The sequence below is a fragment of the Streptomyces albus subsp. chlorinus genome, assembly GCF_013302895.1.
GTDB classification, from domain to species: Bacteria; Actinomycetota; Actinomycetes; order Streptomycetales; family Streptomycetaceae; genus Streptomyces; species Streptomyces chlorinus.
The window spans coordinates 6,818,134-6,932,734 of the sequence record NZ_VJOK01000001.1 but is presented as its reverse complement, the minus strand read 5'-3'; the positions used below and the strand labels follow the sequence as shown (position 1 = coordinate 6,932,734).

General features: G+C 70.3%; 100 protein-coding genes and 12 pseudogenes (2 of these 112 running past the window's edge). 63 read left to right on the top strand and 49 right to left on the bottom strand.

Features of this window, described 5'->3' with window-relative positions:
• Window positions 1-391, top strand: the 3' portion of a protein-coding gene (locus FM076_RS30060; RefSeq protein ID WP_173873986.1) for a response regulator. The gene continues 371 nt to the left of window position 1, outside the view; 391 of the gene's 762 nt are visible here — the last part of the coding sequence; its start codon lies off the left edge, out of view; it ends in the stop codon at window positions 389-391.
• 34 nt (window positions 392-425) lie between these two features.
• On the opposite strand, the gene FM076_RS30055 is transcribed toward FM076_RS30060, so the two are convergent.
• Entirely contained in the window at window positions 426-1,262 is an 837-nt protein-coding gene (locus FM076_RS30055; RefSeq protein ID WP_243274680.1) for a hypothetical protein, read from the bottom strand.
• A 129-nt stretch (window positions 1,263-1,391) separates the two neighbouring features.
• Window positions 1,392-1,850 carry an MSMEG_6728 family protein gene (locus tag FM076_RS30050; protein WP_173873985.1) on the bottom strand — a complete coding sequence of 153 codons (459 nt, stop codon included), beginning with the start codon at window positions 1,848-1,850 and terminating at the stop codon, window positions 1,392-1,394.
• Window positions 1,851-2,732: 882 nt separating this feature from the next.
• On the opposite strand from FM076_RS30050, the gene FM076_RS30045 reads away from it, so the two are divergent.
• A complete protein-coding gene (locus FM076_RS30045; protein ID WP_173873984.1) occupies window positions 2,733-3,839 on the top strand; it encodes a serine hydrolase domain-containing protein in 1,107 nt (368 codons plus the stop codon).
• A 101-nt stretch (window positions 3,840-3,940) separates the two neighbouring features.
• Here the strand turns inward: FM076_RS30045 and FM076_RS30040 are convergent, their stop codons facing one another.
• The 4 genes from FM076_RS30040 to FM076_RS30030 are packed head-to-tail and all read right to left on the bottom strand — an operon-like array spanning window position 3,941 to window position 7,040.
• Window positions 3,941-4,645: a PEP-utilizing enzyme gene (locus FM076_RS30040; protein WP_180217867.1), complete on the bottom strand. Its 705-nt coding sequence runs from the start codon at window positions 4,643-4,645 to the stop codon at window positions 3,941-3,943.
• Window positions 4,630-5,667, bottom strand: a complete 1,038-nt coding sequence (locus FM076_RS34360) for a hypothetical protein (protein ID WP_180217866.1) — start codon at window positions 5,665-5,667, stop codon at window positions 4,630-4,632. Before FM076_RS34360 ends, FM076_RS30040 begins: the two co-directional genes overlap by 16 nt.
• A complete protein-coding gene (locus tag FM076_RS30035; protein WP_173873982.1) occupies window positions 5,648-6,367 on the bottom strand; it encodes an HIT domain-containing protein in 720 nt (239 codons plus the stop codon). The genes FM076_RS34360 and FM076_RS30035 overlap by 20 nt, the downstream gene beginning before the upstream one ends.
• A 25-nt stretch (window positions 6,368-6,392) precedes the next feature.
• Window positions 6,393-7,040 carry a dTMP kinase gene (locus tag FM076_RS30030; RefSeq protein ID WP_173873981.1) on the bottom strand — a complete coding sequence of 216 codons (648 nt, stop codon included), beginning with the start codon at window positions 7,038-7,040 and terminating at the stop codon, window positions 6,393-6,395.
• A 121-nt stretch (window positions 7,041-7,161) separates the two neighbouring features.
• Here FM076_RS30030 and FM076_RS30025 point away from each other — a divergent pair, with 121 nt between their 5' ends.
• Window positions 7,162-9,216, top strand: a complete 2,055-nt coding sequence (locus FM076_RS30025; RefSeq protein ID WP_173873980.1) for a pyruvate, phosphate dikinase — start codon at window positions 7,162-7,164, stop codon at window positions 9,214-9,216.
• 46 nt (window positions 9,217-9,262) lie between these two features.
• Here the strand turns inward: FM076_RS30025 and FM076_RS30020 are convergent, their stop codons facing one another.
• Window positions 9,263-10,186 carry a DUF2797 domain-containing protein gene (locus FM076_RS30020; protein WP_173873979.1) on the bottom strand — a complete coding sequence of 308 codons (924 nt, stop codon included), beginning with the start codon at window positions 10,184-10,186 and terminating at the stop codon, window positions 9,263-9,265.
• 375 nt (window positions 10,187-10,561) lie between these two features.
• Between FM076_RS30020 and FM076_RS30015 the strand changes: the two genes are divergently transcribed.
• From FM076_RS30015 to FM076_RS29985, 7 genes and pseudogenes are all read left to right on the top strand, one after another.
• Window positions 10,562-11,611, top strand: a complete 1,050-nt coding sequence (locus FM076_RS30015) for a hypothetical protein (RefSeq protein WP_173873978.1) — start codon at window positions 10,562-10,564, stop codon at window positions 11,609-11,611.
• Window positions 11,608-12,129: a hypothetical protein gene (locus tag FM076_RS30010; protein ID WP_173873977.1), complete on the top strand. Its 522-nt coding sequence runs from the start codon at window positions 11,608-11,610 to the stop codon at window positions 12,127-12,129. Before FM076_RS30015 ends, FM076_RS30010 begins: the two co-directional genes overlap by 4 nt.
• Before the next feature lie 85 nt (window positions 12,130-12,214).
• Window positions 12,215-13,405: a radical SAM protein gene (locus FM076_RS30005; protein WP_173873976.1), complete on the top strand. Its 1,191-nt coding sequence runs from the start codon at window positions 12,215-12,217 to the stop codon at window positions 13,403-13,405.
• Between the two features lie 62 nt (window positions 13,406-13,467).
• On the top strand, window positions 13,468-15,684 hold the full coding sequence (locus FM076_RS30000) for a B12-binding domain-containing radical SAM protein (protein WP_173873975.1): 2,217 nt from the start codon (window positions 13,468-13,470) through the stop codon (window positions 15,682-15,684).
• Window positions 15,685-15,693: 9 nt separating this feature from the next.
• A pseudogene (locus tag FM076_RS35420) lies at window positions 15,694-16,425 on the top strand (hypothetical protein); the annotation flags it as partial.
• Window positions 16,426-17,767: 1,342 nt separating this feature from the next.
• The gene (locus FM076_RS29990; protein WP_173873973.1) at window positions 17,768-18,016 is read left to right on the top strand and encodes an acyl carrier protein; all 249 of its coding nucleotides are present in this window, start codon (window positions 17,768-17,770) and stop codon (window positions 18,014-18,016) included.
• Window positions 18,017-18,022: 6 nt separating this feature from the next.
• Window positions 18,023-19,234: a condensation domain-containing protein gene (locus FM076_RS29985; RefSeq protein ID WP_173873972.1), complete on the top strand. Its 1,212-nt coding sequence runs from the start codon at window positions 18,023-18,025 to the stop codon at window positions 19,232-19,234.
• A gap of 5 nt (window positions 19,235-19,239) precedes the next feature.
• Here the strand turns inward: FM076_RS29985 and FM076_RS29980 are convergent, their stop codons facing one another.
• Window positions 19,240-19,464 (bottom strand): acyl carrier protein, encoded by a 225-nt coding sequence (locus FM076_RS29980; protein WP_207730278.1) that lies wholly within the window; start codon window positions 19,462-19,464, stop codon window positions 19,240-19,242.
• A 65-nt stretch (window positions 19,465-19,529) separates the two neighbouring features.
• Here FM076_RS29980 and FM076_RS29975 point away from each other — a divergent pair, with 65 nt between their 5' ends.
• Genes FM076_RS29975 through FM076_RS29940 form a run of 8 tightly spaced genes read left to right on the top strand, consistent with a single transcriptional unit; the run spans window position 19,530 to window position 27,569 of the window.
• Window positions 19,530-20,432: a methyltransferase domain-containing protein gene (locus FM076_RS29975; protein WP_173873970.1), complete on the top strand. Its 903-nt coding sequence runs from the start codon at window positions 19,530-19,532 to the stop codon at window positions 20,430-20,432.
• Complete coding sequence (locus FM076_RS29970; RefSeq protein WP_345945328.1) at window positions 20,429-21,700, top strand: condensation domain-containing protein; 1,272 nt, start codon at window positions 20,429-20,431, stop codon at window positions 21,698-21,700. The genes FM076_RS29975 and FM076_RS29970 overlap by 4 nt, the downstream gene beginning before the upstream one ends.
• Entirely contained in the window at window positions 21,693-22,508 is an 816-nt protein-coding gene (locus FM076_RS29965) for a thioesterase family protein (protein WP_173873968.1), read from the top strand. Before FM076_RS29970 ends, FM076_RS29965 begins: the two co-directional genes overlap by 8 nt.
• 31 nt (window positions 22,509-22,539) lie before the next feature.
• Complete coding sequence (locus tag FM076_RS29960; RefSeq protein WP_202034932.1) at window positions 22,540-22,869, top strand: phosphopantetheine-binding protein; 330 nt, start codon at window positions 22,540-22,542, stop codon at window positions 22,867-22,869.
• Window positions 22,870-22,881: 12 nt separating this feature from the next.
• Entirely contained in the window at window positions 22,882-24,516 is a 1,635-nt protein-coding gene (locus FM076_RS29955; protein ID WP_243275156.1) for an AMP-binding protein, read from the top strand.
• Between the two features lie 3 nt (window positions 24,517-24,519).
• A complete protein-coding gene (locus FM076_RS29950) occupies window positions 24,520-25,458 on the top strand; it encodes a ferritin-like domain-containing protein (RefSeq protein ID WP_173873966.1) in 939 nt (312 codons plus the stop codon).
• A complete protein-coding gene (locus FM076_RS29945; protein ID WP_173873965.1) occupies window positions 25,455-26,060 on the top strand; it encodes a nucleotidyltransferase family protein in 606 nt (201 codons plus the stop codon). Before FM076_RS29950 ends, FM076_RS29945 begins: the two co-directional genes overlap by 4 nt.
• A 15-nt stretch (window positions 26,061-26,075) precedes the next feature.
• Window positions 26,076-27,569, top strand: a complete 1,494-nt coding sequence (locus tag FM076_RS29940) for an AMP-binding protein (protein ID WP_274598867.1) — start codon at window positions 26,076-26,078, stop codon at window positions 27,567-27,569.
• Window positions 27,570-27,625: 56 nt separating this feature from the next.
• Here FM076_RS29940 and FM076_RS29935 read toward each other — a convergent pair whose 3' ends face one another.
• Window positions 27,626-27,988: a nucleoside triphosphate pyrophosphohydrolase gene (locus FM076_RS29935; RefSeq protein WP_173873963.1), complete on the bottom strand. Its 363-nt coding sequence runs from the start codon at window positions 27,986-27,988 to the stop codon at window positions 27,626-27,628.
• Window positions 27,989-28,589: 601 nt separating this feature from the next.
• Here FM076_RS29935 and FM076_RS34355 point away from each other — a divergent pair.
• Window positions 28,590-28,856: pseudogene (locus FM076_RS34355) on the top strand (transposase); the annotation flags it as partial.
• A 363-nt stretch (window positions 28,857-29,219) separates the two neighbouring features.
• Here FM076_RS34355 and FM076_RS29930 read toward each other — a convergent pair.
• Window positions 29,220-29,420 (bottom strand): annotated as a pseudogene (locus FM076_RS29930) (transposase); the annotation flags it as partial.
• A 47-nt stretch (window positions 29,421-29,467) separates the two neighbouring features.
• Between FM076_RS29930 and FM076_RS34790 the strand changes: the two are divergent.
• Window positions 29,468-29,892, top strand: a pseudogene (locus FM076_RS34790) (CoA-transferase); the annotation flags it as partial.
• On the opposite strand, the gene FM076_RS29920 reads toward FM076_RS34790, so the two are convergent.
• Entirely contained in the window at window positions 29,855-30,931 is a 1,077-nt protein-coding gene (locus FM076_RS29920; protein ID WP_173873961.1) for a lipocalin family protein, read from the bottom strand. The pseudogene FM076_RS34790 and the gene FM076_RS29920 sit on opposite strands and share 38 nt — an antisense overlap.
• A 430-nt stretch (window positions 30,932-31,361) precedes the next feature.
• Here FM076_RS29920 and FM076_RS29915 point away from each other — a divergent pair, with 430 nt between their 5' ends.
• Window positions 31,362-31,940, top strand: a complete 579-nt coding sequence (locus FM076_RS29915; protein WP_345945325.1) for a TetR/AcrR family transcriptional regulator — start codon at window positions 31,362-31,364, stop codon at window positions 31,938-31,940.
• Between the two features lie 1,069 nt (window positions 31,941-33,009).
• Here the strand turns inward: FM076_RS29915 and cas2e are convergent.
• The 9 genes from cas2e to FM076_RS29875 all read right to left on the bottom strand — a co-directional run bounded on the left by cas2e (window position 33,010) and on the right by FM076_RS29875 (window position 39,805).
• The gene (gene cas2e, locus FM076_RS29910; protein ID WP_345945324.1) at window positions 33,010-33,390 is read right to left on the bottom strand and encodes a type I-E CRISPR-associated endoribonuclease Cas2e; all 381 of its coding nucleotides are present in this window, start codon (window positions 33,388-33,390) and stop codon (window positions 33,010-33,012) included.
• 102 nt (window positions 33,391-33,492) lie between these two features.
• Entirely contained in the window at window positions 33,493-33,837 is a 345-nt protein-coding gene (locus tag FM076_RS34345; protein WP_243274678.1) for a transposase, read from the bottom strand.
• Window positions 33,838-33,870: 33 nt separating this feature from the next.
• On the bottom strand, window positions 33,871-34,083 hold the full coding sequence (locus tag FM076_RS34340; RefSeq protein ID WP_243274677.1) for a transposase: 213 nt from the start codon (window positions 34,081-34,083) through the stop codon (window positions 33,871-33,873).
• Window positions 34,080-34,334, bottom strand: a complete 255-nt coding sequence (locus FM076_RS29900) for a helix-turn-helix domain-containing protein (protein ID WP_173873960.1) — start codon at window positions 34,332-34,334, stop codon at window positions 34,080-34,082. Before FM076_RS29900 ends, FM076_RS34340 begins: the two co-directional genes overlap by 4 nt.
• A gap of 21 nt (window positions 34,335-34,355) precedes the next feature.
• Window positions 34,356-34,595 carry a helix-turn-helix domain-containing protein gene (locus FM076_RS35415; RefSeq protein ID WP_428815100.1) on the bottom strand — a complete coding sequence of 80 codons (240 nt, stop codon included), beginning with the start codon at window positions 34,593-34,595 and terminating at the stop codon, window positions 34,356-34,358.
• 823 nt (window positions 34,596-35,418) lie between these two features.
• Window positions 35,419-36,840: an Nramp family divalent metal transporter gene (locus FM076_RS29890; RefSeq protein ID WP_173873958.1), complete on the bottom strand. Its 1,422-nt coding sequence runs from the start codon at window positions 36,838-36,840 to the stop codon at window positions 35,419-35,421.
• A 209-nt stretch (window positions 36,841-37,049) separates the two neighbouring features.
• Window positions 37,050-38,021, bottom strand: a complete 972-nt coding sequence (locus FM076_RS29885) for a phosphoglycerate dehydrogenase (RefSeq protein WP_173873957.1) — start codon at window positions 38,019-38,021, stop codon at window positions 37,050-37,052.
• The gene (locus FM076_RS29880) at window positions 38,018-38,794 is read right to left on the bottom strand and encodes an HpcH/HpaI aldolase family protein (RefSeq protein WP_173873956.1); all 777 of its coding nucleotides are present in this window, start codon (window positions 38,792-38,794) and stop codon (window positions 38,018-38,020) included. Before FM076_RS29880 ends, FM076_RS29885 begins: the two co-directional genes overlap by 4 nt.
• 42 nt (window positions 38,795-38,836) lie before the next feature.
• Window positions 38,837-39,805 carry an aldo/keto reductase gene (locus FM076_RS29875; protein WP_173875103.1) on the bottom strand — a complete coding sequence of 323 codons (969 nt, stop codon included), beginning with the start codon at window positions 39,803-39,805 and terminating at the stop codon, window positions 38,837-38,839.
• 285 nt (window positions 39,806-40,090) lie between these two features.
• Here FM076_RS29875 and FM076_RS29870 point away from each other — a divergent pair, with 285 nt between their 5' ends.
• From FM076_RS29870 to FM076_RS35155, 4 genes and pseudogenes are all read left to right on the top strand, one after another.
• Window positions 40,091-41,329, top strand: coding sequence for a four-carbon acid sugar kinase family protein (locus FM076_RS29870; RefSeq protein WP_345945323.1), 1,239 nt, complete (start codon window positions 40,091-40,093; stop codon window positions 41,327-41,329).
• Entirely contained in the window at window positions 41,326-42,330 is a 1,005-nt protein-coding gene (gene pdxA, locus FM076_RS29865) for a 4-hydroxythreonine-4-phosphate dehydrogenase PdxA (RefSeq protein WP_173873955.1), read from the top strand. The genes FM076_RS29870 and pdxA overlap by 4 nt, the downstream gene beginning before the upstream one ends.
• Before the next feature lie 25 nt (window positions 42,331-42,355).
• Entirely contained in the window at window positions 42,356-43,183 is an 828-nt protein-coding gene (locus FM076_RS29860) for a DeoR/GlpR family DNA-binding transcription regulator (RefSeq protein WP_173873954.1), read from the top strand.
• A gap of 88 nt (window positions 43,184-43,271) precedes the next feature.
• A pseudogene (locus tag FM076_RS35155) lies at window positions 43,272-43,382 on the top strand (aldo/keto reductase); the annotation flags it as partial.
• A gap of 30 nt (window positions 43,383-43,412) precedes the next feature.
• Here FM076_RS35155 and FM076_RS29855 read toward each other — a convergent pair.
• Both FM076_RS29855 and FM076_RS29850 read right to left on the bottom strand, forming a co-directional pair.
• A complete protein-coding gene (locus tag FM076_RS29855) occupies window positions 43,413-43,598 on the bottom strand; it encodes a hypothetical protein (RefSeq protein ID WP_173873953.1) in 186 nt (61 codons plus the stop codon).
• A 380-nt stretch (window positions 43,599-43,978) separates the two neighbouring features.
• Window positions 43,979-44,215, bottom strand: coding sequence for a hypothetical protein (locus FM076_RS29850; protein ID WP_173873952.1), 237 nt, complete (start codon window positions 44,213-44,215; stop codon window positions 43,979-43,981).
• On the opposite strand from FM076_RS29850, the gene FM076_RS35150 reads away from it, so the two are divergent.
• Window positions 44,137-44,592: a DUF6221 family protein gene (locus FM076_RS35150; RefSeq protein ID WP_345945322.1), complete on the top strand. Its 456-nt coding sequence runs from the start codon at window positions 44,137-44,139 to the stop codon at window positions 44,590-44,592. The two genes, FM076_RS29850 and FM076_RS35150, sit on opposite strands and share 79 nt — an antisense overlap.
• Before the next feature lie 53 nt (window positions 44,593-44,645).
• Here FM076_RS35150 and FM076_RS29840 read toward each other — a convergent pair.
• A pseudogene (locus FM076_RS29840) lies at window positions 44,646-45,423 on the bottom strand (transposase).
• A 47-nt stretch (window positions 45,424-45,470) separates the two neighbouring features.
• Here FM076_RS29840 and FM076_RS29835 point away from each other — a divergent pair.
• From FM076_RS29835 to FM076_RS34335, 3 genes and pseudogenes are all read left to right on the top strand, one after another.
• Window positions 45,471-46,310, top strand: coding sequence for a tyrosine-type recombinase/integrase (locus FM076_RS29835; protein ID WP_345945452.1), 840 nt, complete (start codon window positions 45,471-45,473; stop codon window positions 46,308-46,310).
• Complete coding sequence (locus FM076_RS29830) at window positions 46,307-47,140, top strand: hypothetical protein (protein WP_173873950.1); 834 nt, start codon at window positions 46,307-46,309, stop codon at window positions 47,138-47,140. Before FM076_RS29835 ends, FM076_RS29830 begins: the two co-directional genes overlap by 4 nt.
• Window positions 47,141-47,366: 226 nt before the next feature.
• A pseudogene (locus tag FM076_RS34335) lies at window positions 47,367-47,712 on the top strand (hypothetical protein); the annotation flags it as partial.
• A 98-nt stretch (window positions 47,713-47,810) separates the two neighbouring features.
• On the opposite strand, the gene FM076_RS29825 reads toward FM076_RS34335, so the two are convergent.
• Window positions 47,811-48,203, bottom strand: coding sequence for a hypothetical protein (locus FM076_RS29825; RefSeq protein WP_173873949.1), 393 nt, complete (start codon window positions 48,201-48,203; stop codon window positions 47,811-47,813).
• A gap of 40 nt (window positions 48,204-48,243) precedes the next feature.
• Window positions 48,244-48,531 carry a hypothetical protein gene (locus FM076_RS29820; protein ID WP_173873948.1) on the bottom strand — a complete coding sequence of 96 codons (288 nt, stop codon included), beginning with the start codon at window positions 48,529-48,531 and terminating at the stop codon, window positions 48,244-48,246.
• A gap of 486 nt (window positions 48,532-49,017) precedes the next feature.
• Between FM076_RS29820 and FM076_RS29815 the strand changes: the two genes are divergently transcribed.
• From FM076_RS29815 to FM076_RS34320, 6 genes and pseudogenes are all read left to right on the top strand, one after another.
• Window positions 49,018-49,458, top strand: coding sequence for a hypothetical protein (locus tag FM076_RS29815; protein ID WP_345945321.1), 441 nt, complete (start codon window positions 49,018-49,020; stop codon window positions 49,456-49,458).
• 660 nt (window positions 49,459-50,118) lie between these two features.
• Window positions 50,119-50,541, top strand: a complete 423-nt coding sequence (locus tag FM076_RS29810) for a hypothetical protein (RefSeq protein ID WP_180218804.1) — start codon at window positions 50,119-50,121, stop codon at window positions 50,539-50,541.
• 64 nt (window positions 50,542-50,605) lie between these two features.
• Window positions 50,606-51,037, top strand: a complete 432-nt coding sequence (locus FM076_RS29805) for a hypothetical protein (protein ID WP_207730277.1) — start codon at window positions 50,606-50,608, stop codon at window positions 51,035-51,037.
• An 81-nt stretch (window positions 51,038-51,118) separates the two neighbouring features.
• Window positions 51,119-52,911: pseudogene (locus FM076_RS29800) on the top strand (type IV secretory system conjugative DNA transfer family protein).
• A 287-nt stretch (window positions 52,912-53,198) separates the two neighbouring features.
• A pseudogene (locus tag FM076_RS35145) lies at window positions 53,199-53,312 on the top strand (DnaB-like helicase N-terminal domain-containing protein); the annotation flags it as partial.
• Between the two features lie 490 nt (window positions 53,313-53,802).
• Complete coding sequence (locus FM076_RS34320) at window positions 53,803-54,333, top strand: DnaB-like helicase N-terminal domain-containing protein (RefSeq protein WP_243274675.1); 531 nt, start codon at window positions 53,803-53,805, stop codon at window positions 54,331-54,333.
• A gap of 221 nt (window positions 54,334-54,554) precedes the next feature.
• Here the strand turns inward: FM076_RS34320 and FM076_RS29790 are convergent, their stop codons facing one another.
• Window positions 54,555-55,784, bottom strand: a complete 1,230-nt coding sequence (locus FM076_RS29790) for an IS701 family transposase (RefSeq protein WP_173873946.1) — start codon at window positions 55,782-55,784, stop codon at window positions 54,555-54,557.
• 90 nt (window positions 55,785-55,874) lie between these two features.
• Between FM076_RS29790 and FM076_RS29785 the strand changes: the two genes are divergently transcribed.
• Together FM076_RS29785 and FM076_RS29780 are read left to right on the top strand one after the other, a co-directional pair.
• Window positions 55,875-56,966 (top strand): IS630 family transposase, encoded by a 1,092-nt coding sequence (locus FM076_RS29785; RefSeq protein ID WP_173873945.1) that lies wholly within the window; start codon window positions 55,875-55,877, stop codon window positions 56,964-56,966.
• 565 nt (window positions 56,967-57,531) lie between these two features.
• Window positions 57,532-58,884, top strand: a complete 1,353-nt coding sequence (locus tag FM076_RS29780) for an MAC/perforin domain-containing protein (RefSeq protein WP_173873944.1) — start codon at window positions 57,532-57,534, stop codon at window positions 58,882-58,884.
• Window positions 58,885-59,003: 119 nt separating this feature from the next.
• Here the strand turns inward: FM076_RS29780 and FM076_RS34315 are convergent, their stop codons facing one another.
• Window positions 59,004-59,225: a hypothetical protein gene (locus FM076_RS34315; protein ID WP_243274674.1), complete on the bottom strand. Its 222-nt coding sequence runs from the start codon at window positions 59,223-59,225 to the stop codon at window positions 59,004-59,006.
• A gap of 414 nt (window positions 59,226-59,639) precedes the next feature.
• Between FM076_RS34315 and FM076_RS29770 the strand changes: the two genes are divergently transcribed.
• Window positions 59,640-60,080 carry a hypothetical protein gene (locus FM076_RS29770; RefSeq protein WP_173873943.1) on the top strand — a complete coding sequence of 147 codons (441 nt, stop codon included), beginning with the start codon at window positions 59,640-59,642 and terminating at the stop codon, window positions 60,078-60,080.
• Between the two features lie 83 nt (window positions 60,081-60,163).
• Here the strand turns inward: FM076_RS29770 and FM076_RS34310 are convergent.
• The 6 genes and pseudogenes from FM076_RS34310 to FM076_RS29745 form a co-directional block, all read right to left on the bottom strand.
• Window positions 60,164-60,521, bottom strand: a pseudogene (locus tag FM076_RS34310) (IS5/IS1182 family transposase); the annotation flags it as partial.
• 50 nt (window positions 60,522-60,571) lie between these two features.
• Complete coding sequence (locus FM076_RS29765; protein ID WP_243274673.1) at window positions 60,572-60,976, bottom strand: amidohydrolase family protein; 405 nt, start codon at window positions 60,974-60,976, stop codon at window positions 60,572-60,574.
• Window positions 60,977-61,034: 58 nt separating this feature from the next.
• A pseudogene (locus FM076_RS35410) lies at window positions 61,035-61,271 on the bottom strand (ATP-binding protein); the annotation flags it as partial.
• Window positions 61,272-61,991: 720 nt separating this feature from the next.
• Window positions 61,992-62,710 (bottom strand): annotated as a pseudogene (locus FM076_RS29755) (IS5 family transposase); the annotation flags it as partial.
• A 26-nt stretch (window positions 62,711-62,736) separates the two neighbouring features.
• Complete coding sequence (locus tag FM076_RS29750) at window positions 62,737-63,834, bottom strand: recombinase family protein (RefSeq protein WP_180218803.1); 1,098 nt, start codon at window positions 63,832-63,834, stop codon at window positions 62,737-62,739.
• 79 nt (window positions 63,835-63,913) lie between these two features.
• Entirely contained in the window at window positions 63,914-64,336 is a 423-nt protein-coding gene (locus tag FM076_RS29745; protein WP_173873941.1) for a secondary thiamine-phosphate synthase enzyme YjbQ, read from the bottom strand.
• Between the two features lie 70 nt (window positions 64,337-64,406).
• Between FM076_RS29745 and FM076_RS29740 the strand changes: the two genes are divergently transcribed.
• The 4 genes from FM076_RS29740 (at window position 64,407) to FM076_RS29725 (ending at window position 68,967) form a co-directional block, all read left to right on the top strand.
• The gene (locus FM076_RS29740; protein ID WP_173873940.1) at window positions 64,407-65,540 is read left to right on the top strand and encodes an NAD(P)-binding domain-containing protein; all 1,134 of its coding nucleotides are present in this window, start codon (window positions 64,407-64,409) and stop codon (window positions 65,538-65,540) included.
• 253 nt (window positions 65,541-65,793) lie between these two features.
• Window positions 65,794-66,546, top strand: coding sequence for a heterodisulfide reductase-related iron-sulfur binding cluster (locus FM076_RS29735; protein ID WP_173873939.1), 753 nt, complete (start codon window positions 65,794-65,796; stop codon window positions 66,544-66,546).
• An 82-nt stretch (window positions 66,547-66,628) separates the two neighbouring features.
• Window positions 66,629-68,233: a lactate utilization protein B gene (locus tag FM076_RS29730; RefSeq protein ID WP_345945318.1), complete on the top strand. Its 1,605-nt coding sequence runs from the start codon at window positions 66,629-66,631 to the stop codon at window positions 68,231-68,233.
• Window positions 68,230-68,967 carry a LutC/YkgG family protein gene (locus FM076_RS29725; RefSeq protein WP_173873938.1) on the top strand — a complete coding sequence of 246 codons (738 nt, stop codon included), beginning with the start codon at window positions 68,230-68,232 and terminating at the stop codon, window positions 68,965-68,967. The genes FM076_RS29730 and FM076_RS29725 overlap by 4 nt, the downstream gene beginning before the upstream one ends.
• Before the next feature lie 213 nt (window positions 68,968-69,180).
• On the opposite strand, the gene FM076_RS29720 is transcribed toward FM076_RS29725, so the two are convergent.
• Window positions 69,181-70,296: a LysR family transcriptional regulator gene (locus tag FM076_RS29720; RefSeq protein ID WP_243274672.1), complete on the bottom strand. Its 1,116-nt coding sequence runs from the start codon at window positions 70,294-70,296 to the stop codon at window positions 69,181-69,183.
• A gap of 186 nt (window positions 70,297-70,482) precedes the next feature.
• Here FM076_RS29720 and FM076_RS29715 point away from each other — a divergent pair, with 186 nt between their 5' ends.
• From FM076_RS29715 to FM076_RS29700, 4 genes are all read left to right on the top strand, one after another.
• Window positions 70,483-71,073, top strand: coding sequence for a hypothetical protein (locus tag FM076_RS29715; RefSeq protein WP_173873937.1), 591 nt, complete (start codon window positions 70,483-70,485; stop codon window positions 71,071-71,073).
• Window positions 71,074-71,443: 370 nt separating this feature from the next.
• The gene (locus tag FM076_RS29710) at window positions 71,444-72,166 is read left to right on the top strand and encodes an MBL fold metallo-hydrolase (protein ID WP_345945317.1); all 723 of its coding nucleotides are present in this window, start codon (window positions 71,444-71,446) and stop codon (window positions 72,164-72,166) included.
• Complete coding sequence (locus FM076_RS29705) at window positions 72,163-72,969, top strand: ABC transporter ATP-binding protein (protein WP_173873936.1); 807 nt, start codon at window positions 72,163-72,165, stop codon at window positions 72,967-72,969. The genes FM076_RS29710 and FM076_RS29705 overlap by 4 nt, the downstream gene beginning before the upstream one ends.
• A 109-nt stretch (window positions 72,970-73,078) precedes the next feature.
• A complete protein-coding gene (locus FM076_RS29700; protein ID WP_173873935.1) occupies window positions 73,079-74,203 on the top strand; it encodes a questin oxidase family protein in 1,125 nt (374 codons plus the stop codon).
• A gap of 102 nt (window positions 74,204-74,305) precedes the next feature.
• Here the strand turns inward: FM076_RS29700 and FM076_RS29695 are convergent, their stop codons facing one another.
• The gene (locus tag FM076_RS29695; RefSeq protein ID WP_173873934.1) at window positions 74,306-75,013 is read right to left on the bottom strand and encodes an SDR family oxidoreductase; all 708 of its coding nucleotides are present in this window, start codon (window positions 75,011-75,013) and stop codon (window positions 74,306-74,308) included.
• Window positions 75,014-75,152: 139 nt separating this feature from the next.
• Between FM076_RS29695 and FM076_RS29690 the strand changes: the two genes are divergently transcribed.
• Window positions 75,153-75,662, top strand: a complete 510-nt coding sequence (locus FM076_RS29690; RefSeq protein WP_173873933.1) for a DinB family protein — start codon at window positions 75,153-75,155, stop codon at window positions 75,660-75,662.
• 137 nt (window positions 75,663-75,799) lie between these two features.
• On the top strand, window positions 75,800-76,378 hold the full coding sequence (locus tag FM076_RS29685; protein WP_173873932.1) for a helix-turn-helix domain-containing protein: 579 nt from the start codon (window positions 75,800-75,802) through the stop codon (window positions 76,376-76,378).
• A gap of 153 nt (window positions 76,379-76,531) precedes the next feature.
• Here FM076_RS29685 and FM076_RS29680 read toward each other — a convergent pair whose 3' ends face one another.
• Window positions 76,532-77,044 carry an O-acetyl-ADP-ribose deacetylase gene (locus FM076_RS29680; protein ID WP_173873931.1) on the bottom strand — a complete coding sequence of 171 codons (513 nt, stop codon included), beginning with the start codon at window positions 77,042-77,044 and terminating at the stop codon, window positions 76,532-76,534.
• A gap of 157 nt (window positions 77,045-77,201) precedes the next feature.
• Between FM076_RS29680 and FM076_RS29675 the strand changes: the two genes are divergently transcribed.
• Together FM076_RS29675 and FM076_RS29670 are read left to right on the top strand one after the other, a co-directional pair.
• Entirely contained in the window at window positions 77,202-78,500 is a 1,299-nt protein-coding gene (locus tag FM076_RS29675; protein ID WP_173873930.1) for an exo-beta-N-acetylmuramidase NamZ family protein, read from the top strand.
• Between the two features lie 113 nt (window positions 78,501-78,613).
• Window positions 78,614-79,003, top strand: coding sequence for a VOC family protein (locus FM076_RS29670; protein ID WP_173873929.1), 390 nt, complete (start codon window positions 78,614-78,616; stop codon window positions 79,001-79,003).
• 18 nt (window positions 79,004-79,021) lie between these two features.
• Here FM076_RS29670 and FM076_RS29665 read toward each other — a convergent pair whose 3' ends face one another.
• Entirely contained in the window at window positions 79,022-80,896 is a 1,875-nt protein-coding gene (locus FM076_RS29665) for an ABC transporter ATP-binding protein (RefSeq protein ID WP_428815098.1), read from the bottom strand.
• A 166-nt stretch (window positions 80,897-81,062) separates the two neighbouring features.
• Between FM076_RS29665 and FM076_RS29660 the strand changes: the two genes are divergently transcribed.
• Together FM076_RS29660 and FM076_RS29655 are read left to right on the top strand one after the other, a co-directional pair.
• On the top strand, window positions 81,063-81,551 hold the full coding sequence (locus FM076_RS29660) for a MarR family winged helix-turn-helix transcriptional regulator (protein ID WP_173873928.1): 489 nt from the start codon (window positions 81,063-81,065) through the stop codon (window positions 81,549-81,551).
• A 189-nt stretch (window positions 81,552-81,740) separates the two neighbouring features.
• Window positions 81,741-84,710 carry an FAD-binding and (Fe-S)-binding domain-containing protein gene (locus FM076_RS29655; RefSeq protein ID WP_173873927.1) on the top strand — a complete coding sequence of 990 codons (2,970 nt, stop codon included), beginning with the start codon at window positions 81,741-81,743 and terminating at the stop codon, window positions 84,708-84,710.
• Between the two features lie 161 nt (window positions 84,711-84,871).
• Here the strand turns inward: FM076_RS29655 and FM076_RS29650 are convergent, their stop codons facing one another.
• Window positions 84,872-86,359, bottom strand: a complete 1,488-nt coding sequence (locus FM076_RS29650) for an alpha-amylase (RefSeq protein WP_173873926.1) — start codon at window positions 86,357-86,359, stop codon at window positions 84,872-84,874.
• Window positions 86,360-86,688: 329 nt separating this feature from the next.
• Between FM076_RS29650 and FM076_RS29645 the strand changes: the two genes are divergently transcribed.
• A complete protein-coding gene (locus FM076_RS29645; RefSeq protein WP_173873925.1) occupies window positions 86,689-88,104 on the top strand; it encodes a Gfo/Idh/MocA family protein in 1,416 nt (471 codons plus the stop codon).
• Between the two features lie 201 nt (window positions 88,105-88,305).
• Here the strand turns inward: FM076_RS29645 and FM076_RS29640 are convergent, their stop codons facing one another.
• Entirely contained in the window at window positions 88,306-89,175 is an 870-nt protein-coding gene (locus FM076_RS29640) for a L,D-transpeptidase family protein (RefSeq protein WP_243274670.1), read from the bottom strand.
• A 361-nt stretch (window positions 89,176-89,536) separates the two neighbouring features.
• Between FM076_RS29640 and FM076_RS29635 the strand changes: the two genes are divergently transcribed.
• Together FM076_RS29635 and FM076_RS29630 are read left to right on the top strand one after the other, a co-directional pair.
• Window positions 89,537-91,618, top strand: a complete 2,082-nt coding sequence (locus tag FM076_RS29635) for an ABC transporter transmembrane domain-containing protein (protein ID WP_173873924.1) — start codon at window positions 89,537-89,539, stop codon at window positions 91,616-91,618.
• A gap of 53 nt (window positions 91,619-91,671) precedes the next feature.
• On the top strand, window positions 91,672-93,468 hold the full coding sequence (locus FM076_RS29630) for an ABC transporter transmembrane domain-containing protein (RefSeq protein ID WP_173875095.1): 1,797 nt from the start codon (window positions 91,672-91,674) through the stop codon (window positions 93,466-93,468).
• Window positions 93,469-93,578: 110 nt separating this feature from the next.
• Here FM076_RS29630 and FM076_RS29625 read toward each other — a convergent pair whose 3' ends face one another.
• On the bottom strand, window positions 93,579-94,373 hold the full coding sequence (locus FM076_RS29625) for a metal-dependent hydrolase (protein ID WP_173873923.1): 795 nt from the start codon (window positions 94,371-94,373) through the stop codon (window positions 93,579-93,581).
• 178 nt (window positions 94,374-94,551) lie between these two features.
• On the opposite strand from FM076_RS29625, the gene FM076_RS29620 reads away from it, so the two are divergent.
• Together FM076_RS29620 and FM076_RS29615 are read left to right on the top strand one after the other, a co-directional pair.
• On the top strand, window positions 94,552-97,080 hold the full coding sequence (locus FM076_RS29620) for a DEAD/DEAH box helicase (RefSeq protein ID WP_173873922.1): 2,529 nt from the start codon (window positions 94,552-94,554) through the stop codon (window positions 97,078-97,080).
• Between the two features lie 52 nt (window positions 97,081-97,132).
• Window positions 97,133-98,041 carry an acyl-CoA thioesterase gene (locus FM076_RS29615; protein ID WP_173873921.1) on the top strand — a complete coding sequence of 303 codons (909 nt, stop codon included), beginning with the start codon at window positions 97,133-97,135 and terminating at the stop codon, window positions 98,039-98,041.
• A gap of 12 nt (window positions 98,042-98,053) precedes the next feature.
• Here FM076_RS29615 and FM076_RS29610 read toward each other — a convergent pair whose 3' ends face one another.
• Window positions 98,054-99,133, bottom strand: coding sequence for a DUF6397 family protein (locus FM076_RS29610; protein WP_173873920.1), 1,080 nt, complete (start codon window positions 99,131-99,133; stop codon window positions 98,054-98,056).
• 101 nt (window positions 99,134-99,234) lie between these two features.
• Window positions 99,235-99,627, bottom strand: coding sequence for a roadblock/LC7 domain-containing protein (locus FM076_RS29605; RefSeq protein WP_173873919.1), 393 nt, complete (start codon window positions 99,625-99,627; stop codon window positions 99,235-99,237).
• Window positions 99,628-99,820: 193 nt separating this feature from the next.
• Here FM076_RS29605 and FM076_RS29600 point away from each other — a divergent pair, with 193 nt between their 5' ends.
• A complete protein-coding gene (locus FM076_RS29600; protein ID WP_428815097.1) occupies window positions 99,821-100,429 on the top strand; it encodes a class I SAM-dependent methyltransferase in 609 nt (202 codons plus the stop codon).
• Between the two features lie 74 nt (window positions 100,430-100,503).
• On the opposite strand, the gene FM076_RS29595 is transcribed toward FM076_RS29600, so the two are convergent.
• Window positions 100,504-101,418 (bottom strand): oxygenase MpaB family protein, encoded by a 915-nt coding sequence (locus FM076_RS29595; RefSeq protein WP_173873918.1) that lies wholly within the window; start codon window positions 101,416-101,418, stop codon window positions 100,504-100,506.
• A 138-nt stretch (window positions 101,419-101,556) separates the two neighbouring features.
• On the opposite strand from FM076_RS29595, the gene FM076_RS29590 reads away from it, so the two are divergent.
• Complete coding sequence (locus FM076_RS29590) at window positions 101,557-102,342, top strand: hypothetical protein (RefSeq protein ID WP_173873917.1); 786 nt, start codon at window positions 101,557-101,559, stop codon at window positions 102,340-102,342.
• A gap of 102 nt (window positions 102,343-102,444) precedes the next feature.
• On the opposite strand, the gene FM076_RS29585 is transcribed toward FM076_RS29590, so the two are convergent.
• Window positions 102,445-102,627, bottom strand: coding sequence for a hypothetical protein (locus FM076_RS29585; protein ID WP_173873916.1), 183 nt, complete (start codon window positions 102,625-102,627; stop codon window positions 102,445-102,447).
• A 203-nt stretch (window positions 102,628-102,830) separates the two neighbouring features.
• Here FM076_RS29585 and FM076_RS29580 point away from each other — a divergent pair, with 203 nt between their 5' ends.
• A complete protein-coding gene (locus tag FM076_RS29580; protein ID WP_173873915.1) occupies window positions 102,831-105,884 on the top strand; it encodes a DEAD/DEAH box helicase in 3,054 nt (1,017 codons plus the stop codon).
• The gene (locus tag FM076_RS29575) at window positions 105,881-107,239 is read left to right on the top strand and encodes an SWF or SNF family helicase (protein ID WP_173873914.1); all 1,359 of its coding nucleotides are present in this window, start codon (window positions 105,881-105,883) and stop codon (window positions 107,237-107,239) included. Before FM076_RS29580 ends, FM076_RS29575 begins: the two co-directional genes overlap by 4 nt.
• 60 nt (window positions 107,240-107,299) lie before the next feature.
• On the opposite strand, the gene FM076_RS29570 is transcribed toward FM076_RS29575, so the two are convergent.
• Window positions 107,300-108,100, bottom strand: coding sequence for an SGNH/GDSL hydrolase family protein (locus tag FM076_RS29570; protein WP_173873913.1), 801 nt, complete (start codon window positions 108,098-108,100; stop codon window positions 107,300-107,302).
• A 143-nt stretch (window positions 108,101-108,243) separates the two neighbouring features.
• Window positions 108,244-108,846, bottom strand: coding sequence for a hypothetical protein (locus FM076_RS29565; protein WP_173873912.1), 603 nt, complete (start codon window positions 108,844-108,846; stop codon window positions 108,244-108,246).
• A 308-nt stretch (window positions 108,847-109,154) separates the two neighbouring features.
• Between FM076_RS29565 and FM076_RS29560 the strand changes: the two genes are divergently transcribed.
• Entirely contained in the window at window positions 109,155-112,229 is a 3,075-nt protein-coding gene (locus FM076_RS29560) for a glycoside hydrolase family 2 TIM barrel-domain containing protein (protein WP_173873911.1), read from the top strand.
• 122 nt (window positions 112,230-112,351) lie between these two features.
• Here FM076_RS29560 and FM076_RS29555 read toward each other — a convergent pair whose 3' ends face one another.
• From FM076_RS29555 to FM076_RS29545, 3 genes are read right to left on the bottom strand one after another with little or no spacing between them, the layout of a single operon-like run.
• Window positions 112,352-113,161: an SAM-dependent methyltransferase gene (locus tag FM076_RS29555; protein ID WP_173873910.1), complete on the bottom strand. Its 810-nt coding sequence runs from the start codon at window positions 113,159-113,161 to the stop codon at window positions 112,352-112,354.
• A 54-nt stretch (window positions 113,162-113,215) separates the two neighbouring features.
• Window positions 113,216-113,452: a DUF397 domain-containing protein gene (locus tag FM076_RS29550; RefSeq protein WP_173873909.1), complete on the bottom strand. Its 237-nt coding sequence runs from the start codon at window positions 113,450-113,452 to the stop codon at window positions 113,216-113,218.
• 3 nt (window positions 113,453-113,455) lie between these two features.
• Window positions 113,456-114,328, bottom strand: a complete 873-nt coding sequence (locus FM076_RS29545) for a Scr1 family TA system antitoxin-like transcriptional regulator (RefSeq protein WP_173873908.1) — start codon at window positions 114,326-114,328, stop codon at window positions 113,456-113,458.
• Between the two features lie 138 nt (window positions 114,329-114,466).
• Here FM076_RS29545 and FM076_RS29540 point away from each other — a divergent pair, with 138 nt between their 5' ends.
• Window positions 114,467-114,601, top strand: the 5' portion of a protein-coding gene (locus FM076_RS29540; protein WP_173873907.1) for an ATP-binding protein. 363 nt of this gene lie beyond the right edge of the window; the window shows 135 of its 498 coding nt (coding positions 1-135); its start codon is at window positions 114,467-114,469; the stop codon falls past the right edge of the window.

Below are 114,601 nucleotides of genomic sequence, written 5' to 3'. Positions count from 1 at the left end.
CGACTCCCTCATCTCCCCCGCCGTCACGGTGCGGCTGCTGCGCCACATGACGGCGAGCGGACAGAGCACGTCCGGTGCCGGTCCGGCGGAGACGGCGGCGGCACGGTTCCCGCGCAGGGGCCGGCCCGCGCAGCCGGAGCCGCCCGCCCGGACCGCCCGGACCGCCGGTTCGTCGCCGGCCGAGCCGCTGACCGAGCGCGAACTCGACGTGGTGCGCCTCGTCGCACGCGGACGCACCAACGAGGAGATCGCGGCCGAGCTGTACGTCACCCTCTCCACCGTCAAGACACATCTGGGCAACGCGCAGCGGAAGCTGTCCACCCGCAACCGCGTCGAGATCGCCGCCTGGGCCTGGCAGAACGGCATCTGTGCCGAGGGCGCCGAGGGGTGAGTCACCGGCGCCGTGGGGCACAGCGGCCGGCGTGTCAGTCCTCGGTGGGCCGTACGGTGCTCATGATCTTCTCGATCTCGGCCTCTGTCAGCGCGTTCGGGGCTCCCTGGTCCGCGTAGATCACCCACCCGTGCATGGTGCCGTCGGGGAGCTTCTGCGCGATGCTGTGCACGACGGCCTCGGGCGGGACGCAGGAACCGGGGCGGTTCGTGACCGTGACCTTGGCGGTCGCGGTGTACCCCTCGATGCCGCCGTGCTTCCACGGCTTGGCCGCACCGACCTTGATCTTCGGCTTGTGGTCCTCACCGCCGTAGGCGGCGAAGCCCCAGTTGCCCGCCCAGTTCCGCGCGTTCTCCTGGAGCGAGCCGTCCGTGCCGCCGCCCGTGGTGCCGACGGTGGCGAGCTGGCCCTTGCCCGCCTCACCGACCGCCTTCGGGTTGGGGCTCGACGGGCAGCCGCCCTCGCGGTAGTTGGCCGTTCCGGTCATGACGACGATCGGCTTGCCGTCCTCACCCGTGTAGGAGAGGGCGGTGTCCTCGCCGAGCACCTTCCACTTCTTGGCCTTGCCGGGCACGTCGTAACGGAAGTGGTGCTTGTGCGACGTCTGCGTCTGCCATCCCGCGACCACCGGCTGGTCGCCCGACGGGTCCGCCGGGGCGGAGGACTTGGACGACCCGTCCGAGGGTGCCTTCGACTCCGCGGTGTCGGCCGCCTTGTCCTTGCCCTCGCCGGTGTCGTCGTTGCACCCGCTCAGAGCGACGACGATGCCGATACCGATGGCGGCGACGAGGGCGGTCCTCTTCCGGTGGGACGGTGTCCGGGCCGGCTGCCGGTGCTGGGCGAAGCGTTCGAGCATCTTTGACTGAGACATGATCGACACCCTAGGTGAACTGCGCTTTCGCCCCTTCACCAGGTGGCCGACCGCAGCGAGACGGATACCTGCTCGTGACACGGTGACCCGTGCGGCGCCCCGGCCGCCGGCAGCGCGCTTCGCTCCGGCTCACCTCTGCGGCGCGCGGTCCGACGTGGGCCACACGTAGGGAAGCCCTTCGGGGACGTCGGGAAAGTGCCTGCGGTAGAAGGCGGGATCCTTGGTGACCAGGGCGGACTGGTGGCTGCGGTGGAAAGCCGGGTCACCGAGCCAGTTGGGGAGGTCGCCGGCTGCCGAGAGTTCCGGGTAGTCGCGGGGCCGGGCGGCGAAGTCCGCGGCCAGGGTCGCCGCACAGGTGTCCGCCCGGCCGCCCTCGGTCCAGGCGTGGCACATCTCCAGGCCGTACCGGACCAGGGCCTCCTCGTACCCGGCCCACATCCGTACGGCCGGGTGGTGCCGCCAGCCGTAGCCCGGGACGATCAGGCCGCGCAGCACCTGGATGACTTCCACCCGCTGCTTGCCCAGCCTGCGCGTGTCCAGGACGGCGGCGCAGGCGGCGAAGTCCGGGTAGGGAAGGAACGTCTGCATACCCCCTGTCTAGCCCTTCCCCGGGCGCATGCCTCTCATCCGCCGCCCGGGGAGCGGGCGCGTCGGCCGCGGTGGGCGCCCGGCCGGCCAGTCGGCGGAGACCGACCGGTCGGTTCGCGACCAGGTGGCACAGCCGGGCCTTTCGCTCCTGCTTGCGGCGAAGGGAGTTTCACCACCGGGGTGACGGAATACCGCCTTGGGGTATATGGCTCTGCTCAACGTCCTGGGTAGGCAGTGAGCGTGACGACCCCTGCGCTCGGGTGCGACCGCGGTGCGGTCGTCCAGGCGCTGCCGCCGGCCACCGAGGTGGCACATCTGCGTGCCGATCGGCCTGCTCCAGGCCGGCTCCGCGGCGTTCACGCCGACGTTCCGGGCCGTCATCCCCGGCATCGTCACCGGCGAGACCGCCTGCACACGTGTGCCGGAGTCCTCGCCGGCGCCACGGCCGCCGCGGGGAGGCTCATCGCGTCCGGCCGGCCTGGCTGCTCACCTGTCCGGTGGCGGGGTGGCTCGGCACGAACGCCGGCTTCAGCGTGGCCTGGTCCCTCCTCCTCGCGGTCCTCGCCGGAACGGGAGCCGTCGGTGCCTCCCTCCTGTGGCCGCGCCACGACGGGCGAGGAGCCACGACCCACCCCGTGGCACCCGCCGGGGACGCGTCCAGCACGGACCGGTCCACCCTGTCCGAGGCCGCGTGAACCGCTGCGGCCTTCCCGTACAGGAGCGGAACCGGAGTTGCCGCCAGTGCCCACCCGACCGCACTGGACGTACTACCCCCTGGGGGTATGTTAGATTTCGCCCGCGAAACCGCTCGCCGCACACACGGCGCTCGAACAGTCCCAGTCCCGGGTCCCGCCCGGAAAGGCAGACGGAAGAGGCACCAGGATGGCCACGGAAACGACGATCGCGGGCTTCGCCACGGAGGAATTCAGCGCCGTACGGGCGGTGTTCCAGTCATTGGTCGGGACCGGGGAGGAGACGGGAGCGGCCGTATCCGTATGGCGGGACGGGCGCGAGGTCGTCCACCTGCGCGGCGGCTGGGCGGACACCGGGCGGCGCCGGCGCTGGCAAGCGGACACTCTCGTCCAGCCGTACTCGCTCTCCAAGCCTTTCGCCGCGCTGGCCGCCCTCACCGCGGTCCGGGACGGCGCAGTGGGCCTGGACGAACCGGTCGCCTCGTACTGGACCGCGTACGGACGCCGGGGCAAGGAGCGGACCACCCTGCGGCACATCCTCACCCACCAGGCCGGCCAGCCCCGCTTCCCCGCCGAGGCCGCGGGCCTCGACCTGCTGGACGACGCCGGGCTCCGCGACAGTCTGGCCGCGGCGGCGCCCGAGCACCCGCCGGGCACCGGCCTGGGCGAACACGCGATGACCTACGGCCACCTGATCGACGGTGTGCTGCGCGCCGCCGCGGGCACGACGTTGGGCGAGCGCTTCAACCACGTGGTACGGCCCGCCCTCGGCCTGGACGCGTGGTTCGGTGTACCGGGCCACGCGCTCGCCCGCGCCGCGGACCTCGAACACGCCGACCCCGCCTGGGCGCGCCAACTGCCCTCCGCACCATGGCTGGCGACACCGCCCGGCGTCCTGGACCCGGCGAGGATGAACTCTACGGAGTGGCGGCGGGCGGTCTTCGGCGCCGTCAATCTGCATGCGACCGCCACCTCGGTCGCCGCGTTCTTCTCCCGGCTGACCGACCCCGACGGTCCCGTGCGCGCTCTGCTCGGGCCGGAGCTGCACGCCACGTACCTCGCCTCACAGGTCACCGGCCACGACGAGGTGTTCGGGACGACGGTCACCTGGACCCCCGGGTTCGTGCGCGACCGCGTGAAGATAGCCAAGGGCGGTATCGGCGGCTCGGCTGCCTGGTGGTCGATCCGGCACGGTCACGGCGTCGCCTACCTGACCCGCCGCCTCGGTGACCACTCCCGCGCCGCCCGGATCGCCGCCGCCCTCGGTGACGACCTGACGGTGATGGGCGAAGCATGAGGCGCCGGACAGTTCCGTTCACCGGCGCGGAGAGCCGGCTCCGTTCTCCTGGTGAGCGCACCGTCCGAGCACCCCGTCCGAGCGCCGCGGCTCGCTCCCGTTCAGCGCGGTGCGGGATAAGGGCGCCACGGTCGGCCGACCAGCCGGCGCAGCCCGCCCCTCGGGTCCTCGTCGTCTCCGGGGCGTCTGGGCAGTATGTGCCAGTGCAGATGCTCGATGGTCTGTCCCGCGGCGGCTCCGACATTCATGGCGAGGTTGAGGTCGGCCGAACCGGTCTCGGCCGTGAGCCGGCCGCGCAGGCGGGCCACAAGGCCACCCAGCTCGCTCCAGTGGGCGGAGAGGAGTTCGGAGGGGTCGGTCAGGTGGTCGCGAGGAACGAGCAGCAGATGCGAGCGCACAACGGGGAACATGTCCTCCACCACTCGCAGCAGCGGTCCGCCGTCGAGTTCGGGGAGTTCAGCGGTGCAGAACGGACAGCCCTCGTCCGGCACCGCCTTGAGTACGCGGCACCGCTCGGTGTCGACGAACAGGTGGTCGCCGGGCTCCAGTTGTCGGGTCGCTCCGGCCGCGTCGACGAGCGCGGGAATTCCCAGCTCGCGGGCGGTGATCGCGGCATGCGAGGTGATGCCGCCCGCCTCCAGGACCATCGCCGCGCAGTCGAACAGATCAGGTACTTGCGCCGGCGAGAGTGACGAGGCGACCAGCACCGCGCTGCCGTCGGCCGGTTCGCCGGGACGGCAGACCCGTCCTTCGGCGAACCCGGGGTGGACGCACTTACCGGTGATGCCGGTCAGGTGCCAGCGCACAGGAACTCCTCCCATCGACGTACGTGAAGCGTCAGGGCGTCCAGGTACTGGTCGGTCAAGGTCGGCCGGTCGGCCCTGAACGGAAGGCCCAGACGGTGCTCGACCAAGGAGCGCCATCCCTGGTGGGGAACTCCGGCGCGCCCGGCGGCGGCTCGCACCTCGGAGAGAAAGAAGTCGGCCAGCAGCCGGTTGCCCTCCCGCCGGCCGCCATGGCCCTCTGCGTACGGGCCACGGAGCAGCTGTCGGATTCCTTGCGTCACTGCCGTGCACTCCGTCCCATCGAGCGGGCACGAGTCACCGGTGCGGTAGACGACCGCCCGGATCGCCGCGTCTCTGGGCGGCGGCAGGACGTTCTCGCCGCGGAAGGCGTCGTACGACGGACGGCCGGCCCCGGCCAGGTCGTACTCCACGGCCACGTGCAGGGGGCGCCCGCCGTAGGCGCGGGGAAGGTTTCCGAAACAGCGCGTGTACCACAATGACGTCCCGGTCGTGCGCGGAGGCAGGCCGATGAACCCCTGGTCGTGCTGGCCGAGCCATCGCACGTCCGCGTACTGCCTGAGCACGGTGGCCAGGCGAAGCGCGGCGTCGATGTCGGTACCGGCGCATGCGGCGAGGTCGATGTCGTCCGCCCCCACGCAGAAGCACGCCGGGGTATCGAAGAGCCGGACCGCGCGCTGCGCGATGACGTCGGCGCAGTCGACAGCCGCGTCGAACTCGGTTTCGTCCGTGCCGGCCAGCAGCACGTGGAGATACCGGTAGCAACGGAGCGACGTGCCCAGGACCGGGTCGTCGGCCGACAGGGGACGGCGCTCGTGGATCTCCCTCCACGCGCGTGACACCGTCGGCGCCAGGGCGAAGAGCACCCGGTAGATGTTGTGCACGGAGAACGGATAGTCCGCCCGCCGTTCCCGGTCGGAGATCCGCTGCCGGAAGGCGTCGTTCAGCAGGGACGCGGGCAGGGTGGCCAGGTAGCGCTCAAGGGCCGCGTGCCTGGTCCCGCTCTCACCGGAGGGGGGCGTCACGGAACCGTTCCATGGTGACGCGTATGTGGTCGGTGCCGGGGAACACCGCCCAGTCCCATTCGTCCGGACGGCCCAGCTGGGCCACGAGGATCCGGCGCACGTACTGGGAGAGCGCGTGCGGCGCATCGCACATCCACGCCCTGCCGGACCGCGTACGCAGCCACAGGTAGGCCCGCTGCCTGCGCCGCACCTGATCGCGTGCCGGTGCTGTCAGGCCCTCCACGGGACGCAGCGCGAACTCCTTCCGCAGCTCCGAGGAGAGATCCACTTCCGTCGCCGCCGGGAAGACATGGATGTGGGCGTGGTCGGTGCAGGACCCGCCCCGGTTCCGGAACGATTCCGCGCCGTGCTCGAACGCTGTGACCGGCCGGCCGAACTGGGTTGTGAGGTAGCCCTCAAGACGCGTGAAAAGGTCGTCGAACTCGGCGTCGTGGTCCTCGTCGAGGTGGCCGGCGGAAAGGACGTGCGCCTTGGGGACGATGAGCACATAGCCGGGGCATACGGCGCCGACGCCGGGGATGACGACGAAGCGCTCGGTTTCGTGCAGGACGAAATCCGCTGGAGGGACATCGTCCAGCAGTGTCGCGAGGAGATTGTGCTCGGGCCTGCGATGGATTTCCGCGCAGAACGAGCAGATTTCCCGGTAGTCCTCGGGGTCGACGTCGAATTCTTCGATCGTGTCGCTGGCCTGTGTCTCCAAGAGTCCCCTCCTCGGCCGCGTGGGCTCATCGATCGGTCAGAAAGCCGTCCACCAGCGCCGCGACCTCGTCCGCCACTTCCTCGGCGGTACGCTCTCCCGTGGCGACGACCCTCCAGCCCGCTCGCTCCGCGAGCGACAGCAATGTGGTGCGTACGACGGCCTGGTACCCGACGAAATCGTCTTCCGCGGACGCGAGCGAACCCCGCTCCAGCACCGTCGTGGATTCCTTGCGCGCGGAAGCCGTCCGGGGCTCCACGTCCAGGAGGACGACCAGATCCGGCTGGCGTACCAGCCGGAGCGCGCCGAGGACGTCTTCCAGACCGAGATCGCCGTTCGTGACCACCCGCGCGACGAACTTGTTGATCCAGCTGTCGGTGACGACGACACCGTGTTCTTCGCCGGTCGCGACAGCCTGCCGGAGACCGGCGAAATACGCGGCGTTCAGATACACCCAGTGGGCGCTGCCGAGCGAGGCGATCCTGGAGTCGTGGGGAACGCCCCAGAGGCGCTCGGCGAGCGCCGTCAGTTGTTCTTCGGCGAACGCGGGCTCCACCACCGGTGAACGCTTGAGCAGCGCCCTCGCTTTGTGACCTTTCTCGACGAGCCTGGTGACGAGCAAAGGAACGGCCGTGGTCTTTCCGGCGCCGTCGATTCCCTCGAACGCGATCAACATCTGATGGCCCCCGCTGCCGCCGGGTCACGACCTCGGATCAAGATTCCTCACAGTACTCCCCGGCAGCCGCGCGGTCTACTGTGGACGTCGATCCGGGTCCCGACTACGCAGGCGGACACAGATGGCCGAATTCAGCTTGTCACTCGACGGTTCTCTGGCGAATTCCCGCGACGAGCTGGGCGGGAAAGCCTGGTCGATCAACAGAATGCTGCGTCTCGGGTTGCCGGTTCCCGCCGCGTTCGTACTGACCGCCGAGGCGCTCGGCGCCTGCCGGCGCGGCGGCACGCTGTCCGAGGCGGCACGCGAGGAACTCCGCCGTGCCGCACGACGGCTGCGGCACGACGATGGCCGCCGCTTCGGCAGCGCACGCCGCCCTCTGCTGCTCGCCGTGCGCTCCGGTGCGGCCGTGAGCATGCCCGGCATGATGGACACGGTCCTCAACGTCGGTGTGACGAACGCCGTCGAGCGCGGGCTCGCCCAGGAGACCGGGAGCCGAGCTTTCGCCGCCGAGGTCCGCGCGCGCTTCCGCGAGCAGTTCGACCGCGTCGTATCCCCTTCCGACGGCGACGGGGACCCGCTCTCCGACCCCTACCGGCAGCTGTCCGCCGCCGTCGCCGCCGTCGCCGGCTCGTACTACTCCGACCGGGCCCGTGCCTACCGCGGCCGGAAGGGGCTTGCGGAGGACACCGGCACCCATGTGATCGTGCAGGCGATGGTTTTCGGCAATCGCGACGCACGCTCCGGTACGGGCATCGCCTGCAGCCGGAACCCTCTGACAGGAGAGCCCGCCCTCTGGGGCGAATGGGCGGGCAGGTCGCAAGGCGCGCAGCTCATGGCGGGCGGGCTGAGGACCGCGCCGCTCTCCGCGCTGGCCGAGGACCTGCCGGAGGCGCACGCCCAGCTCGCCGAGGCGGTGACGCGGTTGGAGCGGGACCAGCGCCGGGTGGTCGAGGTCGAGTTCACCATCGACTCGGGACGGCTGTGGCTGCTGCAGTTCCGGGCGGCGCGCCTCACCCCGCGGGCCGAGGCGCGCGCGGCGGTCGCTCTGGCTCTGGAGGGGGTGATCGACCGCGCGGAAGCGGTCCGGCGTGCCGGTGGCGCGGCGGACGCGGAGCGGGCCGCCGTGCGGGTGGTGCGTCCGGCGTGCCCCCCGGTCGCCGCCGGTGCCGGCGCGTGCCCGGGTGTGGGCAGCGGGCTCGTCGTGCTCGATCCGGAAGAGGCCCGCGTACGCTCCGAACGGGGGGAGCACGTCGTTCTGGCGAGGCCCGACAGCAGCCCCGACGATGTGGTCGGCATGCTGGCCGCCACGGCGGTGCTGACGGAGCGGGGCGGCCCCGCGTCGCACGCGGCGGTGGTCTGCCGGGAGCTGGGACGCCCGGCCGTCGTCGGGTGCGGGGCGGCCACGGTCACCACGCTGGCCGGGACCTGGGTGACCGTGGACGGCGCCCTGGGCGAGGTGTGGTCGGGTCGGGTCCCGGTGGACGAGGCCGGCGAACACGGCGGGCCCGAGTCGGAACTGCTGCGGGCGTGGGCCTCCGCCGAGATGGCGCCCCCGCACGCCGGAGCTTTCCGGTCCGGCGACGCCGGTGAGGCCGACGAGGCCGACGAGGACACGCTCCTGCGCGTCGTCGGTCTCAAAGGAGCCGTGGCGCCGGACGTCGTCGCGTCCGCACTCGGTGTGCCGGTGGAGGGAGTGGGGGAACAGCTCGCATCGCTGCGGGACGGCGGTTTCTGCGACGAGCGGGGCGGGTACGTCCGCTTGACCGAGGCCGGCCGGGTCCGGTCGCGGGAGATCCTCGCGGCCGAGCGGTCCGCGTGTGACGCCGCGATGCTGGAGCGGTGCCACACCGCATTCCGGTCGCACAACGAGGCCGTCAAGCAGGCGGTCACCGGCTGGCAGACGAGGGCCGGGGAGTCCGAGCACGCCGGGGTCGCACTCGATCGCCTCGGCGCGATCCACCGCCGGCTCGGTGAACTCTTCGCCCTTCTGGGGGAGCTGCCGCTCTCGAAGCGTCGCTATCCGCAACGGCTGTCCGCGGCACTCGGTCGGGCCGAGTCGGGTGAGCGCGGGTGCGTAGCCGATCCCCGGATCGACAGCTTCCACACCGTCTGGTTCGAGCTGCACCAGGAGCTGCTCGATCTGCTGGGGCTGGACCGCGAAAGCGAGACCGGGTGATCCGGGGCGAGACCGCTCACAACAACGAGGGCTGAACGGCGCCGACTCAGAACAACGAGGGCTGGACGGCGCCGACCTCGGACGTGTAGTCACCCAGGGCGATGCGAAGTCCGCGCAGGCTGCTGAGGTCGGCCACGTAACGTTCACCGTCGGGCCGGGGCCGGACGCTGAACGCCGCCAGGGAGCCGAGCATGCCGTGCACGTACAGAGAGTGGTCGCCGGTGGTGAGGTCCAGGGGGTATGCGGTGTGCGGGGCGGCTTCGACGAAGGCGCGGGCGAACGCGGGCAGGCGCCAGGGCTGCGCCGGGACCAGCGGCTTGACCCACCCTTCCGTTTCCGCCAGGTGCGCGAGGTAGCTCTCCGCGTCGCGGGCGGCGGCCAGCGTGGCTTCCTCGATCCCGGTGCGGTCGAGGGGACCGAGCGCGGCGAGCAGCTTCCGTTTCGCCGTGACCAGTTGCGGCAGACCGCACTGATGTGACACGGCCGCCTCCGCTTTGCGGACAGCGATGCCGTCGGCGGCCTCGGCGACGTAATAGGCGGCGAGGGCGCCCTGTTCGGCGAGCCGCGCGTGGAGCCTGGCTTCGGCGACGGTGCCGACCTTCACCGTCCCGTCGCCGAAGCCGGCGAAGTACAGCAGGTGGGGCTGGGAAAGGTAGCCGCGGACGTTCCGGGGCACCTGGCCGCCGCGGTGCGCTTGGTGGACCTGCGTGAATCCCTCGTTGTTCCGGCACGCGGCGCACTGCTTCCCGGTGGCCGGCCGGGCCTCGCCGGAGCACGCGACGTGGCGACCGCCCGGGGTCGCGAGGTCGATCCACCCGGTGCAGTAACGGGCCCCGCCCGACGGCGCGCGGAAGCAGAACCCGCCGGTGACAGGGCGGTGTTCGACGACCGAGGCGGGCGTACTCATCCTCAGTTCGGGGTAACCGCCCTCGCGCCAGTCGATATCCAGGAAGAGACGGTTTTCCGCCACCCTCGCTCCTTCTGCGTCGGTGCGCACACGGTGTCCGCGATGTGCTCCGCATGATAGCCGGGACCTCGGAAGACCTTTCGGTGGAGCGGAAAACCCGGGAAACCCGGTACGGCACCTGCCGGTTACGTCCGCGATCTTTTCGGAGCCGCACACGGGTATGTCTTTCGAGATCAGAAGGGGAGGCAATGCCGGTGAGATCACTGACCTTCGGCGCCCCGGCGCTTTTCCGACAGTCAGGGGTGCGCAAGTCGCGGTGCTTGCGCCGGGCCTCGGCGGGCGCGTACAGTCGCTCGACAGTCGACTCGCTCGGAGATCTTTTCAGGCGCCTGATCTTTCAGGCACCGCACCGGGCGGCGAGGGGGTGTGATGCAAGGAGTGACTCTCGGCACCAAGTCCCTTGACCGAAAAAGCGTGGAAGAACTCGCGCTCCGGTTGAAGATTTCGGGAAAGTCACCGATCCGGCGCTACGTCGAGCTGGCCGAGCGCATTTCTTTCGCGGACGAGGCGATCATTCTGGGCGGTTCGCTCGCATTCGGCCTCGGAAACCGGAAGAGCGATATCGACATACTCCTCCTCGACAGCACGTCGGGCGGGCGTCCGCCGGGGCCCTTCCAGTTCTTCGAATCCGGTGACCGGGTCGAGATCACCCGCGTCCGGACCGGGGAACTCGCCTCCCTCGCCGACGACATCGCGAGCAGCCTCGGCAGGTCGGCGCCGCTCACGCTGCCGTACACGAAGATCCGTGAACTGAGCCGGGCGGCCTTCGGCTGCCATGTCGCCGGCCCAGCGCTCGACGGAGCCGTTGACGCCCGCCTACGGCGAACCTGTCAAGAGGCCATGCTGACCAGCAGCACGGCATCGGCGGGAAGGCACGCGCTCGTGGCCTTGCTCGCCGCCGAACAGGACGACCTCGCGACCGCGTGCTGGAACGCGCGGGGAGCCACGGACGCGGCTCTGCAGTGGATGCTCCTGAAGGCGGGGCACCCGTACGCCGGCTCGAAATGGCTCTATGAGCAGGCGCGTTCCAAGCCCGGCCTGGCCGGCGCCTGGGAGGTCGTGCGGCCCTGTCTGCGTATCCCTCGTGACCGTGCGGGCCAGCGGGAACACCTCGCCCGGTGCCTCGACGTCTTCGAGCGGACCTTTTCGACGGAACCGGTGCTCGGCGTGCTGGGCGCGGACGCGGGCTGGCAGCGCGGGGCGCTCGAACTGTGCCGGCTCGCCGGCCGCCATGTGGTCGTCGACCCCGAGAGCAGCACCGTGACCGAGATCGACGCGGGCACGGTACCGGGGCTGCGCCGCCTGTTCGGGCTCGCCCCCGGGGAAGCGCTTCCCGTCTCCTCCTCGGACCCGTCCGAACGGGCCGCCATCTGGCCGCTGTACGCCTCCGGCCTGGTCCGCCTCGATCCCGGACGCACGGCCTCATGAGCCCGTCAACCGCCGGGGTCGACGCCCGCCGCTACACATGGTGCTGGAGCCAGGCCGTGTGGAGCTTCGGCGCGGTCCTGCCGATGCTCGCCGAGGATGTGGACGGAGCCGAGGCCGATGAGCAGCCGGGGCTTCTGGAGTACGTGTGCCGCCTGGTCGGTGAGTACTGCGCGGTGGCGGTCCACCTGGTGACCGCTCACCCGCGCCCTCTTCCGCCGACGGCGGTCCGGGCGGTCACGGCCGTGGCGTCAGTGCCCGACGCCCGGCTCCGCGAGGTGCTCACGGACCTGCTGTACGGAACACCCGCGGAAACGGACCAGCTCGCGCCCCTCGCGCGCGAGGCGGTCCGGCGCACGCAGGACATCCTGGGACCGGTACCGGTGCTCATCGGCGAGCACGACCGGGTCCGGGCACTGGCGCAGGCCCGCGACTGGGTTCGCCTGATCGAGCTGGTGGGCGAAGGAGGCGGGGACTACCTGCCCGATGTCGAGGGACGACGGCCGGCGTCCGGGGCCTGACACCGGTCGAACGAGCGGGGCGTGTGCCGTGTGCGCACGCGGATTCACCGACGGCTGGGCTCAAACCGCAGACGAAGGACGGAGTATGACGCTCTTATCCACCGAGCTTGACGCCACGGCGGCCCTGCGGCTCAAGATGCAGATCCTGCACCACGGCATCGTGCCGACGCGGCCCTTCCTCGACCACTACGGCGCGCCCTATCTGGAGAAACGCCGGGCCTACGGCAACGCCGACGACCTCGCCTTCGTGGGGGACTCCCTCCCCCAGGAGGCGTATCTGGGGCCGGCGCGCATCATCACCTCGCTCAACATCCGGCCGGCATCGCCCTGGCGGCTGGACTGGAGCGAGGAGGAGGGGTTCTTCGTCGGCGACGTCCACGGCACGGTGGTCACACCTGTCGACTTCCCGCGGCGTCCGGCGTTCTACGACTACCCCATGTCGTCCGGCGGCACCGTGAAGAACCTGATCACCCTGTACGGCGGGGGCTCGCTCGGGATCTTCGTCTACGGGCGCTGCGCCCTTGTCGACATGGGCAAGGCGTGCCAGTACTGCTCGATCGAGCCGAACCGCAGCAAGACGGACATCGACTTCGCCAACGTGGTCAGTGAGGCGAAGCTGCGCGAGGCACTCGCCCTGGCGCTCACGGACACGGCGGCACCGATCAAGCAGATCATGATCAATGGCGGCAACTTCCCGGATCCCGACAAGAGTTTCCGGTACTACGCGCGGCTCGTCCGCGCCGCGCGGGAAGTCCTGGACGAGTCCGGCCGCGAGGACATCGAACTGCACCTGATCGTCTACCCGCCCAGTGACCTGGAGCTGTTCGCGGAGCTGAAGGGAATCGACGTCGGAGTCGCGATCAACACCGAGGTCTACGACGCGGAGATCTTCCGGAAAATCTGTCCGGGCAAGACGGTGGTCGGCGGGCAGCGGCACTTGCACGACGCGCTGTGCCGGGCCGCGGAGATCCTGGGTCCGGGCCACGTCTACTCGATCCTCGTCGGCGGCCTCGAACCGCAGGAGTCGATGGACACGGGGATGGAGTTCCTCTCCGGGTACGGCGTGACTCCCATCATCAACGTCTTTCACGCGGACCCCGGGACACCGCTGTACTCCCACCCGGAGCCGTCCATCGAACGGATACGTGAGATGGGGACCTCGCTGGAGCGGCTCTTCCGGGAGCACTCGTTCATGACGCCGTTCTATATGAGCTGCGGGCGCAATTCGATCGACACGGAAGCCTACCTGGGGTTGTTCTCCCGCCTGCCCGCATGACAGCCCAAGTGAATCGGAAGCCGACCGAAATCGAGTCCCGAGGGAATAGTGGAGGGGAATCCATGTCCCCGGTTGAGGCCGATGTGCGCACGTTGGAGGACAGGCTCAGCAGTTTCGTCTCGCTCGCGGGCCACGCGGACGACGACCGCGTCCTCGCCAGGGCGGTCAGGCGGTCGCTGCTGAACCCGAGCGCGTTCGTGGCGGCCACCTGCTCGGCACTGCGACGGCCCGCCGGCGATGTCCTCGCCGTGGGACCGGTGGAGCGACGCGTGCTCCTCCTGCGGCGAAGCGGCAGCTCCTGGGCCGCACTCAGTCTCTCCGGCAGCCCGCTGGGCGAGCAGCCCTGGCCCCCGGCGGTGTCCGCGGAGCTGGACTTCGCCGACCCGGGCGCGGCCCTTTCGACCGTCGAGGTCGGCCCTGAGGCGGAATTCCGGCTGAGCCGCCCCGTCATCAAGCTCGTGTCCCTCTACCACGAGGAGAATTTCCCGCTCCCGCGGTTCCCCCTGGGGATCTCGGACCTGGCACGTGCGGTGCGGGTCGCGATGACGGGGCAGGTCGAACTGCTGGACATGCAGCTGGGCCTGGACCTGGATGCCGTCGAGGCGCGGTTGCGCGGCGAGCCGTTCGACATCCTGGGGATCTCGGCGACATTCGGTCAGCACGACCTGCTGGCCGAGCTGCTCGGTCGCTTGGCCGACCTGCTAGGGGAGCCGGACGGGCCGCGGCTGGTGCTCGGCGGTTCCCTCTGCGCCCTCAACGCGGATCTGCTGCTCAAGAGCTACCCGGACGCCGTCGTGGCCCGTGGCGCCGGCGAGCCGACGATGATCGACGTGGTCGAGCACTGGCACGGCGACCTCGCCAAGGAGCAGATCCGCAACATCCGCTACCGGGGCGACGACACGATCGAGATCACCCCGAAGGTGGCCAACAAGGAGTACCGGGACATCTGGCCGGAGCTGGATCTGGTGGAACGGACACTGGAGTATCACGGGGTGATGCAGCTCGAATCCAGTCGTGGCTGCACGCACGCGTGTTCCTTCTGTCCCCGGGAGCACAAAGGGATCTGGGCAGGTTACGAAGCGCCCGACCTCACCCGGCTGCTGGCGGACATCGGCCCGGTCTACGACCGCCATCCGGAGATCGCGCGCAAGATCTTCCTCGTCGACGAGGAATTCATCGGCCACGACCGGCGCGGCGAGGCCCTGCAGCGCGCGGCCGACGTGGCGGTGACGCTCAACCAGTCGGGTTTCCGGTGGGAGACCAGTTCGCGGGTCGACCAGGTCCACCGTCCGAAGGAGGACGCCGCCTGGCACCACCGCCGCATCGACGTCTGGCGCAAGCTGCGCCTGAACGGGCTGGACCGCTGCCTGTTCGGCGTCGAGTCCGGCGTGGACTCGATCCTCAAGCGGTTCAACAAGCATGTGACGGCCGAGCAGAACGTCTACGCCATCCGCACGCTGACCGGCCTGGGCATTCCGATCCGGTGCACTTACATCACCTTCGACCAGCTCATGACGATGGACGAACTCATCGAGAGCTACCGCTTCCAGGGGCGGCGCGACCTCACGCTGCGGCCCGTACCGGAGCTGACCACCGAAGAGCTGTTCGATCTCGTGCGGGACGAGCAGGAGGTCAAGCGCTATCTGCGGGACCGGCCGTTCTACGAGCACATCTCGTACATGCTCGTCTCCATGGAGTGCCTGCTGCGCTCGCCGTACCTGCGGCGGGTGGAACAGGCGGGGCTGGCCAGGGACGTGCTGCCGTCGATGGGCCGGCGCAACGCGGTCTTCCAGGACCCGCGCATCGGCCGGATGAGCGACTGGGCCCAGCGCTGGGTGGACCACAATTTCAGCCTCGACTACACGCTCAAGAGCTTCGAGAAGGTCACCACCGGGCAGGAGAACGAGGCCGTGCGGCGCATGCGGCGCGCGCTCAAGACATCGGCGTACGCGTTCCTCGGAAGGCTGCTCTGGCTCTGCCTGCGCGACGACTCCCTGCTCTCCTCGGACGAGGGCCCGGCGGATGCCGCCTTCAAGCGGGAGTTCGGCCCCTGGGCCCTCACCGGTACCGAATCCGACGCGGCCGACGACGACATGCTCGCCCGGCTGGCGGACTTCAACCTCGCGGAACTCCGCAGCTCGCTCCAGGGCGAGTTCGACCGGGTCTGCTCCACACTGGTCCCCACCCGGGTCGCGCTCCTGCGGGAGTCGTGGCAGCGCTGGTACGAGCGAACGGACTGGACGCTGATCAATCCGCCCGAGCAGTGCGTCGCCGAATAGCGGTCGGACATGACAGGACTCGGAAGTAGTGGACCGACGTTCCGGCTCGATGAGGAGTTCTTCGCCGGGTGGCGCCGCCGGCCCCCCGAGTGGGGGTTCGACATCGGATCGGGCAACACCTTGGGCGAGCTGGTCTTCCTCGCCAGGTACAGCAGGGTGACGAGCAGCGGGGCCAAGGAGACCTGGGCCGACTGCGTCCGGCGTGTTGTCGAGGGAACCTTCTCGCTGCTCCGTGCGCACTGCGCGGCGGCCGGACGGAGGTGGGACAGGGACCGGCTCGGCCGTGCGGCCGAGGACATGTTCGCGCGTATGTACACCATGCGCTGGCTCCCGCCGGGGCGCGGCCTGTGGATGATGGGCACCGACTTCGTCAGGGACGAGGGAGGTGCGGCGCTGCAGAGCTGCGCGTTCGTCTCGACGGCGGGCCTGGCCGCGAGCGAACGCAGTGAGCCGTTCGTCCGGCTGATGGAGATGTGCCTGCTCGGGGTCGGGGTGGGTTTCGACACGGCGGGCCGCGGGCGGCTGCGGATCGGCCCGGAGCCCGCGACCGCGGCCGCGTTCGTCATCCCCGACAGCCGCGAGGGGTGGAGCGAGTCGCTGCGGCTGCTGCTCGACGCCTTTCTCCGGCCCGGTCGCCCGATGCCGCGGTTCGACTACGCGAAGCTGCGTCCCGCCGGGGCGCCGATCGCACGTTTCGGCGGGGTCGCCTCCGGACCGGCTCCCCTTCAGGCGCTGCACGAGAGCGTCACGGCGCTGCTGCGCAGACGTGCCGGCCGCACCCTGGGAACGGCCGATCTGGTCGACCTGATGAATCTGATCGGCAAGTGCGTCGCGTCGGGGAACATCGGCCGCTCCGCCGAGATCGCGCTCGGGGACCGGGACGACCCCGATTTCCTCGACCTGAAGAACCCGAAGGTGCACCCGGACAGGATGGGACCGAACGGCTGGGGGCATCTGTCCAACAACAGCCTGGTCGTCGACGCGGGTGACGACTGCGAGGCGCTGGTCGACCGCATCGCGGCGAATGGCGAGCCCGGTCTCTTCTTCCGCCGTACGGCACAACGCTTCGGGCGGCTGGCGGACCCGCCCGACGAGCGCGATCTGGCCGCCGTCGGCACGAACCCGTGTGCCGAACAGACTCTTGAGGACCGGGAATGCTGCACTCTCGTGGAGACCTTCCCCACACGGCACCGCTCGCTGACGGACTACCTGGCGACACTCAGGACGGCGCTGCTGTACGCCAAAGCCGTGACGCTCATGGACACCAGGTGGCCCGACTCCAACGACGTCATGCGGCGCAACCGGCGGATCGGCTGCTCCATGTCCGGGCTCGCCCAGTTCCGGGACGCCATGGGCGCGGAACGCGTCCGCACGTGGCTGGACCAGGCCTACCGGGGGGCCAAGGAGGTGGACGCCTCCCTCTCCGCGTGGCTGGGCATCCCCCGGTCCGTGAAGCTCACATCGGTGAAGCCGTCGGGCACGGTGTCGCTGCTGGCCGGGGTCTCGCCCGGGGTGCATTTCCCCGAGGGCGCGCCGCAGGGGGGAACCTGTATACGCCGGCTGCGCACGCCGTCGTCAGGACCGGTCGCCGAGGCCCTGGCCGCGGCGGGCTACCGGCTCGAACCCGACGTCATGAGCCCGGCCGACTCCGTCGTCGTGGAACTGCCTGTCGGCGGGCATCCCGGCCGGGTCGCGTCCGAAGTGGGAGTCCGGGAGCAGCTCGCTCTCGCCGTCACGGCCCAGCGCTACTGGGCCGACAACCAGGTCAGCGTCACCCTGACCGTGCGCGAGGAGGAGCTGGCCCACCTCCGGCAGCTCCTCCGGCGGGCCGACCTCGGCCTCAAGGCGGCCTCGTTCCTGCCGCGGCGGACCGCTGGGGCCTACCCGCAGATGCCGTACGAGCCCCTCGCGCACGACCGGTTCCTGCGGCTGCGTGAGCGGGTCGGTGAACTGGACCGCCGTCTGCTCTACGGCGGGGCGGTCGAGCCGGAAGGAGAACGGTTCTGCACCAGCGACCGCTGTCTTTGAACACACCGTCCCGCGGCCGGGACCCGATCCGGCGGACCGAGCGAAAGGTGGCAGCATGACCGGTCAACCGGCGAGCGGGGAGCTCGACATGGTGCGCAGCGCCGTCGAGTCGGTCCTCGGAGTGCCGGTCGCGCCCGACACCGACTTCTTCGGTGCGGGCGGTGACTCGTTGAAGGCGATCGATCTGGTCGACCGGCTACGGGCCGACCTGGACGTCCAGCTCGACTATGTCGACGTGTTCGACCATCCGACACCGGCGCAGTTGGTGCGGTTCGCGGATTCGCTCCGGTCAGGCGGTGCCTGAGTGGCCGTGGTCCAGGAAACCGGCGAACACGCGCTGACCAGCTGCCAGGCCCAGGTGTGGGCCGCCGGCAAGCTGGCCGGCGGAGCGGTCCAGCGCGGCTACTACGCCGTGCTGCCGGGAGAGCTTTCCCCCGCCCGGCTGGCCGACGCGGTCGCCGCCCTGGTCGGCCGCCATCCCGCACTGCGCACGCGTATCGTCCGGGGCGGCGGCGGGTTGCGGCAGCGAACGGATGGCGCCCGCCCCGCACTGGAGCAGGTCGATCATCCGGACGTGCCGCTGGCGGAGGCCGTCGCCGCCGTCCTCGACGAGGTGCGTGTGGACGTCTCAGGCGGGCCGCCCGCGTACTTCGCGATTGTGCGTGCTTCCGGCGGTGCCCGCGCGCTGGTGGTCGCCGTCCACCTGGCGGTCGCGGACGGCTGGTCCCGTGGCATCCTCCTTCGGGAGCTGGACCAGTTCCTGAGCACCGGGACGTTCGCCCCAGCGCCGCGGCTCGCCCCTGGCGAGATCGCCGATCTCCACGAGGCACGCCGCACGGCACCGGAGTACCGGCGGCGGCTGGCTCACTGGGCGGAGCACCTGCCGTCCCGGCCGCCGGGTGGGGCCGCGCTGGGGGGCGGTGGCACGCGCGGTGGCGTGCGGCATGCCCGCGCTCTCGCTCCGGCCGTCGTCGCCGGGGTGCGTGCCGAGTCCGGCCGGGCCCGGGTGAGTCCCTCCGCCGCCTATCTGGCGGGGGTGGTCGCCGCGGTGTCGCCCGCCCTGTCCACCGTCTGCGTCCTGACCTCGGGGCGGACCGCGGAAGTCGGCTCGACGGTGGGCGTCTTCGCGAACCATCTGCCGCTCCCGGTGGACCCGGCAGCGGTGGCAGAGGGCGGGCTGGACCGCCTCTGGGCCTCGATGGTGGCGGCGTTGAGGAACGAGGTTCCGCTCCCCGAACTCGCTGAGGCGTTCCCGGAGCGCCGGGCCGCTCTCGCCGCCGTCACGCAGGGCGGTGTGAGCTTCCAGGTCGCGCCCCCCTGGCCGCGGTTCACCTGCCTGCCGTTCCTCCCGTACCACCGGGGGGAGGCGTCGGAGGTGCCCTTCAGCGCCATGGCCGCCAGCATTCGCGAACAGGCGGGCGGCACCGGGTGGGACGTCGTCCATGATCCCTCCCGCTGTGACGAGGACCGGGCCGTCGGATTGTTCGCCGGGGCAGCCGAGTACTGGGCGAGGTGGAGGTGACCGGGTCAGGGCGAGGTCTGGGCACGGATGGCGGCGGTCGCCGTCCACGCGGACCGTGCTGTGCGGAACACCCCTTCGTGCAACTGGTCCATCGCGAACTCGATCGCGTAGGCGTTCTCGATCGCCATCATGAGCCGGAGCAGACCCGCCGAGTCGACACCCTGGTCGACCAGCGGAACATCGGGGTGCACGGCAGTGCCGGATTCCGCGTAGGGAACGTGTTCCCGCAAGAGTTTCCCGAAAGTGTCATCCCAGGGAACTGTCAAGATCGATTCTCCTCCCCAGTGAATTCCTCGTGCCGAAAATCGTAGGGCCGCTTTCCCTGCCGGGCAACCAAGGTCGCGGCGAAAGGACGATGATGACGACGCCACCCTCCGACGTTTCCGTCGCGGTCCGGCGGAACTGGGACGAACGCGCCCGGCGCTGGCTCGATTACGACGACGACATGGAACGGTTCGCCGCGCCGCTCGGTGAACTGGCGCTCGAGCGGCTCGGCCCGTGCGAGGGCGCCCGGATCATCGAGGTGGGGTGCGGTACCGGTGGCTGCCTGCACACGCTTGCGCAACGGGTCGGTGACACGGGGCGGGTGACCGGTGTCGACATCGCCGCGCCCATGGTGGAGCACGCGCGCCGCAGCGTCGCGAACCGTGCGAATGTCGAGGTCCTGCACGCGGACGCCTCGACGCACAGGTTCGAACCGGAGCACGACGCGGTGTTCTCCCGGTTCGGCATGATGTTTTTCCCCCACCCGGAGTCCGCCTTTCGAAATATCGCGCGTGCGTTGCGTCCCGGAGGAAAGATCGCGTTTGTGTGCTGGGACGGGATACGCACCAATGAATGGTTCATGATCACCGGCCTGGCAGCCATGTCCGTGACCCGGGCCCCGCTCGCCCCGGCCCGCCGGGCTCCTTTCTCGCTCTCGAATCCCGAAAGACTCAGGGAACTGCTCGCACAGGCGGGATTTCACAGTGTGCACGTGGCCCGCCGGGTGGAGAAAACGGTCATGTCGGAAGAAGATCTGGAGACCCGGCTGAAGTCGAGCCTCGAAGTGACGGGCCTGCGGGAAACGCTCCGCGGACTCCCTCAGGATGTCCGGCGGAGGGCCGTCGACGCGGTGCGCGAAGCCCTCTGGGCGAGAGTGTCGGACGGGCGGATAGCACTGCGCGTGGGCGTACTCGTGGCGGAGGCGACACGGTGACCGCGCAGGTCGGCACGCGCGTATACCGGGTGTCCCCAGCGCAGGAGTGGATGCTCACCCTGCAACGGCTGCGCGGACTCCCCCACCTGCAACTGACCAGGGTGATCGACGTCGGACGGCCGGAGACCCCGGACGGGGTGCGGGACGCGTGCCGCAACCTGGCGGCACGGCAGACCGCTCTGCGCACCCGCGTCGTCCGCCGGGGAGGCCGGTTCACCCAGGAGATCGTTCCCGTCGACGACGTCCCGATCGCCGAGTCCGAGTGCGCGGACATCGCCGATCCGGTGCTGGCCGGACTGGTCGCGGAAGAGCGCCGCGAGCCCGTGGACCTCCGGCGGGCGCCCGCCCGGTTCCGTCTCGTGTCGACGCGCCGCGGGCCGTCTCTGGTCGTGCTCACCTGCCACCACGCGCTGGCCGACTGGTGGTCGATGGAGACCGCGGCCGGAGAACTTCTCTCGGAGATGTCGGGCGGTGGACCGGCGCCCGCGCCGGTCCCGTTCGCGGAGTACGCGGACCGCCTCGCGGCGGAGTCCGGCGCTCCGGACGCCGATGGCGCGTACCGGTACTGGTCATCCCACCTCTCCGGCGCGAAACCGCCCGCGCTGGGCCCCGACCTGCCGGCCGGCCACCGTGGGTGGACGACCGACCGGTACGTCGCGCGCACGATCGCCCCGGCGTCCTCGGTCCGCAGCATGGCGAAGTCGGAGCGGGTGACGGTGTTCGCCGTCCTGCTGGCGGCGTTCGCGAAAGCGCTCCACCGTCTCGGCGGCGAGCGGGATGTCGTCGTCGGTACGCAGTTGGCGAACCGCGTGCGTCCCGAACTGCGCCACCTCATGGGCTGTTTCACCACGACGGTCCTGCTGCGCCTGCCGGACGCCGCGGAGCCGCTGCCGGCCCTCAGCCGGTCCGCGCAGCGTGCGCTGGCGGGCGCCTACCGTCACGGGCAGGTCGATCCGCGCCGCCTCATGCGGCTGCCCGGCCTGTCGTCCGCGTGGCGGGCCACGGCGCCTTCGGTGCTGTTCCAGTTCGTACCGGCCGACGTCTTCGGGGACGACCGCGACGCCCTTCCCGAGCCGCTGGCGACGGCGGCCCGCCCCGGAGCCGGGCTTCCGGTCGACCTCCACGTCGCCGTATCGGTCACGGGCGGTTCCGTTCGGTGCGAGGTCGATTTCAACGGCACGGTCTTCGAACGGGCGACCGTGGCCCGGCTGGTCGCCGCATTGGCGGCCGCGCTCCGCGCCGGTGCGGAAGGGGACTCCCATGGGTGATCTCGACCACGACAGCGCCGTCACGGACTCGGTCGGCGTCGTCACCCCGGCGTGGGACGGCTTCGGCCCCAACGGGGGCTTCCTCAGCACGATGAGCATGCGCGCCGCACTCGGATCGGCCCGCGTCGACGTCGTCCGGAGCGTCCAGTCCCAGTTCGTCCGCCCGGCCAGGCACACCGGGCTGAGCTTCACCACGACGGTGCTGGGGAGGTCGAACCGGTCGGACACGGTGCAGACGGTGGGCACCCAGGAGGGCGGTCCCGTCCTCGTCACGCTGGTGAGGACGCTGCAGCCGGTCCCGGGCGAGATCGACCGGGAGAACTCCGCCTTCCCCGAAGTGCCGGATCCCGACTTCCTCCAGCCGACCGAGCGGCTCCTGCCGCCCGAGGCCGTCGGTGTGGTGCCGATGACCAGGCACTTCGAGGTCCGGCCGGTGACCTGGGAGCGCACCTGGCCGCCGGTCAAGGCCCGCCCGCCACGCTGCCTCGTCTGGTGCCGCTTCCGGCCGCGGGCCGTGTTCGCCGACGCGGCCGTGAACACGGGGCGCTTCCTTGTACTGCTGGACAGCTGCGTCTGGAACGCCGTCGAACGAGGTACGTCGGGTGCGACCGGCCTGTCGCCGCGCAGCACGGACCTCTCCGTGACGGTGCTCGACAGCGGGAGCGCGGAGGAGTGGTTGCTCTGCGATGTCACGGTCCCGCTGATCCGCGCGGGCTCCGCCGCCGCGGTCGGAGCCGTCTGGTCGAGGACGGGGCAGCTGCTCGCCACCGGTTCCATGAACATGACGCTTGTCCGGACACGCGGATGAGGCACGCGCCGACGAGGCAGGAGGGGAATGCATGCACACCGGGGATTCCACGGACCGGATGGACGGGCTGGTCCGCGAATTCAGCCGGCGGATCGCACCCGCCAAACCGGACGAGGCCCGCGCCGATGACCGTTTCGTCGAGGACCTCGGCTACGACTCGTTGGCCATGCTCGAATTGCAGTTCGCGCTGGAGGAGCTGTTCGGCCTGGAGCCCATCCGGGGCGAGCAGGCGGTGAGGATGACGAGGGTCAGCGACCTCACCCAGTTCGTCCGGGCCCAGTTCGAGGACGGGTTCGGACAGGTTCCGGACGCCGGTGTCATCGAGCTGCTCCGCACGCAGTACCCGGGATCGGGAGAGTGACCGGTGACCGTCATGGACTGGCTGGAGGATCCCGATCCGCGGCGCGGACTGAGGTTCGCGGCCACCGACGGGAGTTGGCCGATGGTCTCCTACGCCGACCTCGCCGACCGGGTCCGGGCCGCGGCGGGCGCGCTGCGGAGCGAAGGGGTCGGACCCGGTGACCGTGTCGGACTGGTGTTCCCCACCGGGCCCGAGTTCGTGACAGCGCTGTTCGGGGTGTGGGCTGTGCGAGCGGTCCCGTGCCCGGTCGCGCCGCCCGGACTCGTACTGCGGGACGCCGCCTACACCGCTCATCTGGACGGCCTCGCCCGCGCCGTGGACATGTCGGCCCTGGTCGTCGCCGGCCAGTACGCCGACGCCGTGTCCCAGGCCGCGCGGGCGCGGGGTATCCGTGTGCTGCACGACCTGCGGGGGCCCGCCGCCGACGTGGTGGCGCGAGGGCCGTCGAACCCCGCGCTGGTCCAGTTCAGTTCGGGCTCGACGTCCCGGCCGAAAGGCATCGTGATCGGCTCCGGGGCACTCCGCCACCATCTCTCGGCCATCGCGGACTGGCTCGGCGTCACCCGCGCGACCCCGGCGGCGAACTGGGCCCCCCTGCACCACGACATGGGGCTCGTCGGCTGCCTCCTCACCCCCATGGCACAGGGCGCGGACGTGTGGCTGATGAGCCCCGAACACTTCCTTCGCCGTCCCGTCGAGTGGTTGCGCTGCCTGGGCGAACACGGCGCCTCCAAGGCGGTGTCGACCTGCTTCGGGCTCGAGCACATCCTCCGCCGGGTGAACCCGGCGGCGCTGGCCGGGATGGACTTCACCGGCTGGGACGCGCTGGTGATCGGCGCCGAGCGCATCCGCCCGGAGGTCGTGGCACGCTTCGGCGCCCTGCTGGAGCCGTTCGGTCTGAGGCGGTCGGCCCTCATGCCGGCGTACGGGATGGCGGAGTCCACCCTGGCGGTGACGGGTTCGCCGCGCACGGAGGAACCGGTCCACCGGCACATCGACGCGGCCTCGCTCCGGATCGGCGAGCCGGTCCGGCCGTTGGACGCGGGCAAGGGCGGGACGCCCGTCATGGCGTGCGGCAGCCCGCTGTCCGGCACCGGGGTGGAGGTGGCCGACATCGACGGCACGCCGCTGCCCGAGGGGCACCTCGGTGAGATCCGCGTCAGCGGGCGTTCGCTGGCCGACGGATACGCTGAAGGCGGCGCGCTGCCCGGGACCGCTTTCACGGGCGGACTCACGACCGGCGACGTGGGATTCCTGGCCGCCGGCGAGCTGTACGTGATGGGCCGCTACGGGGACAGCGTCAAAGTGCACGGCAGGGTCGTCTTCGCCGAGGACCTGGAACTGCTCGTCAGAAGCGCGTTACCGGAGGTCGGGTCCTGCGTCCTCCTCCTCGGCGAGGACGGCGGCGGCGCCAAGGCGGTAGCGCTTGTGCAGCGGATCGATCCGCCCCGGGCCGCGGCCCTCACCTCACTGCTGCTGCCGCACCTGCCGGGAGTGGCCGTGGAACTGCGCCGGACACCGCCCCGGGCCATCCTGCGGACCACCAGCGGCAAGCCGCGCCGCCGTCCGATGTGGAAACAGCTGTCGTACGGGTGGTCTCCGGGCGAGGTCGTCGAGGCGGCACCAGCGAAGTCCACGATGGGGTGAGAGATGAACCAGGAAGAGGTCACCGCCGAAGTCACCAGCCGGTTCGACTGGGACTACACGACCACGCTTCCGCGAGTGGCCGACCTGTACGAGCGCGGCAAGGCCGGTCAGTGGGATCCACGCACGGACATCGACTGGGACGTCGACGTCCGGTACGGCGGTCCGCTGCCGGACCTAGGCCCCGACACGGCGTTCCCGTATCCCGACCCGGCCAGTCTGGGGGTTTCGCCGCGGGAATGGCAGGACTTCCGCTGGGAGCACCACCTGTGGACGGTGAGCCAGTTCCTCCACGGGGAGCAGGGCGCGCTGCTCGCGGCGGCGAGGCTGGTCGAGATGGCTCCCGACATGGACAGCAAGTACTTCGCGGCCACGCAGGTCGTCGACGAGGCCCGGCACGTGGAGGTGTTCTCCCGCTACCTCGGGGAGAAGGTCGGTGACAAGCGCTCCATCGACCCGTCGCTGGCCACCGTGCTGAAGGACATCCTCACGGAGAACACCTGGGACCTGGTGTTCCTGGGCATGCAGATCATCGCGGAGGGGTACGCGCTCGCCTCGTTCCGGCTGAACAAGGCCCTCTTCCCCGACCCGCTGATCGCCCAGATCACGAGCCGGGTGGCCAGGGACGAGGCGAGGCACATGACGTTCGGCCTGCTCGCCCTGGACGGGATCGCGGACAAGCTGAGCGCGAGAGAGCTACGGGTCCGGGAGGAGTTCATCTGCGACACCCTGAGCCTGCTGTGCCGCCGGGTGGGTATCGACGGCAGGTGGCAGGATCTCGGTCTCGGTCCGGCCGGGACGGTACTCGACGCCGGGAGCCGGCAGCGCTCGGCCTCGTTCAAACGGGCGCTGTTCAGCCGGGTGCTGCCGAACCTCGCCCGGCTGAAGCTGCTCACCCCCTACGTACACGAACACTGCGGGAAGTTGGGACTGACAACAGCATGAACGACCCCGCCACAGCACCGGCACACGGATCCGCGGCGGAGCGGCTCCGCCGCATCCTCGTCGGCAACACGGTGCTGACGCAGGTCCTGGACGTCGCGGCACGGGCGGACCTGCCCCAGTGGTACGTGTCCGCCGGCTGCCTGGCGCAGACCGTCTGGAACGCCCGGACGTCGCGGCAGCCGCCCGACCACGGAATCCGGGACTACGACCTGATCTACTTCGACGACTCGGATCTCTCGTGGGAGGCCGAGAACGAGGCGATCGAACGGGTCCGTTCGTCGCAGGCGGTCACCGGCCCGGACATCGAGGTACGCAACCAGGCACGGGTGCATCTGTGGTACGAACAGCGCTTCGGCGTTCCATGCCCCCGCTACGGCTCGGCGGAGGAAGCGATCGACACGTACCCGACGACGGCGACGTCCATCGGCGTCCGCGTCGAGGACGACGGGCACTGGCGCTTCTACGCGCCGTTCGGGTTCGACGACCTGCTGAACCTCGTGATCCGCCCCAACCGGGTGCTCGCACCGCGAGCGGTCTACGAGAAGAAGGTCGCCCGCTGGCGCGAGCACTGGCCCGAACTTGAGATCCTTCCCTGGGAGTGACTTCCTGTGCTGCCGATGCATCACTGGTTCCTGCGCGGCCGCGAGGTGAATCCCACAGGTACGGCGCTTCGCGTGGGTTCCCTGGCACTGTCCTACGACGAGACGCATCGGCGGGCCGCGCGGTGGGCGGACGCGCTGCGGCACCACCGACGCACCGACCGGACGTTCCGGATCGGCATCCTGAGCGGTCGCAACGAGGTGCGCTACATCGGCCTGCTCGCCGCGCTGTACGCGGGAGCGACGGCCGTCCCGGTCAACACGCACTGGCCGGTGGCCCGGCAGCAGCGGGTGGCCGCACTCGCAGCCCTTGACGTGATCGTCTGCGACGAGGTGCACGACGCCGACGCGGACCACGGCGACGCGGACCACGTGCGGATTCCGCGGATGTTCGGCCCGGAAGACCAGGCCGCCGCCGAGGCCGCAGGCCGCGAGTACATCGCCGTGGAGCCGCGGGAAGAGGCATACCTGCTGTTCACGTCGGGCTCGACCGGTGACCCGAAAGGGGTCCCGATCAGTCACCGGAACATCGACGCCTTTCTGACAGCCGTGCTCACCTGCTATGACATCGGTCCCGGTGACGTATTCAGCCAGGTCCACGAACCGACCTTCGACCTGGCCATGTTCGAGCTGTTCGCGGCCTGGGGAAGCGGAGCGTGTGTGTGCGCCGTCTCCAAACTCCAGGCGATGAACCCCGGCCGGTGCGCCGCCACATGGGGCATCACGGTGTGGACGACCACCCCGAGCATGGCCGCCCTCTCGCTCCAGCGCGGCAGGGTGCGGGAGGGATCGATGGCGGGCCTGCGCTACTCGGTCTTCTGCGGTGAGCCGCTGCCTGTGGGCGTCTCGCACGCGTGGCAGTCGGCCGCGCCCTCCGCGACGCTCGACAACCTCTACGGACCGACCGAGGCGACCGTGGCGTGCACCCGGTTCCGGATGGCCCCCGGCGGCGTCACACCCGCCGACCTCGGCGGCGTGGAGACGGTCCCGATCGGCGCGCCGCTCCCGGGAGTCGATTGCGTCATCAGCGAAGAGGACGAGCTGCTGCTCGCCGGACCGCAGGTCTTCGCGGGTTACCTGGGCGCCGGCGCGGAACCGTTCGTCACCAGGAACGGCCGGCGGTGGTACAGCACGGGCGACGTCGTGCGCACCGTGGCGGACCACGGTCTGGTGCACGGCGGGCGCCTCGACGACCAGGTCAAGGTCAACGGCTACCGGCTCGAACCGGGTGAGGTCGAGAACGCGATCCGACGTCACGCGCCGGACAGCTCCCCCGGTGTGGTCGCCGCGCCGCTCGACGACGGAACGGCAGTGCTGTGCGCCTTCCTGGCCCACTTCGCGGGAGATGTCCGCTCGGTGCGGGAGGCCCTGGGAGCCGAGCTGCCCGCCTACATGGTCCCGGGACACCTGTGGCGGCTCGACGCGCTGCCGTTGAACGCCAACGGCAAGACCGACCGCGCGATGCTGCGCGAGCTGGCTGTTCGGAACCTCGCTCACACGACCGGCCGGTGAGGTCCGCGAGGACGGCGCCGAGAGCCTCCTCGGGGGGAAACGGATGCGGATGCCGATCAGGAGGACCGGCGGTCCGCCCCGGGCACCGGCGCTTCCCGGTCGGCAACGTACTCCAGGAAGATCTTCTGGGTGAATCCGCCACGCTCCGATCGCTTCCGGCCGGCCAGGGCCACCAGGTCTTCCCAGGTCAGCTGGTAGGCGGAAAGCAGTGCCTCGATCACCTCGACCAGGTCCGCCAGCTCGGCCAGCAACTGGCCGGCGGGCGCGTCCCGGGCCTCACCGGCCTCCTCGACGAGCTTCTCCCGAAGCGCGGCGCGGTAGTCGTCCTCGCCGAGCAAGCGAACGACAGGTGACAGGCCGTCCTCCCTGATGATCTGCGGGATCAGGTCACGGACCAGCTTGTGGTGTTCAGTGCGCACAAGCCGACCCTAGACCACCCGTCCAAGAGCGTGACCGCCTTCACCCGCCCGATCCAGCCATCCGGGAGACCGGCCACCCGCCGTGCCGAAACCACCGCCGACGCCTTGTAGGCCCAGCGGGCTGGATGGACGCCGACACTCGGCATGTGCCCGGTGTCAGGCCGTGCCCGGCTCTCCTACCGCCGGGCCGAGGAGATCTTCGAGAAGAACACTAGGCTGCCGGCCAACCCGCTCGCCTCACCCGAGGACATCGAGGAAGTGGACTGCTGGACCCTGCACCGGCTCCGTCACAGTGACAGTGACAGAGCCTTGACGCACGACGCTGAGGGGGACGCTTCCGCCCCGCTTTCGCCCCACTGCCGCTGGCCCGCTCCCGACCACGCCTCCGCCCGTCTTCAGGAGCGCTACGCCCGCCCTGGCGTCGACGCTGACGCCCGGTACGTCGCCGGTAGCGATCCCGCAGCCCGTCGCCGTAGACGACCTTCTGGGACCAGCCGCACGCCTTGGCCGCGACGAAAACCGCTGGGACAGGTGAGAGGTACGCCTGGGAGCTGTACGCCAAGGGCAGCCCGCCGGGCGTCGGCTACGACCCGCGGAACCCGCTGACACCCGCCGAGTCGTCGCCGTCGGCCGACCGCTACCCGGCAACCGCAACGACCGCACGGCATGGGAGTTGCCGCACGCCAAGGCCGCCGACAGAAAAACCACAGTGATCGCGGACAGTGGCTACCGGGACACCAATCTCCCCTCCCCCGCACGACGAGAGCACGGCCAGACCGAACTACCGGCCGGGCAAGAGGAACACCATGCTCCCCACCGCAAAACCCGCACTCGCATCGAGCACGCCCTCTCCCACATGAAGACGTTCTCGACACGGACTATCCCCGCGGGCGCGGGGAGCACTCGACAGCCGTGCGGCAAACGCTCGCCGCCCAGGGCATCTACGTCAGACACGACGTCCACGCCGAAGGAGCGTTCTGTCGGCACTATATGAGCGTTCGCCCCATCGTCACGCTGCGCCCTGAGGTCATCGCGCTTCCCGCCAGGTGGTCGGGCCGGATCAGCTGCAGCATCCATGGCACGTAGAGGCCGCAGGTCGCCGGGCAGATCGGGGAGTCGGAAGGAATGCCGGCCGAGCATGTTGATGTGATGGCGGAGGAACGGGGAGAGGCGTGCCACGGCTTCGTCGCGGATGTCGAATCCACCCTCGCGCAGCTGAGTGACAGCGACGCCCCAGGGCCAGACGCGTCTTGGAGGCATGCCCGACCTCGTCAGGGATCCCGGCCCGCCGACGCCTGTGGTGATGATCGTCGGTCCATTCCCCGGACCGGAACAGCTCCCACTCCAGTGGACAGGAGGCGGTGTGGGTGGCCGCGTGCACGCCGACGGCGACCTGGCCGTTCGCCCGCTTGCCCAGCGCTCCACAGTACTGCCACGGGCGCTGGTGCCCATGAGCTGTACCCGTGACGGCCCTCCACCCCCGACCTCACCAACGTCGGGCAAGGACCTCGTGACCATGTTGCCGGGCGCCGCGTACTTCCACCACGCCGACTCCTTCGCGATGATGCGCGGCGGGCACCTCGACGTCTGCGTCCTCGGTGTTCACGAGGTCGCCTTCAGCGGCGACCTTGCCAGCCGGCACACCGGCAAGCCCGACGACATCCTCGCCGTCGACGGCGCGGTGGTCTACAAGCGTCTTCGACGTCGGCGCCAAGGGCGTTCGGATCAGGGAGACGTACGGCGTCGGTGCCGACGACCTCGCGGGGCGACGCGGCATCAAGCTGCCGCAGCGTTCTCGTGCTCCCGCACGCTTGATGGCCCCGGCGCCCCTCATGGCGCGGTGCCGGGGCCATCGACCAATCGACGCTACTTGCCGGCGAGTTCGATGTAGGTGGTGCCGGTGACCGGGCGGTGGTCGTAGGTGCCGGTGACGGCGGCGCTGCCTTCGTAGCCGGGTCCGGGGATGAGCATTTCCTGGTTCTTGGCGTAGACGGTGACGTTCAGCTTGGCGTGTTCGCCGGGGATGCTGACCTTCCAGCGAGTGGGGTAGCTCCTGCCGCTTGTCGGGCTGGTCCAGCGGGTGGACTCGTCGGGGGTGAGGCTCGCTTCGGTGACGGTGTGGGTACCGTCGGGCTTCACGATGGTCGCGAAGTTGTTCGTCTTGTCGCCGTACTTCTGGTTCCAGACGCTGACCTTCTCGCCGTTGGACAGGTTGAGGTTCATCCAGGACCAGGAGGCGTTTCCGGTGCTGAAGTCGGGCAGGGGTCCCCACTGGCGGTCCAGCCAGGACTGGCCGCGAAGCTTCTCGGTCCGGCCGTTGAGGGTGAGGGTCCCGGAGGTGTCCACGTTGGGCAGGGCGTATTCGTAGTTGGAGTACTTCGCCTCGCCGAACATGGGGAAGTAGCCCGTCCCCAGGTTGTAGAGAACGCTTCCACGGGGGCGCAGCGTGGCGTCGATGGTTCCCTCGGGGACCTTGGCGCGCAGTTTCATCTCTTTGGCGTCGCCGGTCCAGGAGACGTTGTCGGTGTGGATGTCCACCCCCTGCTTATCGGACAGGCCCTTGCCGAGGGGGAGGGAGTCTTCCGACCGCGTGGACCAGCCGGTGTCCTCGTTGACCACCGACGCCCTCGAGACAGAGCCGGCTTGCTTGCCGGCGAGGCCGCCGTTGAGGTAGTGGACCAAGAGGCCGTATCGATGGCCCCCGGCACTCACGTGCGCGGTCAGGTACCAGGACTGGTTGGGCTGGTCGGGGTCGTAGGTGAGGTTCGCGGCCGGGTCGACCTGGACGGGGATACTGGTCCCGGACAGCCCCTTGTGGGACGCGGTGGGGTGCGCTGCGGAAGTGTCGGCGTTCGTCACCGTAGCCGTTCCTCCCGAGGCGAGGGTGAGTGAGGCGATGAGCGCGGCGGTGATGCCGACCGCGCCGGCGGTGGTCTTACGCATCGTGGCTCCTAGCGAGGTCCCTCGAACCGGTGGAACCCGAATGCGTACGAAACGGTTTCGTACTATCCGAGGTTGGAACGCCGAGTGGAAGGAAACCTGCAGTACAGACGGGCGGATACCCCACCCGGGGTATGGATGGCTTCACCAGGGCGCCCTGCGAGCGACCCGGAACTAAATCCTACAGGTGCAGGATTACTTGGTGCCCGCTCCGTGTCAAGCGAGGTTCAGGCAGGAAGGGCTGCACCGATCGGCGATGTGGTGCCGACCCAGCGGTGCTCAGCTGCGAAAATCGTGACGCCTACGCTGGTCCGACTGTCGGGCAGGCGCCTGCGCAGCCGACTGAGGAGGATGATTGGGAGACGAGCCGAGTACCACCCGACGCCCGGGCCGTCCCAAAGCGGATTCCAGTGCGGTACCCGCAGAACGGGACGTGCTGCGGCGGGGCCTGGAGGCGTTCGCGACGCTCGGATACGACCGGGCGTCCGCGCGAGAGCTTGCGCGCCGTCTCGGGGTCGGACCCACCTTCATCAACGACCGCTACGGTTCCAAGGCGGCTTACTGGCGTGCGGTGGTGGATGCCGCGCTCGGCGCTCAACTCGGAGGCATGGCACCACCGGCTCCCGGGAGTGACGACGCGGACGTGGTGCGGCAGTTCGTCAAGGAGTTCTACCGGGTCAGCATCGACGAGCCGTACCTGGCCATGTTGATAACCGACGAGTCCGCGCGAGAGTCCGAGCGGCTCGACTACCTCTACGAGCGTTACATCGAGCCGACGTTCGCCCTCGTCCTGCCCAGCATCAAGAGGCTCATGGCGTCGGGACGCATGACTCGGGTCCCGACGGACATCGTGTTCTTCGTCATCATCGCTCCCGTGTCGGGGCTGGTCCGTGACCCTCTCGCGCGGCGCCTCGGCAGCCCCGAACACATGCAGCACGCGGACCGCCTTGCCCGGGCGGAGGCCCTGGCGAAACTGGTGGTGGACGGTCTGCTGGCCACAAAGCACGAGTGAGCCGCTGGAGACGAGGTGAGAGAAGCGTTTGCGGGGCGCGATCGGCAAGCTGATCGCCCTGGTGTCAGACGCGGACGACGCGGTCCGCCCCGCACGCTCGCTGCTCCCGACGCCGGACTGACGTGCGGGACAGGGGCGCTTCTGTCAGCTTGGCGCCCTCGCTCAAACGTCAGCCGTTCATACGGCTCCCCAACCGGTTTCAGCACGTACCGGCGGAAGACCGCGGCGATGGCGCGGCGGACGCCGCGCTTCCGGTCGTCGGCGTTGTCCCGTGACCGGACGAGGGTCTGGGTGACCACCCGGTCGATCTCCTCGACCAGGTTCCGCTCCGTGATGGTGACGCCGAGCGGTGCGTGCTCGTGATCCGCAACAGGACGCCCACCTGGTCGTCGTCCAGCACGACAACGGCTTCGTCGTGGGGGTGTTCCCCGACATCCCAGATGCGCGGGCGACCCGAAGCGCTTCGGACAGGAAGCCCAGGGCGTTCTGGATGATCCGGTCCCGCAGTTGCGTGATCCGCTCCCCGAGCGCGGTGTACTTCACGGACCCCGGTGCACCCCCTGTCGAAGACGGACCCTGACGGAAGTTTCCAATTCCCAACGAAAAGGGTAGAGGGGATATCACCTCGTTAGCCCGTGCGCGCATGATCGGCCCCTGCCTCTCGCGCACGGGCCGATCCGGCCCACGTAGAGAGCGGCACCAAACGCGAGCGCCGGCTACCGGGGCCGCGAGGCCACTCGGCGATTGAGGGCGCAGAGGACTCCAGCTGCACCGCCTCGCCCTCAGAACCGCAGGACGGGAGCCGGTGAGAGCAGAAAGAAGGAGGCGACGGTAGCGGTCGCCTCGGAGGACCGAGCCGCGCAGCGACGGCTAAGCCCTCCCCCGTGCGGGCGCCATCCCTGCGGGCGCGGGGAGCACCTCCCGCACCACCCGGTGCACGGCCGTGGTCAGGCGCCATCCCTGCGGGCGCGGGGAGCACAGGGCGTGACGTGGGGTTTTACTGCGGGTGGGGACGGGTTTCACTCGCTTTCGCCGAGTCGGGCATATGGGGCATCTGTTTCTGGGTGGGTTATGTGCGTCGAAAGCGGCGGCGTTGGGCTGCCTTGCTCCAGCCTCGCGGTGGGGTATCGGGGGCGGCAGCCAGCGCACTGGGGGTGGTGGGACGGTGGAGGAGGGTGAGTCCTTCGTGGTCGATGGGGTGCCAGGGGTGGCTGTGGGTTTCGAAGGCGAAGCCTTGTTCGTTGTCGGTTTGGTAGGCGAGGAGTGCGCGGCCTTGCCCGGCGTACTGGCGGACTTCGTCCCACAGGATGCCGCGGATTGCGGGCGAAGGGGGCACCGAGGAAGACGCCGGTGAGAGTTCGAGAAGCCAGCGGGTGAGGAAGCCGCGAAGTCCGGCGGGGCAGGTGGTGAGGATGATGACGCCGCGGTGAAGCTTTGCCAACCCATGCACAGCAGTTCCTCCTCCGGGTCTTCAGGGATCACGAAGCGGGTGTACGTGCTGCCGTTGATACCGCGTCCGAAGCCGTCGTAGCTACGCGACTTCCGCGCGGTACTACTGATCTTTTCGTAAGTTCGGTGGGTGTGGTGGGCGGATGGTCAGGCGGGTATGGGCGAGGAATGACCACGGCAGTCGGGGGTTGGCGTTGATGCGGTGGATGCCTTGCTCGGTGGCGTCGGCGACATCGGCGAGGTGGTCGCCGGCGAGGTTGGCGAGTTCACGCTTCTTGAGCGAGGACCACAGCAGTTCCACCGGTTTCAGCTCGGGAGCGTAAGCGGGTAATCGTTCCAGGGTGAGCCAGTCCTGTTCGGCGGCCCAGGCCCGCATCGCCCGGCTCCAATGGGCCGACAGGCCGTCCCAGACCAGGACCACTCGCTCGCCGCGGTAGAACACCTTCATCTGCTCCAGAACCTCGATGAGTCCGGCGGTGTCCTAGCTGCCGGGCTTGAGGTGGAAGCACAGGCGGGCCCCGCGATCGGGGTCGGTGGAGTGGTAGCCCAAGGCTCCGGCCATTGACGCGCGCTTCCAGTTCAGGCGGTGGCGCAGGAGCGGAGTCCGTCCTCGGGGCGAGTAGGTGCGGCGGACTTGAGGGAGCAGGGAGACGCCTGACTCGTCGAGGAAGACGATCCAGGCACGTGTGTTCACGGCCCCTTTTTGATGCGCGGCCACTCGTGCGCGATCCAGCGGGCGATCTCCGACTCGTCCCGCTCGACCGCGCGCCGCTCGGGCCGTTGCAGGCTCCATCCGAGCCGGCCGGTCAGCAGCCGCCACACCGACGACCTCGACAACACCACCCCCGTTGCCCGGGTGACGACCGCGCCGACTCGTTCCAGGGTCCACAGGTCGGCCTCGAAACCATGAGCCCGGGCACCTTGCTCCAACGCGGCGCGGACCATCTCGACCTGGGTGTCGTCCAGCTAGGGTGGGCGCCCGGTGGCTGCCCGTCTCCGCAGGCCCAAAGCACCGTCTTGCTCCCACACCCGCCGCCAACGCCGCACACTCTCGGCACACACCCCCACCGCCCTCGCGATCTCCGCATTCGAAACGCCGTCCTCGAACAACTGGACTGCCCGAACACCACGCGCCTCCGCCAACTGAGGCCGCGATAAAGGAGGAAGGGCGGAGCCGGCAACCGAAGGGGAAGGTTGATAAGCCACCCCGACAGCTTCCCACCCGCACGGCCAGCACACCCACCGAACTTACGAAAAGATCAGTAGTGTCCATGCCGCGTCATGTTGCGTGGTGGTCCGTAGTGCCGTTTTCGCAGATCATGGCACGCATCACAGTCCCGCTGTTCGCGCCGCATGTTGCACCGTCCAAAGGCGTCCGCGCTCCCCTTGCGCTCCCCCATGCGCAGAGAGTCGCACAAGAAGCCCGGGCGGTGACTCATGCGTGAGTCAGTTGCCAGCCTTGTCGGGGGTGCACAAGTTGACCTGCGTGTCGGCTCTCCGTCGTGAATATCGCCAACATGCTGCCGCCCTGCTCCAGCCACCGCGCCCGGGTGGCGACGAACAAGTGTGAAGCGCTGTGCACTGCTGAGCTGTGTACCACCTGGGTGCCGCCCGGCGGTGGTGTCCTGGTCTGCGACGGGCGCGGAGGGCTCACCTACTGCACGGACGACGACCCGGTTCTCGGTGCGCGCCGCCTCACCGTCGACCCGAGGTTCGGCCGCACGAGTCGGTGGTCGCGTTCCTGCGCGCGCGGCTGGGCGAGGAAGAGACGTATCGGGCGCCTCTACTGGACCCGCACGGCAGGAAAGCGGAAGCCCGGCGTGACGGCGGCCTCGAACTGGTTGAGCTTGTTGTCCAGCTGACCAGCGAGCGGTTCAGGCCGAGGGTGAGGGTGCCTGGCCGGGGGGTGCCGGTCGGGCCGGCGCAGGCGGAGAGGGGGCCGAGGGCCGCTCCGGTTACGGCGAGGGCGGTGCCGCGCAGCAGGGTGTACCGGCTCAACCCGGAGGGGGCTCGCAGCAGACGGAACGGTTCATCCGGACGCCACCGTTCCCAGCGTGTCGAGGACGCCGTACACGCCCACGCAGAGGATGGCGACGCTGCTGACAACCAGCGCCACGGTCATCCAGGGACTGGAGCGGAAACGCTCCGGGACGCCGGTGTAGCGGAGCTTCCACACGGCGACGACCACGGCCAGCAGGAAGATCCCGCCGCCGATGCCGCCGATCTGCACCATCAGGACCGGGGACTGGACGTACAGGAAGAAGAAGGCCCACACCAGCGGCAGGGTCCAGGTGAGGATGCGGATGGCGCGGGTGCGGCTGCCCACGTCTTCCCACTTGACGACGCCGAGCATGCCGAGGGTGTTGGTCCACAGACGGGGCACGGAGGCGGTGGAGCCGATCAGGGTGGAGAAGAGGACGGCGATCGCACCGACGAGGAAGAGGTACTCGGCCCAGGGGCCCATGGTGTCGGTGTAGATGCGCGACAGCGTGGTGATCATCTCGTTGCCCTCGGGCACCAGGCCCTGCGGGTGCAGCACGGCCGCGCCGATGACGTAGAAGGACAGGGTGCACACCACGCAGACGGCGAGTCCGGCCAGCACGTCGAGGCGCATGACCTTGATCCAGCCCTCGGCGCGGCGGGCGCGTTCCTCGGTGCCGTCGTCGGGGCCGGTCCAGCGGGCGTAGCCCTTCTCCATGCACCAGTAGGTGTACGTGGTCATCTCGTCGGCGCCGACGCCGGTGATGCCGAAGACGGCGAGGGCGATGCCGATCGTGCCGGCCGGGATCTCGAAGCTGAAGCCGCTGCCGAGCTCGGAGGTGCCGAAGCCGAACTCGGTGGTGGGCAGGCCCACCGCGAGGCTCACGGTGATCAGGGTGAAGATGATGACGGAGACCACGCAGGCGCGTTCCACCAGGCCGTACTTGCCGGACTGGAGCAGCAGGATCGCGGCCAGGGCGACGACGAGGGCCCAGAGGGCGAGGGAACCGGCGCTGAGCGGTTCGCCGATGACGGGCCAGAGCACGGAACACGCGGCGGCCGTGCCGCCGATGATGCCGCCGCGCTGGAACATCTTGGCGAAGTCCATGCCGATCCAGAGCCAGTTGATCCAGCCCAGGCGGCCGACGCGGGGGCCGACCTCCCGGTAACCCTCCAGGGCGGTGCGGCCGTTGAGGATGGTCCAGCGGGCCAGTTCCATCTGGACCCAGACCTTGACGCCGGTCGACACGACCACCAGCCACAGCAGGGCGAACCCGGCCTTGGCGCCGAGCGCGGTGGTGGTGATGAGCTCTCCGGAGCCGACCACGGCGGCGGACAGCACGAAGCCGGGGCCGAGGTGGCGCAGCCGGTCCCGGAAGGAGGCGGGGGCCAGGCGGGCGTCCTCGGGGCGCAAGGCGTACGGATCGGCCTGCGGCGGCGCCGCGGAGGGCGTGGAGTCGATGGTCGACATGGGCGGTGTTCCTTTGCTGGATCCGGCGCCGTCGCCGGAGTGGAAGGGGGCACTGCGTGCGGTTGTACGGGGGGTGTGGCGGCGCTGCCTCATGTGGGCCAGGGCGCACCGGGAGCAGTTGCGGAGGCCGGACGGCCCCGGAGGGGGGCACTGTGCCGGGCCGGTCGGGCCCGGCGTGGTCGTACGGACGGCGCTGCCCGTGGCGCTGCTTACGCCGGGTTGAGCGGGGCCTGGCCCGCGAGGACGCGGAGCACGTCCTCGGCAACCATGAGGCCCATCGCGCGGTTGGCCTCCGGGGTGCAGGCGGCCATGTGGGAGGTGAGGGTGACTCCTGGTGCGGTGCGCAGCGGGTGGCCGTGCTGGAGGGGTTCGGTGGTGAAGGCGTCGAGGGCGGCGGCGGACAGGTGCCCGGAGTGCAGGGCCCCGGCGAGCGCGATGTCGTCGACGAGGTCTCCCCGGGCCGCGTTGACCAGTACGGCGCCGGGCTTCATGGCGGCCAGCCGGCCGGCGGTCAGCAGCGGCTCACCGGCGGGCGGCAGGTGCAGGGTGACGACGTCGGCGCGGCCCAGCAGCGCGTGCAGGTCGGCCGGTTCGGCACCGGCAGCGGCCACGGCGTCGCCGGGCACGTACGGGTCGTGGGCGACGACGCGCATGCCGAAGGCCTGGGCGTAGCCCGCGACGAGGCGGCCGATCCGGCCGAAGCCGACGACGCCGAGGGTCTTGCCGTACAGCTCGGGCCCGAAGTGCTTGGGCCAGCCGTCCGCCATGACGGCGGTGTGCGAGGCGGTGATGCGGCGGGTCGCGTCGAGGACGAGGCCGAAGGTGTACTCGGCGACGGCGCGGGAGTTGGAGCCCGGCGCGCACACCACGGGGATGCCGCGTTCGCGGGCCGCGACGAGGTCGATGGTGTCGGTGCCGACGCCGTGCTTGGCGATGACCTTCAACCGGGGGGCGGCGTCCATCACCTCGGCGGTGATGTGGTCCATCCCTGCGATGAGGGCATCCGCGTCCGCCGCCCAGCGGGGCAGTTCGGCGGCCGGCAGCGCCGTGTCCTCGTACGGGCGGAGCGGGCCCGCACCGCCGTCGGCGAGGAGTTCCCAGGGTTCGGCCGCGTGCCGTGCGAAAGTCGGCGTGGTGATGAGCGTGGTGCGGCCCTGCCCGCTCGTGCGCGGGGTGGTCATGACGCGGTGCCCCGGGCCGCCTCGAGGTGCGCGGTGGCAACCTGCTGGAGGTGGACGACGTCGGCGGAGACCGTGGCGAAGGTGTAGCCCTCGGCGAGACGGCGGGCGGCACTCGCGCCGTCGGCGTTGTGGATGCCGGCGGCGATCCCGGCGGCCTCGGCGGCCTTGCGGATCCGGGTGAGAGCCGCCTCGAACTCCTCCGCCACGTCCGGGTCGGTGGACGACGTGCCGCCGATGGCCAGACGCAGGTCGGAGGGGCCGACGTAGATGCCGTCGAGGCCGGGGGTCGCGCAGATCTCCTCGACGTCGGCGAGGCCGTCGGCGGTCTCGATCATGGCGAGGACGGCGGTCTGCTCGTGCGTGTCGGCCGGGTTCGGGCCGATCCGGAGCTGGGCGCGCATGGGGCCGTAGGAGCGGCGGCCGTGCGGCGGGTAGCGCACGGCGGCGACGGCGTCGGCGGCGTCCTGGGCGGTGTCGATGAGCGGCACGATGACGGCGGCGGCCCCGGCGTCCAGGGCGCGGCCTATGCAGGTGAGGTCGTTGGCCTCGACGCGGACCATGCCGACGGCGGTGGAGCCGCGGGTGTCGGTGGCGATCAGGTTGTTGAGCAGGCCCTGGTAGCCGAAGAGGCCGTGCTGGGCGTCGAAAGCGAGGTAGTCGTAGCCGATGCGGGCCAGGCGCTCCGCGGCGACGGGCGAGTCGAGCAGCGACCAGTAGCCGATGAGGCGCTGCCTGTTGCGCAGGGCGGTGGTGAATTCCGCGGCGGTGGTCATGACGGGAGTTCCTCCGGAAGGTACGGGTTCGCGGCTCGGCGGTCAGCGGTTGTAGGCGGGCATGGGGCCGCGCAGGGCGGCGCCGACGGCGTCGCAGGCTTCGGTGACGTCGGCAGGGAGCGGGCCGGCCTGGGCGGCGGCGATGTTGGCGCGCAGGTGCTCCACCTGGGAGCCGCCGAGCAGCAGCGCGTCGGTGGACGGCCGGTCGAGCAGCCAGCGCAGGGCGAGTTCGGTGAGCGGCAGGCCCGCGCCCTCGGCGATGGCGGTGAGCTGCGCCACCGCGGCGAACAGGTCCTCGTTCCAGTACCGCTGCTTGTACATCGCGGCCAGCTCGGAGTCGCCGAAGCGGCCGGTGGCGGGGTCCGTGCCGAAGCGGTGCCGGCCGGTGAGCAGGCCGCCGCCGAGCGGGTTATAGACCATGGTGTGCAGGCCGCTGACGGCCGCGTACTCGGTGTACTCCTCCTCGATCCGGCGGGCGAGGAGGTTGTGCAGCTGCTGTGCGATCACGGGGCGCGGGGCGCCGGTCTCCTCGGCGGTGCGCGTCAGCTCCGCGATCTGCCAGGCGGCGTGGTTGGAGACGCCGAGCGCGCGGATCTTCCCCTCGGCGGCGAACTCGGCGACCGTGGCCAGGGTGTCGGCGAGCGGCGTGCGGCGGTCCGGCTGGTGCAGGTAGAAGAGGTCGACGTGGTCGGTGCCGAGCCGCTTCAGGCTGCCCGTGAGGGCCGCGCGCAGTCCCGCCGGGGAGAGCGGGGCGTGCTCCCCCTGGTCCGGGTGCGGGATGCCGGCCTTGGTGGCGAGGACGATCCGGTCGCGGCGGCCGGGGAGCAACCCAGCGAGGATGCGCTCGCTCTCGCCGCCCGCGTAGCCGTTGGCGGTGTCGACGCCGGTGAGCCCTGAGTCGAGGGCCGCGTCCAGCATGTCGGCGGCGCCCGCGCGGTCGACGGTGTCGCCGAACGTCATGGTGCCGAGGACGAGGCGGGACAGCGGGACCGGGACGGACGGGAGCTCCATCCCCTGCGCGGTGCCCTGTGGGCGCGTGCTGCCCCGCGGGGCGGGGGTGCCAGTGCCGGTTCCGGTGCTCACGGGTGATTCCTTCCGGTACGGGGCCGTGCCGGGCGCCGCCCGCCCGGCGGGTGGTGTGCGACGGCCGTTGTCGCGTGGAGGAACGCTCGCATGGCTGCACGTTATGCGCAATACCCCTCGCGCGAATCGCGCAGGATGTGCCATAGTCGAGCCCGTCGGCGCCGCGGCCGTTCGACCCTCGCTCTGCCGCGTACAGGTTTGGAGGAGGTATCCGTGAGCCCTTACAGGGGCGCGCCACCGGTCATGGCACTCGCCGACGACCTGTCGGGCGCCGCGGAGGCTGCCGCACTGCTGCGGCTGCCGGCGCTGCTGGCCCTGGACCCCGCGCAGGCACCGCCCGCGCGGGACGGCGAGGCCGTGGTGGTGGACCTCGACTCGCGTCACCTGCCGGCCGCGGCCGCGGCCGGCGCCGTGCGCACCGCGCTCGCGGCCCGTCCCGGCGCGACGACCTGGTACAAGAAGTCCGACTCGCTGCTGCGCGGGAACGTGGGGGCCGAGGCCGTCGCGTTCGCCGAGGGCGCCCGAGCCGTCGTGACCGCCGTGGCCCTGCCCGTCGCCGGACGGGTGGTGCGCGGGGGCGTGGTCCACGTGAACGGCGTACCGCTGCACGGAAGCGGCGCGTGGCGTGCGGAGGAGCGGACGGCACCCCGCTCCGTCGCCGGGGCCCTCGCCCCGATGCTCACCGCCGGGGTGCCCCTCGACGTCGTACGGCAGGGGCCGCGGGCCCTCGCCGACCGGCTCACCGCGGTGGCCGCGCGCGGACGGCACCCGGTGTGCGACGCCGAGACCGACGCGGACCTGGACGCCGTCGCCGAGGCCGCGCTGCGGCTGGGCCCGGGGTACCGGCTGCTGGGCAGCGGCGGTCTGGCCGCCGCGCTGGGCCGGTGCGTCGGGACCGCGGTCCCCGGGCAGCACGTCCCCGACACCGGGCGGCCCCTGCTTGTCGTCGCCGGGAGCGCCGAGCACGGCATCGTTGCGCAGATCGCGCAACTGGAGGCGGCCGGAGCGCACCATGTGTCCCTGAAGCCCGACGAGTTGACCGGCGCTTCCCCCGTACCGCTGCCGCCGCTGCCTCCCGGCGGGATCACCGTCCTCTCCGTCGACGGGTCCGGCGGCATCCAGCCCGGGGTGGCGCGGCGCCTGGTGGCCGGACTGGCCCGCACGGCCGCCGCGCTGCCGGGGGAGCCCGACCTGGTGCTCACCGGCGGCGAGACCGCCCGCCGGGTGCTGGACGCGGCGCAGATCACCGCGCTGCGACCCGTCGGCGAGATCCACCACGGCGCCGTCCACTCCCTTACCGCCGACGGCCGGTCGGTCGTCACCCGCCCCGGGAGCTTCGGCGGGCCGGACTCGTTCCACCGCATCGCCGCCGCACTACGGCCCCGCCTGCCGTCCCCGTCACCCGCACGTCGTCCCACCGCACCGTCACCGAGCCAAGGAGTCATCCCGTGAACGCCCAGCACCCCCTCCCCCTCATCGGCCTCACCATGGGCGACGGCGCCGGCATCGGGCCCGAGGTCATCGTTCCGGCGGTGCTGGACCCCGCCACACTCGGCCGGTGCCGTCCCGTGGTGATCGGTGACGCCGCCCGGCTGCGGAAGGCGGCCGTGATCCTCGGCGTCGAGTGCGAGGTCGCCGCCGTGGACGCCCCCGCCGACGCCGAGTTCACCCCCGGCCGGATCAACGTCGTGGACCTCGGCCTGCTTCCCGACGACCTGCCCTTCGGCAAGCTGTCCCCCGTGGCGGGCAACGCCGCGTACGAGTACGTGAGGCGGGCCGCCGAACTGGCTGTCGCCGACGAGATCGACGGCATCTGCACCGCCCCGCTCAACAAGGAGGCCCTGCACGCCGCCGGGCACGTCTACCCCGGCCACACCGAGCTCCTCGCCCACCTCACCGGCGTCGAGGAAGTGTCGATGATGCTTTCCACCGAGAAGGTGAAGGTCATCCACGTCACCACCCACATCGGCCTGATCGACGCGGTCAGCCGCATCGAGCCGGGGCTGGTCGAGCGGACCGTGCGCCGCGGCCACGAGGCCCTGGTCCGGGCCGGCGACCCGAACCCGGTCATCGGCGTCTGCGGCATCAACCCGCACGCCGGCGAGAACGGGCTGTTCGGGTACGGCGAGGAGGAGGAGAAGATCGTCCCCGCGCTGGAGAAGCTCCGCGCCGAGGGCGTCGACGCCCGGGGCCCGCTCCCCGCCGACACCGCGTTCTTCCTCGCCTCCCGCGGCGACTACGACCTCATCGTGGCGATGTATCACGACCAGGGGCACGGCCCGGTGAAGGTGCTCGGCATCGAGGCGGGCGTCAACCTGACCATCGGTCTGCCGGTGATCCGCACCTCCGTCGACCACGGCACCGCCTTCGACATCGCGGGAACCGGCAAGGCCGAGGCCGGTAGCATGATCGAGGCGCTGCGGCAGGCCGCCGAATTGTCCACCGCCCGCTGAACCGCCATATCCAGAAGGACACTTGATGCCTCCCACCGCATCGCAGGCCCGGCGCGAGGAGATCCTGCGACTCGCCACCACCGGCCTGGCCAGCGTCGACGAGCTGTCGCAGCGCTTCGGCGTGACCGCCTCCACCATCCGCCGCGACCTGGCCCGGCTCACCGCCGACGGCCGTCTCGCCCGGACGTACGGCGGCGCGATCGCGCTGACCGCCCACCCGGAGGCGTCGCTGCGGCAGCGCACCGGTGAGGCGTACGCGCAGAAGCGGGCGATCGCCCGGTGGGCGGCGGCCGAGGTGCAGCCGGGCGAGACGGTGCTGCTGGACGCCGGTTCGACGGTCGGCGCGCTGGCGCACGAACTGCGCACCGCGCGGGACCTCACCGTGGCGACGACCGGCCTGACCGCGCTGCACGAGCTGGCGGACGTGGAGAGCATCCACGTGGAGTGCCTGGGCGGCACACTGCGTCCGCTCAGCCAGGCCTTCGTGGGCCCGCTGACCGAGGCGGCCCTGGAGCGGATGACCTTCGACCGCGTCTTCCTCTCCGCGGACGGGGTCACGGCGGACGGCGGGATCAACGAGGCCGACCTGCGCCAGACCCGCCTCAAGGAGCTGATGGCCCGCCGGGCGGCCCGCGTCTACGTACTGGCCCACGCGGAGAAGCTGGGCCGCGCCCCCTTCCACGCCTGGGCCGCCCTGCCGCCCGGCTGGACCCTGGTCACCCACCAGGCGGCGAGCGAGGCCCAGGTGTCGGCGTTCACCGGCCGCGGCGTCCGGGTCGTCCGGGTCGAACCCCTCGAGGAACTCGGGGATTCGGAGGGGCTGGATCCGCTCCCCCTCCCACCCGGCGACTGACGTCCTCGTCTTCCGGGAGCCGTTCCGAGCCGCGCCGAGGGGAAACCCATACCGGCTGTACGCCACCGCCGAACGCGAAGGTCGGACGGTGACCAGCATTCCGGTGCACACGCTCAACGACGCCAGGAAGCTACCCGGCATCGGCCTGGGTACCTGGCCGATGGACGACGACCAGGCCGAGCAGGCGTGCAACGCGGCGCGGGTGTTGCAGCGTATGCCCGGGGGCCGGCTACCGGCGGCGCGGGATGGTGACCCGGGCCTCCGCCAGGACGACGCCGGTCGTCGGGTCGCGGTGCACGGGAACGTACAGGCCCCAGTCGGCGCCACCGGCCGAGAGCCAGCCTCCGGCCCACGGGGCGTCGGTGGTCGTGAGTACGCGACCGACGAGCGGGCCACCCAGGAATCGGACGATCACAGCGGTACCTCCATCCGGCGGGACTCTCCCGCCTCACCCCTTGGTGGGTCTCAGCACCGGGAGGACAGCACCGGGGCGCCGGCGACTTCCGTCCCGGCTCCGCCGCCGGGCTGACGGCGGCGAAGCGCGGCGGCCCCGGCCGACGCGCAACCGGCTGAGCGCACCCCGATCCCCGGCCGCGCCGCCCATCCCGCCCGTCCCTTCCTCCTTCACTCCAGCCAAGGGACAAGGGCAGCGCAGCCGCCACGGGGATGAGCGATCCGACCACGGCACAACAGCGTGGTGAACTGCACGAACATGTGGACGGTCCTGCGGGCCGCGCAACAGATAGGCGCACCCTTTGCCGCAACCTCGTGCTCCTGGTCGACCGGGACGACCGGTCACGCGGTCTGGACGGCTCCCTGGGCACGGGCGAGGTGGCGCAGTTCGGACCGTGCCGCCGGCACCGAGGGGGCGGTCTCCCAGTAGGGGTGCCACCACAGCCGGACGGACAGGAGCAGCAGGCGGCGGCGCAGGGCGGTGGTGTCACGGGGGCGGGGTGCGGCCAGCGCTTGGTAGGTCGCGTTCCAGGCGGCTTGCGTCTGCACCAGGTCGTCGGGGAAGTCGATCACGTCCATACCGGCATCAGATCGCTTGTTCGAATTTCGTGTCACTTCGGACACGCCACCCACTAGCCAGCCATTCAGTAACCCCAACCCCCGGAAACCGGGGCCGGATTCGGAACCGGAACCACCACCGGCGAGCGGAACGGATCACTGCTTGGCGGCACCGGCCGCCAAGCAGCCGGAACGTTGTGGGCGGCCACGATCAGCTCGTGGTCGCTTGCCCGGATCGCGGCATCGCTGACCACATGGCAACCTGGGGCCCGACCGCGGCGCTGGAGAACGCCGACAGCCGCCGCATGATCTTGGATCTGTACGAGGAAGCGCCGCCCGGTCCCGCACGCGAGAGGCTTCTGGGCGCCGTCAGGGCCCTGGCGATGGCTTACCGCTAAGGCTTGTCCCGTAAATGATCTGTGGCGTGCTGGGTGGCCGGCTGGTTTCTGCGTCACACGGCGAGGACGAGGTTGTGCAGGCGGGCGATGCCGAGCATGGCGTGGTGGACGCCGTCACCTTTCAGGCGGCAGTCGCGAAGGATCTTCCAGCCCTTCATCCGGGCGAAGACGTGCTCCACGCGGGCGTGGACTGTGCGGTGGGAGGCGTTGTGCTCCTCCTACCAGGCCGGGAGTCCGGTCCGGCCCCTCTCGCGGCGGTGCGGGATGACCAGCCCTGTGCCCCGGTAGCCGCCGTCTGCGATGACTGTGGTCTTCTTGCCGACGGCGTCTTCCGCGCCGGACAGCTCCCACGCGCCTTGCAGTCGTTGCGGTTGCCGGTGACTGGTCGGCCGACCGCGACGAGGAGCCGGGTGTCGGCGTCGATGACGGCCTGGTGGCTGGTGGAGTACCTGTAGTTCTTGGACTGCTCGGCGATGGTGTGGTCGCGGGTGGGGACGAGGGTGCCGTCCACGATCAGCACGGTGTCCTTGCGGTACCGCTTGCGCTGCTGGAGGGCGAGCGCGGGCCCGAGGTGGTCGATGATGCGGCCGGCGGCCGACTTGGACACCCCGAACAGCGGGGCCAGTTGGCGCAGGGTCAGGTTTGTGCGCCAGGAGGCGGCGACCAGGAGTACGCGGTCCTCCAGCGGCAGGCGCTCCAGGGCCGGCCCTTGCGCACCGGGCCGGCACCCTCGCGCCGGAGCGCGGTGATCAGCATGCCGAACTGGCGCGGGCTCAGCCCGGTGAACGGGGCTGTCCAGGACGGCTCCGACGCCGTGATCACACCAGACACAGCAAGATCATCTCACCCGACCAGCAGTTACGGGACAACCCTTAGTCATCAGCCCGTCCAAGACCGACCGCGAGCGCGTCATCCCAATGTCTGCCGAGCTGTTCCACGTCGTCGCATCCGTCATTCGCCGGCACACCTGCGACGGCAACTCCGTCCCGATACTGCGGCGCTTCGACCCGCACGACAAGGTCTGGAGTCCGCCCATGCCGTTCCTGTTCCAACGGAAGATCGGCTCCACCCGCAGCGTGATCAGTCCCCAAACCGTCCTGAACATGCTCGCACGGCGCTGCAAGGACCTCGCTGAACACCATCCCGCCTTCCGCTCAGTCAAATTCACCCCGCACGACTTCCGCCGCATCTTCACCACCGAGCTCGTCAACAGCGCACTACCCATCCACATCGGCGCCACTCTGCTCGGCCACCTCAATATCCAAACCACCCGCGGCTATGTCGCCGTGTTCGACGAAGACGTCATCCGCCACTACCTCGCCCACCTCAACGAACGCCGCCAGCTCCGCCCCGACCACGAATACCGCGACGTCACCAGCGACGAGTGGAACGAGTTCGAAGAGCACTTCGACAAGCGCAAGGTCGAACTCGGCTCATGCGGACGCCCCTACGGCACCCCCTGCCAGCACGAACACGCCTGCATCCGCTGCCCCCTGCTCCAGGTGAACGCGAAAATGGTCGCGCGGCTGGACGAGTTGGAGGAAGATCTCACCGAACGGCGAGAGCGCGCCGCCGCCGAACAGTGGCTTGGCGAGATCGACGGTATCGACCTGACCCTGGCATTCCTCCGCACGAAACGCGACGAGGCCCGCCGCCTGACTCACCGGGCTCCGGTCGACCTCGGCCTGCCGAGTCCACGAACACGAGGGACCCGATGACAACACCCAACCCACTGACTCCGACGACCATCCAACGGTTGGCCTTCATCCGGTTCCTGCACAAGCAGGGCATGCATCAGAGCGCACAGCCGGAGCCGGTATCCGGCACCGCGATCCTGTCTTTCCAAGACGCCGCGGAACACTTTCTCCTGCTCAGCGCCGAGCACCTGGAGATCAACATTCCTGGCGACATTAAGTTCCTTCAGTATTGGGAACGGTTGCAGCCTGCTCTCCCCGGAAACCAGCCGTTGCCGGGCAAGCATCCCCTGGGCCGCATGAACAAGCTGAGGGTCGACCTGAAGCATCACGGCACGATCCCGTCGGCCAGCGCCATCGCGCAGGCCAAGGCCGATATCACTGCCTTCTTTACCGACGCCACACCGTTGGTCTTCGGAGTCGACTTCGCCACCGTCGACATGGCTGACCTCGTCACTCGCTCGAAAACGGTCGAGATCTTGAAGGCGGCCCAGGATCGTGTGGACCAGGGCAACATCCCAGCGGCCATGGCGGGGCTCAGAATTGCCTTCAACGAGCTGATCAGCTACTACGGCGAACGCCGAGAGCGGGGCAACGCACGCGCGCCCTTCAGTTTCGGCCCGACCCTGAAAACCTACCGCGACAGGGGTTACAGCCTCCGGAACGAGAGCCGGCCGGGCCCTGGAGGCCGTCACCAAGGTCACCCAGGTGTTGTAGAGTGCGATGCGGATTCTGGCCCTCGGAATCGACTACGCACAGTATGCACAGTTCAACATCCAAGCTCCGCGTGTCAACGCTTACGCAAACGGTTCCATGCGGTTTTCCGTGGACAAGAGCCACAAGCTCCTGACTGACGAGGACTACCGGCTGGCTCGACTCTTCGTCATCCAATCCGCACTCCAAGCTGCCAGAGCCGACACCGTGCTTGAACTACGGCGAGAGCGCTACACACGACCGTCCATCACAGACGCTGCCAACATGCCCGAAGCGCAAGAGTGGGACGGGCCCACAGCGTTCTCTTAATCCTCAACCCGCCAGTGGCCACGTTCGGGTGAAGTGCAGAGAAGCACCGACTGCTGAAAGGCCGCCCACGATGCCAACGCCCCCTCCACACAGGAGTGGCTGGAGGCCAAGCGCGCCGAAGAACACCAAGCCGCCGCGGAATGGGCCCAGAAGTTCGAGATGCCGCCCCTCGACGGCCCCGAGCGGGCCATCGGCTGGGGCGAGTGCACCCGAGACCGCCGCGCACACCGTCCTCGTCACCGAAGGCGCCTGGGACGACGCCGACTGGGCACAGCTGGAGGACAAAGCTCGCACCGTCACGCGCGCCGGATGGTGGATCGATCAGCGCGACACCGACAGCGCCGACCTGCCCGAGCTTCTCGACGCAGCCACCAACAACGACCGCGGCAACCCGTTGCGATGAACCCCCACTGACGCCTGCGGACACGTCTTCCTGTCGCGACACGCGCATGGGTGAGGCGCCAGGCGGCGCCCCACCCAGTCACCGAAGTGCACTTGGGTTCAGGAGGCATTCCATTTGGGGAGCGCTACCGTAAATTCGCGTCCGGTACGCTCGCCGAACTCCTGCAGCGTTCCGCCGGCGTGCTCCACTTTGTAGCCATCAGGAGCGAGACGGTTGCGGTACACCGCGGTCAGCCGCTCCTGCGCATTCCCGGACTGTAGAGCTACCAGCAGCTCGCGCAAGAGGCTTGTGAAGTCCTCCTCCGCCGGGTCAATGCTGATCGCCATATCGAGACCTGTACGAACAGTGACCGTGTCCCCGTAGTCGTGGACGATGACGGCACAGCCGCTGTCCTCGGGAATCAGCACAGCGGTCGAGTCATTGACCTGTGAGAAGAGAACCTTCCCCTCCGCCGCGAACGAGCGGATCACTTCCACGATTTCCGGAAGCATGTAACGTCTCCTAACCGGCGGGGTCCACGGGCCGTGGCCTCTACTTGCAGGGGTTCTTGACCGACTTGCTGTAGGTCCAGTGCCGCGACTTGGACGGAACTCCGCGGTAGACGCCGTGGCCCATGGACGCAGTGCGGAAGGTTCCCTTCCGGCACTTGTAGTTTCGCGTCTGGTTACGGTACTTCTTCACTCCGGCTTTGGGCTTGTGCACGTTGCGGGCCTTGCTCTTGGTGACGTTGACCCACTTACCCTTGACCTTCTTCTGCAGCTTGACGACGTTGGTGACCGAGTCGACGCGTGCGGTGCAGCCGAACTGGGACTTCCCCACGATCCATCCCGGCTTTCCATGGGATTCGTGGGGTTCATTCGCCTTCACCTTGCACTGAATGAACCCTGTTGCCGCCACCGTATGCGCGGGTGCCGCCTCAGCCGCAGGACCTGCGGCCATCAGCACGGCCGCCGTAGATGCGACAACGGCCATTCTCTTTGCTATGCGCTTCACTTCTGTTTATCCCATGTACCGTGCGCACCGCCTGACCAGATGCGCGCTGATGATCACGACAGTAGCGGCATAGCAAGAAGCTGATCAAATCGCCTGATTTTTGAGCTGCGGCGCGCACTGTGGACATTCGCGCCAACTAGAGGCTGCTGCCGAGGAGTTGGTGGCAGACGGCGCGCTGGTCCTGTGATGCCGGAGGGGGAGAGCGCGGGCAGTCAGGCGCTTCTACCGGATACCTCCCGGTTAGCCAAACCGGGGAACGCGCGGACCATTGATCCTCCCGCCGCTACCCGCCCCCTGTGTGGAAGGACCTGCGTGAGCGACTCCCTGCCTCCGCCGAACACCGGCATCCCGGTACTCTCCCCGACGCCCGACCCGGTCACCCCGGACCGGGACATCACCCACCGCCACTTCCAGCCCCGTGAAGAGGTCCTCGTCCTCAAAGGCATCGCCCGAGGCAGGCTGTGGGGACGCTCGATGCGCGTGGTCACCCCCTCCTGGCACACGCCCACCGATAAGGACGGTTGGCGGCTTCGCGACCCGAACGGCGGCCGTCAGACCTACATCACCGCCCACCCCGGCTACCTTGCCCACGCTACGGGGCACTGCCCGGACTGCCTGATCTACCTGCACGCCATGGAGGAGCACAGCCTTCCCGAAGGTCCGCACGGCGCCGACCCGGTCGACTGCGGCTGGTACACCACCACGGCCCTCGGTCAGCTGGTGCACGTCGCCGACACACGGGGCGGCCAATGAGTCTCCACCGCCACCTTCGCCGGCGTTCTCTGAGCCTGCCCACCGGTCCGATCGGAGGCATACCGGCGTGATTCCCCGCGTCAACCACCGTGAGCACACCCCCCATGACCCGCTCAGTGAAGCACTGGGGCGGCGGGTGTCACCACAGGAGGGCCTGACCGCATACACGGTCGTCGCCTACTGGCCCGGCCTGGATGACTACACCCTTGACGACGAACAAGCGACGTGGACATCCCTCCAGTGGGCCGAGCACTGGAGGACCCGCTGCACGAACATCCCTTCGCGGCCAGTCCCGAGGATAATCGCCATGCGATCTTGCACATCGATGTGCGGCTGCCGATCGGCGAGCGGGATCTCACCGGCCCGGAGTGGTCGGAGATCGCCCATCGGCTCGCACGCGTCGCGGAGATCGAGATCCCGGGAGACGACGAAGGGTGCCGCTGGATCGCCGTCCAAGCCCAGCCGGGACGTCTGGATCTGCTGGCCAACCTCATCCGGCAGGACGGCGTCTGGCAGGATCAGCCGCACAACCTCGGGCGGCGGCTCGCCGCTGAGGCCCGGCGCATCGAAGCCGACCTCCACCTCACCATTCCTCGCCAACCCGCTCCCTCACCGCAGACGGCGGTTCCCAGCCCGGTGTCGGGACTGCCCTCTGCCGCACTGTCGAGTGCAGCGCAGCAGGTCAGAAGTTGGCTAGTGCAGCTAAGCACTGACTGCTGGCGCGCGGCCCGCGACGGGGACCCCGTGTCGAAGGCCGAGTCGCTGGCCACCAAGCGCGCCGAAGAAGCGGCCGAGGCCGAGGCGTGGGCCGAGCAGTACCGGATGCCGCCGCTGGAGGGCAGCGAGCGCGCAGTCGGCTGGGCGGCCCGCTGCCGCCGCCATCTGGTGACCGCCGCCTACACCGCTCTGGTCGCCGAGGGCGAGCTGGACGAGCACGCCTGGGAGGCGATCGAGGACGCGGTCCGGCCGGTGACTCGCGCGGGGTGGTGGATCGACAACCGCGACGCCGATCCGGCAAACCTCCCCGAACTCCTCGAAGCCGCCAACGACGCCGACCGCCCCACCGAAAACCCGCACTTCTGAGGACCTGGCACCGTGCCGAACCCCACCCCCCGACCCCGAGGACACCTACACCGTCGGCCGACTCGTGCGGGGGCTGACCCACCGGATGACCAGCACGCACACCTACGCCCGCGCCAAACACCACACCGACCAGGTGCTGCACCCGGACTTCGGCGCGCTGGCGCGGCTGGGCGAGTTCTTCGAGGCCGCCGCTGAAGAGGCCCGTGCCTCCGGGGCCGACGAGGGCTTTGAGCTGGCCTGCCGGTTCGAGGAGGCCGCCGGCACGCTGACCGAGCTGCGAGACGAGCTGGATGACGCCTCCGAGGAGCTGCGCGGCCTCGGCCTGCCCCGGCAACTACGCGAACTCGGTCCTCCCGAAAAGCCACACTGGCGCGACCGCGTCGCGCACTACAACGCCACCGCCCCCCAGAGCACGGTCGCCCCCACACCCGGCGCGAATGCCGCCCGCCCGGTCCCGCCCTCATCGCCCGCCCCGTCCCCGCGCCGCCACCGCTAGGAGCACACCCGTGATCACGCGCAGAACACCCGCCTCACCCCGCGCTCCCCCGCCCGACCTCGCATGTTCTGAGATCCCGTCTTGTCTGATGCGCGTACCAGGACGCCGTCGACCACCACCGGCACGGACGTCCTGCTCTCTCTCCTGCTCGCCCTGGCCGCCCTCGGAATCGGCGGCGGCTCACTTGCCTGGCTGTTCGGCAACCTCGCCAACACCGCTCTCGGCTCCGGCACCTGGGCACCGTACGGGCCCACGCGAGTCCTCTTTCACCCCCACCAGGTCTGGCCCCACCTTCCACGCCCGGCTCTGCTCGTGTGCTGCTACGGCCTCCCCGCCGTGGTCCTGGTCACGATCACGTTCGCGAGCGTGAAGCTGTGGCTGCGCCATCGCCCGAGCCGGTCGGGCCTGGCCGACCAGCAGGCCCTGGGCGACCTGCTGCCGAAGAAGGCAGCAGCCAGGGCCACCGGCCTGCGCGCAAGCCTCGCCGACACCCAGCCGAAGGACGTCGCCCCCGACGATCGCGGTGTGCTGCTGGGCACCCTCAAGCCCGGCGCCACGGAAGTCCGCTCCTCCTGGGAGGACGTCCTCCTCACGATCATGGCGCCTCGGTCCGGCAAGACCTCCGGCCTGGCCATACCCGCGATCCTGCGCGCCCCGGGCCGGTGCTGCTGACATCCAACAAGGCGGCCAACGACGCCTTCACCACCACGCTCGACGCACGTTCCCGGGTGGGGACGGTGTGGACGCTGGATCCGCAGCAGATCGCGCATGCCGAGCAGACGATGTGGTGGAACATCCTCGCCGACGCCCACGACCTGGCCGGAGCCCGCCGCCTGGCCCAGCACTTCGTCACCGCCTCCGTGGACGAGTCCAGCGCCGGGGACTTCTGGTCCACGGCCGCGGCCAACACGCTCACCGCGCTGTTCCTGGCCGCTGCCCGCGGGCAGCGGCCGATGACCGAAGTGATGGCCTGGCTCGCCTCCCCGGCCGACCGCACCCCGATCGACCTGCTCACCGACGCCGGCCTGGATGCCGTCGCCGCACAGTTGCAAGGCACTGTTGCCGGTGCTGTCGAGACCCAGGACGGCATTTTCGAGACCGCCCGGCAGTACGCCAGCTGCCTGCTGGATCCGCGCATCGCCGCCTGGGTCACCCCACCGCCGTCCGGCTTGACGCTGCGGGAGTTCGACCCGGCAGGGTTCGCCACCAGTACGGACACGCTGTTCCTGCTGTCCAAGGACGGCGGCTCCGCCTCAGCGATCATCGCCGCCGCCGCCGACGCGGTGATGCGCGCGGCCGTCATCCAGGCCGAACGCGCCGGAGGCCGCCTGGACCCGCCGATGCTGGCGATCCTGGACGAGGCCGCCAACGTGTGCAACATCCAGGACCTGCCGGACCTGTACTCCCACCCCGGCTCCCGCGGCGTCATCCCCATCACCATCCTGCAGTCCTACCGGCAAGGGCAGCGCGTGTGGGGCGAGACCGGCATGGACGCCCTCTGGTCCGCCGCCACCATCAAACTCATCGGCTCCGGCATCGACGACGCCGACTTCGCCGACAAACTCAGCCGCCTGGCCGGGGACCACGAAGTGCAGACCGTGTCGGTCTCCTCCAGCGATACGGGCAAGTCCTCCTCCGTGTCCATGCGGACCGAACGCGTCCTGCCCGCCGACGCGATCCGCGCCCTGCCCAAGGGATCGGCCCTCCTGCTGGCCACCGGCATCCGCCCCGCCCTGCTCGACCTCAAGCCCTGGTACCGCGAGCCGGACGCCGACCGGCTCGGCACCGCCTCGAAAAAGGCCACAGCCGCCATCACCGAACGCGCCCTCGCCAAAGATCATTCCAACCGCGACCAGTACGGACCGGCCGCATGACCCCACCTCCCCCGCGCCTCACCCCGGCGAGACTCCGGCACACCGCCCGTCTCCGCCCAGCCGCTCGTCTCGCCGAGGTACCCCATGTCCTCTCCCAACCGGCCGACATCCGCTCCCCCACGCACCGGGCACCTTGCCGGCGGCCCTGCCGTACGCCGGGAGGGCCGCTGGTGGCTCGTCGCTTCCAGCGGTGCCGTTCCGGCCGATGCCGCGCTCGCGCACGTTCTCGACCGTCATGCCGCTGACCTGGCAGAGGCGAACCGCGCCGTCGCAGCTGTGGAGCACGGGTGACACAGACGCCGCTGGTGCAGGCCGAGCAGGCGGTCCTGGGCGCGGTGCTGCTGGAGCCGCGCCAGCTCGGGCGGCTGTCCGGATGGCTGCGCCCCGGGCACTTCTACCGGCCCGCGCACGCCGCCCTGTATGCGGCGATGCTCGACCTGCGTACCGAACAGCACCCCACGACGAAGGCGTCGCCGGACGCACCGGTTCCCCTCGCCTGGGTCAACACACCCGCGAGAAGGCCAACACACACGCGCGCGGCATCACGGTCGGCTACGTGCACTCCCTCGCTTCGGCCTGCCCCCGCCCCGCACACGCCCCGGTCTAGGGGCGGATGGTGCTGGAAGGCGCTATCCACCGCAGCGTCACCGAACACGCCACCCGCCTGCACCACGCCGCCCGAGCGGCGGGCGTCGCCGAAACTCTCCAGCACGCCCACGTCCTCAGTGACGTGCTCGATGACCTGGGGCGCCGCTGGGGCACCGAGCGCCCGGCCCCACGAGTCGGAACATCACGTGCCGCGCCTGTCCCTGCGCAGGGCTCGGCGGATGAGCGTGTCCTGGCCGAGGAAGAGTCCCTCCTCTGGGCGCCCTCGCCACGTACCCGCAGCAGATGCGGGAGGTGGCCGGCTGGCTGCGCCCGGAGGACTTCGCCGACCCCGGACACGCGCACATCTACCGGGCCCTGGGGGCACTGCACCACCGGGGCGAGCCGGTCGACCAGCTCACCGTGCTGTGGGAATGCCAGCGCCGAGGAGCACTCGCCGACGGCACACTGGAGGCCGACCGCGTCCGCCAAGTGTGCGGCATCGCCGCGAGAGGCTCGGCAGACTACTTCGCGGAACAGGTCCTCGACGCCTCCCTGCTACGCACAGCTGCGGCCTCCGCCCGGCAAATCCGTGACCTGGCCGACGAAGCGTCCCTCGCACCCGGCCGGCTCATCGCCCAGGCCGCCGCCGCTCTCGTCCCACTCGATGAGCTGCGCCGACGCCGATGCACCGCCATGGCCACCTCCGAGCCGGAAGGGATGGCCACAACCAAGCCATCTGGGGTACCGGCTGCCGCCCGTGCTGCCGCTGCTCGCGCCCGCACCCACGCTCGGCGCCCCGGGTCCAAGGCGCCTCCGAAACCGGCCCCCTCTTAGAGAGCGTCTGATCACCGTTCAGGCTGTTGTGGCAGTCATGTCCGTCTCGATTCGCCAGGTTGGCGTGGATTCTCCCGTCAGTTCGCGGGACATTTTGTTAGTAGTGCTTCGTTAGGTTCTTGCTGTGGTTTTGCTGGTGGTGAGGGGTCGGCCGCAGGTGGTGCAGATGCCGGTCCAGCACCTCAGTAGGTCCTGGAGTGCGTCCAGGACTTGGTAGAGGGTCAGGCCGGCGTCCGGGCTTTGGGGTCGAGCCGCCGGAGGGTGAGGAAGGCCTGGGCGGCGGTGACGAGGGTGACGTGGTGGTGCCAGCCGCGCCAGGTGCGGCCCTCGAAGTGGTCCAGGCCCAGGCCGTGCTTGAGCTCGCGGTAGTCGTGCTCGATGCGCCAGCGCATCTTTGCCCACCGCACCAGATCGGCGACCGGGGTGGTGGCGGGCAGGTTGGTCATCCAGTAGCCGGTCGGCCCGGCCTCGTCCGCGGGCTGCTCGACCAGCAGTGTCCGCATCGGCAGAACGCCGTCCCACCGGCTGCGTCCACCGGCCTGTTCCTGGGCCGTGCGGCAGGCTTCCTTGCCCGAGGGCCGCACCTCCAGCACGGCGAATCGCGAGGTCATCATCGACTTGCTGCCCTGGCGCCAGGTGACCTCCTCGAAGGAGGTGCCGGCATCGACGAACCCGGTCAAGGGCCGGGGAGCTTCGCGGTAGCGGGGCAGGGTGGGTGGTCCCAGCCCGCCGTATTCCGGCTGATGCGGCTCGGCCGTGGCCGGGCGGGCAATCTCCCTGGGGTCCACCGCCATGACGTAGGACCAGCCGCGTTCCTCCAACGCGAGCCGGAAGGCCACGCTGCGGCCGTAACCGGCATCGGCCACGAGCACCGGCACTGCTAAACCCTGTGCGGCCAGCCCCTCCAGCAATCCCAGAGCCAGGCGCGTCTTGGACACATGCCCGACCTCCTCAGGGACCCCAGCCCGCCGGCGCCGCCGATCATCGTCCGTCCACTCCCCGGGCAGGAACAACTCCCACCCCAACGGGCACGACGACGTGTCGGTGGCCGCGTGCACACTGACCGCGACCTGGCAGTTCGCCCGCTTGCCCAGCGCTCCGCAGTACTGCCGGGCCACCCCGACCGAAGCACTGCCGCACTTGGGAAACGACACGTCGTCGACCACCCACACCTCAGGGCTGATCGCCTCACTCAGTCTCTGCGCGATCCGCTGTCGTACCGGCATCCACTCCCACGGCGACTGGTTCACGAATTGCTGCAGGGCCTGCATGTTGCCCTCCGGCAGCCGCTCGGCCATCGGCTGGATCGACTTACGCCGGCCGTCCAGCATCAGACCCCGCAGATAACACGCGCCCCACCGCCGCTGATCCCGCCGCGGCAGCGAGGCGAACACATCCGCAACGAACTCCGCTAACTCACCCCGGAGCCGTTCCACCTCTCCCAGCTTCATAGCAGAGCAGATGCCCACCACCAGACGAGATCACCCGACCTAACGAAGCACTACTAGTGACCTGAGTCAGAGGTTCGTCGTTGGTTGGGTATGAGTCGTCCGGGTCCGAAGATTCCGCCGTTGTCGCTCACTGATGCCCAGCGGACCGTGCTGGAGGGCTGGGTGCGTCGCAGAACAACGGCCCAGGCTCTGGCCCTGCGGTCGCGGATCGTGCTGGAGTGCGCTGAAGGCCACTCGATCATGGAGGTGTCCCGCCGGTCAGGGGTCGTTCCGGACACGGTCCGCACCTGGCGGCGCCGCTTCCTCGAACGGGGACTGGACGGTCTGTGCGACGATCCGCGGCCCGGCGTCCCGCGGAAGATCACCGATGCTGACGTCGAGAGAGTCATCGTCAAGACACTCGAGGAGACGCCGAAGAACGCCACCCACTGGTCCACCAGATCGATGGCAGCGGCCACGGGCATGTCGCAGTCGACCGTCTCGCGGATCTGGCGGGCGTTCGCACTGGCGCCGCACCGGTCGCAGACATTCAAGCTGTCCACCGATCCGCTGTTCATCGACAAGGTTCGTGACGTCGTCGGCCTCTATCTCGATCCGCCGGAGAAGGCGCTCGTGCTGTGCGTGGACGAGAAGTCGCAGATCCAGGCCCTGAACCGGTCCCAGCCCATCCTGCCGATGATGCCCGGTGTTTCCGAACGCCGCAGTCACGACTGTCTCCGGGCCGGCACGACCACCCTCTTCGCCGCCCTGGAGGTCGCCACCGGGAAAGTCATCGGCTCCCTGCACCGCCGCCACCGGGCGGCGGAGTTCAAGAAGTTCCTGACCAAGCTCGACAAGGAGGTCCCCGACCGCCTGGAAGTCCACCTGATCCTGGACAACTACGCGACCCACAAGACGCCGGACATCAAGCGGTGGCTGCTGGCGCACCCGCGGTTCCACCTGCACTTCACACCCACTGGTGCTTCCTGGCTGAACCTGGTCGAGCGGTGGTTCGCCGAGCTGACCCAAAACAAGCTCAAGCGCGGCGTCCACCGCTCCGTCCAAGCCCTCGAACGCGACATCCGGACCTGGCTCACCGACTGGAACGAGGACCCCAAGCCGTTCGTCTGGACCAAGACAGCCGACGAGATCCTCGACAAGGTCGCCACTTACTGTCGACGAATCTCTGACTCAGGTCACTAGCGGCCGTTGACCGAACGCGAGCTGGACCAGCTTCAGCCGGCGTGGCTGAGGGGGCCTGGCGGATCGACTGGGCCTCACTCGTTCGGTCCAGAGCCGACGCCCGGTGCACCGCCACCGGCCAACGGTCATCCTCGCAGTTGGGATGGGGGTTCGGGTGCTTTGCCCCGCCACGGGCAGCCACTTTTGGCGACTGTGCGCGAAGGTGCCGACGTGGGCGCGGAGGTAGCGTTTTTCGGGACGGGCGGCTTCGGTCCGGGACCTCGAACCGTGCGGGACCGCGACGGCCTTACGAAGCGATCATCCGCCCCGAGAACGAGAACGGTGAGGACCGCCCGCCCGCCTTGGAGGAGTTCGCGCGGCCTCGCATCCACGGGTGCCGGTCGAGAAGGCCCCGTTTCACCGGGGCTGTCGTTACGGGGGCCGAATCCCGCCAGGGCTCAGGGGCCGCCCACGGCCCTGCGGCGGCACCATCCGACATCACACCTCAGATGGGCTTCCCGCGGCCCCCGCGGGCGGAAGCGGACTTGGCACGTGCCCACGAAGAGAACCGGAAAGGAAAAAGCATATGAGCGAGAAACTTGTGAAGGTGAAGAACACCAACGGAAACGGCCGCGGGCTCAAACTCGACACCGACGCGTTCCTAACGGACACGCGCAGCAAGCTCACCACCGACACGATCATGGGCACGGACGATGACTTCCTGCTTGACGACACCCCTCTCGCCCGGGACATCGAGAGCTCGACGAAACTCTCGGAGGCCCTGGACAAGGAGGAAGATGACAAGCTCTACATCGGCAAGATCAAAGGGTCCGTCAACCCCGACGGAGGAGAGAAGTGGTTTCACCTGAGTAGCCCCACGAAAAGAGATGTTCTCGACCAGCTGGGCGTCTTTCGCGGACGCACTCCCGGAAAGCGCGGTCTCACGAAAACATTCAAGAACGTATGCGCGGCGGTGTTGCCTGACGCCAATCAGCCCGACATCAGTTCCGAAAAGGCCACCACATACCGTTTCTCCGAATTCACCAGACACCTGGAGATTTCCGGCGTAAATTCCGCCTCCGTGCAACTCACGACACCCTTCGGTGACGCCAAGGCGGAATACGAACACGAAAGCAAGAAGTCCAAGGACGGTAGGACGGCCACCGAGCACCTGGTAACCCGCTTCACGGTCCGCAAGGTCATCCTGAAACATGACCTGAAAAAGGTCAAACCCAACGCCGATTTCGCCAAAGCGGTCGACGATGCCCTCGACTTCGAAGGAGACCAGGTGACCGAGGACCACTACAAAAAACTCATGAAGGTCCTGGAGGAGTGGGGCTTCTACGTTCCGGCGTACTTCACCCTCGGCGGCCTCATCCACGCCTCGGACACCACCGATATCAACGAGTACGCCCAGGCCGAGAAGGAACGGAGGGCGTTCGGAGGCTCCGTCGCGGCGTCCTTCCGTGGTATCGGCGCCGGCGCCGACTACAAAAAGTCCAGCGGAAACGACAATGCCGATAAAAAACAAACGAAGTACAAGGACACCGTCCTGATGGCAATCGGAGGCAGCCCCATCACTTCCCACGACGACTACTCGAGCTGGGCCGAAAGTCTCAACTACGCCAAGAACTGGGCGGTCATCGAACACAACGAACTCTACCCGTCCCTCTACCTCCTCTGGCAAGACGTAAAATACATCAAACTACAAAGTCGGGTCTGGAAAACTCTCGTGGCATTCGCGCGAAGCAAAGGCCAGTGGAAGCCGATCCACGAATACGTGGACATGGTCAAGTACGGCGAACGCATATTCAAGCTGAACCGCGGCGAGGAAGCCCCCGTCCCGGACCGGCTCGAGGCGGCCGGCACCGACCGGGCCGCCGTCGGGCAACCGGACCCCGGCGCCCTGCAGAGCCCGGCCGCCCGCGACCGCGACTGAGGCCGGCCCCGCCGACCAGCCGCAGCCGTCGGCCCCCGCCGTGACGGCGGCGTCGTGACGGGCCGCCCTGCAGCACCCAGTTCATGGCGTTCTCCTCCCAGCCCTCGCCGTCGTCGAAGTTAGTCCTCCATGGCGGCCGAGCCGGGCACCCGGCCGCCGTTCAGGGCGATGCCCTTGCGGTCGTTTCCGGCGCGGCGGGTGATGATGTCGCCGATGCTCTCCGGGGTGAGTCCGAGATGGCTGACGGTGTGCCAGCGCGGGTGCAGGCGGCGGAAGAGGAAACCGTCGGGACCGGTGTCCACGGTGTCCAGTGCGACGCCCCCCAGGCCTGCCCGGTGCACACCGGGCAGGCGCCTCGGGCACCAGCGTCACCACCATCGCCGCGGCGGCCCTCGTCGTCGCCGCGCGCCCGCGGGTCGACTTCCTTCGGCTGTTGCCCAAAGGGCTTGACTCAGCGGAGGTTCTTGAAAACCGGGCGGGCAGCACCACCCGGATGCTTCGCACAAGGGGCGCTCCGTGTACAGACGTGAAGACTTGACCGTGTGGTGACCGAACCGTCTGCGGCTTACGCGCAGAAACCGGTCGCGGCGCAATCGCCCCCTGTGCCAGTAGGAGGTACGCGCATGTCTGTCAGACATCAAAAAAGACGTCCGTCCGCCCCCACCCCGGGCGCCCCCGGGGTGGGACCGAGCTTGGGCCGCAAAGGCCGGTCAGCGCGATGGGGCACTGTCGCTCTACTGGCCGCCGGTGCGTTGGTGTTGCAGGCAGCGCCGACCCAGGCTGTCCCCGAGCGTATGCCGGCGGGTTCCTGCACCGCCGGGGCCAGAGCGATCCTCTCAAGGATCGGCAACGCTCTCCCTCCAGGCACCGGCGACGGCCGCTTGGTGTATCTGCGGTGCGGTGAACACTGGGATGACCATCGCGGCTACGGGATGAGGCATATCGACGCGGAACACGGCCCGGGTCCCCATGTTGACATCAACTTCCGGCAGGTCACCGAGTGTGTGAGGGCGATCGCCGAAAACTACCGGCCTCGAATCGACCATGGCCAGTGGAGGTACCGGACCACCGGCGCGACGAGATGGCGGTTGCTCATCGACCCTCAGCACAACGATCGCGGCGTCGTCACCGTGTTCGCGGAGAACAACAACACCAACGGGTACCGGCCTTTCAACCTCTGTCCCGGCGACGTGTAGCGATGAGCCGTCGGCCGGCCTCTGCCGGCAGGTCGGCAACCTCAACGGTGCCGACGGCACCCCTTAAGGTTCCGTCTCTTCGGTCATGATCGAAGGCAGATGAGGAATGCGGCTGCGGTGACGGTGCCGAGGTAGACATAGCCTCGCTTGTCATGTCGGGTGGCGACGGCCCGGACCTGCTTGAGCTTGCCGACCGCTCGCTCGACAGTGTTGCGTTGCTTGTACCGTCCTGGTCGAAGCCCGGCGGCCGTCCGCCGTCCGACCCCCGCCGCAGGCGGTTGGCCCGCTGGTCCTTCATCTCCGGGATCACGTGCCGGATCCCACGTCTGCGCAGGTAGGCGCGGGGTGGCACGGTTGCTGTATGCCTTGTCGGCGCCGATGCTGTCCCGGGGTGCAGCGCGGACGGCCGTGCCCCGTGCGGGGAACCCGGATCTTGTCCATCCGCATGGCACCGGACCACGTCTTGCAGGCTTCAGCGAAGAAGCCTTTATTCACTTCTGCTCGTGCCTGCGCCCGGCCGCAAAGACGGCCCGGGTCTGCTGCAGCGCTTCGAGATCGTGGAGCGGGTCACCGTCGACCAGGAGGAGATCGGCTCGGAGGCCCGGGGCGAGTCGTCCGGTCACCTGGCCGAGTCCCAGCGCTTCAGCGTTTCGGCGGATGGCCATGTCGAGGATGGTGTGGTTCGGGAGGCCGAGGTGCGCGTAGAAGGTGAGCGCTCCGGGGAGGCCGTTGAAGCCGGTGCGCTGGACTCCGGCGTCGGTGCCGACGATCAGGTTGGCTCCGGCGTCGGCCATCTGCCGTACCTGGTCGAACATGAGGGCAGCACGTTCTTCGCCGAAAACCTTGGGGAGCATGCGCCAGTGCGGGCTGACGGTCATGCTGACCGCGATCGCCAACGAGGGCGAGTCCACGTCCTGACTCCGCTTCGCTGCTGGCCGCCTGCATCCGACACTGTTCGGGGGAAGGGTCGTCGACTCCGATGCGAAGCTCTCCGGACGTACGGCAGGCCGTCAGCGTGATGGTCTCCTGACAGTCAGAGCATCCATGGAGCACGGCATTGGCCAACAGCTCGCCTACGGCCAGCGCGACCGCGTCCGCCATCAGGCCGAGCCCCCAGTCGGCCAGCTGCTCGCACAGCGCATGCCGCGCTGCCGGGACCGACGCGAGCTCTGCGGGCAGATCAGCTCGCATGCAGCACTCATCCGTGCGCCAAGGCCCGGCGAGCCTTTGGGAACTTCGGGTGACCGCGTTCCTCGCTGCCTCGGTCAGCCGATGCAGTGTCACCACGACAGCCTCCACTCGTGTATCGGAGTTGCCCTCCGGAATGCCCGCAATTGCCGCATTGGCGCTGTGTGCCGGGATTTGTCTTCGGCTGCAAGTCGTCGACAACGGCGGCAGAAGCGAAGTCGCAGCAGACCTCGGGCTCGGCCGTAGTTGGCCCGGCACTCTCCGCAAGGAGTCACAGCCTGGCAAGAGTTCAGCGGCCGACTCCAGTCCCATACCGCCCTCGGACGTCGAACGGAATTCCCCTCGGCCCCTCGGACTTCCCTCGGATCTCCCTCGGTATCAGTAACCCTGCACTCAGCAGGGCAAATTGAGAGGGCAGTCGCTTTACGGTCGGATTCACGGCCGTGCAGGAGGCACGGGAAGAGAGGGGCGCGATGGGCACGCTGTTCCGCTATCTGCTGGATGAGCAGAAGCTGAAGGACTACGAGGCGTTCCTGCCCCGGTTCAGGCAAGCGGCCCGCGAGCTGGCCGAGGCCGAGGGGAATCCCAAGGTGGCCACCCTGGAGCCCGCCCTCAAGACCTTCGAGGCGTGGTACTACGGGCGTCGCCGGCCTCAGCGGGATGCCCGAAGGGTGCTCATCCGCTGGTTCGGCTACTCCATCGACCAGATGTGGGGGCCGGCGCCCGCGGAAGATGGGCCACCGCCTCCCGCCACGTTCTCTCCACGACCCAGCGGTGTCGGCCCAGCCGCATGGAGGACTCGATGCCCTTGCGGGCGATGCGGTGGCCGATGCGACGCTCGCGAAGCCATTTCCGCAGGTGGTCGTAGTCGTAGCCCTTGTCGGCGTGGAGCTTGGCCGGACGCCGGCGGCGCGGGCCGCGGCGGGAGCGGATCGGCGGAATCCCGCGCACGAGCGGCTGCGGTGCCTGGCTGTCGTGCAGGTTGGCGCCGGAGACGCCCAGTGACAGCGGCACGCCGTTCCGGTCGGTGATCAGGTGGATTTTCGATCCCGGCTTGCCGCGGTCGGTCGGATTCGGTCCGGTCAGTGGCCCCCTTTTGCCGCCCGGATGCTGACGGAGTCGATCGCGCACCGCGACCAGTCCAGCTCGCCCCGGGCGCCGAGCTCGTCAAGGATGACCCGGTGGAGCCTGGCCCGGACGCGGTCCCGGCTCCACTGGGCGAAGCGCCGGTAGACGGTGGGCCAGGCCGGACCGAACACCGGCGGCAGCTGCCGCCAGGTGCAGCCCGAGGTGGCCACGAAGATGATCGCCGCCAGGCACTCGCGGTCCCCGGCCCTCCGTTTGCCGCCGCCCTGCGGGCGTTTGACCTCCGTCGGCGGGACCACCCGCCGAAACAGCGTCCACAACTCGTCCGGCACCAACCGCGACACCGGATCCGTCATGCACGGCCCAACGAGCGATCACGCCATCAGAAACGGTGTCTAAGAGGAGCCGGGCGACAGTGTGCCGCACTGGGCCAGCCCTTGTTCCGGGCCGTGCACACATACCTCGGTGGCACGTCCGCCGACGTCTGCGTGTACAGCCTGCTGTGGCAGTTCCCGCACACGGCAATGCCCGTGAGCAGATACGGGTGGTTCGAGTGTCGCGGCTTCCCCTTGAAGGGGACATCGCGGGCGGCCAAGGCCTTCTTCAGCGCGTCGTGCGTCATCCGGTCCCACAGCCCCTCGCAGAGCCGCACCGGATTGCCCTCCTGGTCGATGACCGGCTTGCCGCGGTGCATGAGGTAGCCCAGAGCGGCCTCCGAGAGGAGGATGTTCTTCAAACTCGTCGGATACCACCGCCGTCCCCGCGCCAGCTTGCCGTACATCATATCGGTGTGGTCGGCAGGCGCGAGTTCGCCGATGCGGTTCAATCGCGCCGCCTCGCTGCTGGGAGTCACATTCATCGGATCGGCGAGGATGCGCTGCGCCACGTTCCTGATGACAAAGGCCGCGTGCGGGTGCAGCTCCACGCTGTCGACCCTGCCGTTCATCACCTTCCGCACGTACCGGAACCCGTAGGACGGCTGATGCTTGGGACGGCCCGCTGTGCGCGCCTTGACCGTGGCGTCACGGTTACGGCGCTGAATGGAGCGCAGCTCCATCTGCGCGCCCCACGCCTCGATCGTGAAGCGGTTCTCGTCGGCCGGATCATCGAGGTTCCAGGGACCGTCGTGGCCATGGGTGAGGAGGAGCTTGCCCTCGTCACGCATTTTGTAGCCGGTGTTCAGGCAGTCGACGACGTTCCGCCCGAGCCGGTCCACCGCTGCGGCGACCAGGCCGTCGTAGGAGCCCATCTCGTCCCGCAGCCAGGGCCCCAGCCGCGGCCTGGTCACCGGATCGGTGGCACCGGAGACTTCCCAGTCATCGGCCCAGCCGATGATGTGCCCGCCGATCGACGCGGCGGCTGTCAGCACGTCCTGCCGCTGACGTTGCGGCGAAGTCGTGGCCGCTTTCATGCGGAACAGCCGCCGCACGCCGACCAGGCACTTTCCGCAGCCGTCCCAGGGCCGTTCCGCCACATCCATGTCCACACCGCGCACTGCTTCTCCGTTTCGGCCAGGCAGAGTACGGAGATATGGCGGCCACACCCAGGACGATCTTGGATCAGCCCAGGAAGCTGAGCCGAACCTGCCGGTTGGGATTAGAGATGTTGGTGTCGACCAGGCAGACGGACTGCCAGGTGCCGAGTTCCAGGGACCCGCCGATCACGGGGAAGGTGGCGTGCGGGGGGACGAGGGCGGGGAGGACGTGGTCGCGGCCGTGGCCGGGGCTGCCGTGGCGGTGGCGCCAGCGGTCGTCGGGGGGCAGCAGGTCGCGGAGAGCGGAGAGCAGGTCGTCGTCGCTGCCCGCGCCCGTTTCGAGGACGGCGATGCCCGCGGTGGCGTGGGGGACGAAGACGTTGAGCAGACCGTCACGGCCGCGTGCCGCGTCGGCCAGGAACGCCTCGCAGTCGCGGGTGAGGTCGTGGACGGTCTCGGACGAGCCGGTCGTGATCCGCAGGACGTGAGTGCGCAGTGCGTCGGTCATGCGCCCATTCTGACGGCCTGGTGGTGGCGGGGCGCGGGAAGGTTCCCGGGTCGCGCGTGGTTCACAGGACATGGACAGCGTGGAGGTCGTGGTCGTCGGTGCCGGGCAGGCGGGGCTCTCCAGCGCGTACCACCTGCGGCGCACGGGGTTCGGACCCGGTGTGGACTTCGTGGTCCTCGATCACGCGCCCGCACCGGGCGGGGCGTGGCAGTTCCGGTGGCCGACCCTCACCTATGGGCGCGTACACGGGATGCACGCGCTGCCCGGCATGGAGCTGACCGGCGCCGACCCGGACCGGCCGTCGGCAGAGGTGATCGCGGAGTACTTCGCCGCCTATGAGGACGCCTTCTTTCTGCCGGTACGCCGGCCGGTGGACGTGCGGGAGGTACGGGACGCGGGCTGGGGAGGGCGGCTGCTGGTGCGGACGTCGCAGGGTGACTGGGCGGCACGCGCCGTGATCAACGCGACAGGCACCTGGGACCGGCCGTTCTGGCCCCGCGTGCCGGGGCAGGAACTCTTCCGGGGGAGGCAGCTGCACACGGCCCGGTACCCGGGACCGCACGCGGAGGCGTTCGTGGGCCGGCGGGTGGTCGTCGTCGGGGGCGGCACCTCGGCCGTGCAGCACCTCATGGAGATCTCCGGAGTGGCACGGGAGACGCTGTGGGTGACGCGGCGGCCTCCGCGCTTCCGCGCGGGGATGTTCGGGCAGGAGGAGGGCCGCGCCGCCGTGGCGCTGGTCGAGGAGCGCGTCCGCCGGGGACTGCCGCCGCAGAGCGTGGTCTCCGTGACGGGACTGCCGATGACGGACGAGGTGCGCCGTGCCCGGGAGCGCGGCGTGCTGGAACGGCTGCCGATGTTCTCGCGGGTCACCGAGGATGGCGTCGAGTGGGCGGACGGGAACCGGGCGAAGGCGGACACGATCGTGTGGGCCACCGGCTTCCGCCCGGCCATCGACCACCTCGCACCACTGAGGCTGCGGGAACCGGGCGGCGGCATCCGTCTGGAGGGCACACGGGCGGTCCGCGACCCGCGCGTCCACCTGGTCGGCTACGGCCCCTCGGCCAGCACCATCGGTGCCAACAGGGCCGGACGGGCCGCCGTACGGGATCTGAAGGCCCTGCTCGCGTCCGGAGAGCCGGGAGAGGCCGGAGAGGCCACCGCCGCCGCCACCGCCACCGTCCCCAGGGACTCGGCCGCCGTCTGAGCCACCAAAGGCTCGGCCGCCGCCTGAGCGGCTTCCAGGTCCGCCGTGCCAGCTCGTCGGGCCGCTTTCATCCTTCCCGCGCGGGGGTGCCACTGGTGCACGCCCAGGTGTGACTGCGACAGTGGGGCCCCGGCGTGATCATCCGCCGGCGGCTCCCACCGGCTGCCGGCCGGCGGACCGCACCCGCGCGCATCCCCGTGGATGCGCCCACGCAAGCAGTGCGAGGACGGAACGGAAGGGGAAGGGAGACGCCGTGCGCGTAGCGCTCTTCGTCACCTGTGTCAACGACGCGCTCTATCCGCGCACGGGGCAGGCCGTGGTGGCTCTGCTGGAGCGGCTCGGGGTGGAGGTGGACTTCCCCGAGACCCAGTCGTGCTGCGGGCAGCCACAGTTCAACACCGGCTACCGGCACGCCACGGAGCCACTGGTGCACCGTTACGCCGCCGCCTTCGAGGGATACGACCACATCGTCGTACCCTCCGGCTCGTGCGCGGCGATGGTGCGGGAGAACTATCCCCGTATGGGCGCGAAAGCGGCTGCCGAAGGGCGCGGCGGAGTGCTGGCTGCCGTGGCGGAGAGCGTGGTACCGCGTACCTACGAGCTGACGGAGTTCCTGGTCGACGTCCTGGGCGTCACCGATGTGGGCGCCTACTACCCGCACACCGTCACCTACCACCCCACCTGCCACGGTTTGCGCATGCTCGGTCTGGGTGAGCGGCCACGGAAGCTGCTGGAACACGTCGAGGGGCTCGAACTGCGGGAGCTGGAGGGCGCGGAGGAGTGCTGCGGTTTCGGCGGTACGTTCGCTGTGAAGAACGCGGCCGTCTCGTCCGCCATGGGCGCCGACAAGGCCCGCCACATCGAGGAGACCGGAGCGGAGTCGGTGTGCACGGTGGACAACTCCTGCCTGATGCACATCGGTGGGACGCTCACCCGGGCGGGCTCACGGGTGCGCCCCGTGCATCTGGCCGAGATCCTGGCGAGCACGAAGGAGGCTCCCCTGTGAGGGACACGGCGCTGAGTGGCGCATCCGTCAGGGGCGTACACCTGGCACTGCACGGATGCCAGGGCGCGGACGGGGAGGAACGGTGAGCGTCACCTACCTGGGAATGCCTCCCTTCCCGCAGGCCGCCGAGGTCTCCGTCCGGGACGAGCGGCTGCGCCGCAATCTGCGTCATGCCACCCACACGATCCGTGACAAGCGGGCCGGCGCCGTCGCCGAGCTGGTGGACTGGGCGGCGCTGCGTGCGGCCGGTGCGCAGATCAAGGACCGTACGCTGCGCCACCTCGACCACTACCTGGAACAGCTGGAGGGCGCCGTGACCGCGGCGGGCGGCACGGTCCACTGGGCCGCCGACGCGCGGGAGGCCAACGAGATCGTCACCCGGCTGGTACGGGAGACCGGCGAGCGCGAGGTCGTCAAGGTCAAGTCGATGGCCACACAGGAGATCGGCCTCAACGAGGCGCTGGAGCGCGCCGGGATCGCGGCGTACGAGACCGACCTGGCGGAACTGATCGTGCAGTTGGGCGACGACCATCCCTCCCACATCCTCGTCCCGGCCATCCACCGCAACAGGGGGGAGATCCGCGAGATCTTCCGGGAGCGGATGGGCCGGTGGGGCCGTCCGGCTCCGGACGGGCTCACCGACGCCCCCGCGGAGCTGGCGGAGGCAGCGCGGCTGCACCTGCGGGAGAAGTTCCTGACTGCCAAAGTGGGCATTTCCGGGGCGAACTTCATGGTGGCCGAGAGCGGCACCCTGGTTGTCGTCGAGTCGGAGGGCAACGGCCGGATGTGTCTGACGCTGCCCGAGACACTGATCTCGGTCGTCGGCATCGAAAAGGTGGTCCCCACATGGCAGGACCTCGAAGTCTTCCTCCAATTGCTGCCGCGATCCTCCACGGCCGAGCGGATGAACCCGTACACCTCGACATGGACGGGGACCACCGAGGAGGACGGGCCGCGGACCTTCCATCTGGTGCTCCTGGACAACGGCCGCAGTGACACGCTGGCCGACCGGGTGGGCCGGCAGACACTGCGGTGCATCCGCTGCTCGGCCTGTCTCAACGTGTGCCCGGTCTACGAGCGCGCGGGCGGGCACGCCTACGGCTCGCCCTACCCGGGCCCGATCGGCGCGATCCTCACACCGCAGCTCGACAGCATGGACACCGGCCTGGACACGTCGCTGCCCTACGCCTCGTCGCTGTGCGGTGCCTGCTTCGAGGTGTGCCCGGTGGCCATCGACATCCCCGAGGTGCTGGTGCACCTGAGGGAACGTGTCGTGCAGGGCGGGACGGCCACAGTGCGCGGACAGCGTACGACCGTCAAACCCGCCAAGGGGCACGCTGCCGAACGCGCGGCCATGCGAGCGGCCACCTGGGCGTTCGACCACCCGCGTGCCCTGCGCGCCGGGGAGCGGCTGGCCTCACGGGCGCGCCGCCTGGTGCCCCGCAGGCTCCCGGGCCCTGGCCGCGCCTGGACGGACACCCGTGACGTCCCGGCTGTGCCTCCCGAGTCCTTCCGCGACTGGTGGCGGCGTACGCGTGGCCCCCAGGGCGGGCCCGGCAGCGGCGGAAGAGGGGCGCGGCCCGGCGACAGCGATAGCGATAGCGACCGCAACAGCGGCAGCGGCGACAGCAGCGCCAACGGTAATGACAAGGGCGACGGCGACGGTCCGGCAGGAATGGTCCGATGAGCGGCAGCGGCAGCCGGGAGACTGTTCTGGCCCGGGTACGGCGCGCCCTGGCCGACGTCCCTCGCGACGAGCGGCCCGAGCAGGTGAAGGTCGCCCGCGACTACCTCCGCGTGCACGGGGAGCGCACCCCGCGCGAGAGGGCACAGCTGTTGGCCGAGCACCTGGCGGACTACCGGGCGCACGTGCACCACTGCTCCCCCGCGGCGTTGCCCAGGACCGTGGCCGGACTGCTGGCCCTGCGCGGCTCCCGCAGTGTCGTGACGCCCCCGGGCGTTCCCGACGCGTGGGTGCCGGAGGGCATGCGGCACGTACGCGACTCGGCGGCACTCTCTCCCAGGGAGCTGGACGCGATCGGCAGCGTGGTGACCGGGTGCGCGGTGGCCGTCGCGGAGACGGGCACGCTGGTGCTGGACGCCTCCGAGGACCAGGGGCGGCGCCGCGTCACCCTCGTGCCCGACCATCACATCTGTGTGGTGCGGGTCCCCGAGCAGGTCGTCGACTCGGTGCCGCAGGCACTCGAACGGCTGGACCCGGCACGACCGCAGACCTGGATCTCCGGTCCCTCGGCCACCAGTGACATCGAACTGAACCGCGTGGAGGGCGTCCACGGACCCCGCACCCTCGACGTGGTACTCGTCACCGACGATGCCGCGGAGACCGAGAGCACCGAAGACTCCGAAGGCGCCGAGGACTCCGAGGGTGCCGCAGGGAACGGGGCTCCCCCGAGGGGCTGAGGCCCCGCGCCGGAATCCCGAAACGTGCCCCCCTTCCCCAGTACACGCGGTCCGCGTATGCGGGTCCGGCAGCCCATGCGCCGGACCCGCATACCGTGTCGGGGCCCGATGAGTGGGTCCATGACGGTGGTGGGCCGCGGGGAACCCGGAACCGGCACACAAGGGCGGGGAGGCCGGCACGCAAGGGCGGGGAGAGGGCGAGGGGGCCGGTGGTCAGCGCGCGGGGACCGCCGCGGCCGGTACCGGGTCGGACGATGTCACCAACGGCCGGCCCCGCGCCTCCTGCTGGAGCCGGGCGTGCTGACGGCCCAGCTCGGCCCACAGCAGGCTGACCGGATGGCCGGGGTCGTGGTTCTCGGGCTCACGGCGGCGGAACGCCCCGACGAGCACCCGCTGGCGCGGTCCCATGTCCTCGACCAGGGGCAGGACGCGCAGCCCCTCGGCCTCGGCCATCCTGCCCTCGGCGATGGCCTCGCCGATCCCCTGGGTGACCAGCATGCTGCCGCGCAGTACACCTGAGCTGAGGAGTTCGAAGCCGTAGTGCGCCGAGTCGATCTCCGCCGCGATGCGCATACGGCGGCGGTACTCGGGGCCGAACCAACCGCGCAGGACGTTCGGGATCAGCCCGTCGCCCGAGACCACCAGCGGCAGCCTCCCCAGGGACCGCACTCCCACTCCCCGGCTGTCCAGAGGGAGGTCGCCGTCCTGCTGGTTGGTGACCAGACAGAACCCGCCGCGCCGCCACTGCATGACCTCGTAGCCGGCGAGCCGAGGGTCGTGCGTGGCCGTGCCTCCCGACTCGACGGCCCCCGCGGACGTCGAGGTGAGGACACTGCCGCACACCAGGTCGAGTTCGTGCGAGCGCAGTTTCTCCAGCAGTGTGCCGCTGCGTACATGTGCCATGGTCAGCTCCACACCGTTCCGCCGGAAACGGTCGTTGACCTCTTCGACAGCGGACAGGAGATACCCGAGCGTGTAACGGGTGGAGCCCACGCGCAGGCTTCTTCCGCACCGTCTGCGGGCGGAGTCCAGCCCTTCGCGCCACCCGTCGAGGGTGCCGCCGGCCAGCCGGGCGAGGTGCTCGCCGGTGCGTGTGAACTGTACGCGCTCGCCACGTCCCCGTTTGCGCAGCAGGGGCTCACCGCAGTGCTCGCCCAGTTTGCGGTTCATCGTGTCGAGCTGTTTCTGGATGCTGGACTGCTCGCGTCCGAGCCGCCGGGCCGCACCCAGTGCGGTGCCTTCCTCGTGCACGGCGAGCAGGGTGCGCAGTTGGTCCATCGTGATGTCGAGCAACCCGGGCGGGTACTCGGGGGTGTCCATGGGGGGCATAGGGCGCCTCTCGTTCTCCTTCGTCCGGCGGTAGGGGCCCAGCAGCCTAACTTCCGTGCTCTGTCCGGCAGTTCACGGGTGATGTTCTTCGGATTCCTCAACGGAACCGGTGGTTCGGCGGAGGGCGTTCATGGAAAGGTCGAACCGTTCGTTCCCCTTCCGCATTCTCGCAAGGAGTTCACGCACGTGAGCCACCCCCCGACCGCCTCCCCTCACACCGGCATGCTCCCCGACCCCCCGGCCATGGACAGCACCCAGGCGCCGCCGAAGAGACCGGCCGTCATGACCGCCATGCTGTCGGCCGCCGTCCTCTCCGCGCTGTGCGGGCTCATAGGCGCGCTGATGGTGTTCGTGGGCGGCAAGGACCTCGCCGACGAGAACGTCCGCAAGGCCGTGGACAGCAACCCCACTGCGGTGGGCCTGCCCTCGGGTACCGACTCGGCGGACGTCAAACGGTTCAGCGCGACCATGTGGGACGGAATCGTCACCGACTGGCACGGCACCATGGCGGCACGTGCCGCCATCGCCGCTGTCCTCGCCGTCGCCGTGCTGCTGTTCGCACTGTGCTGCCACGCGGGAGCTATGTGGGCCAGGGCGCTGCTGACCGTCGTGGCACTGCTGGCGGCCGCCTTCCCGCACGCTCTCGTCCTGCGCGACGCCGCACCGGCGGGGCTGTACGCCACCAGCCTCGGTGCCATCGTCCTGGCGGTGGTGACCGCGGTACTGTGCTGGCTGCCCCCGGTCGGACGCTACAAAGCAGCGGTCCAAGGCCGCTGACACCCTCGGTACCCCGGCCCGGGGATCCCCACCGGTTCGCCGCGGGCCCTGCCCGTCGCCACCGGTCCGGCTCGGTGCCCACCGACCCCGCCGCCGCACCGCGCGTCCCCTCCGGTTCCCGCCGGGGGGGCGCACCGCGGGAGCGACGGGGTGGTCCCGTACCGGGGAAGGTAAGACGCCCTCTGAGGGGCGCGGCCGGGACGTTCACTGTCCGCGCAGCCGCTACGCCGCCGGCGTAACGCTCTGCCGGGTCCGCTCTCCGCCGCGTACTTTCCGGGCATGGAGCCCGAAGAGTACGACCCTTTCTGCACGTGATCCCTTTCCCGTCGGGCAGGCGTACCTGTGGCGGGACGGTGACACGCTCACGCTCGTGGACACCGGCCCGCCCGGCGGCGCCGACGAGGCGGAGGACGCCATCCGGCGCAGCGGGGCAGACCCCGCCGCACTGCGGCGTATCGTGCTCACCCACTGCCATCCCGACCACACCGGCTCGGCCGCCGAACTGGCCGACCGGCACGGCGCGGAAGTGGTCGCGCACAGGGCGGACACTCCCGTCATCCGGGGGCACGTCCCGGCTCCGCCACCCGACATGGCCGGCGCGCCGGAGTGGGAGCGCGCCGTCTTCGACGAGGTGCACGCTCCTCTCGGCATCACCTCCGCGGCCCCGGCCGTCCCGCCGACGCCACCCTGCCGGGTCGACCGGGAGGTGGCGGAGGGTGACGTGCTCGAACTCGGTGGCGGCGCCAGGGTGCTGTCGGTGCCCGGCCACACGGAGGGCAGCATCGCCCTCCTCCTGCCGGCGCATCGCACACTGTTCACCGGTGACGCGGTGGCGGGCGTTCCGGAGGGCCCCGTGCCGGGCGTCTTCAACCAGGACCGGGCGCGCACGGTGACGTCGTTCCTGCGGCTGTGCGCGCTGGGGCGGAGGCGGTGGAGACCGTCTGCTTCGGACACGGCGAACCACTGGCCGTCTCCGCCGGTGAGACGCTCGCGCGGGCCGCTGCACCCTACAGCTAGCCTGTACGCCCGAACGGCGCACGAGGGCGCCCAGCCGCGTGCCGTACCCGCCAGCAGGTCCGGAGGCCCGTCATGAACCAGCCCTCACCTCGCCAGGTCGCCTCGATCGAGGGGGTCGGTGTCCGTCGCGTGACCTCGGACCAGCTCATCCTCGACGGGATCGACTGGTCGGTGCGGTCCGGTGAGCACTGGGCGCTGCTGGGCGCCAACGGTGCGGGCAAGACGACGCTGCTGAAGCTGATCGGCGCCGTCATGCACCCCACCACCGGCACCGTCGAGGTGCTGGGCAACCGGCTCGGCCGGGTGGACGTGCGCGAGCTGCGGGCGCACATCGGTCATGTGTCCACGGCGCAGCGCGTGCCGCAGGACGCGACGGCGCACACGGTCGTACTGACCGGCGCCACCGGTACCGTGCAGCCCCTGTGGCGCAAGTACGACGACGAGACGCGTCAGCTGGCCACCGAGCTGCTGTCCGAGCTGGGCTGCAAGGAGTTGGCCGACCGGCCCTTCGGAGTGTGCTCGGGCGGCCAGCGGGCCCGGATCCTGATCGCCCGGTCCCTGATGCCCGCGCCGTCGCTGCTGCTGCTGGACGAGCCGTTCAACGCGCTCGACCTGCCCTCGCGCGAGGACCTGATCGACGCGCTGTGCCGGCTGGCCGCGGACCGCCCCTCGCTGGCGACCGTCACGGTCACCCACCATCTGGAGGAGCTTCCGCCGACCACGAGTCACGCGCTGCTGCTGCGGGAGGGCCGCGTCGCCGCCCGCGGACCCGTCTCGGAGGTGCTGACCGGCGCGCTGATGACACGGTGCTTCGGCCGCCCGATCGAGGTCACCCGCCAGGACGGCCGGTGGCTGGCCCGCTCGGGCCGAAGGGGATAGGGCCCGGCCGGCCCGATCGCGCGCGACGGACGGACCTAGGACCTTGGGCGCGCGGGGTTCGGTCCCGCGTCCGTTCCCCGGGCGCGGTGGCCCGCCGTAGCGTCCCCCCATGGACACCACGAGGACCGACGCGGGACGAAGCGACACGTCCGGGACGCTCGACGAGGCGCTCGAACGTCTCCACGCCAGCGGCCCCGAGCGCGAGGGCTGGCTCTCCAACCACGCGCCGATGGCGGTGGAGGCACTGGTGCGCCACGGGCAGGCGGCACGGGTGCACCGCTGGATCGACGGGTACGCGGCCAAGCTGGAGGACATGCCGGCTCAGGACTCGCCGGTCACAGATGCCAACTGGGCCGAGGCGCTGGGCGACCCCGGGCGCCTCGCGGACTGGACACGCTACTTCGTCCGCCAGGTGGAGGAACGCCCCTGGCGCGAGGTGCTGGCCACCTGGTGGCCCCGGTTGCTGCCGGGTATCTCCGGAGCGGCCACGCACCCGGTGATCCGTACGGGGCACGCCGTGCGCACCCTGCTCGCCGACGGCGGGGAGACGGCACCGCGCCGTGCCGAACTGGCGCACGCGCTCGGGTACTGGGCGGCCCGGCACAGCACCCTGCCGCACATCGAGCCCCTTCCCCGTGCGGCGTCCGCCGACGCGGCGTACGAGGCGGTGCCGCTGATCGACGACCAGAGCGGCGGCATCCGCGAACGGCTCGCCCGCATCACGGCACTTCCCGGAAGGCCGCTGCGTGCGTCCGGCGCCGGAGCCGGCACTCCCCCGCCGGACGCCCCCGGGCCGGTTCCGCGCACCGCACCGGAGGATGCCCGCACGGAACTGGAGGAGATCGTGCGCGCCGCCACCCACCGGTACGCCACCCACGCGCACGGCTCCCCCGTGATGCTGGTGCACGCGGCGACGGCACCCAACGCCGTCCTGCGCATCCTGCCGGCGCTGCCCCGCGAGCTGTGGGCCGCCAGCGTGGACGCCGCCTGGGCCGCCAGCGCGGCCGTCACAGCCGTCTACGGGCCCTCTCGCGGCGCTCCTGTGCCGACGGGTGGCGGGCTCTCTCCGGAAGAGGCCTTCGCCCGTGCGGCGGCCCACGGTGACGAGCACGCCATCAAGTTCGCGGACACCGCGCTGGACGTCGCCGTACGCCGGGGCGGTGAGGACCCGCTCGCGGTCGCGGCGACACTCCGGGCGACCGAACTGATCGAACCGCCGGCTGATCCCTTGTGAACGAGCCCGGGCTCCCCGGCCCGGCGCAGAGCCTTCGGCGGGTGGCGTCGCGGGGGTCTCAGGGTGTGGCGGGGGGGATCGCGGGGAGACGCGTCGCCGCTCCTAGCGTCCGCCGAGGCTGCTTCCTCCGTCCACGTCCAGGACATGGCCGGTGATGAAGCCGGCGTCGTCGGAGAGCAGGAACGCGACGGCCGCGGCGATGTCGTCGGGCGTGCCGAGGCGTCCCACAGGGATCGAGGCGATCGCCTCGCGCTCCGCGTCGCCGACGGGCCGGGCGCGGTGGAACAGTTCGGTGCCGGTGGGGCCGGGGGACACCGCGTTGGAGGTCACGCCGTCCCGGGCGAGTTCGAGCGCCCACGCCCGGGTGCATCCCACGAGCGCGCTCTTGGCCGCCGCGTACGCGGTGCGGTTCCTGGCGCCGTAGGTGGCCCGTGAGGTGATGTTGACGATCCGGCCGAAGCGCTCTTCGCGCATGCCGGGCACGAGTGCCTGGACGATCTGGACGGACGCCCGGAGGTTCACTTCCAGCACCTGCTGAAGGGTGCCCAGCTCCAGCTCTTCCAGTGGCTGCGGCTGTGCGAGGCCCGCGTTGTTCACCACACGGCGGATCGTGCGCCCTCGGGTGACCTCTTCCAGCATTCTCGCCGTGTCGTCGGCGTCGGACAGGTCGCACCGGCAGAACGTGCCGGGGAAGTCTGCACCGGGCTCGCCGCGGCCGACTCCGATGACGTCGTGACCTGCCCGTGCGAGCCGGTTGGCGATCGCCAGCCCGATGCCTCTGGAGGCACCTGTGATCAGTACGTCTCCCACATCGCTCCCTGGAACACTCCGGCCGCGCCGGCTGTGCTTCTTCGCTGATCAATCTATCGCGCGAGCCATGTGCCGCGTTCCCGGGCGGGAGTGGATACTGGCTGGCCCCGAACACAGGCACGAGCAAGGAGCATGCCCAGTGGCCGGCGACCCTCGCACAGGACCGCCCCGTCTCGGCAGCGAGCGCGACACGCTGCGGGCGTTCCTCGACTACCACCGTGCGACCCTCGCCATGAAGTGCGAGGGGCTGACCGACGAGGAACTGCGGCAGCGGTCCATGCCACCCTCGACGCTGTCGCTGCTCGGCCTGGTGCGGCACATGGCGGAGGTGGAGCGCGCGTGGTTCCGCCGCGTGTTCGAGGACCACGACGCACCCATGGTCTGGTCCGACACGACCGACTTCCAGGCGGCGTACGACGCGAGCGCTTCGACGCGGGCCGAGGCGTTCGCGGCCTGGGAGGCCGAGGTGGAGAACTCGCGCCGCGTCGAACGGGCCGCCGCGTCGCTGGACCTGGCCGGGCTCCAGCCGAGGTGGGGCGAGGAGGTGTCACTGCGGATGGTGATGGTGCACGTGCTTCTCGAGTACGGCCGCCACAACGGCCACGCGGACTTTCTGCGCGAGGGCGTCGACGGGACCGTGGGCGCCTGAGCCGTCGTGCGCCGGCGTCACCGGCCGACGCCGCGGAACCCGTGCGCGGGGCGGCTCCGGCAGGGCCCCTACCCGCTCCCGTGCGTTTCCGGCAATGCCCGTTGCTGATAGTGGGACAGGCTGGTTGACTGCGTCCCATGGGTGAGCAACCGAGCCTCGACGCCGTGATCGAGCAGATCCCTCTCCGGCTGCGGCGCGCACGCGAGAAGAAGGACGTCAGCCTGGCGGACCTCTCGCGTGCCACGGGCATCTCGACCAGCACGCTGTCCCGGCTGGAATCGGGTCAGCGCAAGCCGAGCCTCGAACTCCTCCTGCCGGTCACCGCGGCGCTGGGCATCCCCCTCGACGACATCGTCGCCGCTCCACGCATCCTCGACCCCCGGGTGCCGCAGCATCCCACGAGGAAGGGCGGCCGCGTGCTGGTCCCGCTGTCACGGCAGCAGGGAGAACCACGCGCCTACAAGATGACGATCCCCGCGCACGACGAGGAGCCCCACCTGCGCACTCACGCGGGGTACGAATGGCTCTACGTGCTCCGCGGCCGGCTGCGCGTGAAACTGGGCGACCGGGACTTCCTCATGGGTGCCGGTGAGGCGGCCGAGTTCGACTGCCAGATCCCGCACTGGTTCGGCGCCGCCGGCCGCGGCAGCGTCGAAGTGCTCAGCCTCTTCGGAAAGCAGGGCGAACGCATCCACCTGCGCACTCCCCGCCGTTGAGGCACGGGCGGACGCAGCTGGGACATGGGCGGAGGCAACTGTCGTGCCGGCTGCGGCCTGGTCCCCGCCGGCACCGCGGACGTCGAAGGCAGCGGTGAGCCACCGGCGCCTCCGCGACGAGGCGACCGGGCGTTGCCGTGCCGCGTCGCGCACTCAGCCGACGTGTGCGGCGAACGCCTGGTAGGCATCCTCACCGAAGAGCACGAACCTGACCTCTTCAACATCGGTGTCCGTCTCGCGGACCGCTTCCACAGCGATGCGTGCCGCGTCCTCCAGTGGCCAGCCGTAGGCGCCGGTGGAGACGGCCGGAAAGGCGACCGTCCGCGCGCCGAGTTCGTCGGCGACGCGCAAGGACTCGCGGTAGCAGGACGCGAGCAGTGACGGATCGCCCCCAGAGGACCGGTGGACCGGACCGACGGTGTGGATGACCCAGCGTGCCGGAAGCCGCCCGGCTGTCGTGGCGACGGCCTGACCTGTGGGGAGGCCCTTCCCGTAGTGTCCGGCACGCAGCTCGCGGCACTCGGCGAGGATGTCGGGGCCGCCCTTGCGGTGGATCGCACCGTCCACGCCTCCCCCGCCCAGCAGTGAGGAGTTGGCGGCGTTGACGACCGCGTCGACGTCCTGCTCGGTGATGTCCCCCCGCACCAGGGTGATGTTCGTCGGCATGCCTTCATCCTGACGCTCCAGGCGTCGGCACGCACACCGATTGCGGTTGCGCCGGCCGGGTGCCCGCTGCGCGCCCTCTGGTCGGCCTACGGGTATTCGTATTAGCTTGCCCCACCCCCTGCTGCACTCCTGGTCGTCGCCGGAAGGACGGGTCTCCATGGCCGGTAAACCCTCTCGCCGTTCGCTGATGGCCGGTGGCACGGCCGCCGCCCTCGCCGCGCCGCTGTTGTCGGGACGGGCCGCCGCGGAGTCGCCTGGACGGGGGGATGGGCGTGGGGCGGGACGCGTGACCCCGGGGGCCGACGTGGCGGCGGCGGAGGGCTGGCGCGTGCTGCGGGACCGGAAGGTCGGTGTCCTCAGCAACCCGACAGGGGTGCTGAGGGACGCACGCCATGTGGTCGACTCGATGGCGGAGCACGAGGAGCTGCGCATCGTCGGCGTCTTCGGCCCCGAGCACGGCTTCCGCGGCAGCGCGCAGGCGGGCGAGTCGGAGCCCGAGTTCGAGGATCCGCGTACCGGCCTGACGGTGTACGACGCATACGGTGCCGACGCACGGAAGATGACCGCCCTCTTCCGCAAGGCGGGGGTGGACACCGTCGTCTTCGACATCCAGGACGTCGGGGTGCGCTACTACACGTACATCTGGACGATGTACCACGCGATGGCCGCCGCGCGGGACATCGGTGCCTCGTTCCTCGTCCTGGACCGCCCCAACCCTCTCGGCCGCAGAGCCGACGGCCCTCTGCTGACGCCCGCATTCGCCTCCGGTGTCGGTCTCAAGCCGATCATCCAGCAGCATGGGATGACGGTCGGTGAACTCGCCCGCTACTTCAACGGCGAGCTGCTGCCGAAGGAGGGCGACGGCGGAAAGGTGGAGCTGGAGGTCGTGCGGGTGCGCGGCTGGTCGCCCAGGACGACGGCGCAGCACACGGGGCTGCCATGGGTGCCGCCCTCCCCCAACATGCCGACGCCCGACACGGCGACCGTCTACGCGGGCACCGGCTACTTCGAGGGGACGAATCTGTCCGAGGGACGAGGAACCACGCAGCCGTTCCAGTTCGTGGGAGCACCCTTCCTCGACCACCACTACAGTGACCGCCTCAACGCCCTGCGGCTGCCCGGGGTGCGCTTCAGGGAGGGCTATTTCGTGCCCACCTTCAGCAAGCACCAGGGCAGAACCTGTGCCGGCGTCCAGCTTCTGGTGACCGATCCGGTGCGCTACGAGGCGGTGCCGACCGCGGTGGCGATGCTGCGGGAGGCGATGAAGTACGACGGTTTCGCCTGGCGGAAGGACCCCGATCCCCAGCGGCCCTTCTGGATCGACAAGCTCTCGGGCTCCCCCCGGCTGCGCGAGATGCTCGACGCGGGCAGGAGTCCGGAGGAGGTCACCGGCGCCTGGCGTGCGGAGGTGCGCGACTTCGAGAGGACACGGCGGCCGTATCTGCTCTACCGCTGACCCGCTACCGCCTCTCACCGGCGCGCCCCCGTGCCCCCTCCCGCCCTTCCGCCCCGCAGACACGGCCACGCATGCCACCGCCGTGCGTGCCTGACACGCCGTAGGCTCGCCCCATGCCCGCACGCTTCAAGGACCTCGCACTCGACGCCGTCGACCACCAGGCCCTCGCGGACTGGTGGTGCCGAGCGCTGGGCTACGCCCGCCGTGAGCCGCCGCCCGGGTCCCCCGAACGGCCTCGCGAATGGCCCGTGCCGATCTACGACCCGACGGGTTCCGGCCCGTTGATCTGGATCAACCCGGTCGATGAGCCGAAAAGGGAAGGGCACAAGAACCGGATGCACCTGGACGTCTTCGGCGACCGGGACGAGCTGCTGGCGCTGGGGGCGGCACTGGTGCGCGCACGGGACGAGAAGATCGAATGGGATGTCCTCAGCGACCCGGAGGGCAACGAGTTCTGCGTCTTCGAACCGCCGAAACCGAAGCCCCAGCCGGTGCGCCGCTAGAGCGACGCTCCTCGTCCGTCAGCTCACCGCCACGTCGGCGGCCCGGCTGTGGTGCGCCGTCCGGCTGTCGCGCCGTACCAGTGCGGCGTACTTCCCGTCCGCCGCGAGAAGCTCCTCGTGGGTGCCCCGTTCCGCGATCCTGCCGCGGTCGAGGACGACGATCTGGTCGGCGTCGCGGATGGTGGAGAGGCGGTGCGCGATGGTGAGGGTGGTGCGTCCCGCGGACAGGGCGTCGATGGCCTCCTGTACGGCACGTTCGGTTCGGGTGTCCAGTGCGCTGGTGGCCTCGTCCAGGATCAGCACCGGCGGGTCGCGCAGGATGGTGCGGGCGAGGGCGAGGCGCTGTTTTTCGCCGCCGGAGAAGCGGTAGCCGCGCTCTCCCACCATCGTGTCGTAACCGCCGGGCAGCGCGGTGATCTGGTCGTGGATCTGCGCGGCCCGCGCGGCGGCGCGCAGTTCCTCGTCCGAGGCGTCCGGCTTGGCGAAGCGCAGGTTCTCGGCGACGGTGGCGTGGAAGAGGTAGGTCTCCTGGGAGACCACCCCCACGGCGGCCGAGAGCGTGGCGAAGTCGAGGTCGCGCACATCGATCCCGTCGAGGGTGACACGGCCGCCCGTCACGTCGTAGAGCCGGGGCACCAGATAGCTGAGGGTGCTCTTGCCCGACCCCGTCGCCCCGACGATGGCCAGGCTGGTGCCAGCGGGGACGGTCAGGTCGATGCCGCGCAGGGTGTGGCCCGCCCCGGCGGCGCCGTCCGGTGGTGCTGTGCCGCCGTCCGTGTAGGAGAAGTCGACGTTCTCGAAGCGGACCTCTCCGCGCACCTTGGGCAGGGCCACAGGGCGGGCCGGTTCGGTGATGGTGACCGGCAGATCGAGGTACTCGAAGATGCGCTGGAAGAGTGCCAGCGAGGTCTGCATCTCCACGCCGGTCGTCAGCAGGGAGACGGCGGGGCGCAGCAGTCCCTGCTGGAGGGTGACGAAGGCGACGAGCGTGCCGATGGAGAAGGCCGGGCCGCCGAACCGCGTGAGCACTCCGGCCGTCCAGTACAGCAGCGCGGGAATGGCGGCCATGACGATGCCGATGGTGGCCATCCGCCAGCGTCCCGCCATGCTGGAGCGTACTTCCAGGTCCACCAGGCGCTCGGACTCACCGGCGAAGCTCTTGGTGAGGGAGTCGGAGCGGCCCATGGTCCGGCCCAGCAGGATGCCGCTGACCGACAGGGACTCGGTGACGAGGGCGGACATCGCGGCCATCTGCTTCTGCCGCTCCGTGGTGATGCGTTTGCGCTCCCGTCCCACCCGACGGCTCACCCACACGAAGAAGGGCAGCAGCGCGAGGGAGACGAGCGTCAGCCGCCAGTCGAGGGCGAGCATGGCGACGACGGTGGCCACGACGCTGGTGAGGTTGGAGACGAGCGAGGTGGCGGTCGAGGTGACCGTCGCCTGCATTCCGCCGATGTCGTTGGCGATCCTGGACTGCACCTCGCCCGTCCGTGTGCGGGTGAAGAAGGCCAGCGGCATCCGCTGGAGCTTGGCGTACACACCGGTGCGCAGGTCGTGCATGACCCGCTGACCCACCGTGGTGCTGATCAGTGTCTGGAGCACGCCGAAGACGCTGGTCATGACGGCGGTCGCGATCATGCCGAGGGCGAGCAGGGACAGCAGCCCGGTCCGCTGCCGCGGGATGGCCACGTCCAGGATCGCGCGCAGCAGGAAGGGCGAAGCGACGGAGACCAGTGAGGAGGCGGCCACCAGGAGGCCGACCACGGCCAGCCGCCCGCGGTAGGGGCGGAAAAGACGCAGGATGCGGCGTACCTGAGCCGGTTGCTCGGGGGCCGGTGAATCGGTCAGCGGGTTCTTGGGGGACGGCGTCCAGCCGGGCGCTGCATGGTGCAAGGGGCTCCTCGGGATCGGATGAGAGCGCATCGGGTCCAGGTGGCCGGCCGACGGCCTGCCCGGCGGTCCGAGCGGTGGGCTCTGCCCTCCCGCACGCACCGGGATCGGAGCATAGTTCATTGTTACCTATACTCACAACGAACAAGGTCCCTGATAATCTGCGCCCATGGTTCACCACCCCGCCGACGAATCCGCCACCGATCTGGCCGACCAACTGCTGCGTCTGACCAGGCGGATCAATCACGCGCACCGGCGGAACCTCGCACCCCTGGGGGTCACACCGGCGCAGGGGCGGATGCTGCGCATGGTCGCGCACAGCGCCGAACCGCCCCGGATGGCCGACCTCGCCGAACGGCTCGGCGTGGTCCCCCGCCAGGTCACGAGCCTCGTCGACGCGCTGGAGGAACGCGGACTGGTGCGCCGCGCCCCCGACACCGCGAACCGCCGGGTGACCCGCATCCGGCTGACGGAGGGCGGCACCGAAGCGCTGATCGCACTGCGCCGGGCACGCCGGACGGCGACGGAAGAACTGCTGGCCCCTCTCTCGGCACCGCAGCGCGACGAACTGAGCCGCCTGCTGTCCCTGCTCAACGGACACGACTGCCGGCACGACGGCCCGCACCACGGATGTGACGGGCACAGGCACGGCGGCTAGCCGACCGCCCCCGTCACCCCCGCCGCCCCCGCCTTCACGGCGCCGATGGCGACATGCGAGCCGTCGGGCCGGCCCGGGAGCGTTGTCCGGCGGGTACGACCCCGGCGGCCGGTGTCGGAGGGCCGAACTAGCATTGGCTCACACATCCCCCACTCACGCCCCGCCCTCCCTGTGCGCTCAGGAGATGCCATGCCGCTGCTCGAACCGAAGCCTGGAGCCCTGCGCCCGCGCACGGGTGCGGGCCACTCCCCGGCCGCGGACCGCGTACCGGAAGAGCGGGCACACGGCACCCCCCAGCCGCTGCGGAGCGATCTGGAGCGCCTGCTGGGCGCCGGGAAGGTCCTCTCGAAGGTCTTGGACCTGGTGCGTTACGCGTCCGACGCGAGCCCCTACCGTTTCATCCCGAAAGCCGTCGTGCTCGCCGAGGACGTGGCCGACGTCGCCGCGGTGCTCGCGTACGCGCGGGAGAACGGCCGCGACGTCGTCTTCCGGGCCGCCGGGACATCGCTCAACGGCCAGGCGCAGGGCGAGGACATCCTGGTGGATGTGCGACGCCACTGGGCGGGCGTCGAGGTGCTCGACGGGGGCAGGCGGGCGCGGATCCGGCCCGGGACGACGGTCTTCCGGGCCAACGCCGCGCTGGCACCGCACGGGCGGCTGCTGGGTCCCGATCCGGCCAGTGCCGTCGCCTGCACGGTCGGCGGCGTGGTCGCCAACAACGCCTCCGGGATGACGGCGGGAACGACCCGCAACTCCTACCGCACCCTCTCCTCCCTCACCTGCGTCCTGCCGAGCGGCACGGTCGTGGACACCGGCGACCCGGCGGCCGACGAGAAGCTGGCCCGTGACGAGCCCGCGCTGTGCGAGGGCCTGCTCGCGCTGAAGGAGGAGATCGAGGCCGACCCCGCGCTCGTCGCCCGCATCCGCGCCAAGCACGAGCTGAAGAACACCAATGGGTACCGACTGGACGCCTTCCTGGACGGTACGACACCGGTGGAGATCCTGCGCGGTCTCATGGTGGGCTCCCAGGGCACGCTCGGCTTCCTCGCAGAGCTGGTCTTCGACACCCTCCCGCTGCACCGGCGCACCTCCACCGGCATGTTCTTCTTCCCCACCCTCTCCGCCGCGGCCGCGGCCGTGCCGCGCTTCAACGAGGCCGGTGCGATGTCCGTCGAGCTGATGGACGGCAACACCCTGCGGGCCTCCGTGAGTGTGGCCGGGGTGCCCGAGGACTGGGCCCGGCTGCCGAAGGAGACCACAGCGCTGCTGGTGGAGTTCCGCTCCCCCGACGACGCCGTCCAGGAGGAGCGCGAGCGGGCGGCCCGTGAGGTGCTGGCCGGTCTGGAACTGGTCGCCCCTGTGCCGTCCGTCACCAACGAGCTGACACGGGACCCCGGGACGATCGGCTTCTACTGGAAGGCCCGCAAGGCGTTCGTCACGGCGGTCGGCGGGTCGCGGCCCTCCGGGACGACGCTGATCACCGAGGACTTCGCGGTACCTCCCTCGCGGCTGGCCGAGGCCTGCGAAGCGCTGCTGGAGCTTCAGGAGCGGCACGGTTTCGACGCCGCCGTGGCGGGCCACGCGGCCCACGGCAACCTGCACTTCCTGCTCGCCTTCGACGCGTCCGACAGCGGCGACGTGGCCCGGTACGCCGCTTTCATGGACGAGTTCTGCCGGATGACGGTCGAGCGCTTCGACGGTTCCCTCAAGGCGGAGCACGCCACGGGCCGGAACATCGCACCCTTCCTGGAACTGGAATGGGGCAGCAAGGCCACGGAACTGATGTGGCGGATCAAGCGTTTGGTGGACCCGACCGGGGTGCTGGCGCCCGGCGTCCTGCTGGACAGGGATCCGCGCGCGCACCTGCGCGGCCTGAAGTCCATCCCCGGCGTGGAGGCCCTCGCCGACCCGTGCATCGAGTGCGGCTTTTGCGAACCGACCTGCCCCAGTGAGGATCTGACCACCACGCCGCGCCAGCGCATCGTGCTGCGCCGCGAGATGCTGCGCCAGCCCCGCGGCTCACTCGTCGGGGAGAACCTGCTCGCCAGCTACGGGTACGACGCCGTTGACACCTGCGCGGGCGACTCCACGTGCAAGCTGGACTGTCCCGTGGGCATCGACACCGGCGCGCTGATGAAGTCCTTCCGGCACGCACGGCACTCGCCCCGCGAGGAACGCAACGCGGCGCGGGCGGCACGGCACTTCGCGCGTGTGGAGCGTTCGGCCCGGCTGGCCGTCGCGGCGGCCGACCAGTTGCGCAGGCGCCTACGCGGGCGTGAGGGCGATCTGGGTGACCGCTTGCTCGGCAAGGTGACCGCCGCCGCACGCAAGGCGGTCCGTCCCGATCTGGTGCCCGAGTGGCTGCCGGAGATCCCGGCCCCGGCGGCTCGCCGGCTCCCCGCGACCAGCAGGCAGCACGCCGCGGCGGTCTACTACCCGGCATGTGTGAACCGCATCTTCGGCGACCCGCACGGCTACGACGGCCTGTCCCTGCCGGAGGCCATGGTCACCGTCTCGGCCCGCGCCGGCCGTCCGGTATGGATACCGGAGGACCTCACCGGCACCTGCTGCTCCACGATCTGGCACTCCAAGGGCTACGAGGCGGGAAACACGCTGATGGCCAACCGCATGGTGGAGGCCGCGTGGCGGTGGACTGACGGTGGCGAGCTGCCCCTCGTGGTGGACGCCTCCTCGTGCACCCTGGGGATCGCCGAGGAAGTCGTGCCCTACCTCACACCCGCCAACCGCAAACTCCACGAACGGCTGACCGTCTACGACTCCCTGGTGTGGGCGGCACGGGAGCTGCTGCCGCGCCTGACCGTCGAGCGGCGCGTCGCCTCCGCCGTCCTCCACCCCACCTGCTCCATGCGGCATCTGGACGACGAGGCGGAGCTGCGGGAGGTCGCTGAGGCGTGTGCGGAGGAGGTCGTGGTGCCGCTGGACGCCGGCTGCTGCGCCTTCGCGGGCGACCGCGGCCTGCTGCACGAGGAGCTGACGGCCGCCGCGACGGCCCGGGAGGCGGCCGAGGTGGCCGAACGCTCCTACGACACGTATCTGTCGGCGAACCGGACGTGCGAGATCGGACTCGACCACGCCACGGGCAATCGCGGATACCACTCGGCGATCCAGGAACTGGAGCGGGCCACCCGGCCCCGGTGAACCGGGGCTCAACGGGCCGGGCTCCCGCGATGCGGGAGCCCGGCAGCCGGGGATCCGGCACGAGAGAGACGGCAGCCAGGGGCGCCCGGCAACGCGGGGGCCGGCGATGCTCGTCCAGCAGCCCGGGGGCGCACCGCGCGCGACGGCCCGCCCCGGGTCCGTCAACCGGTCGCGTTCACATGGAGGGCGACCGCGCTCCGGGCCGGCACCGTCAGCTGGGCGGTACCGTCGGCGGCGACCGTCACCTTCTGTCCGCAGCCGCCCTGCGCGGAGGCCACGTTGCAGTACGTGCCCTCGGGCAGCGAGGTCCGGAACGTGCGGTTCAGCTCGCGGTCCCCGTTGTTGAGCGCGACGAAACCCTTGTCGCCGCGTCCGAAGGCGAGGGCTGGGCCCTCGGACCACCAATGGGTCAGTTCCGCCTGGCCTACCGCGTTGCGGAAGCCGACCATGCCGGTGATCTCGGGCCGGGCGTGGAACCCGGTCCAGCCGGTGTCGCCACCGGGCGGGCCCGCGTCGTTGTCGGTGAACTCGTAGCCCGAGTGGACATTGGGCGAGCCGTAGGGATGCGCGAGCAGGAAGACGTTGGCGAGGGTGTGGGCGGGCCCGTCCTTGTAGGTGAGGGTGGAGCCGTTGCGTTCGGTGTCCCAGTTGTCGACGAAGGTGCGGGCCGACCCGCTCTCCAGCTTGCCGTCCCCGACGGTTCGCAGCGAGCCGAGGTCACCGCCTTGGAAGGCGCTCTTGAGATGGCGCCCGTAGCGGAACTCGTCGACGTCCCCGACGCCGGTGTACTCACCCGGCTGCACCGCCTCGCCCTCGCCGTGGATCACCTCGCTGACCCAGAAGCCCGGGTCCTGGATCATCCTGGCCTTGACCGCCGCCAGGTCGTCGGCCGCGATGTGCTTGGCGGCGTCGATCCGGAAGCCCGCCACACCGAGGGAGCGCAGATCGTCGAGGTAGCGGGCGAGGGCGGCGCGTACCTTCTCGCTGCCGGTGTCGAGGTCGGCCAGCCCCACCAGTTCGCAGCTCTGCACGTCTCCGCGGTCGGTGTAGTCCTTGATGTCCCGCCGGCAGGTGTGGAAGTCGGCGTCCTCGTAGGTGCCGGGATAGCCGTACTTGGTGTACGACGTGCCACCGGTGCCGGTTCCCGAGCCGGAGGACATGTGGTTGATGACGGCGTCGGCGATGACCTTGACGCCTGCCGCCTCGCATGTCTCGACCATGTGCGCGAAATCGGCACGGCTCCCCAGCCGTCCGGCGATCTTGTAGCTGACCGGCTGGTAGGACGTCCACCACTGGTCACCCTGGATGTGTTCGGTGGCCGGCGAGACCTCGACATAGCCGTATCCGGCCGGGCCGAGCGTATCCGTGCACTCCTGGGCGACGGAGGTGAAGGGGCGCTCGAACAGGGTCGCGGTGACGGCCCGTCCGCCGGGCGGCGCGGCCTGCTGCGTGTGAGGCGATGCGGCCCGTGAGCCACGGAGGGGGGCCGTCCGCGGCTCGTGGGGAGAGGCCGTCCGCATGTCGTGGGGGGAGGCTGTCCGCGACCCGTGAGGGGAAGCCGTTGCCTGGGCTTGCCAAGGCGCAGTGGCCAGCAGTCCGCTCACGGCCAGCACCCCTGCCGTGCTCGCGTTGAGCAGTCGTCTTCTCATCGTGCGGCTCCTTCGGTGTACGGGCATGGGAATGCCCGGAAGGCAGCCAGGCGCCTGGGCCACCGTGGGGGGACATGAACACGCCGTCGCACCGGGCGGGTTCATGGGTACGGCCGGGAGACTGCCCGCCCGTCGGAGACGCGTCAAGAGGCTCAGCAAGAATCTCCAGTGAATTGCTGCAAGGTTTTGCGGCACCAGAAGTCCATCCACGGGCAACGAGAGTCCAAGTCCGCACTCTTGCGCATCACTGGTCTCAACCACCAAGGTCCATAGCCGGGTTCACAAGCCCGGCTCACCCATCCGACGTGCAGCGACCTGCGGGAGACCTGATGAGTGACGAGCAAGGATTCAGCCGCCGTTCCGTGCTGCGGGGTGCCGGAGCCGCGGGAGCCGGCCTGGGAATCGGCGCGCTGGGCACACCGGCTGCCGACGCGGCGTCGCCCGGCACTGCCACGGCGGCGACAGCGGGCGGAACCCAGCCGGTGACACCGCCCCGCAAGGGCCGGACGATGATCGGCGTACCGTTCGAGGAACGCGGCACGGTCCGGGTCGGCATCATCGGTCTGGGCCAGCGCGGCGGCAGCATGATCGACCTGTTCCTGGCGCTGGAAGGGGTGCGGGTCGTCGCATTGTGCGACCCCGTACGGGAGAAGACCGAGCGGGCGGCGAAGAAGGTCACCGACGCGGGCCAACCCGCGCCCGCTCTCTACACCAAGGGCGACCACGACTTCGAGAAGCTGTGCGGACGCGGTGATCTCGACTTCGTCTACGTCGCCACCCCGTGGGACTGGCACTTCGAGATGGCCAAGGCCGCGCTGAAGGGCGGCAAACACGTCGGGGTCGAGTGTCCGATCGCGATGGAGCTGAAGCAGCTGTGGGAGCTGGTCGATCTCTCGGAGACCACCCGCAGGCACTGCATGCAGCTGGAGAACTGCGTGTACGGGCAGAACGAGATGCGCGTCCTGCGCATGGCCCATCAGGGGCTCTTCGGCGACCTGCTGCACAGCGCCGGCGCCTATCTGCACGACCTGCGCGGGCTGATGTTCGACCCCGACTATTACGAGGGACCCTGGCGCCGCAAGTGGCACACCCGGCTCAAGGGGGACCTGTACCCGAATCACGGCTTCGGCCCCGCCGCCACCTATATGGACATCAACCGCGGTGACCGGGCCGTCCGCATCACCACCTTCGGCTCCCCCGCACTCGGCCTGGCGGCCTACCGCGAGGAGCACATGCCGCCGGACGACGAGAGCTGGAAGGAGACGTACGTCAAGAGCGACATGGCCATCAGCCTCGTCCAGACCGCCAAGGGCCGGGTCATCCGCCTGGAGCAGGACGTCTCCAACCCCCATCCCTACTCCCGGCTCAACATCCTCGGCGGCACCAAGGGCGTCTTCGAGGACTACCCTCCCCGCATCTACCTGGAGCCGGACATGTCCGGTGACAAGTGGGGCGACTTCGACACGTACAAGGACCACGACCACTGGCTGTGGAAAGAACACGCCAATCCGCCCGGCGGGCACGGCGGCATGGACTACCTCATGCTCTTCCGCCTCATGCAGTGCATGCGACTCGGACTGGTGCCCGACTTCGACGTGTACGACGCCGCGACCTGGACCGCGCCCGTGCCACTGAGCCACGCCTCCATCAAGGCGCAGGGCACCCCCCAGGAGTTCCCCGACTTCACGCGCGGGCTGTGGAAGAAGAAGCGGCCCGGCGTGGACTCCGAGAAGCCGGAAGAGTGACCGGCCCTCTCCTTGCGCCGGGGCCTGCCCGCATGGAACCGATTCCTATGGGACCGGCCTGTGCGGAACCGGTCCCCACGGGTCCGGCTTGCGCGGCGCCGGTCCCTGCGGATCCAACTCGGGCGAGACCGGTTCTCGAGGCGCTTGTTCCCCGGGGGCCGGCCTGCCCGGGCACGACGGACAGGGCGGGGAAGGCGTCGCTCAGCCCTTGAGCGACGCCTTGTCCCCCATGACCACCACAGGGTGCTTCTTCGGGTCCAGGGTGCGCAGCAGCGTCTCCATCCCGGACTTGGAGAGGCTCACACACCCGGACGTACCGCTGCCGTGGTCCATGTGCAGCCAGATACTGCCCCCCTTGGCCTGGCCCTGCGGCCGGGTCGGGTCGAGGGGGGAAGTGCCCTTGACGCGGTTGTAGTCGATGGCGATCACATGGTCGAAGTCGTGCCGGGTCTTCTTCGGCCAGTACGTGGGCGGCGTGAACGCGGACGTGTGGGCGTACGGCAGCTTGGCGTCCGGCTGCGGCAGTACGCCGCCGGCGTCGGAGAGCGTGAAGACACCGACAGGGCTGCGCTTGTCACCCTGACGGTGGCTGTGCGTCCACCCCTTCTTGCCGTTGTGCGCGGCCCATGTGTGCTCCATGCGCCACTTCTCACCCTGCCGGGTGTAGAGGCGCACCGTCGCGTCCGCCGAGTCCTTGCCCGCTCCCTCGACAGCCACCACCTGGGCGCTGTTCGCGGGAATCCTGGCCTGGAGCCTGTCCCCCACCCGGGGGATCCGCGTCGGGTCCTTGGCCAGCTCGGCCCGGGCCGATGACTCGGACGCCTGGGCGCCGTTCCCCGGGCCGGCCTTCTTCGCGTGGCCGGCCGCGCGCTCGGAGGCCTGATCGCCGTCGCCGGAACCGCAGCCGGCGAGCAATACCGCCAGCACCGTGCCGCCCGCCGCGGCCACAAGGGCCGCCTTTGCCTTGGCCCGCGCTCTGGCCCTGGCCGCCGTCGGATCCTGGGGGCGGCCCGTGGTGCGCCCGTGTGCCGTCGCTTTGCCGCCTGTCCGTCCTGCCCCACCTATGCGCATGTCCTCCATCCTCGCATTGGCCGGAAGTGTGCCGCTTCCGGGTAAAACCCTTTGCCAGGAGCACCGGTCACCGGATGGGATCGGCGCACACCCGCAGGGCCGCCCCCTGCCCCTACGCATGCCCGCCTCCTGATAGGCGCACCCGCCTCCACCAGACCGCTTCACCGACATACGAGCCCCTCGCACGCCCCTCCGGACCGCCCATGACCGCGTTCGCTGTGACCGTCCTGACCTGTCCTCACTGACCGCCCCGTTCGCCCCGTCCGTCCTCCGGCCCGTCCGTCGTCCGCACGGCAGGCTGCCGCCGGGCGGTCCGAGACCGCATTTCACCGAGTGTGCTTCGTCGACCGACTGGAACCTCATGCAGATTCGCGACCTCCCCTACGAAGACCCCGGAGACCCGGACGTACGGTCGGGTTTCCGGCTGCTCCTGTGGTTGGGCCGCAAGCAGACGGGCGGCCAGCTGAAGGCGCTGGGCTGGGGTGTGCTGCACCTCGCCTCGATCGCGTCGTTCCCCGCGGTCGCCGGGATGGCGGTGAACGCCGTGGTGCACCGTTCGGGCGCGGACCTCGCGTGGGCCGGCGTGGCGATGGCCGTCGCCACCGTATCGGTGACCGTCGGCGACACGATGCTGCACCGGGTGGCCGTCACCAACTGGATCACCGCCGCCGCGCGCGTCCAACAGTTGCTGGCCCGCCGTACGGCCGACCTGGGCGCCACGCTCACCCGCCGGGTCGCGGCCGGAGAAGTGGTCGCCGTCTCGACCGGTGACATCGAACGCATCGGATGGTGCGTCGAAGCGGTCTCCCGCTTCAGCGCGGCCCTGCTGACGACGCTGGGTGTGTGCGCGGCCCTGGCCGTGTACCAGCCGCAGCTCGGACTGCTGGCCTGCGTCGGCATGCTCGCACTGGCGCTCACCGTGCTGCCGCTGCTGCCACGGGCGACCCGGCGCGCGGACGCCCAGCGGGAGAAGGCGGGGCGCGCCACGGAACTGGCCGCCGACACCGTGGCCGGACTCCGGGTGCTGCGCGGTATCGGTGGCGAGGAGCTGTTCCTCGACCGGTACCGGAAGGCTTCGCAGGAAGTGCGGCGCGCCGCCGTGCGGACGGCACGGATGTGGTCACTCATCGAAGCCCTCCAGGTCGCCCTGCCGGGTCTGCTGCTGATCGCCGTGGTGGGGTACGGAGCCCGGCTGGCACTGGAGGGCCGTATCGCGGTGGGCGAGCTGGTCACCGTGTACGGGGCGATCAGCTTCCTCCTCCTTCCTCTCCAGCTCTTCGGGGAGTTCGCGATGTCGTACTCCTTCTCCCGCCCCTCCGCCGCGCGCGCCGCCCGGGTACTGGGCCTGCGGCGCAACGAACACGAGTACGAGCACGGCAGCGGGAACAGCTCTGCGGGTGTGCGCACCAACGGCGGTGGCAGCGAACGTACGAGCGGCCTCGGGAGCGCTCCCGGCAGCGCGAACGTGAGAACGGACGGAAACGGCAGCGGCGGGGGGAGAGACCTGCGGCAGGGCCTGTACGACCCCGTCACGGCTCTGCACGCGCCGACCGGGGTGCTGACGGCCGTGGTCTGCGGCGACCCGGACGCGGCCGGGCGCCTCGCCGAGCGGCTGGGAGGGCACCCTCCCTCGGGGGCGGACGGCGGCACCGCGCTCGGCGACGGTGAGCAGCGGCCCGCCACGGCCTCGGTCCCGGCGTCCGTCCTGCTGGACGGCGAACCGCTGGACCGCATGCCGCTGGAGCAGGCCCGCACGGCAGTCCTGGTGCAGGACAAGGACCCGGTGCTGCTGTCGGGAACACTCGCCGAGCTGTTCGAGGTCCCCTCCTCCGGTGAGGTGAGCGTCCAGCAGGCATTGGCGGCCGCACAGTGCGACGACGTACTGGAGGCACTGGTGCAGGGCAGCCCCGACGCCGACGGCGATCCGACACGGGCCCGGATCACCGAGCGGGGCCGGTCGCTCTCCGGCGGCCAGCGGCAGCGCCTCGCCCTGGCGCGTTCCCTGTTCACCGCCCCTCCGGTCCTGGTGCTGGACGAGCCCACCTCGGCGGTCGACTCCCACACCGAGGCGCGGATCGCCCGCGAGCTGCGACGACTGCGCTCCGGCCGGACGACCGTGGTCTTCTCCTCCAGCCCGCTGCTGCTCGACCGTGCCGACCGGGTCGTCTTCGTCCACGGGGGACGAGCCACGGCGGCGGGCACGCACCGCGAGCTCGTCCGTGCCGACGCCGCGTACCGCTCCGTCGTCACGCGTGAGCCCCTGGAGCCGCAGGGGCCGGAAGAGACCCGGGAGCCGCCGCGAGCGGACGGGGCGGAGCCGGAGACCGGTGAGGAGTCGACGGCCGGTGAGTCGCAGGAAGTCCGTGGGACGCCGCCGGCGGCGTCCCCGCGTATGCGTGTGAGAACGGGTAGCGCCCAGGCCGAGGAGGTCGAGTCCGCGTGAGTTCCCAGAGCACCCGGCTGAAGTCGGGGAGCCGACCAGCAGCCGGGACCCGGGTGCGGGGCGCACGGCGGTTCGGCGTGCCCGAACCCGCCTACGACCCCTCGGCTCCGGAGGACGTCACCATCCTTCCGGTCGGTACGCCGGCGACCGTCCGTTCCTATGTCCGTGCGCTGCTGCGGCGCCACAGGCGCACCTTCCTGCTGCTCGTCACCGTGAACAGCGTGGCCGTCATCGCCTCCATGGTCGGACCGCGGCTGCTGGGCGAGGTCGTCGACGACCTCGCGGCAGGAGACCGAGACCTGCGGCTGGGCCGGATAACCGCCCTGTTCGCCGTGGCGCTGCTCGTGCAGACGGTCTTCACCCAGCAGGTCCGGCTGCGCGGCGCCATGCTGGGCGAGGAGATGCTGGCGGACCTGAGGGAGGACTTCCTCGTCCGCTCCGTCGGCCTGCCGCCCGGCGTCCTGGAGCGGGCGGGGACGGGCGACCTGCTCTCCCGGATCACCACCGACATCGACCGGCTGGCCGAGGCCATGCGCAAGGCCGTCCCCCAGCTGGCCGTCGGCCTGGTGTGGACGGCGCTGCTGGTCGGGGCACTGTGCGTCACCGCTCCTCCGCTGGCATTGGCCGTGGTCCTCGCCCTGCCCGTGCTCCTGGTCGGCTGCCGGTGGTACTTCCGGCGCGCACCGCACGCCTACCGCGCCGAGGCGGCCGGCTACGCGGCCGTCGCCGCTGCCCTGGCGGAGACGGTGGACGCCGGCCGCACGGTGGAGGCGCACAGGCTGGGTGCCCGCAGGATCGCGCTCTCCGAGCGGCGGATCGCCGAGTGGACGGCGTGGGAGCGGCGGACGATGTGGCTGCGCACCGTGCTCTTTCCCACCATCAATCTCAGCAACATGCTGATCATCGGCGGTGTGCTGCTGCTGGGTGGCGTCTTCGTCCTCGAGGGATGGATCAGCGTCGGCCAGCTGACGACCGGGGCCCTGCTCGCGCAGATGCTGGTGGAACCGGTCGGGCTGATCCTGCGCTGGTACGACGAACTCCAGGTCGCCCAGGTCTCGCTCGCCCGGCTGGTGGGGGTGCGGGAGATCGAACCCGACGACGGCACCAGTGGGCTCGCGCCCCAGGACAAGGCCATGCGCGCCACCGACGTACGCTTCGGCTACCTGCCCGACGTGGACGTCCTGCACGGTGTCACGCTCGACGTGGCCCCGGGCAGCAGAGTCGCACTGGTGGGGCCGTCCGGGGCCGGCAAGTCGACACTGGGGCGGCTGCTCGCCGGTATCTACGGACCTCGCCGCGGCGAGGTCACACTCGGCGGAGCGCGGCTGAGCGAGATGCGCGCGGAAGAGGTCCGCCGCCATGTGGCGCTTGTCAACCAGGAGCACCACGTCTTCGTCGGCGCCCTGCGCGACAACCTCCTGCTGGCACGCCCCGGCGCGGACGACGCCGAGCTGTGGGCCGCGCTGGGTGCGGTGAACGCGGACGACTGGGCCACGGGGCTCCCGAACGGGCTGGACACCGAGGTCGGTTCCGGCGGGCTGGCCATCACCCCGGCACAGGCCCAGCAGATCGCGCTGGCCCGTCTGGTGCTCGCCGACCCGCACACGCTGGTCCTCGACGAGGCGACCTCGCTGCTCGATCCGCGCGCCGCACGGCACCTGGAACGGTCGCTGGGACAGGTGCTCGAAGGGCGCACGGTGGTCGCGATCGCCCACCGGCTGCACACCGCCCACGACGCGGACGTCATCGCCGTGGTGGAGAACGGGCGCATCAGTGAACTGGGCAGCCACGACGCCCTGGTCGCCGCCCAGGGCCCGTACGCGGCCCTGTGGCGTTCCTGGCACGGGTGAGCCGGACGCCGCCGGCGCCCCGTGCCGAGGCTCCGGGGTGCTGCCGTCCCGCGAGAACGCGCGGCGGCGCCCCGGCACCGGGACGAAGCACCTGCGTGTGAGGGGAAGCCTCAGCCTATGAAGCCGAGGGCGACGAGGCTGCCCGCGCCGCCCAGCACCATGAAGGCGGGCATCAGCACGGCGTTCTCGACCCAGGCGCCCGCGCGGAAACGCATGAAGCGGGGGGTGCCCAGCGGATACCACCGCTTGCCCGCTATGGGTATCGGCCACATGATCGGGCAGCCGGAGACCGTCAGGGCGTCCCCGATGTTGTGCACCATGGCGCCCAGGGCGATGGGCAGGCCCATCCACAGGTACTCCTGGCCGTCGCCGGAGAACAGCCAGTCGGCGCCGTTGCCCGGCTCTTCCAGCACGCCTGCCAGAATCCAGGCGCAGGCGGCTCCCAGGAGCCACACCAGGACGTCGCTGGAGACCCTGGCCATCCGCCACAGCAGGCCCTCCACGGCAAGGACCATGTGGATGAAGAGTATGACCAGCACCGCCCAGCGGCCCCAGAAGGCGGCCGCCGCCGCGAACCCCGCCCCGATGAAGAGCGCCCAGGGCCAGGTGTGGGTGAGGGTGCGGTGTCCTCCGGAGCGGTGCCGTTCGCCTCGGGCGCGGGTGCCGTTGTAGACGGCCGTGGAGAGCTTGTCGATCACTCCGCACAAGGCGTGCGAGAGAGGCCCGAATGCGCGCGAGATGGTCGCGGACTTCTGATCCAGGTCCGGGGCAAGCGCCGCCCCCGCGCACAGGAGTGCGCCGACCACGACCACAGGCCAGGGCATCGGGTGGCCCGCCGCAGCCACGGCGGCTCCCAGGCCGAGCCAGGCGGCGGCTCCCGACAGCGAGTGCGCCGGTCCCATCATGCGTATCCCCGCCCTGTCCTCTGCTACCTCGCGACTCTCGCGGCCCCGCGGCCCGGCCTGCGCCCCGCGCCCCCGCGCTGCTCCCGTCCGGGCCTGACACCCGTTCGGCAACACAGCGTAGCGTCCGGTGATCATCGGGAGCCCACCGGTTCCCTGATCGGCCGGAACAGCAGGCAGTATGGGGGGCGTGACAGCCACCCTTATCGACCAGATGCCGAGTGACGCCGATCCCGATGCCCTCTTCGAGTCCTTCTCGGGGTGGGCGGAAGAGCGGGGCATCTCGCTCTATCCCGCCCAGGAGGAAGCGCTCATCGAGGTGGTGTCGGGGGCGAACGTGATCCTCTCGACACCGACGGGGTCCGGCAAGAGCCTGGTCGCGGCGGGTGCTCACTTCGCCGCGCTCGCGCAGGACAAGGTCACCTTCTACACCGCGCCGATCAAGGCGCTGGTCTCGGAGAAGTTCTTCGACCTGTGCAAGCTGTTCGGCACCGAGAACGTCGGCATGCTCACCGGAGACGCCTCGGTCAACGCCGACGCCCCCGTCATCTGCTGCACCGCGGAGGTGCTCGCCTCGATCGCGCTGCGCGACGGGGCGGACGCCGACATCGGCCAGGTGGTGATGGACGAGTTCCATTTCTACGCCGAGCCCGACCGTGGCTGGGCGTGGCAGATCCCGCTGCTGGAGCTGCCGCAGGCCCAGTTCATCCTGATGTCGGCGACGCTGGGTGACGTCACACGCTTCGAGAAGGACCTCACCCGCCGCACCGGCCGTCCCACCGCTGTGGTCCGCTCGGCGACCCGGCCGGTGCCGCTGAGCTACGACTACCGCACCACCACGCTCACCGAGACGCTCACGGAGCTGCTGGAGACCCGCCAGGCGCCGGTCTACATCGTGCACTTCACCCAGGCGCAGGCCGTGGAGCGGGCGCAGGCGCTCATGAGCATCAACATGGCGACCCGCGCGGAGAAGGACGAGATCGCCAAGGTCATCGGCAACTTCCGTTTCACCACGAAATTCGGCCGCAACCTCTCGCGGTACGTACGGCACGGCATCGGGGTGCACCACGCGGGGATGCTGCCGAAGTACCGGAGGCTGGTGGAGCGGCTGGCGCAGGCGGGGCTGCTCAAGGTCATCTGCGGTACGGACACCCTCGGCGTCGGCGTCAATGTGCCCATCCGCACCGTGCTGTTCACCGCGCTCACCAAGTACGACGGCAACCGGGTGCGTACGCTGCGTGCCCGCGAGTTCCATCAGATCGCGGGCCGGGCCGGCCGCGCGGGCTTCGACACCTCGGGACTCGTCGTCGCACAGGCCCCGGAGCACGTGATCGAGAACGAGAAGGCGCTCGCCAAGGCGGGAGACGACCCGAAGAAGCGCCGGAAGGTCGTCCGGAAGAAGGCGCCCGAGGGCTTCGTCAACTGGAGTCAGCAGACTTTCGAGAAGCTCATCGCCTCGGAGCCGGAGCCGCTCACGTCCCGCTTCCGGGTGACCCACGCGATGCTGCTCTCCGTGATCGCGCGTCCTGGTGACGCCTTCACGCAGATGCGCCGGCTGCTGGAGGACAACCACGAGGACCGCCGTTCCCAGCTGCGGCACATCCGCCGTGCGATCGCGATCTACCGGTCCCTCCTGGACGGCGGCATCGTGGAGCGGCTGGACGAGCCGGACGCCGAGGGCCGCACGATCCGGCTGACCGTCGACCTCCAGCAGGACTTCGCGCTCAACCAGCCGCTCTCCACCTTCGCGCTCGCGGCCTTCGAGCTGCTGGACCCCGAGTCGCCCTCCTACGCGCTGGACATGGTCTCCGTCGTCGAGTCCACGCTGGACGACCCGCGGCAGATCCTGGCCGCGCAGACGAACAAGGCCAAGGGCGAGGCGGTCGCCCAGATGAAGGCCGACGGGATCGAGTACGAGGAGCGGATGGAGCGGCTGATGGACATCAGCTACCCCCAGCCGCTGGAGGAGCTGCTCTTCCACGCCTACGGGCTCTACCGCAAGTCCCACCCGTGGGTCGGTGACCACCTCCTCTCCCCCAAGTCGGTCGTCCGCGACATGTACGAACGGGCGATGACCTTCAGTGAGTTCGTCTCCTTCTACGAACTCGCCCGTACCGAGGGCATCGTGCTGCGCTACCTGGCGAGCGCCTACAAGGCCCTGGAGCACACCGTCCCCGACGACCTCAAGTCGGAAGACTTCCAGGACATCATCGAGTGGCTCGGCGAGATGGTGCGGCAGGTCGACTCCAGTCTGCTGGACGAGTGGGAGCAGCTGGCGAATCCGGAGGACGAGACGGCGGAGGAGGCCCAGGAGCGCGCCGACCAGGTCAAGCCCGTCACGGCGAACCCGCGTGCCTTCCGGGTGCTGGTGCGCAACGCGATGTTCCGCCGGGTGGAGCTGGCGGCGCTCGACCGCTTCGCCGAGCTGGGCGAGATGGACGGGGACGACGGCTGGGACGAGAACGCCTGGGCCGAGGCCATGGACCCCTACTGGGACGAGTACGACGAGCTGGGCACGGGGCCGGACGCCCGCGGGCCACGACTGCTGCGGATCGAGGAGGTTCCCGAGGACCGGCTGTGGCGTGTCCGGCAGACCTTCGCCGACCCGCGTGGTGATCATGACTGGGGTATCTCGGCCGAGGTTGACCTGGTCGCCTCGGACGAGGAGGGCCGCGCGGTGGTCAAGGTGACCGACGTGGGCCCGATGTGAGCGCGGCGCCGAACGCGGCCGGCCCCCTGGCCGCGAGGAAGGAACGCACGAGATGACCGGGCCCAGCCCTGCGGAACGCCTCGTGGACCTGTTGGACCTCGAGGAGATCGACCTCAACATCTTCCGGGGTGACAGCCCCCAAGAATCGCTCCAGCGGGTCTTCGGCGGGCAGGTGGCCGGGCAGGCACTGGTGGCGGCGGGCCGGACTGTGGACGACGAGCGGCCCGTCCACTCCTTGCACGCGTACTTCCTGCGGCCCGGCATTCCGGGCGTGCCGATCGTGTACCAGGTGGAGCGGGTCAGGGACGGCCGTTCGTTCACCACACGCCGTGTCGTCGCCGTCCAGCGCGGTCGTGTCATCTTCAATCTGACCGCCTCCTTCCATGTGCGGGAGCCCGGGTTCGAGCACCAGTTGCCGATGCCCGAGGTGCCCGATCCGGAGAGCCTGCCGAAGCTGGCGGACGAGATCCGGGCCCACCTGGGTTCGCTTCCTGTTCCGTTGGAGCGCATGGCGCGCCGTCAGGCGTTCGACCTGCGCTATGTGGAGCGGCTGCGCTGGAGTCCGTCCCAGCTGGCGGGGGTGGAACCGCGCAGCGCGGTGTGGATGCGCGCGATCGGGTCGCTCGGGGACGATCCTCTCGTGCACACCTGCGCGCTGACCTATGCCAGTGACATGACTCTCCTCGACGCCGTCCGTCTCCCTGTCGAACCGCTGTGGGGGCCGCGGAACTTCGATACCGCCTCGCTGGATCACGCCATGTGGTTCCATCGGCCGTTCCGTGCCGATGAGTGGTTCCTCTACGAGCAGGAATCCCCCATCGCGACCGGCGCGCGAGGACTCGCCCGGGGTCAGATCTATGCCCGTGAGGGCAGGCTGATCGTGTCCGTCATGCAGGAGGGACTGTTCCGCCCGCACTCCGACGAGCGTAAAGAGTCCCGTTCTTCGCAGGACCCTTCCTAGGCGGACGTCTGGTCACTGTGCCGGACGCGCCGCGGGCTTGGGCTTGCGGCGTCCCAGGAGATACCAGCGCCGGCGGGAGGCGGCCGCGCCGGGCTTCCTCGTGACGGGGCGTGCTGAAGCGGGATCGGGCCGGTGTTCCCGGCCCGGCCGGGGGTGGAAGATCTCCTCGTCCGCCGACTCGGCTTGCTCTCCGGGACCGCCCAGGAGCACCGCCCGTTCCCCGTGGGACGGGAGATGTTCGCGGTGAGACAGGAGATGGGGATCAGCGGGAGTGAGTGCGGCGGGGTAGCCCGTGATGCCCGAGGTCCCCGGCAGTTCCGATGCCCTGGCCGCCTCCAGTTCGGCGTCCAGCATCAGTCGGTGCCATCGGATTTCCTCCTCCCCTTCGGCCAGGCACAGTTCTTCCAGCAGTGCCCGGCTGCTCCGAGACTCCGTGCGTGTCTCCAGCAAGCGAGGGCGCAGTGCCCTCAGCCTGGCCCGTTCGCCGGGGTCGGGCACGGTCTCGGCCAGGATCTCGTCGTCCAGCACGCTCGCCCGGGCGGCGACCCGCTCCCAGGGGCCCGCCGCGTGCCGGATCAGCTGCCGAACCCGCCTCGTGCGCCAGTTGCGGGCCCGGTGGTCGGCACCTGCCTCCAGTGCGGTCCGCATGCCCTGGGGAAGGCGTCCGGTCAGCAGCGGGGCGTGATTCTCCGCGAAATCCCGCAGCTCGTCGGCCAGGTAGAGCCAGACCAGGGTTCGGTACCGGTTCAGGTAGAAGCCGACCGGACTGAAGCATCCCGCCCTCGCGAGGCGGGCGAAGCGGGAGGGGTTGATGTCCAGCAGCTCGGACGCCTCCTGCGCTCCCATGACACGCAGCCGTTCACGCAGCCCGCCGGGGAAGTCCGGAGCGTTCCTGATCCTCTCCAGCTCTTCCCGTGGCACCCTGCGGGCACCACCGGATGCCCCTGGCACGGTGCGCACCTCGTCGATCTGTACGGCCAACTCGAATTCCCGTAGCCGCAGTCCCAGTTCCATGGCGGCTGTGCGCGGCGCCACGCCGTCCCCGTGCGGGACGGGCGCCGCCGAACGGCGCCCAGCTGACTTCTCTCGCATGTCGTCTTCCCCCGTGAGTGCTCGATCACCTTGCGTGAAGACGACGATAGCCTCTCGAGCCCGTTCCCGCCGGGCCTGTGGATAACTTGAGGAATCGCAGGTCAGTGGCCGTTTCGCACGGCGACTCCGAGGTGTTCCCCGACCCGGTTGACCAGCAGCGTCATCTCGTAGGCGACCTGGCCGATGTCGGCTTCGGCTCCCGTCAGGACACACAGACAACTGCCGTCGCCCGCCGCCGTCACGAAGAGCACGCCCTCGTCGAACTCGATCATGGTCTGGCGAACCCGGCCCGCCTTGAAGTACTGGCCGGATCCCTTGGCGAGGCTGTGCAGGCCGGAGGAGACCGCTGCCAGATGCTCGGCGTCCTCGCGATCGAGTTCCTGACTGCTACCTGTCACGAGTCCGTCGGTGGAGAGGACCAGCGCATGCCGGACCGACGAGATCCGCTTCGTGAGGTCGTCCAGCAACCAGTCGAGTCCCGTGTTCAGTGCCACCCCGCGCCCCCTTTGTCTCGGCATCTGCCGTGCCACCCTTACCCACGAGAGCACCGTCAGCAACCATAAGGTCCAGTTCAGTTGCGCACAGTTACACCCCTGTCGCTCCTGTCACAGCCGTATCACCGGATTGTTGCGGACGACCGGCCTCCGACGGATCCCGAGCGTACGACGGAAGAGCGAGGATGAGGGGATGACACACGACTTGACCGACGACCGGCGCGCCGTACGGGAGTTCTTCACCGAGAGGGCCGCACGCTGGGACGCCCGTTTCCCCGAAGACGGTCCCGCCTATGCCGCTGCCATCGCCGAGGTGGGCCTGCGGCCCGGCGAGACGGTCCTGGACGCCGGCTGCGGCACCGGTCGGGCGCTTCCCCTGCTCCGCACCGCGGTGGGCCCGGACGGTACGGTCCTCGGAGCCGACCTCACCCCGGCGATGCTGCGGCAGGTCGTGACGGCCGGGCGCGCGCGGAGTGCCTCTCTCCTGCTCACGGACGTCGCCCGCCTGCCACTGCGGGACGGGTCCCTGGACGCGGTCTTCGGTGCGGGTCTCATCTCCCACCTCCCGGGACCGGAGACCGGGCTGCGCGAACTGGCCCGCGTCGTAAGGCCGCAAGGGCGTCTCGCGCTGTTCCACCCGGTGGGCCGCGCCGCACTGGCTGCCCGCCAGGGGCGGCAGATCACCGCGGACGACATCCGGGCCGAACCGAGACTCCGCGCACTGCTCGCGGCGACCGGCTGGCGTCTTGTGTCCTACGTGGACGAGGACGACCGGTATCTGGCGCTGGCGGTACGGGAGTAGGCCGAACCAGGAAGGCCGCGCGGGCGGCGGCCCTCGCAGCCGGACCCGCCCTCGGAGCGTGACGGGGAGCCCTCTCACTCAGGTGGCTGGTCGGTCGAGTGCGGTACGGGGCAGGCAGGCAGGCCGGAGCCGCCCCGGCCCGGGAAGGTGCCCAAGTCCGCTACCCGGTAGCCCTCCGGATAGCCGGGGTAGCTCCTGATCTCCGGGTTCTGCCGGCCGAAGTGCGGGCTGCGGCGAGGCGGCAGCAATCGCACGGTACGGGCCCGGAACCGCAGTGCACCGCGTGTCAGCCGACGGGCGGCGGGATGCGGTTCCGGGTAGCGGAACGCCCTCAGCAGCGAGTCGTCCAGCAGAGCGAGACTGGCGCCGCGCACCAGGGGCGCGAGAGGCCGCGGATACCACGAGGCCATCAGGTCGAGCGTGGAGTCCGAGACTCTCCGGCCCCCTTCGTCCCAGCCGAAGTGCGCCTCCTCGTACTCGTCGAGGAACCGTTCGAACTCCTCGTAGTCGCGCGGTACGTCCTGGATGCCCATGTGCCGTCCGAGCGTGCGGTAGTACTGGGCGACCGCGCGCAGCTCATGCTCTGTCAGTCGCCGCCAGCCGTAGGAGTCGAGCCATCTCTTCGGCATGACAACGAACGTGCACAGCACATAGCGCATGTCCTCATTGGAGATGTCGTAGCAGCGATGCATCTGGTTGATGCGCCGGATGGCGGTGCGCCCGTGCACGCTGTCGAAGCCGTGCTCGACGACGGCGTCGAGCAGGAGTGCCGTGTCGTCGTAGCGCTTCTGCGTACGGTCGGTCAGCTCTGCCGTCTCCGCCAACAGCCCGCCGATGCTGGGCACGGCGTAGGTGCGGTACAGGGCGAGTTCGAGAGCGCGAGCGATGTCCCAGGGGAACTCGTAGGCCGCGATCAGGCGGTAGATGACATGCGCCTCACGCTCCGGATCGAGTTGGAGGATGTACCTGAGTCGGTCGTAGCGCCCCACGTCGTGCCCCTCTCCTGGGTCCCCTCGGGTCTCCTGGGTCCCCTCGGGTCTGGCGTCTGCCGCGACACCCTCGCATCTGTCGCGGACGCCTCTCGGCAGCTATGGTCACCGGGATCCGGTAAGAAGGGGAGGCCACCGGTGAGTACGGGCCAGGAAGATTCGCTCTATGTGCTGACTGCCGTCCTGTTGACACCCGCGCAGTTCCCGAGCGTGCTGGGAGACGACTACCCCGCTGTCTGCGCGGCACTGGGACTGGAGCCGTACGCCGAGGGCTACGGACTGGTCCTGGGCCAGGACGAGTCGGGTGCGCGCTGGACCGTGGTGACCGAGGACGTGACACAGGTGGCCTGTGCCGTGGCGGCCTGGGACTGCGGCATGGAGTACGACCTGTCTCCGAACGAACGCTCCGTGTCCACCGTGCTCCCCGGCTGGCCGCTGGCGCTGACCGTCTCAGCCCCGGGCGTGCCCTCCCCTCACGATCCGGAACCGGAACCGGGCGGCGACGGGAGCGCTGTGCTTCTCTCGCCGCCGGACACCTCCCGGTGGGGGCCCGCTCAGCGGCGTCTCGGCGCGGACGAGATCGCCCTCCAGTGGGCGCAGTGGCGGGCGCAGGTGGAGGAGGACGTGGAGTTCGTGGAGTCGGGTGCGGAGCCCGATGACCAGGTGCGGCGCGTCCTGGAAGAGATGCGGGGCTATCTGGAGACTCCTCCGCCGCCGGGTCGTATACGGTCCGCCTTCGCCTCCGGCGACGCGCGCACGCTGAGGGCGGACGGTCCGGGCTGGAGCGTCGTGGCACGTACCGACGACATCGCGTTCGTCCTGTTGGACGAGGCCCCCGGCGAAGTGCGCCCGGTCGGCCGGGGACGCGAGTTGCCGCACCTGCTCTCGGCTCTGGACAGCATCGCGGTTCGCCCAGCTGCCTAGCCCTCCTCGTGGCCCGAAAGCCTGGGCAGCCGTCTGAGGCGCTGCCCTGGCAGCCCCGCCGTCAGCGGCAGGCTGGGCGGCGCCGGGCACGCCGACGGATGGCTAGCGGCCCAGCTCCTTGCGGCTGACTCTGCGCAGCCTGCGCCGCTGCGAGGGGTCCAGCGCCAGGTAGGCAACCGCGGGCACACCGACGATCACCAGCAGCGCGATCCAGAACGAGGTCAGCCACCACAGGAGCAGCCCTACCGCGACCCCGCCCACAGCGATCTTGGCTCGGTTGGTCATTTCGCTTCCTCCTCCGCACCGGCGGGGCTCGCTGCTGCCGCAGCCACAGTGCTCCGCCTCTCCTTCCATTGAACGCCATTCGGGCACGGCAGGTTCCCTCCCGCCTGCGAGACCACAGCCCACAAGGTCTTTCTCGATTCGGTTCTCGCTTCCGACTCGCGTGCTGTACCCTCGGCCGCCCACTCGCTAGTCAAATTTGAGGAATGCGTCGCACTGTGGCCGAGACCCTGGCAGTCCCCTCCTGGTCGTCCCAGCTCACCCACTGCGTGGCCGCGTTCTTGCCGGCCGATCCGCCACGCCGCTCACGAATCGCCTTCTGGCACCCGGACAGCACACCTCCCGCCCTTCTTGCCGAAGACCTCGCGGCCGAGTCCGTGGAACTGACCGTCGTGACGCCCGGCGACGACGGTGTCGGAACACGGACCGTGCCCGCGGTCACGCTCCCCGTACAGGCGGCCCTTCCGCTTCTCAGCCGCGCCTATGCCGCGTGGGGACCGGACAGCGCTCTCACGTCCCCGGAGCAGTCCGCTCGCCACGAGCCGCAGGCCGACCCCACGGTGGTGTTCTGGGGCGCGGCTACGCTGCACGCCCTCCGCCTGGCCGCAATGGGACGCCTGCTGCCCGGGCTGAGTCAGCAGGACCACGACGCCTGGCGGCTGGCTCCCCTTCATGCCGAGGACAGCGTCGTCATCGGTGACCTGGCGGCAGCCATGCCGCCCAACGCGCACGCTGTTCCGCTCCCCGGGGACGGTCCCCCGCGCATGCCCGCGCCGGAGCCTTTGGTGCGGGCGTTCCTGGACGCCGTGGCCGACGCGCTCCCCCGTACCCCGGCGGCTCCGCTGGCGGCAGGGACGCCTGCCTTCGCGGACGAGGAGCCCCATGCCGTGCCCGAGCTGCGCGAGTGGGCTGCGGAGGTGGCCGCCGGAGTCGACGCCGGTGTGCGGCTCTCGCTGCGCATCGAGATCAGCGGGCTCCCCCCGTCGCCCGGCGCGCTGGATGCGCAAGCGCCTCTCCCCGCCACGGACAGGACGGGCTCGCACCCCATGGAAGCGACCGAGCGCCCCTCGGATGCGGCCGGCCCCCGGCCGGTCTTCCGTGGGGTGCTGCAACTGCACGCCTGGGATGACAGCACCTTGGTGGCGGACGCCGCCGAGGTGTGGGCGGGCACCTCGCACACGGCGCGGCGGTTCGGGCCACGAGCGCGCACGACGACACTGCTCACGCTGCGCCGTGCGGCAGCGGCCTGGGATGCTCTCACCCCGTTGCTGTCGGCCGCCGTCCCCGACGCGATCGAACTGGCCGACGAGGAGGTCGCAGAACTGCTCGGAACCTCGGTACCGCGCGCTCTTGCAGCCGCCGGTATCCAGGTGCACTGGCCACGCGAGTTCGCGCGCTCGCTGACTTCCCGTGCCGTGATCGGTCCCGCCGACGAGGCGGGCGGGCCGGACCTGGATGCCACGGAGCACGGCATGGAGGGTTCGGGGCTCCCGTCCCTGCTCTCCCCGGAGGCACTCCTGAGCTTCGACTGGCGCTTCGCTGTCGGGGACCAGGAGGTGACCCGCGCGGAACTGGACCGGCTCGCCGAGGCAGGGCGGCCCCTGGTGCGGCTGCGCGACCAGTGGGTGCTCATCGACCCGGAGCAGGTCCGGGCGGCACGCCTGCGCGAGGACCGCAAGGTGGGCACTCTCGAAGCGCTGGACGCCGTCCTGACCGGCACTACGGAGAGGGACGGCGAGCGCGTCCAGGTGGAGGCGACCGGGTGGCTCGAGGCGCTGCGCGAGCGGCTGTCCGATCCCGAACGCCGCGAAGAACCTCCACTGCCGCCGCCCGCACAGCTCAGAGCGAAACTGCGTGAGTACCAGTTGCGCGGGCTCGACTGGCTGCACCGTATGACCTCGCTCGGGCTCGGTGCGTGCCTGGCCGACGACATGGGCCTGGGCAAGACCATCACCCTCATCGCGCTCCACCTGCGCCGGCAGGAGAGCGCGGCGACAGCGGGCCCGACCCTGGTGGTCTGCCCCGCCTCGCTGCTCGGCAACTGGCAGCGGGAGATCGAGCGGTTCGCCCCCCGGACACCCGTACGCCGCTACCACGGTCCGGGCCGCTCTCTGGAGGAACTGCGCGAGGGCGAGTTCGTCCTCACGACCTACGGCACCATGCGGCTGGACGCGGCGCGGCTGCTCCCCGCAGCGGACGAGGCGTGGGGCATGGTCGTCGCTGATGAGGCCCAGCATGTGAAGAACCCGTTCGCCGCCACCGCCAGAGCGCTGCGCTCTCTCCCCGCGCGGGCCAGGGTGGCGCTGACCGGCACGCCCGTCGAGAACAACCTCTCGGAACTGTGGTCGGCCCTCGACTGGACCACCCCCGGGCTGCTGGGGCGCCTGGGCACCTTCCGCAGGCGCTACGCCGACGCGGCGGAGGGCGGCGACCCCGCGGCGGCCGAGCGGCTGTCACGGCTCGTCCGGCCCTTCCTGCTGCGCCGGCACAAGACCGACCCGGGGATCGCGCCTGAGCTGCCGGCCAAGACGGAGACCGACCGTGCGGTCTCGCTGACGACCGAACAAGCCGCCCTGTACGAGGCCGTGGTCCGCGAGAGCCTGGAGGCGCTGCGCGGGACAGGAGGTATCGAGCGGCGGGGCCTGGTGGTCAAGCTGCTCACCTCGCTGAAGCAGATCTGCAACCACCCGGCGCAGTATCTCAAGGAGGACGACGGTCCGCTGACCGGCCGCTCGGGGAAGCTGGAACTGCTGGACGAACTCCTCGACACCCTCCTGGCCGAGGAGGCGAGCGTGCTGGTCTTCACCCAGTACGTGCGGATGGCGCATTTGTTGGAACGGCACCTGGCCGCACGGGGTGTGGCCACCCAGTGTCTGCACGGCGGCACTCCCGTCACGCGCCGCGAGGAGATGGTGCGCCGCTTCCAGGAGGGCGCCGCGCCGGTGTTCCTGCTCTCCCTCAAGGCCGCGGGAACAGGGCTCAACCTCACCAGGGCCAGCCATGTCATCCACTACGACCGCTGGTGGAATCCGGCTGTGGAGGCCCAGGCGACCGACCGCGCCTACCGGATCGGCCAGACACAGCCCGTACAGGTCCACCGGCTCATCGCGGAGGGGACGATCGAGGACCGTATCGCCGACATGCTGCGCCGCAAGAAGGCTCTCGCGGACGCCGTGCTGGGTTCCGGTGAGGCCGCGTTGACCGAACTGACCGACGCGGAACTCGCGGACCTGGTCGAGCTGCGGAAGGGGGAGCGATGAGCGCAGACGACCTCACGACCGAAGGGAACGGGCTCACGGAGGAGTCCGGTGCGGACACGCGGGAACGCGTTTTCGCGCCACTGCCGCCCGCCCGGGGACGCGGTTTCACCCGCACCTGGTGGGGCCAGACGTGGCTGACGGCGCTGGAAGAGACAGCGCTGGACGGCAAGCAGCTCAAGCAGGGCCGCGCGCTCGCCCGGCAAGGCGCGGTGGGTGCCGTCTCCGTACGTCCTGGCCGCATCACCTCGGTCGTGCTCGGTGCCGACCGGACGCCGTTCAGAGCGGACGTCCTGCTGCGTGAGCTGGACGAGGGCGAGTGGGACCGGCTGCTGGACGTGATCGTCGAGCAGTCAGGGCACATCGCCGCTCTGCTGGACCGCGAGATGCCGCCCCGCCTCGTGGAGGACGCCGCCGACGCGGGGCTCGAATTGCTGCCCGGGATCGGTGACCTGGACCCTGAGTGCACATGCGGCTCCTGGGACCACTGCCCGCACACGGCCGCTCTCAGCTATCAGATGGCCCGGCTGCTGGATGAGGATCCGTTCGCCCTGCTGTTGCTGCGCGGCCGGGCGGAACAGGAGCTTGTGGAGACGCTCCAGGCGCGCAGTGCCGCCCGGGCCGCGGAGGATGCCGACGGACTGGCCGCGGGGACCGGTGGCTCGGAAGACGGGCCGGAGGGGGTGGACGCGGCGGAGGCGTTCGCCCTGGGGGCGGTGCTGCCGCCGCTGCCGCCGGCCCCGGGACCCGTGGCGGAGACAGGACAGCCGGCGGCGCTGGAGGGCGGTACGTCGGGTGCGCCGGGGCTGGACGTCGACGCGTTGGACTTTCTGGCACTGGACGCCGCCTCAAGGGCCCGGCGGATGCTCGCGGAGGCTCTCTCCCCGGACCACGCGACCCGCCCGGCAGCACGCCCGCTGACGGTGTGGGAGGACGCGGTGCGGCTCGCTGCCGCCCGGCCCTCCAGCACCGTCATGAAGCGGCTCGCCCAAGGCTGCGGGCGCAGGGAGGGGGAGTTGGAGGCGGCCGTACGTGCCTGGGGATTCGGCGGGCCCGAAGCGCTGGCCGTACTGGCCGGTGACACCTCGCCGGCGCCGGAGGCGCTGGAGCGGGCACAGCAACAGCTCGACGCCGCCTGGACCGAGGAGGAGGGCCGCCCCGTGCTGCGGAGAACGGGAGCCCGCTGGACGGTGCCAGGAGCGGACGCACAGCTGCGCCACGGGCCGGACGGACGCTGGTGGCCCTATCGCAGGCATGGGCGCGTGTGGTGGCCCGTGGGCGGCCCGGAGCGCGACCCGGCGGCCGCTCTGGCGGTCGCGTTGGCGAGTGGCGAGGAGGCGTTCACCGAGGCGGGCTGACCGTGCGTGTGTGCCGCCGCCCCGCGTCGGGAAGGGCGGCGGCGCACACGGACGCCGGTGTCAGGCGAGTCCCTCCAGCACCGGGAGATAGCCACCGGACTGCCCGGCGGCGGTCGGGTGGTAGGACTCGTCCACCGGGAGGGTGACGCTGTGCAGCCACTCGTCGCCCGAGCAGATCTCGTGCCCGGAGAAAGCGGGGCGCACGTCGCCGAAGCTGTAACCGTGGTCGGCGGCACGCTTGGCGGTGACCTCGTTCAGGTCGTCCGAGGCGGCGTTGATGGCTTCGCGGGACTTCTCGCTGATGCCGACCGCGCAGTCGCCGTCGAGCTTGTACATGTGCGGGTAACCCAGCACGACGACCTTGGCCGAGGGTGCCTTGGCGCGGATCGCGTCGTAGACGGTGTCCAGCTTGCCGGGGAGTGTGTCGGCTATGTAGGTGCGTGCCTCCTGGACGCGTGCCAGGCAGGCGCTCTCGCCCTGGGTGACGCAGGTCGTCATGGCGTCGCCGAAGCCCGCGTCGTTGCCGCCGATGCTGATGCTCACCAGGCCGGTGGAGGTGTTGAGGGGCCCGAGTTGGCCGGCGAGTACGTCGTCCGTACGCGCGCCCGAGCAGGCCGTGAAGTCGAAGGAGGAGGGGGAGTTGGCGGCGTTCCAGAGCTTGGGGTAGGCGTTCGCGCTCCGCTTGCAGTCGCTGCCGTCGTAGTCGCCGGCGCCCACTCCTGAGGAGTAGGAGTCGCCGAGCGCGACGTAGCCCGTGGCGGGGGCCTCCTCGGCCGATGCGGAGGTGGCACCGGTGAGGGAGGACAGTCCGAGGAAGAGGGCGGCGGCGGTGGCCGTGGACGCCCATCTGCGCAGCTTCATGGCACCTCTCATGGATGGCACGGAAGGAACAGCTGTCACATCGGTCGCAGCGGACTTACCCCGCAGTGGACGCGTCCATGCCAACTCAACTGCGTGCCCGAAGCCGTGTGTTGAGGCGCGGCGGGCACGTTACCCCGCTTCCGTCAGGACAAGGGTCTGTTGAGTTTCTCGCCCTTGCCCGCCGTCAGAGAGCATGTGACGTGGTCGAAGCCCCTGCCGACGTTCTCCGCCTTCGGGTAGGAGATCAGCGTTCCGCCCACCGTGCCGCCCGGCTGCTTGGCCGCCTTGTCGCGCAGCACGGAACGGCACAGCGCGTCGGCCCGCCTGCGCACCGCGTCGTCGGTGCCGTAGTCACCCGTGATCTTCTTCCGGCTGACGACCTCGGCGTCGTGCGGGCCGTCGCAGTCGCGGGTTTCCACCGCGCCCTCGCGCTCCGCGGAGCGGTCGTAGCAGTCCCCCACTTGGAGCAGGAAGGAGGGCAGTGGTACGTCGCTCACGCTGTCGTCGGGCTCCTCGGAAGGCAGTCCGTCCTCCTCACCGGGCGCGGGGAAATCGGTGGCCTGCCCGTCGTCCGACGGCTCCGTGGAAGGCTGCCCGGTCTCTTCCTCGTAGTGGGAGGGTGTACGAGAGGAGGAGGGCTTGTCACCCGCCGACTCGCTCTTCCCGCCGTCTCCGCCTGTCAGATAGAGGACCGACGCCGTGATGAGCGCCAGGGCGACGACCGCGGCCGCGACGACGGCGGCCACCACCCTGCCCCTGTTCCCGCCTCCCGGCGGCGGAGGAGGTGGCCAAACTCCCGGCCCGGACCCCGGCGGACCGAAACCGCCCGTCCCCGGTGGCCCGAATCCGCCGGCCCCTGGAGGCCCGAAACCGGCCGGCGGCTGAGCGGGAGGCGGCGGGTTGCCCGGTGGCCTGCTCGGCGGTGGCGGCACAGTCATACACATCACTCTGTCATGAAGTGCTCACTCCATGCGATCCGGTTGTTGGACAGGCATGCCTCAGTGGCTCCGGGTGGGAGAGAAGACACAGGAACGCACAGAAACCGAGGAGATGCATGAGGACTTCCCGGCACGCCGGTCCGCCCCGTCCATCCCGCCCCGCCTCTCCCCCGACCCTCCCCTACTACGAGGATGTCTCCCCCGGCACCGGTTGCCTGCCGCCCCGCGCATGGGCGCCCGGCTCCGACGCGCGCAGGCTCGCACTGACCGGAACCGCGTGGAAGTTCCGTCTGTCGTCCGCCGCCGAGACGCACACCGCGGCCTTCGCGGAGCCGGACTACGACGACTCCCAGTGGGCCGAACTCCCCGTGCCCTCCCACTGGGTGCTCCACGGGCACGGTTCGCCCGCGTACACGAACGTGCCGTACCCCTTCCCCGTCGACCCACCGCGTGTGCCCGACGAGAACCCCACCGGCGACCACCGTCACGTCTTCGACCTCCCCCAGGACTGGCCACTGTCCGCGGCGGACGCCGCTCTCCGCGACGGCGCCACCGGTGCCGAGGACAGCGCTGGGGAGACACTGCTGCGCTTCGAGGGCGTGGAGTCCTGCGCACGGGTGTGGCTGAACGGACAGGAGCTGGGAACCTTCCAGGGCTCCCGGATGCCGCACGAGTTCGCCGTCGGGTCCCTGCTGAGGCCGCGCGGCAACGTTCTCGCGGTACGGGTGCACCAATGGTCCGCCGGGAGCTACCTGGAGGACCAGGACATGTGGTGGCTGCCCGGCATCTTCCGGGAGGTCACCCTGCTGCACCGTCCCCCCGGCTCCGCGCGGGACCACACGGTGCACGCGGACTACGACCACACCACGGGCCGCGGCACCCTGCGCGTGGAATCCGTTCCGCCGGGACGGGTCACCGTGCCGGAACTCGGGCTCGACCTGCCCACCGGCCGGACCGGGACGGCGCAGGTCGAACCGTGGACGGCGGAGACTCCGCGGCTCTATGACGCCGAACTGACCGCGGGCCAGGAGCGGATCCGGCTGCGGATCGGTTTCCGCACCGTCGCCGTCGAGAACGGGCTCTTCACCGTCAACGGCCGCAGAGTGCTGCTGCGCGGCGTCAACCGTCACGAGTTCCATCCCAGGACCGGCCGCGCCCTGGACCTCGCGACGATGCGCCGTGACCTGGAGCTGATGAAACAGCACAACATCAACGCCGTCCGCACCAGTCACTACCCGCCGCATCCGGCCTTCCTCGATCTGTGCGACGAACTGGGGATGTGGGTGATGGACGAGTGCGACCTGGAGACGCACGGTTTCCTCGCGCTGAAGGACGTGCGCAACCCGGTGGACGACCAGCGGTGGACCCCCGCGCTGCTCGACAGGGCCGCACGCATGGTCGAGCGCGACAAGAACCATCCCTCTGTCGTCATGTGGTCCCTGGGCAACGAATGCGGGAGCGGAGAGGGCCTGTCCGCGATGGCTCGCTGGATCCGCGAACGGGACCCCTCACGCCCTCTGCACTACGAGAACGACCCCTCCTACCAGGACAGTGACTTCCACTCCCGCATGTACGCGTCCCATGCCGAGGTGGACCTGGCGGGCCTGCGTGCGGAGTGCGCGGCGGGCGACGCCGAGCCGGACGCGCGGCGGCACTCGTTGCCGTTCATCCTGTGCGAGTACGCGCACGCCATGGGCAACGGCCCCGGTGGACTGAGCGAGTACCAGCGCCTTTTCGAGACCCATGAACGCTGTCAGGGCGGCTTCGTGTGGGAGTGGATCGATCACGGTCTCGAACACCGCGCCAGGGACGGACGGTCGTACTTCGCCTACGGGGGCGACTTCGGCGAGGAGGTGCACGACGGCAATTTCGTCTGCGACGGTCTCGTCTTCCCCGACCGCACGCCGTCCCCCGGGCTGACCGAGTACAAGAAGGTGATCGAACCGGTCCGCATCCGGCCCGGATCGACGGGCGGGAGCGTACTGATCACCAACCTGTACGACTTCGCCGACCTGTCCCACCTCGCCTTCTCCTGGTCGTATGAGATCGAGGGCGAGCAGGTGAGCGGGGGCATGCTGCCCCTGCCCGAGGCACCGGTGCCGCCGGGGAAAAGCGTGGAGCTGCCGCTGCCCGCCGCCCCGGAGACCGGTCGCGCCGGAGAGGCGTGGTGGACAGTACGTGCCGTTCTCGTCCAGGAGACGGCATGGGCGCCACGCGGGCACCCGGTCGCCTGGGGCCAGTTGCCCGCAGCCGAGGCACGGGAGGCCGTGCCCGCGAGGCTGCCGTCGGCCCCTGCCGCTCCGCGCCGCCTGGAGGCCCCTGAAGGCTCTGAGAGCGACGTGCGGGATGCCGGGCACATCCGGCTGGGCCCGGCGCTCTTCGCGGCGCACAGCGGCGTCCTGCTGCGCCTGGGAGGCGTCCCGCTGCGGGGGCCCCGGCTCGATGTGTGGCGGGCGACGACCGACAACGACGACGGCGCCCCCTTCCAGCCGGACGTACGGATGGGGCCGCTGTGGCGGCGCCACGGACTGCACCGGATGCGGCACCGGACGGAAGGCGTGGAGCCGACCCCGGATGCGCTCGTCGTGCGCTCACGGGTCGCCCCGGCCGCTTCCGCACTGGGGCTGCGCACCGTCTACCGCTGGACCGGAACGGCCGACCAGGTACGGCTGACGGTCACGGTCGAGCCGGAGGGCGACTGGGACTTCCCGCTGCCCCGGCTCGGAGTGCGCCTGGGGCTGCCCTCCAGGTACGGCTACGCGACCTGGTTCGGCGGCGGACCGGGTGAGGGCTATCCGGACACCTCCGCCGCCGCCCTCACGGGACGGTGGCGCAGCACGGTGGACGGGCTCCAGACGCCCTACGTACGCCCCCAGGAGAACGGCGCCCGGCCGCATGTCCGCTGGGCGGAGCTGAGGCGCGGGCCACAGGGTCCGGGGTTGCGGATCGAGTCCGAGGACGCCTGGTGCTGGTTCACCGCGCGCCGCTGGACGAGCGAGCACCTGGACACCGCGGGGCACACCACGGATCTGGTGCCCGGGCAGACGGTGTGGGTCAACCTCGACCACGGGATGCAGGGCATCGGTTCGCAGTCCTGCGGGCCCGGTGTGCTGCCGCAGTACCAGTTGGCAGTGCGTCCCGCCCGCTTCTCCTTCACCTTCCGCGAGGTCGGCACGGTCGAGAGGAGCTGATCCGTCGAAGGTGCCCCGGCCGACGCCAGGGCAGCTGATGTACTGCGGGCCGGGGCGACCCGGCCCGCACAGGAAGGCTCAAGGCCGGCGAGGACAGAGCCTCCGATGGCCCGGGGAACGCCTCATTTGACGCCGACGCCGCCGTAGCCCATGTGACGGGTGAGTTCCTCGCCACCGGGCACGGGCCCGTCGGGCCGCCACAGGGGGAGCTGCACCAGGCCGGGTTCCAGCAGGTCGAACCCCTCGAAGAAGACCGCGATCTCCTCGCCGGTCCGCCACTGGGCGCTGGCGGTCGACTCCTCGTTGTAGACCCGCGCGACCTGGCCGAAGCCCTTGTTGTCGTTGAAGTCCGCGGTGCCGTGGCTGAGGACGAGGTGGCTTCCCTCTGGCAGCCGTTCGGTCAGGGCGCGCACGATACCGACCGCGTCCTCGGCGTCGGTGACGAAGTGCAACACCGCGAGGAGCATCAGGGCGACCGGCTGGTCGAAGTCGATGAGCTCCTGGGTGACCGGGTGGTCGAGGATGCCCTGGGGATCGCGGATGTCTCCGAGCACGAAGCCGGCGTTGCCGGAGTTGATCAGCTTGGCTCCCGCGTAGGCGGCCACGATCGGGTCGTTGTCCACGTAGGCGACGCGGACCTTGGGATCGACGGCACGAGCCACCTCGTGGGTGTTGGGCGAGGTGGGGATGCCGGTGCCGATGTCGATGATCTGGCGGACGCCCCGCTCGACCACCGCCCGCACGGCACGGTGCATGAAGTCGCGGTTGCTGCGGGCCGTGATCCCCACGTCCGGCAGGGTGGCGAGAATCCTGGCCGCAGCGTCCCTGTCGGCCTCGTAGTTGTCCTTTCCTCCCAGGTAGTAGTCGTACATCCGGGCCGGGTGCGGCCTGTTGGTGTCAATCTGTTCCGGGCTGAAGCCGGCCTCCGACACGCTCTTCTCCGTCTCGTCGGTCTGTTCGGTCTGGTGTGCGGTCCGGAGGTGCGGTCAGGCGACCAGGAAGTCGGCCTCGCCCGCCTTGGCTGCTCGGATGAAGCCTGATATGTCGCTCCGGCTGCAGATGAGTGCGGGGCCGTCGGGGTCGGTGGACTGGCGCAGTGCGACACGTCCGTCGGCCAGCTCCAGCGCTTCCACGCAGCTGCCCCCGTTCCCCCCGCTCCAGGGCTTGCGCCAGCCCTCGCTGCCCAGGTGTGCGGCAGGCATCCCGTTGTAGATACGACCCATGGTTCAGATCTCCTTGCGCAGTGCACTCAGGACCGCCCGGGTCCGCGCCAGGGGCACGGCCTGGGCGCTCATCCGGTCCAGCGCCTCGAGGAACATGCTGACGTCGTCGCGCTGGTCGAAGTAGACCGCGCCGACAAGGCTCTCGGCGCAGACCATGTCGGGCAGCTCGTCGAGGGGGAACCGGAAGAGGTGGAAGGGGCCGTACATGGCCGGGTGGGGGCCCGCGCTGAACGGCATGATCTGCAGCGCCACGTTCGGCCGTTCCATGGCCTGGAGCAGGTAGTCGATCTGTTCGCGCATGACATCGGGGCCGCCGAGGGGGCGGCGCAGGACGGTCTCGTCGATGACGGACCACAGCAGCGGCGGGTTCGTCTCCCTGGTGAGCACCGTCTGGCGTTCCATGCGCAGTGCGACACCGCGTTTGATCTCGCTCTCGGCGGCATGCGGCATACCGGCGCGCAGCACCGCCCTGGCATAGCTCTCGGTCTGCAGCAGCCCGGGAACGTAATGCGGCTCGTAGGAGCGGATGACCTCCGACTCGCTCTCCAGGCTCACGAAGACGCTGAACCACTCGGGCAGCACGTCGCGGTAGCGGTGCCACCAGCCGGGCTGGTTCGCCTCGCGCGCGAGCGAGACGAAGCCGTCGATCTCCCCCTGTTCGGTCACCCCGTAGGTGCGCAGGAGCTTCTCCACGTAGGGGACTTTCAGACCGACCTCGGCCTTCTCCATCCGGCGGATGGTGGCATGGGTGACGTCGAGGGCCCTTGCCGCCTGCTCGAACGTCACTCCGGCACTCTCCCGCAGGTGCTGAAGCCTCTTGCCCAGCACCACGCGCAGCACGGTGGGCGCTCCGCCACCCGTCCGCGAGTCCGCCACAGTCGCTCCCCTCCAACTGACATCGACAGAGGGAAGTTTGGCACGGGGCATCCCACGTGCACACCCTGTCAATCGTACTTCTGCAATTTACAGATTGATCCTTGCCATACGCGAGTGGCGAACCGCATAGTGGAGCCTGTGGCTGCCCCCCATGACGCCCTGCCTTTAGAACACCGGCCTGCCGGCGCGCCGAAGACCCGCCCGCTGCGTGACGCGTTCCATCTGCCGGCTCGGAACACCTCTGTCGCCGTCGCCCGCGCGCGTGTGCTGGAG

Excerpts from the sequence above, each read along its gene's own strand:
- FM076_RS29575 (WP_173873914.1), top strand. The coding sequence starts at position 105,881 with ATGAGCGCAGACGACCTCACGACCGAAGGGAACGGGCTCACGGAGGAG.
- FM076_RS29550 (WP_173873909.1), bottom strand. The coding sequence starts at position 113,452 with ATGGGTCGTATCTACAACGGGATGCCTGCCGCACACCTGGGCAGCGAG.
- FM076_RS29750 (WP_180218803.1), bottom strand. The coding sequence starts at position 63,834 with ATGGATGTGGCGGAACGGCCCTGGGACGGCTGCGGAAAGTGCCTGGTC.
- FM076_RS29685 (WP_173873932.1), top strand. The coding sequence starts at position 75,800 with ATGGGTGAGCAACCGAGCCTCGACGCCGTGATCGAGCAGATCCCTCTC.
- FM076_RS29940 (WP_274598867.1), top strand. The coding sequence starts at position 26,076 with ATGCATCACTGGTTCCTGCGCGGCCGCGAGGTGAATCCCACAGGTACG.
- FM076_RS29880 (WP_173873956.1), bottom strand. The coding sequence starts at position 38,794 with ATGACCACCGCCGCGGAATTCACCACCGCCCTGCGCAACAGGCAGCGC.
- FM076_RS29890 (WP_173873958.1), bottom strand. The coding sequence starts at position 36,840 with ATGTCGACCATCGACTCCACGCCCTCCGCGGCGCCGCCGCAGGCCGAT.
- FM076_RS30030 (WP_173873981.1), bottom strand. The coding sequence starts at position 7,040 with ATGTTGATCGCGTTCGAGGGAATCGACGGCGCCGGAAAGACCACGGCC.
- FM076_RS30055 (WP_243274680.1), bottom strand. The coding sequence starts at position 1,262 with ATGTCTCAGTCAAAGATGCTCGAACGCTTCGCCCAGCACCGGCAGCCG.
- FM076_RS29785 (WP_173873945.1), top strand. The coding sequence starts at position 55,875 with ATGAGTCGTCCGGGTCCGAAGATTCCGCCGTTGTCGCTCACTGATGCC.
- FM076_RS29670 (WP_173873929.1), top strand. The coding sequence starts at position 78,614 with ATGCCCGCACGCTTCAAGGACCTCGCACTCGACGCCGTCGACCACCAG.
- FM076_RS29950 (WP_173873966.1), top strand. The coding sequence starts at position 24,520 with ATGAACCAGGAAGAGGTCACCGCCGAAGTCACCAGCCGGTTCGACTGG.
- FM076_RS29850 (WP_173873952.1), bottom strand. The coding sequence starts at position 44,215 with ATGGACGTGATCGACTTCCCCGACGACCTGGTGCAGACGCAAGCCGCC.
- FM076_RS29655 (WP_173873927.1), top strand. The coding sequence starts at position 81,741 with ATGCCGCTGCTCGAACCGAAGCCTGGAGCCCTGCGCCCGCGCACGGGT.
- FM076_RS30050 (WP_173873985.1), bottom strand. The coding sequence starts at position 1,850 with ATGCAGACGTTCCTTCCCTACCCGGACTTCGCCGCCTGCGCCGCCGTC.
- FM076_RS29960 (WP_202034932.1), top strand. The coding sequence starts at position 22,540 with ATGCACACCGGGGATTCCACGGACCGGATGGACGGGCTGGTCCGCGAA.
- FM076_RS29570 (WP_173873913.1), bottom strand. The coding sequence starts at position 108,100 with ATGAAGCTGCGCAGATGGGCGTCCACGGCCACCGCCGCCGCCCTCTTC.
- FM076_RS29700 (WP_173873935.1), top strand. The coding sequence starts at position 73,079 with ATGGACACCACGAGGACCGACGCGGGACGAAGCGACACGTCCGGGACG.
- FM076_RS29615 (WP_173873921.1), top strand. The coding sequence starts at position 97,133 with ATGACCGGGCCCAGCCCTGCGGAACGCCTCGTGGACCTGTTGGACCTC.
- FM076_RS29620 (WP_173873922.1), top strand. The coding sequence starts at position 94,552 with ATGGGGGGCGTGACAGCCACCCTTATCGACCAGATGCCGAGTGACGCC.
- FM076_RS29610 (WP_173873920.1), bottom strand. The coding sequence starts at position 99,133 with ATGCGAGAGAAGTCAGCTGGGCGCCGTTCGGCGGCGCCCGTCCCGCAC.
- FM076_RS29790 (WP_173873946.1), bottom strand. The coding sequence starts at position 55,784 with ATGAAGCTGGGAGAGGTGGAACGGCTCCGGGGTGAGTTAGCGGAGTTC.
- FM076_RS30005 (WP_173873976.1), top strand. The coding sequence starts at position 12,215 with ATGACGCTCTTATCCACCGAGCTTGACGCCACGGCGGCCCTGCGGCTC.
- FM076_RS34345 (WP_243274678.1), bottom strand. The coding sequence starts at position 33,837 with ATGAAGGTGTTCTACCGCGGCGAGCGAGTGGTCCTGGTCTGGGACGGC.
- FM076_RS30045 (WP_173873984.1), top strand. The coding sequence starts at position 2,733 with ATGGCCACGGAAACGACGATCGCGGGCTTCGCCACGGAGGAATTCAGC.
- FM076_RS29920 (WP_173873961.1), bottom strand. The coding sequence starts at position 30,931 with ATGCGTAAGACCACCGCCGGCGCGGTCGGCATCACCGCCGCGCTCATC.
- FM076_RS29650 (WP_173873926.1), bottom strand. The coding sequence starts at position 86,359 with ATGAGAAGACGACTGCTCAACGCGAGCACGGCAGGGGTGCTGGCCGTG.
- FM076_RS34320 (WP_243274675.1), top strand. The coding sequence starts at position 53,803 with ATGCGGGAGGTGGCCGGCTGGCTGCGCCCGGAGGACTTCGCCGACCCC.
- FM076_RS29885 (WP_173873957.1), bottom strand. The coding sequence starts at position 38,021 with ATGACCACCCCGCGCACGAGCGGGCAGGGCCGCACCACGCTCATCACC.
- FM076_RS29635 (WP_173873924.1), top strand. The coding sequence starts at position 89,537 with ATGCAGATTCGCGACCTCCCCTACGAAGACCCCGGAGACCCGGACGTA.
- FM076_RS29745 (WP_173873941.1), bottom strand. The coding sequence starts at position 64,336 with ATGACCGACGCACTGCGCACTCACGTCCTGCGGATCACGACCGGCTCG.
- FM076_RS30025 (WP_173873980.1), top strand. The coding sequence starts at position 7,162 with ATGGCCGAATTCAGCTTGTCACTCGACGGTTCTCTGGCGAATTCCCGC.
- FM076_RS29560 (WP_173873911.1), top strand. The coding sequence starts at position 109,155 with ATGAGGACTTCCCGGCACGCCGGTCCGCCCCGTCCATCCCGCCCCGCC.
- FM076_RS29860 (WP_173873954.1), top strand. The coding sequence starts at position 42,356 with ATGCCTCCCACCGCATCGCAGGCCCGGCGCGAGGAGATCCTGCGACTC.
- FM076_RS30000 (WP_173873975.1), top strand. The coding sequence starts at position 13,468 with ATGTCCCCGGTTGAGGCCGATGTGCGCACGTTGGAGGACAGGCTCAGC.
- FM076_RS29680 (WP_173873931.1), bottom strand. The coding sequence starts at position 77,044 with ATGCCGACGAACATCACCCTGGTGCGGGGGGACATCACCGAGCAGGAC.
- FM076_RS29705 (WP_173873936.1), top strand. The coding sequence starts at position 72,163 with ATGAACCAGCCCTCACCTCGCCAGGTCGCCTCGATCGAGGGGGTCGGT.
- FM076_RS29900 (WP_173873960.1), bottom strand. The coding sequence starts at position 34,334 with ATGGTCCGCGCCGCGTTGGAGCAAGGTGCCCGGGCTCATGGTTTCGAG.
- FM076_RS29600 (WP_428815097.1), top strand. The coding sequence starts at position 99,821 with ATGACACACGACTTGACCGACGACCGGCGCGCCGTACGGGAGTTCTTC.
- FM076_RS29725 (WP_173873938.1), top strand. The coding sequence starts at position 68,230 with ATGAGCGGCAGCGGCAGCCGGGAGACTGTTCTGGCCCGGGTACGGCGC.
- FM076_RS29720 (WP_243274672.1), bottom strand. The coding sequence starts at position 70,296 with ATGCCCCCCATGGACACCCCCGAGTACCCGCCCGGGTTGCTCGACATC.
- FM076_RS29965 (WP_173873968.1), top strand. The coding sequence starts at position 21,693 with ATGGGTGATCTCGACCACGACAGCGCCGTCACGGACTCGGTCGGCGTC.
- FM076_RS29675 (WP_173873930.1), top strand. The coding sequence starts at position 77,202 with ATGGCCGGTAAACCCTCTCGCCGTTCGCTGATGGCCGGTGGCACGGCC.
- FM076_RS29830 (WP_173873950.1), top strand. The coding sequence starts at position 46,307 with ATGACAACACCCAACCCACTGACTCCGACGACCATCCAACGGTTGGCC.
- FM076_RS29825 (WP_173873949.1), bottom strand. The coding sequence starts at position 48,203 with ATGCTTCCGGAAATCGTGGAAGTGATCCGCTCGTTCGCGGCGGAGGGG.
- FM076_RS29580 (WP_173873915.1), top strand. The coding sequence starts at position 102,831 with ATGCGTCGCACTGTGGCCGAGACCCTGGCAGTCCCCTCCTGGTCGTCC.
- FM076_RS29625 (WP_173873923.1), bottom strand. The coding sequence starts at position 94,373 with ATGATGGGACCGGCGCACTCGCTGTCGGGAGCCGCCGCCTGGCTCGGC.
- FM076_RS29660 (WP_173873928.1), top strand. The coding sequence starts at position 81,063 with ATGGTTCACCACCCCGCCGACGAATCCGCCACCGATCTGGCCGACCAA.
- FM076_RS29955 (WP_243275156.1), top strand. The coding sequence starts at position 22,882 with ATGGACTGGCTGGAGGATCCCGATCCGCGGCGCGGACTGAGGTTCGCG.
- FM076_RS29640 (WP_243274670.1), bottom strand. The coding sequence starts at position 89,175 with ATGCGCATAGGTGGGGCAGGACGGACAGGCGGCAAAGCGACGGCACAC.
- FM076_RS29645 (WP_173873925.1), top strand. The coding sequence starts at position 86,689 with ATGAGTGACGAGCAAGGATTCAGCCGCCGTTCCGTGCTGCGGGGTGCC.
- FM076_RS30010 (WP_173873977.1), top strand. The coding sequence starts at position 11,608 with ATGAGCCCGTCAACCGCCGGGGTCGACGCCCGCCGCTACACATGGTGC.
- FM076_RS29945 (WP_173873965.1), top strand. The coding sequence starts at position 25,455 with ATGAACGACCCCGCCACAGCACCGGCACACGGATCCGCGGCGGAGCGG.
- FM076_RS29875 (WP_173875103.1), bottom strand. The coding sequence starts at position 39,805 with ATGGAGCTCCCGTCCGTCCCGGTCCCGCTGTCCCGCCTCGTCCTCGGC.
- FM076_RS29990 (WP_173873973.1), top strand. The coding sequence starts at position 17,768 with ATGACCGGTCAACCGGCGAGCGGGGAGCTCGACATGGTGCGCAGCGCC.
- FM076_RS29740 (WP_173873940.1), top strand. The coding sequence starts at position 64,407 with ATGGACAGCGTGGAGGTCGTGGTCGTCGGTGCCGGGCAGGCGGGGCTC.
- FM076_RS29780 (WP_173873944.1), top strand. The coding sequence starts at position 57,532 with ATGAGCGAGAAACTTGTGAAGGTGAAGAACACCAACGGAAACGGCCGC.
- FM076_RS29585 (WP_173873916.1), bottom strand. The coding sequence starts at position 102,627 with ATGACCAACCGAGCCAAGATCGCTGTGGGCGGGGTCGCGGTAGGGCTG.